Source organism: Campylobacter pinnipediorum subsp. pinnipediorum, assembly GCF_002021925.1.
Classification (GTDB): domain Bacteria; phylum Campylobacterota; class Campylobacteria; order Campylobacterales; family Campylobacteraceae; genus Campylobacter_A; species Campylobacter_A pinnipediorum.
Genome location: NZ_CP012546.1, coordinates 115,344 through 230,686, shown reverse-complemented (window position 1 = coordinate 230,686; position 115,343 = coordinate 115,344). Strand labels below are relative to the sequence as shown.

General features: G+C 31.6%; 123 protein-coding genes, 8 tRNA genes and 6 pseudogenes (2 of these 137 cut by a window edge). 30 read left to right on the top strand and 107 right to left on the bottom strand.

The window, feature by feature from the left end:
• Positions 1–174 carry the end of a HugZ family heme oxygenase gene (locus CPIN17260_RS01210; protein WP_078387374.1) on the top strand. The gene continues 570 nt to the left of window position 1, outside the view, so only the last 174 of its 744 coding nucleotides appear in the window; its start codon lies beyond the left edge, outside the window; the stop codon is at positions 172–174.
• A gap of 429 nt (positions 175–603) precedes the next feature.
• On the opposite strand, the gene rplQ is transcribed toward CPIN17260_RS01210, so the two are convergent.
• The 12 genes from rplQ to CPIN17260_RS01150 all read right to left on the bottom strand — a co-directional run bounded on the left by rplQ (position 604) and on the right by CPIN17260_RS01150 (position 8,848).
• The gene (gene rplQ, locus CPIN17260_RS01205) at positions 604–954 is read right to left on the bottom strand and encodes a 50S ribosomal protein L17 (RefSeq protein WP_069632679.1); all 351 of its coding nucleotides are present in this window, start codon (positions 952–954) and stop codon (positions 604–606) included.
• Between the two features lies 1 nt (position 955).
• Positions 956–1,972 (bottom strand): DNA-directed RNA polymerase subunit alpha, encoded by a 1,017-nt coding sequence (locus CPIN17260_RS01200; RefSeq protein ID WP_069632678.1) that lies wholly within the window; start codon positions 1,970–1,972, stop codon positions 956–958.
• A gap of 15 nt (positions 1,973–1,987) precedes the next feature.
• On the bottom strand, positions 1,988–2,614 hold the full coding sequence (rpsD, locus tag CPIN17260_RS01195) for a 30S ribosomal protein S4 (protein ID WP_069632677.1): 627 nt from the start codon (positions 2,612–2,614) through the stop codon (positions 1,988–1,990).
• Positions 2,615–2,643: 29 nt separating this feature from the next.
• Entirely contained in the window at positions 2,644–3,036 is a 393-nt protein-coding gene (gene rpsK, locus CPIN17260_RS01190; protein WP_069632676.1) for a 30S ribosomal protein S11, read from the bottom strand.
• Positions 3,037–3,058: 22 nt separating this feature from the next.
• Positions 3,059–3,427 (bottom strand): 30S ribosomal protein S13, encoded by a 369-nt coding sequence (rpsM, locus tag CPIN17260_RS01185; RefSeq protein WP_069632675.1) that lies wholly within the window; start codon positions 3,425–3,427, stop codon positions 3,059–3,061.
• A 2-nt stretch (positions 3,428–3,429) separates the two neighbouring features.
• A complete protein-coding gene (rpmJ, locus tag CPIN17260_RS01180; protein WP_069632674.1) occupies positions 3,430–3,543 on the bottom strand; it encodes a 50S ribosomal protein L36 in 114 nt (37 codons plus the stop codon).
• 186 nt (positions 3,544–3,729) lie between these two features.
• On the bottom strand, positions 3,730–3,948 hold the full coding sequence (infA, locus tag CPIN17260_RS01175) for a translation initiation factor IF-1 (protein ID WP_009649712.1): 219 nt from the start codon (positions 3,946–3,948) through the stop codon (positions 3,730–3,732).
• 149 nt (positions 3,949–4,097) lie between these two features.
• Positions 4,098–4,352, bottom strand: coding sequence for a ComEA family DNA-binding protein (locus CPIN17260_RS01170; RefSeq protein ID WP_078398228.1), 255 nt, complete (start codon positions 4,350–4,352; stop codon positions 4,098–4,100).
• A gap of 110 nt (positions 4,353–4,462) precedes the next feature.
• Positions 4,463–5,065, bottom strand: coding sequence for a cytochrome c3 family protein (locus CPIN17260_RS01165; RefSeq protein ID WP_078440433.1), 603 nt, complete (start codon positions 5,063–5,065; stop codon positions 4,463–4,465).
• Positions 5,062–5,484, bottom strand: coding sequence for a cytochrome c3 family protein (locus CPIN17260_RS01160; RefSeq protein ID WP_078440432.1), 423 nt, complete (start codon positions 5,482–5,484; stop codon positions 5,062–5,064). Before CPIN17260_RS01160 ends, CPIN17260_RS01165 begins: the two co-directional genes overlap by 4 nt.
• Positions 5,485–5,550: 66 nt before the next feature.
• A complete protein-coding gene (locus CPIN17260_RS01155) occupies positions 5,551–7,089 on the bottom strand; it encodes a flavocytochrome c (RefSeq protein ID WP_078440431.1) in 1,539 nt (512 codons plus the stop codon).
• A gap of 229 nt (positions 7,090–7,318) precedes the next feature.
• Complete coding sequence (locus CPIN17260_RS01150; protein WP_078440430.1) at positions 7,319–8,848, bottom strand: flavocytochrome c; 1,530 nt, start codon at positions 8,846–8,848, stop codon at positions 7,319–7,321.
• Between the two features lie 160 nt (positions 8,849–9,008).
• Here CPIN17260_RS01150 and CPIN17260_RS01145 point away from each other — a divergent pair, with 160 nt between their 5' ends.
• From CPIN17260_RS01145 to nhaA, 3 genes are all read left to right on the top strand, one after another.
• Positions 9,009–9,881 (top strand): LysR family transcriptional regulator, encoded by an 873-nt coding sequence (locus CPIN17260_RS01145; RefSeq protein WP_069632669.1) that lies wholly within the window; start codon positions 9,009–9,011, stop codon positions 9,879–9,881.
• A gap of 396 nt (positions 9,882–10,277) precedes the next feature.
• Positions 10,278–11,645 (top strand): phosphoethanolamine transferase, encoded by a 1,368-nt coding sequence (locus CPIN17260_RS01140; protein ID WP_157887315.1) that lies wholly within the window; start codon positions 10,278–10,280, stop codon positions 11,643–11,645.
• A 148-nt stretch (positions 11,646–11,793) separates the two neighbouring features.
• Entirely contained in the window at positions 11,794–12,963 is a 1,170-nt protein-coding gene (gene nhaA / locus CPIN17260_RS01135; protein ID WP_078440428.1) for a Na+/H+ antiporter NhaA, read from the top strand.
• Positions 12,964–13,109: 146 nt separating this feature from the next.
• Here the strand turns inward: nhaA and CPIN17260_RS01130 are convergent, their stop codons facing one another.
• From CPIN17260_RS01130 to CPIN17260_RS01050, 17 genes are all read right to left on the bottom strand, one after another.
• Positions 13,110–13,472: a diacylglycerol kinase gene (locus CPIN17260_RS01130; protein ID WP_069632667.1), complete on the bottom strand. Its 363-nt coding sequence runs from the start codon at positions 13,470–13,472 to the stop codon at positions 13,110–13,112.
• Positions 13,473–13,659: 187 nt separating this feature from the next.
• Positions 13,660–15,015 carry a transcription termination factor Rho gene (rho, locus tag CPIN17260_RS01125; protein WP_069632666.1) on the bottom strand — a complete coding sequence of 452 codons (1,356 nt, stop codon included), beginning with the start codon at positions 15,013–15,015 and terminating at the stop codon, positions 13,660–13,662.
• Positions 15,016–15,110: 95 nt separating this feature from the next.
• A tRNA-Asp gene (locus tag CPIN17260_RS01120) sits at positions 15,111–15,187 on the bottom strand.
• A 37-nt stretch (positions 15,188–15,224) separates the two neighbouring features.
• Positions 15,225–15,300, bottom strand: a tRNA-Val gene (locus CPIN17260_RS01115).
• Positions 15,301–15,320: 20 nt separating this feature from the next.
• A tRNA-Glu gene (locus CPIN17260_RS01110) sits at positions 15,321–15,396 on the bottom strand.
• A gap of 22 nt (positions 15,397–15,418) precedes the next feature.
• Positions 15,419–15,494 (bottom strand) — tRNA-Lys (locus tag CPIN17260_RS01105).
• 9 nt (positions 15,495–15,503) lie between these two features.
• Positions 15,504–15,580, bottom strand: a tRNA-Asp gene (locus CPIN17260_RS01100).
• A gap of 37 nt (positions 15,581–15,617) precedes the next feature.
• A tRNA-Val gene (locus tag CPIN17260_RS01095) sits at positions 15,618–15,693 on the bottom strand.
• A 21-nt stretch (positions 15,694–15,714) separates the two neighbouring features.
• Positions 15,715–15,790 (bottom strand) — tRNA-Lys (locus tag CPIN17260_RS01090).
• Positions 15,791–15,999: 209 nt separating this feature from the next.
• Positions 16,000–16,075, bottom strand: a tRNA-Phe gene (locus CPIN17260_RS01085).
• Between the two features lie 87 nt (positions 16,076–16,162).
• A complete protein-coding gene (gene epsC, locus CPIN17260_RS01080; RefSeq protein WP_226996956.1) occupies positions 16,163–16,720 on the bottom strand; it encodes a serine O-acetyltransferase EpsC in 558 nt (185 codons plus the stop codon).
• A 3-nt stretch (positions 16,721–16,723) separates the two neighbouring features.
• Entirely contained in the window at positions 16,724–17,626 is a 903-nt protein-coding gene (gene cysK, locus CPIN17260_RS01075; RefSeq protein WP_078440427.1) for a cysteine synthase A, read from the bottom strand.
• Between the two features lie 68 nt (positions 17,627–17,694).
• On the bottom strand, positions 17,695–18,351 hold the full coding sequence (locus CPIN17260_RS01070; protein WP_078440426.1) for an endonuclease III domain-containing protein: 657 nt from the start codon (positions 18,349–18,351) through the stop codon (positions 17,695–17,697).
• Positions 18,348–19,106 (bottom strand): ATP-binding protein, encoded by a 759-nt coding sequence (locus CPIN17260_RS01065; protein WP_078440425.1) that lies wholly within the window; start codon positions 19,104–19,106, stop codon positions 18,348–18,350. The genes CPIN17260_RS01070 and CPIN17260_RS01065 overlap by 4 nt, the downstream gene beginning before the upstream one ends.
• Positions 19,103–22,060 (bottom strand): transcription-repair coupling factor, encoded by a 2,958-nt coding sequence (mfd, locus tag CPIN17260_RS01060; RefSeq protein WP_078440924.1) that lies wholly within the window; start codon positions 22,058–22,060, stop codon positions 19,103–19,105. The genes CPIN17260_RS01065 and mfd overlap by 4 nt, the downstream gene beginning before the upstream one ends.
• 22 nt (positions 22,061–22,082) lie before the next feature.
• A complete protein-coding gene (gene abc-f, locus CPIN17260_RS01055; RefSeq protein ID WP_078440424.1) occupies positions 22,083–24,023 on the bottom strand; it encodes a ribosomal protection-like ABC-F family protein in 1,941 nt (646 codons plus the stop codon).
• Between the two features lie 179 nt (positions 24,024–24,202).
• A complete protein-coding gene (locus tag CPIN17260_RS01050; RefSeq protein ID WP_069636374.1) occupies positions 24,203–25,789 on the bottom strand; it encodes an ABC-F family ATP-binding cassette domain-containing protein in 1,587 nt (528 codons plus the stop codon).
• A gap of 117 nt (positions 25,790–25,906) precedes the next feature.
• On the opposite strand from CPIN17260_RS01050, the gene CPIN17260_RS01045 reads away from it, so the two are divergent.
• Genes CPIN17260_RS01045 through recR form a run of 3 tightly spaced genes read left to right on the top strand, consistent with a single transcriptional unit; the run spans position 25,907 to position 28,395 of the window.
• On the top strand, positions 25,907–26,578 hold the full coding sequence (locus tag CPIN17260_RS01045; protein WP_069636375.1) for a response regulator transcription factor: 672 nt from the start codon (positions 25,907–25,909) through the stop codon (positions 26,576–26,578).
• The gene (locus tag CPIN17260_RS01040) at positions 26,575–27,816 is read left to right on the top strand and encodes an ArsS family sensor histidine kinase (RefSeq protein WP_069632659.1); all 1,242 of its coding nucleotides are present in this window, start codon (positions 26,575–26,577) and stop codon (positions 27,814–27,816) included. The genes CPIN17260_RS01045 and CPIN17260_RS01040 overlap by 4 nt, the downstream gene beginning before the upstream one ends.
• Positions 27,817–27,822: 6 nt before the next feature.
• Entirely contained in the window at positions 27,823–28,395 is a 573-nt protein-coding gene (recR, locus tag CPIN17260_RS01035) for a recombination mediator RecR (RefSeq protein WP_069632658.1), read from the top strand.
• Here the strand turns inward: recR and CPIN17260_RS01030 are convergent.
• The 6 genes and pseudogenes from CPIN17260_RS01030 to CPIN17260_RS09640 form a co-directional block, all read right to left on the bottom strand.
• Positions 28,392–28,859: a hypothetical protein gene (locus tag CPIN17260_RS01030; RefSeq protein WP_069636377.1), complete on the bottom strand. Its 468-nt coding sequence runs from the start codon at positions 28,857–28,859 to the stop codon at positions 28,392–28,394. The genes recR and CPIN17260_RS01030 overlap by 4 nt on opposite strands.
• A gap of 11 nt (positions 28,860–28,870) precedes the next feature.
• Complete coding sequence (locus CPIN17260_RS01025) at positions 28,871–29,644, bottom strand: UDP-N-acetylmuramate dehydrogenase (protein WP_069638057.1); 774 nt, start codon at positions 29,642–29,644, stop codon at positions 28,871–28,873.
• Positions 29,641–29,910: a flagellar biosynthesis protein FliQ gene (gene fliQ, locus CPIN17260_RS01020; protein ID WP_226996955.1), complete on the bottom strand. Its 270-nt coding sequence runs from the start codon at positions 29,908–29,910 to the stop codon at positions 29,641–29,643. The genes CPIN17260_RS01025 and fliQ overlap by 4 nt, the downstream gene beginning before the upstream one ends.
• Positions 29,907–30,776, bottom strand: a complete 870-nt coding sequence (locus tag CPIN17260_RS01015; protein ID WP_069632654.1) for a menaquinone biosynthesis family protein — start codon at positions 30,774–30,776, stop codon at positions 29,907–29,909. Before CPIN17260_RS01015 ends, fliQ begins: the two co-directional genes overlap by 4 nt.
• A gap of 76 nt (positions 30,777–30,852) precedes the next feature.
• Positions 30,853–31,230: a CZB domain-containing protein gene (locus tag CPIN17260_RS09645; protein WP_226997026.1), complete on the bottom strand. Its 378-nt coding sequence runs from the start codon at positions 31,228–31,230 to the stop codon at positions 30,853–30,855.
• Between the two features lie 39 nt (positions 31,231–31,269).
• Positions 31,270–31,512: pseudogene (locus CPIN17260_RS09640) on the bottom strand (methyl-accepting chemotaxis protein); the annotation flags it as partial.
• A 750-nt stretch (positions 31,513–32,262) separates the two neighbouring features.
• On the opposite strand from CPIN17260_RS09640, the gene CPIN17260_RS01005 reads away from it, so the two are divergent.
• Positions 32,263–33,453: a NifS family cysteine desulfurase gene (locus CPIN17260_RS01005; protein ID WP_078440422.1), complete on the top strand. Its 1,191-nt coding sequence runs from the start codon at positions 32,263–32,265 to the stop codon at positions 33,451–33,453.
• A 22-nt stretch (positions 33,454–33,475) separates the two neighbouring features.
• The gene (locus CPIN17260_RS01000) at positions 33,476–34,462 is read left to right on the top strand and encodes an iron-sulfur cluster assembly scaffold protein (protein ID WP_078387357.1); all 987 of its coding nucleotides are present in this window, start codon (positions 33,476–33,478) and stop codon (positions 34,460–34,462) included.
• 95 nt (positions 34,463–34,557) lie between these two features.
• Here the strand turns inward: CPIN17260_RS01000 and CPIN17260_RS00995 are convergent, their stop codons facing one another.
• The 9 genes from CPIN17260_RS00995 to CPIN17260_RS00955 form a co-directional block, all read right to left on the bottom strand.
• On the bottom strand, positions 34,558–34,902 hold the full coding sequence (locus CPIN17260_RS00995) for a hypothetical protein (RefSeq protein WP_078440421.1): 345 nt from the start codon (positions 34,900–34,902) through the stop codon (positions 34,558–34,560).
• Positions 34,903–35,299: 397 nt separating this feature from the next.
• On the bottom strand, positions 35,300–35,995 hold the full coding sequence (locus tag CPIN17260_RS00990) for a DUF4230 domain-containing protein (RefSeq protein WP_078398236.1): 696 nt from the start codon (positions 35,993–35,995) through the stop codon (positions 35,300–35,302).
• Positions 35,996–36,023: 28 nt separating this feature from the next.
• On the bottom strand, positions 36,024–37,235 hold the full coding sequence (gene ilvA, locus CPIN17260_RS00985) for a threonine ammonia-lyase (RefSeq protein ID WP_078405807.1): 1,212 nt from the start codon (positions 37,233–37,235) through the stop codon (positions 36,024–36,026).
• Positions 37,219–37,617, bottom strand: a complete 399-nt coding sequence (locus tag CPIN17260_RS00980; protein ID WP_078398238.1) for a CoA-binding protein — start codon at positions 37,615–37,617, stop codon at positions 37,219–37,221. The genes ilvA and CPIN17260_RS00980 overlap by 17 nt, the downstream gene beginning before the upstream one ends.
• Positions 37,610–38,716: a tRNA (uridine(54)-C5)-methyltransferase TrmA gene (trmA, locus tag CPIN17260_RS00975; protein ID WP_078440420.1), complete on the bottom strand. Its 1,107-nt coding sequence runs from the start codon at positions 38,714–38,716 to the stop codon at positions 37,610–37,612. The genes CPIN17260_RS00980 and trmA overlap by 8 nt, the downstream gene beginning before the upstream one ends.
• Position 38,717: 1 nt before the next feature.
• Positions 38,718–40,406 carry a Na+/H+ antiporter NhaC family protein gene (locus CPIN17260_RS00970; RefSeq protein WP_078440419.1) on the bottom strand — a complete coding sequence of 563 codons (1,689 nt, stop codon included), beginning with the start codon at positions 40,404–40,406 and terminating at the stop codon, positions 38,718–38,720.
• A 20-nt stretch (positions 40,407–40,426) separates the two neighbouring features.
• The gene (locus CPIN17260_RS00965; protein WP_069636389.1) at positions 40,427–41,173 is read right to left on the bottom strand and encodes an SDR family NAD(P)-dependent oxidoreductase; all 747 of its coding nucleotides are present in this window, start codon (positions 41,171–41,173) and stop codon (positions 40,427–40,429) included.
• 25 nt (positions 41,174–41,198) lie between these two features.
• Positions 41,199–42,428: an ankyrin repeat domain-containing protein gene (locus CPIN17260_RS00960; protein WP_078440418.1), complete on the bottom strand. Its 1,230-nt coding sequence runs from the start codon at positions 42,426–42,428 to the stop codon at positions 41,199–41,201.
• 37 nt (positions 42,429–42,465) lie between these two features.
• A complete protein-coding gene (locus CPIN17260_RS00955; protein WP_078440417.1) occupies positions 42,466–45,018 on the bottom strand; it encodes a bifunctional aconitate hydratase 2/2-methylisocitrate dehydratase in 2,553 nt (850 codons plus the stop codon).
• A gap of 73 nt (positions 45,019–45,091) precedes the next feature.
• Here CPIN17260_RS00955 and CPIN17260_RS00950 point away from each other — a divergent pair, with 73 nt between their 5' ends.
• On the top strand, positions 45,092–45,550 hold the full coding sequence (locus tag CPIN17260_RS00950; RefSeq protein WP_078440416.1) for a methylated-DNA--[protein]-cysteine S-methyltransferase: 459 nt from the start codon (positions 45,092–45,094) through the stop codon (positions 45,548–45,550).
• Positions 45,551–45,643: 93 nt separating this feature from the next.
• On the opposite strand, the gene CPIN17260_RS00945 is transcribed toward CPIN17260_RS00950, so the two are convergent.
• Positions 45,644–46,219, bottom strand: coding sequence for an adenylate kinase (locus CPIN17260_RS00945; RefSeq protein WP_078387347.1), 576 nt, complete (start codon positions 46,217–46,219; stop codon positions 45,644–45,646).
• A gap of 17 nt (positions 46,220–46,236) precedes the next feature.
• Entirely contained in the window at positions 46,237–47,988 is a 1,752-nt protein-coding gene (gene aspS / locus CPIN17260_RS00940; protein ID WP_078440923.1) for an aspartate--tRNA ligase, read from the bottom strand.
• 195 nt (positions 47,989–48,183) lie between these two features.
• On the opposite strand from aspS, the gene CPIN17260_RS00935 reads away from it, so the two are divergent.
• Genes CPIN17260_RS00935 through CPIN17260_RS00925 form a run of 3 tightly spaced genes read left to right on the top strand, consistent with a single transcriptional unit; the run spans position 48,184 to position 51,639 of the window.
• Positions 48,184–49,566 carry an MBOAT family O-acyltransferase gene (locus CPIN17260_RS00935; RefSeq protein ID WP_069632640.1) on the top strand — a complete coding sequence of 461 codons (1,383 nt, stop codon included), beginning with the start codon at positions 48,184–48,186 and terminating at the stop codon, positions 49,564–49,566.
• A 53-nt stretch (positions 49,567–49,619) separates the two neighbouring features.
• Entirely contained in the window at positions 49,620–50,534 is a 915-nt protein-coding gene (locus tag CPIN17260_RS00930) for an SGNH/GDSL hydrolase family protein (protein ID WP_157887314.1), read from the top strand.
• The gene (locus CPIN17260_RS00925) at positions 50,512–51,639 is read left to right on the top strand and encodes a GDSL-type esterase/lipase family protein (protein WP_078440414.1); all 1,128 of its coding nucleotides are present in this window, start codon (positions 50,512–50,514) and stop codon (positions 51,637–51,639) included. The genes CPIN17260_RS00930 and CPIN17260_RS00925 overlap by 23 nt, the downstream gene beginning before the upstream one ends.
• A gap of 12 nt (positions 51,640–51,651) precedes the next feature.
• Here CPIN17260_RS00925 and murD read toward each other — a convergent pair whose 3' ends face one another.
• On the bottom strand, positions 51,652–52,854 hold the full coding sequence (gene murD / locus CPIN17260_RS00920) for a UDP-N-acetylmuramoyl-L-alanine--D-glutamate ligase (protein WP_069638094.1): 1,203 nt from the start codon (positions 52,852–52,854) through the stop codon (positions 51,652–51,654).
• Positions 52,854–53,921: a phospho-N-acetylmuramoyl-pentapeptide-transferase gene (mraY, locus tag CPIN17260_RS00915; protein ID WP_069638074.1), complete on the bottom strand. Its 1,068-nt coding sequence runs from the start codon at positions 53,919–53,921 to the stop codon at positions 52,854–52,856. The genes murD and mraY overlap by 1 nt, the downstream gene beginning before the upstream one ends.
• Positions 53,922–54,006: 85 nt before the next feature.
• On the opposite strand from mraY, the gene gpmI reads away from it, so the two are divergent.
• The 5 genes from gpmI (at position 54,007) to accA (ending at position 58,770) form a co-directional block, all read left to right on the top strand.
• Complete coding sequence (gene gpmI, locus CPIN17260_RS00910; RefSeq protein WP_069636397.1) at positions 54,007–55,473, top strand: 2,3-bisphosphoglycerate-independent phosphoglycerate mutase; 1,467 nt, start codon at positions 54,007–54,009, stop codon at positions 55,471–55,473.
• A 17-nt stretch (positions 55,474–55,490) separates the two neighbouring features.
• Positions 55,491–56,234 (top strand): 3-oxoacyl-ACP reductase FabG, encoded by a 744-nt coding sequence (gene fabG / locus CPIN17260_RS00905; protein ID WP_069636398.1) that lies wholly within the window; start codon positions 55,491–55,493, stop codon positions 56,232–56,234.
• 107 nt (positions 56,235–56,341) lie between these two features.
• Positions 56,342–56,575, top strand: coding sequence for an acyl carrier protein (acpP, locus tag CPIN17260_RS00900; RefSeq protein WP_069632634.1), 234 nt, complete (start codon positions 56,342–56,344; stop codon positions 56,573–56,575).
• A 27-nt stretch (positions 56,576–56,602) separates the two neighbouring features.
• A complete protein-coding gene (locus CPIN17260_RS00895; protein ID WP_069632633.1) occupies positions 56,603–57,820 on the top strand; it encodes a beta-ketoacyl-ACP synthase II in 1,218 nt (405 codons plus the stop codon).
• Between the two features lie 14 nt (positions 57,821–57,834).
• Positions 57,835–58,770 carry an acetyl-CoA carboxylase carboxyl transferase subunit alpha gene (gene accA, locus CPIN17260_RS00890; protein ID WP_069632632.1) on the top strand — a complete coding sequence of 312 codons (936 nt, stop codon included), beginning with the start codon at positions 57,835–57,837 and terminating at the stop codon, positions 58,768–58,770.
• A 47-nt stretch (positions 58,771–58,817) separates the two neighbouring features.
• Here accA and trxB read toward each other — a convergent pair whose 3' ends face one another.
• The 11 genes and pseudogenes from trxB to rpmE form a co-directional block, all read right to left on the bottom strand.
• Complete coding sequence (gene trxB, locus CPIN17260_RS00885) at positions 58,818–59,756, bottom strand: thioredoxin-disulfide reductase (protein WP_069632631.1); 939 nt, start codon at positions 59,754–59,756, stop codon at positions 58,818–58,820.
• A gap of 14 nt (positions 59,757–59,770) precedes the next feature.
• Positions 59,771–60,214 (bottom strand): hypothetical protein, encoded by a 444-nt coding sequence (locus CPIN17260_RS00880; protein ID WP_069632630.1) that lies wholly within the window; start codon positions 60,212–60,214, stop codon positions 59,771–59,773.
• Positions 60,214–60,528 (bottom strand): thioredoxin, encoded by a 315-nt coding sequence (trxA, locus tag CPIN17260_RS00875; protein WP_069632629.1) that lies wholly within the window; start codon positions 60,526–60,528, stop codon positions 60,214–60,216. Before trxA ends, CPIN17260_RS00880 begins: the two co-directional genes overlap by 1 nt.
• Before the next feature lie 71 nt (positions 60,529–60,599).
• Positions 60,600–60,938 carry a YraN family protein gene (locus CPIN17260_RS00870; RefSeq protein ID WP_069632628.1) on the bottom strand — a complete coding sequence of 113 codons (339 nt, stop codon included), beginning with the start codon at positions 60,936–60,938 and terminating at the stop codon, positions 60,600–60,602.
• On the bottom strand, positions 60,939–62,210 hold the full coding sequence (locus CPIN17260_RS00865; protein WP_069632627.1) for a homoserine dehydrogenase: 1,272 nt from the start codon (positions 62,208–62,210) through the stop codon (positions 60,939–60,941).
• 145 nt (positions 62,211–62,355) lie between these two features.
• Positions 62,356–63,015 (bottom strand): annotated as a pseudogene (locus tag CPIN17260_RS00860) (aminotransferase class I/II-fold pyridoxal phosphate-dependent enzyme); the annotation flags it as partial.
• A 5-nt stretch (positions 63,016–63,020) separates the two neighbouring features.
• Complete coding sequence (locus CPIN17260_RS00855; RefSeq protein ID WP_069632626.1) at positions 63,021–63,656, bottom strand: hypothetical protein; 636 nt, start codon at positions 63,654–63,656, stop codon at positions 63,021–63,023.
• Positions 63,650–64,708: a hypothetical protein gene (locus CPIN17260_RS00850; protein ID WP_078440413.1), complete on the bottom strand. Its 1,059-nt coding sequence runs from the start codon at positions 64,706–64,708 to the stop codon at positions 63,650–63,652. Before CPIN17260_RS00850 ends, CPIN17260_RS00855 begins: the two co-directional genes overlap by 7 nt.
• Entirely contained in the window at positions 64,701–65,384 is a 684-nt protein-coding gene (gene rlmB / locus CPIN17260_RS00845; RefSeq protein WP_069636406.1) for a 23S rRNA (guanosine(2251)-2'-O)-methyltransferase RlmB, read from the bottom strand. Before rlmB ends, CPIN17260_RS00850 begins: the two co-directional genes overlap by 8 nt.
• Positions 65,385–65,420: 36 nt before the next feature.
• Complete coding sequence (gene rsmI, locus CPIN17260_RS00840; RefSeq protein ID WP_069632623.1) at positions 65,421–66,233, bottom strand: 16S rRNA (cytidine(1402)-2'-O)-methyltransferase; 813 nt, start codon at positions 66,231–66,233, stop codon at positions 65,421–65,423.
• Between the two features lie 4 nt (positions 66,234–66,237).
• A complete protein-coding gene (gene rpmE, locus CPIN17260_RS00835) occupies positions 66,238–66,438 on the bottom strand; it encodes a 50S ribosomal protein L31 (RefSeq protein ID WP_069632622.1) in 201 nt (66 codons plus the stop codon).
• Positions 66,439–66,765: 327 nt separating this feature from the next.
• Between rpmE and CPIN17260_RS00830 the strand changes: the two genes are divergently transcribed.
• A complete protein-coding gene (locus CPIN17260_RS00830; RefSeq protein ID WP_078398252.1) occupies positions 66,766–67,077 on the top strand; it encodes a type II secretion system protein in 312 nt (103 codons plus the stop codon).
• A gap of 71 nt (positions 67,078–67,148) precedes the next feature.
• Positions 67,149–67,715: an elongation factor P gene (efp, locus tag CPIN17260_RS00825; RefSeq protein WP_078440412.1), complete on the top strand. Its 567-nt coding sequence runs from the start codon at positions 67,149–67,151 to the stop codon at positions 67,713–67,715.
• Positions 67,716–67,744: 29 nt separating this feature from the next.
• On the opposite strand, the gene CPIN17260_RS00820 is transcribed toward efp, so the two are convergent.
• The 11 genes from CPIN17260_RS00820 to flgE all read right to left on the bottom strand — a co-directional run bounded on the left by CPIN17260_RS00820 (position 67,745) and on the right by flgE (position 81,055).
• Positions 67,745–68,272, bottom strand: coding sequence for a tetratricopeptide repeat protein (locus CPIN17260_RS00820; protein WP_078398254.1), 528 nt, complete (start codon positions 68,270–68,272; stop codon positions 67,745–67,747).
• A 6-nt stretch (positions 68,273–68,278) separates the two neighbouring features.
• The gene (locus CPIN17260_RS00815) at positions 68,279–70,213 is read right to left on the bottom strand and encodes a motility associated factor glycosyltransferase family protein (RefSeq protein WP_078440411.1); all 1,935 of its coding nucleotides are present in this window, start codon (positions 70,211–70,213) and stop codon (positions 68,279–68,281) included.
• Between the two features lie 9 nt (positions 70,214–70,222).
• Positions 70,223–71,251 (bottom strand): pseudaminic acid synthase, encoded by a 1,029-nt coding sequence (pseI, locus tag CPIN17260_RS00810; protein WP_078440410.1) that lies wholly within the window; start codon positions 71,249–71,251, stop codon positions 70,223–70,225.
• Position 71,252: 1 nt separating this feature from the next.
• Positions 71,253–72,251 (bottom strand): tRNA (adenosine(37)-N6)-threonylcarbamoyltransferase complex transferase subunit TsaD, encoded by a 999-nt coding sequence (tsaD, locus tag CPIN17260_RS00805; protein WP_078415668.1) that lies wholly within the window; start codon positions 72,249–72,251, stop codon positions 71,253–71,255.
• Entirely contained in the window at positions 72,248–73,549 is a 1,302-nt protein-coding gene (locus CPIN17260_RS00800; protein WP_372236835.1) for a M99 family carboxypeptidase catalytic domain-containing protein, read from the bottom strand. The genes tsaD and CPIN17260_RS00800 overlap by 4 nt, the downstream gene beginning before the upstream one ends.
• A gap of 24 nt (positions 73,550–73,573) precedes the next feature.
• Positions 73,574–74,815, bottom strand: coding sequence for a uracil-xanthine permease family protein (locus CPIN17260_RS00795; RefSeq protein ID WP_078415667.1), 1,242 nt, complete (start codon positions 74,813–74,815; stop codon positions 73,574–73,576).
• Between the two features lie 24 nt (positions 74,816–74,839).
• Positions 74,840–75,925 carry a 1-deoxy-D-xylulose-5-phosphate reductoisomerase gene (gene dxr / locus CPIN17260_RS00790; protein ID WP_078440409.1) on the bottom strand — a complete coding sequence of 362 codons (1,086 nt, stop codon included), beginning with the start codon at positions 75,923–75,925 and terminating at the stop codon, positions 74,840–74,842.
• A complete protein-coding gene (locus CPIN17260_RS00785; protein WP_078440408.1) occupies positions 75,919–76,653 on the bottom strand; it encodes a phosphatidate cytidylyltransferase in 735 nt (244 codons plus the stop codon). The genes dxr and CPIN17260_RS00785 overlap by 7 nt, the downstream gene beginning before the upstream one ends.
• An 80-nt stretch (positions 76,654–76,733) precedes the next feature.
• On the bottom strand, positions 76,734–77,051 hold the full coding sequence (locus CPIN17260_RS00780; protein ID WP_078422721.1) for a hypothetical protein: 318 nt from the start codon (positions 77,049–77,051) through the stop codon (positions 76,734–76,736).
• Positions 77,052–77,062: 11 nt separating this feature from the next.
• Positions 77,063–78,373, bottom strand: a complete 1,311-nt coding sequence (locus tag CPIN17260_RS00775) for an NFACT RNA binding domain-containing protein (protein ID WP_078440407.1) — start codon at positions 78,371–78,373, stop codon at positions 77,063–77,065.
• A gap of 90 nt (positions 78,374–78,463) precedes the next feature.
• A complete protein-coding gene (gene flgE, locus CPIN17260_RS00770; protein WP_078440406.1) occupies positions 78,464–81,055 on the bottom strand; it encodes a flagellar hook protein FlgE in 2,592 nt (863 codons plus the stop codon).
• A 136-nt stretch (positions 81,056–81,191) separates the two neighbouring features.
• Between flgE and CPIN17260_RS09635 the strand changes: the two are divergent.
• The 4 genes and pseudogenes from CPIN17260_RS09635 to CPIN17260_RS09295 all read left to right on the top strand — a co-directional run.
• Positions 81,192–82,088: pseudogene (locus tag CPIN17260_RS09635) on the top strand (PDC sensor domain-containing protein); the annotation flags it as partial.
• Between the two features lie 63 nt (positions 82,089–82,151).
• Entirely contained in the window at positions 82,152–83,258 is a 1,107-nt protein-coding gene (locus CPIN17260_RS09630; protein ID WP_418225732.1) for a methyl-accepting chemotaxis protein, read from the top strand.
• A 164-nt stretch (positions 83,259–83,422) separates the two neighbouring features.
• Positions 83,423–83,986: pseudogene (locus CPIN17260_RS09625) on the top strand (cache domain-containing protein); the annotation flags it as partial.
• 66 nt (positions 83,987–84,052) lie between these two features.
• Complete coding sequence (locus CPIN17260_RS09295; protein WP_418225731.1) at positions 84,053–85,408, top strand: methyl-accepting chemotaxis protein; 1,356 nt, start codon at positions 84,053–84,055, stop codon at positions 85,406–85,408.
• Positions 85,409–85,839: 431 nt separating this feature from the next.
• Here CPIN17260_RS09295 and map read toward each other — a convergent pair whose 3' ends face one another.
• The 22 genes from map to rpsJ form a co-directional block, all read right to left on the bottom strand.
• Positions 85,840–86,598: a type I methionyl aminopeptidase gene (gene map / locus CPIN17260_RS00755; protein WP_078405788.1), complete on the bottom strand. Its 759-nt coding sequence runs from the start codon at positions 86,596–86,598 to the stop codon at positions 85,840–85,842.
• Positions 86,598–87,860, bottom strand: coding sequence for a preprotein translocase subunit SecY (secY, locus tag CPIN17260_RS00750; protein WP_069633334.1), 1,263 nt, complete (start codon positions 87,858–87,860; stop codon positions 86,598–86,600). The genes map and secY overlap by 1 nt, the downstream gene beginning before the upstream one ends.
• Positions 87,860–88,261: a 50S ribosomal protein L15 gene (gene rplO / locus CPIN17260_RS00745; protein ID WP_069637075.1), complete on the bottom strand. Its 402-nt coding sequence runs from the start codon at positions 88,259–88,261 to the stop codon at positions 87,860–87,862. Before rplO ends, secY begins: the two co-directional genes overlap by 1 nt.
• Before the next feature lie 5 nt (positions 88,262–88,266).
• Positions 88,267–88,710 carry a 30S ribosomal protein S5 gene (rpsE, locus tag CPIN17260_RS00740; RefSeq protein ID WP_069633336.1) on the bottom strand — a complete coding sequence of 148 codons (444 nt, stop codon included), beginning with the start codon at positions 88,708–88,710 and terminating at the stop codon, positions 88,267–88,269.
• A 15-nt stretch (positions 88,711–88,725) separates the two neighbouring features.
• On the bottom strand, positions 88,726–89,082 hold the full coding sequence (gene rplR / locus CPIN17260_RS00735) for a 50S ribosomal protein L18 (protein WP_069637076.1): 357 nt from the start codon (positions 89,080–89,082) through the stop codon (positions 88,726–88,728).
• A gap of 10 nt (positions 89,083–89,092) precedes the next feature.
• Positions 89,093–89,629 carry a 50S ribosomal protein L6 gene (rplF, locus tag CPIN17260_RS00730; protein ID WP_069633338.1) on the bottom strand — a complete coding sequence of 179 codons (537 nt, stop codon included), beginning with the start codon at positions 89,627–89,629 and terminating at the stop codon, positions 89,093–89,095.
• A gap of 126 nt (positions 89,630–89,755) precedes the next feature.
• On the bottom strand, positions 89,756–90,151 hold the full coding sequence (gene rpsH / locus CPIN17260_RS00725; protein ID WP_069633339.1) for a 30S ribosomal protein S8: 396 nt from the start codon (positions 90,149–90,151) through the stop codon (positions 89,756–89,758).
• 9 nt (positions 90,152–90,160) lie between these two features.
• Complete coding sequence (locus CPIN17260_RS00720; RefSeq protein ID WP_069633340.1) at positions 90,161–90,346, bottom strand: type Z 30S ribosomal protein S14; 186 nt, start codon at positions 90,344–90,346, stop codon at positions 90,161–90,163.
• Between the two features lies 1 nt (position 90,347).
• Positions 90,348–90,890, bottom strand: a complete 543-nt coding sequence (rplE, locus tag CPIN17260_RS00715) for a 50S ribosomal protein L5 (protein WP_069633341.1) — start codon at positions 90,888–90,890, stop codon at positions 90,348–90,350.
• Between the two features lie 5 nt (positions 90,891–90,895).
• Positions 90,896–91,132 carry a 50S ribosomal protein L24 gene (rplX, locus tag CPIN17260_RS00710; RefSeq protein ID WP_078397602.1) on the bottom strand — a complete coding sequence of 79 codons (237 nt, stop codon included), beginning with the start codon at positions 91,130–91,132 and terminating at the stop codon, positions 90,896–90,898.
• Positions 91,132–91,500 (bottom strand): 50S ribosomal protein L14, encoded by a 369-nt coding sequence (gene rplN, locus CPIN17260_RS00705; protein ID WP_069633343.1) that lies wholly within the window; start codon positions 91,498–91,500, stop codon positions 91,132–91,134. The genes rplX and rplN overlap by 1 nt, the downstream gene beginning before the upstream one ends.
• Entirely contained in the window at positions 91,500–91,751 is a 252-nt protein-coding gene (gene rpsQ, locus CPIN17260_RS00700) for a 30S ribosomal protein S17 (protein WP_078440404.1), read from the bottom strand. The genes rplN and rpsQ overlap by 1 nt, the downstream gene beginning before the upstream one ends.
• A 10-nt stretch (positions 91,752–91,761) precedes the next feature.
• A complete protein-coding gene (gene rpmC, locus CPIN17260_RS00695) occupies positions 91,762–91,947 on the bottom strand; it encodes a 50S ribosomal protein L29 (protein WP_069633345.1) in 186 nt (61 codons plus the stop codon).
• Positions 91,934–92,359: a 50S ribosomal protein L16 gene (gene rplP, locus CPIN17260_RS00690; protein WP_069633346.1), complete on the bottom strand. Its 426-nt coding sequence runs from the start codon at positions 92,357–92,359 to the stop codon at positions 91,934–91,936. The genes rpmC and rplP overlap by 14 nt, the downstream gene beginning before the upstream one ends.
• 2 nt (positions 92,360–92,361) lie before the next feature.
• Positions 92,362–93,060: a 30S ribosomal protein S3 gene (rpsC, locus tag CPIN17260_RS00685; protein WP_069633347.1), complete on the bottom strand. Its 699-nt coding sequence runs from the start codon at positions 93,058–93,060 to the stop codon at positions 92,362–92,364.
• Between the two features lies 1 nt (position 93,061).
• Positions 93,062–93,391: a 50S ribosomal protein L22 gene (gene rplV / locus CPIN17260_RS00680; protein ID WP_069633348.1), complete on the bottom strand. Its 330-nt coding sequence runs from the start codon at positions 93,389–93,391 to the stop codon at positions 93,062–93,064.
• A gap of 10 nt (positions 93,392–93,401) precedes the next feature.
• On the bottom strand, positions 93,402–93,683 hold the full coding sequence (gene rpsS, locus CPIN17260_RS00675; RefSeq protein WP_069637802.1) for a 30S ribosomal protein S19: 282 nt from the start codon (positions 93,681–93,683) through the stop codon (positions 93,402–93,404).
• A 2-nt stretch (positions 93,684–93,685) separates the two neighbouring features.
• Positions 93,686–94,519 carry a 50S ribosomal protein L2 gene (gene rplB / locus CPIN17260_RS00670; protein ID WP_069633350.1) on the bottom strand — a complete coding sequence of 278 codons (834 nt, stop codon included), beginning with the start codon at positions 94,517–94,519 and terminating at the stop codon, positions 93,686–93,688.
• A 1-nt stretch (position 94,520) separates the two neighbouring features.
• On the bottom strand, positions 94,521–94,802 hold the full coding sequence (locus tag CPIN17260_RS00665; protein WP_069633351.1) for a 50S ribosomal protein L23: 282 nt from the start codon (positions 94,800–94,802) through the stop codon (positions 94,521–94,523).
• Between the two features lies 1 nt (position 94,803).
• Positions 94,804–95,418, bottom strand: coding sequence for a 50S ribosomal protein L4 (gene rplD, locus CPIN17260_RS00660; RefSeq protein ID WP_069633352.1), 615 nt, complete (start codon positions 95,416–95,418; stop codon positions 94,804–94,806).
• Positions 95,415–95,993 (bottom strand): 50S ribosomal protein L3, encoded by a 579-nt coding sequence (rplC, locus tag CPIN17260_RS00655; RefSeq protein WP_069633353.1) that lies wholly within the window; start codon positions 95,991–95,993, stop codon positions 95,415–95,417. Before rplC ends, rplD begins: the two co-directional genes overlap by 4 nt.
• Positions 95,994–96,003: 10 nt before the next feature.
• Positions 96,004–96,312 carry a 30S ribosomal protein S10 gene (rpsJ, locus tag CPIN17260_RS00650; RefSeq protein ID WP_069633354.1) on the bottom strand — a complete coding sequence of 103 codons (309 nt, stop codon included), beginning with the start codon at positions 96,310–96,312 and terminating at the stop codon, positions 96,004–96,006.
• A gap of 385 nt (positions 96,313–96,697) precedes the next feature.
• Between rpsJ and CPIN17260_RS00645 the strand changes: the two genes are divergently transcribed.
• Together CPIN17260_RS00645 and CPIN17260_RS00640 are read left to right on the top strand one after the other, a co-directional pair.
• The gene (locus tag CPIN17260_RS00645) at positions 96,698–97,003 is read left to right on the top strand and encodes a hypothetical protein (protein WP_078440403.1); all 306 of its coding nucleotides are present in this window, start codon (positions 96,698–96,700) and stop codon (positions 97,001–97,003) included.
• Positions 97,004–97,041: 38 nt separating this feature from the next.
• Positions 97,042–97,443 (top strand): Cj0814-related protein, encoded by a 402-nt coding sequence (locus CPIN17260_RS00640; protein ID WP_078440402.1) that lies wholly within the window; start codon positions 97,042–97,044, stop codon positions 97,441–97,443.
• A gap of 64 nt (positions 97,444–97,507) precedes the next feature.
• On the opposite strand, the gene CPIN17260_RS00635 is transcribed toward CPIN17260_RS00640, so the two are convergent.
• From CPIN17260_RS00635 to dcd, 7 genes are all read right to left on the bottom strand, one after another.
• Positions 97,508–97,924: a hypothetical protein gene (locus CPIN17260_RS00635; RefSeq protein ID WP_078440401.1), complete on the bottom strand. Its 417-nt coding sequence runs from the start codon at positions 97,922–97,924 to the stop codon at positions 97,508–97,510.
• Between the two features lie 66 nt (positions 97,925–97,990).
• A complete protein-coding gene (thiM, locus tag CPIN17260_RS00630) occupies positions 97,991–98,806 on the bottom strand; it encodes a hydroxyethylthiazole kinase (protein ID WP_078440400.1) in 816 nt (271 codons plus the stop codon).
• 64 nt (positions 98,807–98,870) lie between these two features.
• The gene (gene pseG / locus CPIN17260_RS00625; protein ID WP_069637080.1) at positions 98,871–99,740 is read right to left on the bottom strand and encodes a UDP-2,4-diacetamido-2,4,6-trideoxy-beta-L-altropyranose hydrolase; all 870 of its coding nucleotides are present in this window, start codon (positions 99,738–99,740) and stop codon (positions 98,871–98,873) included.
• Positions 99,730–100,407, bottom strand: a complete 678-nt coding sequence (pseF, locus tag CPIN17260_RS00620; protein WP_069637081.1) for a pseudaminic acid cytidylyltransferase — start codon at positions 100,405–100,407, stop codon at positions 99,730–99,732. Before pseF ends, pseG begins: the two co-directional genes overlap by 11 nt.
• Positions 100,404–101,516, bottom strand: a complete 1,113-nt coding sequence (gene pseC, locus CPIN17260_RS00615) for a UDP-4-amino-4,6-dideoxy-N-acetyl-beta-L-altrosamine transaminase (protein WP_078440399.1) — start codon at positions 101,514–101,516, stop codon at positions 100,404–100,406. Before pseC ends, pseF begins: the two co-directional genes overlap by 4 nt.
• On the bottom strand, positions 101,513–102,499 hold the full coding sequence (gene pseB, locus CPIN17260_RS00610) for a UDP-N-acetylglucosamine 4,6-dehydratase (inverting) (protein WP_078440398.1): 987 nt from the start codon (positions 102,497–102,499) through the stop codon (positions 101,513–101,515). The genes pseC and pseB overlap by 4 nt, the downstream gene beginning before the upstream one ends.
• A gap of 45 nt (positions 102,500–102,544) precedes the next feature.
• Complete coding sequence (gene dcd / locus CPIN17260_RS00605) at positions 102,545–103,105, bottom strand: dCTP deaminase (RefSeq protein ID WP_069637084.1); 561 nt, start codon at positions 103,103–103,105, stop codon at positions 102,545–102,547.
• A gap of 216 nt (positions 103,106–103,321) precedes the next feature.
• Here dcd and accB point away from each other — a divergent pair, with 216 nt between their 5' ends.
• The 4 genes from accB to CPIN17260_RS00585 are packed head-to-tail and all read left to right on the top strand — an operon-like array spanning position 103,322 to position 106,711.
• Positions 103,322–103,762 (top strand): acetyl-CoA carboxylase biotin carboxyl carrier protein, encoded by a 441-nt coding sequence (accB, locus tag CPIN17260_RS00600; RefSeq protein WP_078440397.1) that lies wholly within the window; start codon positions 103,322–103,324, stop codon positions 103,760–103,762.
• Positions 103,762–105,093, top strand: coding sequence for an acetyl-CoA carboxylase biotin carboxylase subunit (locus CPIN17260_RS00595; RefSeq protein WP_069633362.1), 1,332 nt, complete (start codon positions 103,762–103,764; stop codon positions 105,091–105,093). The genes accB and CPIN17260_RS00595 overlap by 1 nt, the downstream gene beginning before the upstream one ends.
• Positions 105,094–105,142: 49 nt before the next feature.
• Entirely contained in the window at positions 105,143–105,580 is a 438-nt protein-coding gene (locus CPIN17260_RS00590; protein WP_069633363.1) for a hypothetical protein, read from the top strand.
• 42 nt (positions 105,581–105,622) lie between these two features.
• Complete coding sequence (locus CPIN17260_RS00585; protein ID WP_078387318.1) at positions 105,623–106,711, top strand: ATP-binding protein; 1,089 nt, start codon at positions 105,623–105,625, stop codon at positions 106,709–106,711.
• Between the two features lie 88 nt (positions 106,712–106,799).
• Here CPIN17260_RS00585 and CPIN17260_RS09620 read toward each other — a convergent pair.
• The 8 genes and pseudogenes from CPIN17260_RS09620 to der form a co-directional block, all read right to left on the bottom strand.
• A pseudogene (locus tag CPIN17260_RS09620) lies at positions 106,800–107,795 on the bottom strand (methyl-accepting chemotaxis protein); the annotation flags it as partial.
• 138 nt (positions 107,796–107,933) lie between these two features.
• Positions 107,934–108,686 (bottom strand): annotated as a pseudogene (locus tag CPIN17260_RS09615) (cache domain-containing protein); the annotation flags it as partial.
• A gap of 467 nt (positions 108,687–109,153) precedes the next feature.
• Positions 109,154–109,879: a TerC family protein gene (locus CPIN17260_RS00575; RefSeq protein WP_069637046.1), complete on the bottom strand. Its 726-nt coding sequence runs from the start codon at positions 109,877–109,879 to the stop codon at positions 109,154–109,156.
• Positions 109,880–109,940: 61 nt separating this feature from the next.
• Positions 109,941–112,283 (bottom strand): tetratricopeptide repeat protein, encoded by a 2,343-nt coding sequence (locus CPIN17260_RS00570; RefSeq protein ID WP_078440396.1) that lies wholly within the window; start codon positions 112,281–112,283, stop codon positions 109,941–109,943.
• Complete coding sequence (serS, locus tag CPIN17260_RS00565; protein ID WP_078415138.1) at positions 112,283–113,518, bottom strand: serine--tRNA ligase; 1,236 nt, start codon at positions 113,516–113,518, stop codon at positions 112,283–112,285. The genes CPIN17260_RS00570 and serS overlap by 1 nt, the downstream gene beginning before the upstream one ends.
• A 12-nt stretch (positions 113,519–113,530) precedes the next feature.
• The gene (trpS, locus tag CPIN17260_RS00560; RefSeq protein WP_078398213.1) at positions 113,531–114,493 is read right to left on the bottom strand and encodes a tryptophan--tRNA ligase; all 963 of its coding nucleotides are present in this window, start codon (positions 114,491–114,493) and stop codon (positions 113,531–113,533) included.
• A gap of 2 nt (positions 114,494–114,495) precedes the next feature.
• On the bottom strand, positions 114,496–115,011 hold the full coding sequence (locus CPIN17260_RS00555) for a shikimate kinase (protein WP_069637049.1): 516 nt from the start codon (positions 115,009–115,011) through the stop codon (positions 114,496–114,498).
• Positions 115,001–115,343, bottom strand: partial view of a ribosome biogenesis GTPase Der gene (der, locus tag CPIN17260_RS00550; protein WP_078415137.1) — the final stretch only. Its footprint extends 1,031 nt past the window's final position; 343 of the gene's 1,374 nt are visible here — the last part of the coding sequence; its start codon lies off the right edge, out of view; its stop codon occupies positions 115,001–115,003. Before der ends, CPIN17260_RS00555 begins: the two co-directional genes overlap by 11 nt.

Genomic DNA, 115,343 nt, shown 5'->3' with positions numbered 1-115,343 from the left:
AATCCAAATGAATCAGCACTTTCTTTTATAAAAACTATGAAAGATTTCTATGTTGTTAAATTAACACCCAAAACTGGACGTTATGTAAAAGGATTTGGAGCCGCATACGATATAGAAGGACTAAAAATAGCAAACGAAGAAAGAGTAAATAACCCTCACATAAAACAACACTAAAAAACAAATCATCGGATATTTCTTTATCCGATGAACTTCCATAAAAAATAATTATAATATATCTAATATTTCAAGCTATTTGTTATGTGCTTTAATAAAATATTTAAGAACACTTTATTTGATATTTATTTTACATATAAGCTTTAATTATTGTTTTTGTTTTAATGAAGCTAAAAGCAAAGCCTGCCATAGATAGAAATTGACAAACAAAAGAACTTATATTTTGAAATTCTTTAAAAATTAAATACAAAGATTTTTTAACAAGCCTATGTTTAACAGAATTAAATTTATTAATAGAAATTTTAATATTTGTGAATGTTTTATTTAAACAAAATCTAACTTTTAATAAAAAATGTTTAAAGATAAAATATAAGTTTTTGTAGCAAAAGATAACCCAATAAGATTTTAAATCTTATTGGGTTTAATAAATTAAACTAGCTCTATATAAGCCATTTCTGCAGCATCTCCACGGCGTATACGAGTTTTTATTATTCTAGTATATCCACCATTTCTATCCGCATACTTAGGAGCTATTTCTGTAACTAATTTATTTGTAGTTTCTTTGTCTTGTAAACTTGCAAAAACTGCTCTATGAGCATTAAAATCACCTTTTCTTGCTCTAGTTATAAGTTTTTCTACATATCCTCTAAGTTCTTTTGCTTTATGTAAAGTTGTTTCAATCTTTTCACTTTTAATAATAGCAATTGCTAAATTTTTAAGCAACGCAGAACGATGAGATGAGGTTCTACCAAGTTTTCTATATCCATGTTTATGTCTCATTTTATTCCTTTGCGTTTGTTTGTGTTTTTAATTCGGCTATTTTTTTCTTAAGATATTCTTTAGCATCTCTTGGAAGAGTAGCTCCTACAGGATAACCTATTTCTTCCATTATAGCCTTTATTTCATCTAGAGATTTTTTACCAAGATTTTTAAGCTCTTTAAGTTCTGCTTCATCCATTAAAGCTAATTCACCTATGTATTTTATATCTGCTTTATCTATACAATTAAAACTTCTTGCACTTAAATTTAATTCTTCTACGCTAGATAACAATTTTGAATACTCACTGTTAGCGTTAGAACTTACAACAGGTGTATCTAAATCTATATTCAGTATTCCCTTAAATACTGACATTTGTTGATACATAGCTTCCAAGCTATTTTTAAATGCTTCTATAGGTTTAACTTGACCATCTGTAGTGATCGTAAAGATAATTTTTTCAAAATCTGGTGTATCTTCAACCAATACATTTTCTATATCATATATAGCTTTTTTTACTGGTGTAAAGAATGCATCAAGAGCTATATAATCTTCATCAACACTGCTTCTTAAATCTTCACTTGAAACATAACCTATACCTTTTTGAACAATCAACTGAAAGCTTAATTCAGCATCTTCATTTAATGTAGCAAGGTATTCGCTTGGATTTACAATTTCAACTAAATCATTATTTAAATCAGCGCCTATAATCTCTTTGTGCCCCTTAAAATTATATTCAATAACTTCACGTTGGCTATCGTTTTTTAGCTTGAAACGCAAGTTCTTTAAATTAATAATAAACAAAGCAACATCTTCAAGCATGCCTCTCATGCTATCAAATTCATGAGTTACGCCTTTTATTTTAATTCCAGTTGGTGCAAAACCAACTGTGCTTGTATAAAGAAGACGACGAAGAGGATGTGCCAATGTCACCGCATAACCTGCCTCAAAAGGATAAGCGATTATTTTTGCCATATTTTCGCTAATACTTTCAACTTTTATTTCAGTTGGCATGTAAGCTGACGTAGTAATTTTTCTCATTATCGAACTTTCTAATTATTTTGAATATAACTCAACTATAAATCTTTCCTCAACAGGAATGATAACTTCTTCTCTTTCTGGTTTTCTAGTGAAAATTCCAAATTTCTTATCTTTTTCAACATCAACCCAAGCTACAATGCCGGTTTGTGCTGTTAAATCAATAGCACGAACTATTTGTGGGTTATTTTTTGATTTTTCTGCAACTTCTACTTTATCACCAGGTTCAACTTTATAAGATGGTATGTCAACTTTTCTACCATTTACTAAAATATGCCCATGGGTAACTAGCTGTCTAGAAAATCTTCTAGTTGTAGCAAATCCCATTCTGTAAACAACATTGTCAAGTCTTTGTTCTAATAATTGAACAAGTAAAGCACCTGTGTTGCCTTCTCTTCTTGCTGCTTCAAAAAATAATCTTCTAAATTGTTTTTCACTTATTCCGTACATAAATTTAGCTTTTTGTTTTTCTCTTAATTGTAAACCATACTCGCTTATTTTTGCACGTCTTTGTCCATGCTGCCCTGGCGCAAAAGGTCTTTTATCTAATGCACTCTTGCCAGCAAGTCTTCTTTCGCCTTTTAATGCAAGAGAAACACCTAAACGTCTCTCTAGTTTTTCAACAGGTCCTGTGTATCTAGCCATTTTAATATTCTCCTAAATCTTTAACTTCATTAGACGCGACGGCGTTTTGGTGGTCTGCAACCATTATGTGCAAGCGGTGTAATATCCTTTAAGAAAGTAACTTTTATACCCTCTACTGCACCAACGCTTTTAACAGCTGTTTCGCGTCCACTTCCTGGACCTTGAACTTTTATACCAACTTCTTTTATACCATGCTCTTTAGCTTTACTTAAAGCATCTTCTACTGCTTGTTGTGCTGCATAAGGAGTTGATTTTTTACTACCTTTAAAACCAAGTCCACCTGCACTACTCCAAGCTATAGCATTTCCCATCTCATCAGTAACTGTAACCATTGTATTATTAAATGTAGCACTGATGTAAACGATACCTTTGGCTATATTTTTTTTAACTACTTTTTTCTTTACAATTTTTCTTTTTGCCATTTATTTATCCTTTAACAATCGACTACTTGGTTGCTGCACCGACAGTTTTACGCTTACCTTTTCTTGTGCGTGCATTTGTCTTTGTTTTTTGACCACGAACAGGAAGACCTTTTCTATGGCGAAGACCACGATAACTACCAAGATCCATAAGTGCCTTTATATCCATAGCTACTTGTTTTCTTAAATCACCTTCAACGATGTGATGTTCTTGAATCTCTTTTCTTATAGCTGCTGCCTCATCTTCAGTAAGCTCATGAACTCTTTTATCATAAGATATTCCAACAGCATCAAGAATTTGACGTGATTTGTAAAGACCTATACCATATATATAAGTCAATCCATACTCTACTCTTTTTCTATTTGGTAAATCTACACCTGCTATACGTGCCATACTTATCCTTGTCTTTGTTTATGTTTTGGATTTTCGCAAATAACACGAACTATACCATTACGCTTGACAACTTTGCACTTGTCACACATCTTCTTAACAGAAGGACGAACTTTCATTCTAGTCTCCTAAAAATTTATTTCACTTTTAGCAAACTGCATACAGGTTTATTGAAAATATAAACCAACTATTTTTAAAAAAAAGTGATAATCTTTAAAAATAATTCTTCATACAGCTTTGTTGCGAAGCATGGATTATACCAAAATAAACTTTATAAAATTTTAAATTATGTTAAAAATAAGGTATTATTTGTAGCGATATGTTATTCTGCCCTTATCAAGACTATATGGAGTAAGTTCTACTTTAACTCTATCTCCTGGCATAATTTTTATATAGTGCATTCTCATTTTGCCGGCTATATGGCATAAAATCACATGTTTATTATCAAGTTCAACTTTAAAAGTTGCATTAGGCAATGCTTCTACAACATTACCATCAATTTCTATTACATCATCTTTAGCCATCATTCTCTCTTTGTTTAAGTATTTTTTTGATTTAAAAATCGCAATTATAGCAAATATTAAATTTAACTTACATTAAAAATAAAATTTCGTAAAAGATTTTGATTGAAATACAAAATTTGAGCATATAAAAAATGCTCAAATAACTTATTTTATTTATTTTTTGTATTAGAAACCGTTAATTCTTTTTCTAACTTTTTATAAATAGAATCCCCAATACCTTTTACATTTTTTAGATCTTCTGTGCTTTTAAACGGATTTGCTTTTCTATATTCTATTATAGCTTCAGCTTTTGAGTTGCCTATGCCTTTTAAACTCATTAACTCTTCTTTTGTGGCTGTATTTAAATTTACAGCTGCTAATATATACGAAACCAAAAGCATTAAAGACAATACTAATTTATTCATAACTTATCCTTTATATAAAATTTGTATTTTATTTTACATAAATATATATTACAATAATCTGAATTTTATGTGATGAGTATTAATTCTAATCACATAAAATTCTAAATAGCTTATTTAAAATACTCTTTTTTAAGCTCTTCTTTTTTCTTTAATGCTTTATCTTTGTATGTTTCGTATTGTGGATTCCAGTAATTAAGCATATTATGAAGTCCGGTATGTCCAACCTCAACATGGCAAGAAGCACAACCAAGTTTTTTATCTGTACTTAGCAAAGATTTATAATGCTCATGCATTTCATTAGCTTTTGCTGATATTAGCTTATTGTCATAAATATTTGTATGACAATGTAAACATCCATCATCAAAAACAAAATCTTTTCTATTCTTTCTATTTTCATGCCAATTTATATTTTCAGCATCTCCAAAAAAGTGAATAGCACCTTCTACAACACCATTTCTAGCTTTTGCATATATATAATTTATAATATTATCATGTGGCAAGTGACAATCAACACATTTAGCTTTTACACCGGTTTTACCTATGCCACTATGCACATCCTTGCTATAAGCGATAACCATAGGATCCATCTCATGGCAAATCACACAAAATTTTTCATCACTTGTTGCAGCAAGTCCATAATAAACCCCAAGAGATGCTATAAGTCCAAATAAACCACCTATTATAAAGATAAAAATTATTATTCTTTTTTTCATGGCGTTACCCTCATCCAATGTTTTACTTCACTCTCATGGCATTCTAAACACATATTGGTTGATTTTTTATGCTCATTATGACATTCATCACAAAACAATGTAGGTCCATCATGAATTGAATTATGCGGATTTGCTTTTAACATATCCATATACTCAAGCCTTTGTGCTACTCTTTTTTTATCTCCATGACAGGATATACAGCCCTTATCACCAATAGCTTTAAACTTTGTAACATCATTCCCTTGTCCTTGATGACAATTCAAACAAGAAAGCATTATATTTGAATGATGTGGTTTAATAGGATATTTATCCTGTATTTCTTTTGTTATCTCTATTTTTGTCGTATTTTTGTCTACGGCATAAATTTGCGATATACAGGAAAATAAAAAAATGATTAAATAAAATATTTTAAATTTCATAAATTCTCCGTTTCTTTAATATAAGCTTAGGATTTTTTATCCTAAGCTTACTAAAACAAAATTGATTTAAATATTTTCTCCAGCTATCATACCAAATACTAGACAATCAGGTATAGCGCAGCTTCCTAGTCTACTTGCGCCATGAGTTCCTCCTGTAATTTCTCCAGCAGCATATAAACCTGGAATAGGTTTTCTTGTGATAGTAGAAACCACTTGAGCTTTTTCATTTATTTTTAGACCACCCATAGTATGATGAAGTTTTGGCACGCCTTTTGTTGCATAAAATGGTGCTTTAACAATTTGTACTCCCTCTAGTGTATGAACAGGTTTGCCAAATTCTGGATCTTTCTTAGACACTACATAGCTATTGTATGCATTAATTGTTTTTTTAAGCTCAGCTGCTGAAATATTATATTCTTTTGCTATATCTTCTATGGAATTAAACTTTTTAACTACTCCTGAGTTTACAGCTTTTTCTGCAATTTCTGGAGTAATTTTATCAACTCCGGCTTGATCACAAATGTTAATAGGATAATTTTTGTCATCACCATTAATCACTTTAAACATTGCTTGAGCCCTAGTTCTTCTATCTGCAAGTTCATTCATAAAGCGTTTTCCTGTTTTTGGATTAACAGAAATTCCATATCTAAATGTAGCATTTATATTAAAGTTAGAAGCTGATCCAAAACCTTTTTCATCAGGACAAGCCCATGGACCAAACTGAATCCAAGACAAATGAACTGGCACTGCTCCAAGCTCAAATGTTTTCATCAAAACTTCGCCAGTAGCACCAGGTTGGTTTGTAGAGTCTGTATCTACAGGTATGCCAGGATCTTGCATGTTTCTTAAAAATACATCTCTAGAAAATCCACCAGCCGCTAAAACAACACCTCTTTTAGCTTTAAAGTATTTTTGATCTCCTGTTTTATTTTCCATGTGATCATCTAAAAGCTTTGAGTCGAATTTGTAATTTTCTCTAGCTGATATTCCAATAACTCGTCCTGAATCATCAAGAATGAAGTCATCAAATTTAGTTCTTCTTTTTATTGTGCCATTATCTAATTTTGAAAAATACTCAATCATAGGCTGCAATATACCAGAACCACTACTGTTTGCTGATAAATATGTTCTTGGAACAGAGTGTCCACCAAGATGTGATAGTTTTTCAAAATATTTTGCACCACATTTTTCTGTTAATTTTAAAGCATCATTTCCACGATCTGCAATAATTTTAAGGTTTTCTGGATGGTTTATTTGCAAACCAGCTTTTAAACAGTCATTCATATACGTTTCAAAAGAGTCTTTTACGCCTTCTGTTTTTTGTTTAGGGCTATTTACAACAGCAAATAATCCACCATTTATAACTGAGTTACCACCAAGGCGACCCATTTTTTCAATAACAAGAACTTTAAGTCCTTTTTCAGCAGAAGTTATAGCAGCAGCCATGCCAGCATATCCTGAGCCTATTACAACAACATCGTATTCTTCATCAAACTTAACATCTTTAGAGTTTAATGCTGCACTTGCATTTATGCCACTTAAAGCTAATGCACTAGCCCCAATCATGCTCATTTTGAGCATATTTCTTCTTGACATATTTTCCATAAGGGTACTCCTTTATATAGTTTTTTAAATATAAATATTAATTATTATATTTAAATTTTATATAATAATATAACTTTTTAGCAAGTATGTCAAATAGTTTTAACTTATAAATTTATAAGTTTTTTTTATAATATACAAAGAACAAGGCTTAAAGATATTAATGTGAAATAATTGAAATTTATGAGTATTGGAGAATATTATCTGGAGCATAATACTCCAGATAAATTAATTAGAAATTTTCGCCTGCTATCATACCAAATGTAAGACAATCAGCAATTGCACAACTTCCTAGTCTAACGGCACCGTGAACACCACCTGTGATTTCACCAGCAGCATATAAGCCAGGTATTGGTTTGTTTGTAGAAGATGATATAACTTCAGCTTTTGGAGTTATATTTAGACCACCCATTGTATGGTGAACTTTTGGTATTACACGTGATACATAAAATGGTGGAACTGAAAAATCATAACCTTTTGTTATAGCTTTACTTAAATTTTTACCAAAATCAGGGTCTTTTTCATCTTTTACATATTGGTTGTATTTTTCAACAGTCTTTTTAAACTCATCAAGTGGCATATTGTATGCTTTAGCTATATCTTCTAGGCTATCAAATTTCTTAACTATACCAACTTTTTGAACTTTTTCTAGTTTTTCAGGTAGCATTTCTGCAGCAGCTTTACTATCACACATACTTAGCAAATATACACCATCTTCATTTTTTGATTTAAACTCATAATCAGCCTGAACTTTTCTATTTGCAAGCTCGTTTCCGTATCTTTTACCAGTTTTTGGGCTTACTATGATACCAAATCTAAAGCTTTCGTGAGTAAATGCAGATGACACACCATATCCTTTTTCATCTGGGCTTGATAGTGGCAAACTTTGAATCCAGCTAATCTGAACAGGCTCTGCACCGATTTTAAGTGCTTCAAGCAATACACCAGCTGTTGCACCCGGGTGATTAGTAGAGTCCAAATCATCAGCGATTCTAGGGTCTTGTGCTTTTCTAAAATGCTTATCTCTACTAAATCCGCCAGCGGCAAGAACGACACCTTTTTTAGCTTTTATAAATTTCTTAGTACCACTTGTATTTTCTTTATCATCATTCTTAGCATTTCTATCAAATTTATAATCAACCCTAGCTTCTATACCTATAACCTTACCTGTATCGTCTGTGATTATTCTGTCTAGCTTGCATTGTCTGCGAATTTCACAACCTTCTATTTTTTGAAAAAACTCTGTCATAGGTCTAGTTATACCAGCACCACTATCAGTTTGTGCCAATGCACCTCTTGGCACAGTATGCCCACCGTGAAGTTTAAGCATAATAAACTTAGCGCCACAGTCTTTTGCAAGTTTATAAGCATCTTGAACTCTATCAGCTAATGCCTCTACAAGATCTGGGTGATTTAGTCCACCACCTGCTTTCATAATATCTTTTATATATAATTCTTTGCTATCTTTTACACCTTCTTTTTCTTGGAAGTCATTACCCCAAACACCCATAACTCCACCATTTATAACAGAGTTACCGCCAAAACGGCTCATTTTTTCTATAATCAAAACTTTATTGCCTTTGTTAGCAGCAGTTACACCAGCTGCAAGACCAGCAAAACCACTTCCTACTACAACAACATCCCACTCTTCATCCCAATTAATATCCTTGCTGTCAGCACTTGCATTTACTCCACTTAAAGCCAATGCACCGGCTCCAATCATACTCATTTTTAATACATTTCTTCTTAATATGTTTTCCATAAGAATACTCCTTGAATATAATTTTTAAATATAAATATTAATTTTTATATTTTAAATATATACAATAATATAATTTTTTTTAAGTATATGTCAAATAGTTTTATATTATAATTTTATAGTTTTTACCTATAACATTAAAATTTTATTTTCAAGGTATAACATGAATATCAGACAAATGGAATTTGTGCTGCAAGTAGCTATAAATAAGAGCTTTACAAAGGCAGCTGAAAAGCTAAATGTTTCACAGCCATCACTATCTCAAAGCATATTAAAACTAGAAGAAACATTAGGAACTCAATTGTTTGATAGAAAAAACAATTTAAACCTTACAAGTGTTGGGAAAATTTATGTAGAAAAAGCTAGATTAATTTTAAAGTTACAAAATGAGCTAAATAATAAAATAGTAGATTTAGTAAAATCAAATAAGCAAAAACTAAGAATAGGTTTTTCTAAAATAGCTTATAAATTTTCACACAAGCATATAGTAAAACTACATAAAAAATATCCGAATTCAAATATAAGAATATTTCAACTAAATTCCTTAGCAAATGCAAGAAAAGAGCTTTTAAATTCCAATATTGATATGGCTGTAATGTCTGTACCAATAGAATTTGATGACATAGTTTGCAAAAACATATGTAAAGAAAAAACTTATTTGGCTTTATCAAAATCACATAGATTGGCAAAAAATGTAACAAAAAAATGTCCAAAGATAAATATACAAGATTTAAAAGATGAAAATTTTATTCTTCCAAGAGATTCTTATAAGAGCAGAGAGTATATAGATGATTTTTTTATAAAACATAATTTTAAACCAAAAATATTTTGTGAAGTTGAGTTTATTGATATAGCAATATCGTTAGTTGCTTTAAACAAAGGAGTGTGTTTTACAACAAAAATTTTTCAAAATAACGATATAAAGCTATTTGATATAGAGGACGAAATGCTTGATAAAACAATAGTTGTGGCTTACAAAAAAGATACAAAGTTGCCAAAACTTGCTAAAGAATTTTTAGAACTGATTAAAATATAATATCAAAAAATTAAATATAAGAATATAAACATCATTTAATTAATATAATTTTAATATTTGTTTATTTTATATTTTTAAAATCTACCTATCTATTTACTTGTTTTTTATATAAAATATTTTAAAATAATAATTTTATAATTATATGGTATTAAAAAAAATAATTTATTTTATGTAATGTTATTTGTTTTTAGTTGTATTACAGTTTATGCACTTGGAGAACACAATAAAAAATTATTCTCATATGGATTATTGCTTTTTGCTAGCTTATATGTAATAAAAACTTATTCTGATAAATTTTTTAAATTTTATTTAGTAACTAACTTTATTCTAGGTGCCGCATACCTTCCCCACTCAATAAATTATGGAAAATTAAACGATGGTATTATTATTTCATTAATGGAAACAAATAAACTTGAAATAATAGAATATATAAAAGATTTACCAATATTTGCATATATTTTAGTATTATTATACATGGTCTTATTCGTCATAGTTTATAGACTAAACAATTCTACAATTTTTAACAAACCAAAAACTAAAATTGTAAAAATCCTAACCATTATAGTTATAGCAATAATCATATACAAGCCAATAGAAACAACATACAAAACAAAAAAAATTAGTTTTGAAAATATTGCATATAGATTTCAATATTACCCTATAAGATTTGTAATTGATTTTGCAGATAATATTATAAACTATTACAAAGACAAAAATATGCTATCTGCTGCAAAAAACAATACTTCAACATGGAAGATAGAAAATACAAACCAAAAATATAAAAATTACATTTTAATAATAGGTGAAAGCATGAGAAGAGACTATATGTCTTTGTATGGGTATCCCATTAAAACTACACCTTTTTTGGATAGTGTGAATGGCTTATTTTTTAACAACTATATATCGCCTTCTTGGAATACACCTTTGTCTTTGCAAAGAACATTAACTCAACACAATGATGAAAATTTGGAATATTTAATACCAGAAAATACAATAATATCTTTAGCAAATGATGCAAATATGGATACTTATTGGTTATCTAATCAAGGAAAAATGGGTGATTATGATATTTTACAATATGCAATAGCAATTAAAGCAAAAAGTATATACTTTACTACAAAAAATATATATATTATTACAAAAGATGGATACAATTTAAAAAATATTAGCGATTTAAAATTAATGCCAGAATTTTATAAAGCAGTAGAAGAAAAAACGGATAGCAATAAGCTAATTGTTATTCATCTAATGGGCTCACATGCAACTTTTTGTGACAGAATCGATAAAAACTATAATATTGAAAATATAACAGATTTTATAAACGAAAAAATGTCTTGTTACCTATCAAGTATTAGACAAACTGATAAATTAATACAGATGATTTATCAAAAATTACAAGAAATGAAAGAATCATTTTCAATTATGTATTTTTCAGATCATGGACTTTCTCATGAAAAGAAATTTTTATCCGACTTGGATATGCGACACAACTCAGAACATAAGCAAAACTATGAAGTTCCGTTCTTAATTATTTCTAGTGATGACACAAAGAGAACTTTCATAAATAGTTTAAAAAGTGGTTATGATTTTATGTATGGATTTGCTAATTGGCTAGGCATAGAAGAGAAAGATTTATCTAAAAATAAAACATTTTTCACAGACAAACAAATAGGTGATATAAAGATTTATAACGGAAAAGATTTAGCAGATTACAAAAATCTAAAAAATGATCCTGCGATATTACCAAAATACAAACATGAATAGCATCAAACATTAAAAAAGCTTTTTTAAATAATGTTGTGTATTTTTAATATAAAAGTTTATTGGTTTTAATTTTATTAAATCTATAAAACTCAAGATACTTGCCATATTTTATAAATTTGTATAAAATTAGTAAAAAGCAAGGAGTAATATGAGCGATATAAGAGACTTTTTAAAACACGAAGCTAGTGGTGGAATATTTTTAATGATTGTAACTATTTTTGCACTCATCTTTCAAAACACATTTTTAAGCGATTTTTACAATAGTTTTTTAAAGACAAATCTTAGTATTAGTTTTGGTGATTTTGGGCTTAGCAAGGCACTTATATTATGGGTAAATGATGGCTTAATGGCTATATTTTTCTTTCTTGTTGGACTTGAGCTTAAAAGAGAAGTTTTAGAAGGAGAGTTAAGAAATCCTTCACAAATAGCACTTCCTGCAATAGCCGGAATAGGTGGAATTATAATACCTGCTATTATATTTTATATGTTTACAAAACATGATAGTTTTGCATTAAGTGGCTGGGCAATACCAACAGCTACAGATATCGCATTTGCACTTGGTATTTTAAGTTTACTTGGCTCTAGAGTGCCGGCCAGTTTAAAAATTTTTCTTATGACGCTTGCTATTATAGATGACTTGTGTGCAATAATAATAATTGCGCTATTTTATACAAGTGATCTTAGTTTACTGTCTCTTGGATCTTCTTTTTTATGTATTTTAGGACTTTTTGTGCTAAATTTGATGGGTGTCAAAAGTAAAGCAGCATTTTTAATAATCGGACTAATTTTTTGGGTTAGTGTGTTAAAATCTGGTGTTCATGCTACTCTAGCAGGGGTTATATCTGCATTTTTTATACCTATAAAACAAAAAGACAATCCAAGCAAGTCTATGCTAAAAGAGCTAGAACACGACTTGCATGCTTGGGTTGCTTTTGCAATATTGCCAATATTTGCATTTGTAAATGCAGGAATTTCTTTAAAAGGCATAGGTATAGAACAACTATTAACGGCTGTTCCTCTTGGGACTATGATTGGTTTATTTATAGGTAAGCAACTTGGAGTATTTGGATTTAGTTTTTTAGCAATTAAATTAAAAATAGCTAAAATTCCAGAAGGTGTAAATTTTAAACAACTTTATGGTGTTGCAGTTCTTTGTGGTGTGGGTTTTACTATGAGTTTGTTTGTAAATGGACTAGCTTACAATGAATCTGATGCTTTTGCTTATACAGATAAACTAGCAATATTAATAGGCTCTTTAATATCCGGAATTGCTGGTTTTATTATATTAAAAGTTAGTTCAAAGAATAAAATAAACTAAAAAAATCAAAGTAGAATTATTGTAGCCTTTAAAAGACTACAATAATTCTAATCGTTTAATATAGACAATAGTTCTATATTCTCTTTTGTTTTAAGCATTGTTGCATATAAAAAATTTAAAGTATTTAAAAAATAAAATTATATTGGTTAAAATAAAAAAATAATAAACCAAGTAATAAAAGCTAATATTATTGATATAAAAACAGCAGAAGAACCCATGTCCTTTGCTCTGCCAGATAATTCATTAAATTCACAACCCACTCTATCAACTACAGCTTCAATTGCACTATTTATCAGTTCAACTATTAATACAAGCAAAACAGATGCAACAAGTAAAGACTTTTCAATAGCATTATCTCCAAAAATAAAGCCTAAAGGAATAAAAATACAACAACACCACACCTCTTGACGAAAAGCAGCTTCATAAATATATGCACTTTTTAGTCCTTTTAAAGAATACTTTGTCGCATTAATAATACGTTTTAAATCAGCTCTTTTGTTGTATTTCAAAGTTAACCCTTTAAATTATCATTCTTTAATCTACATGAATTATTTTACTAACGATTATATGTATATTTTTCTTTATAAGAAATAAAAAACGATTATATATAATTTTATAATTAAATTTCTAATTGTTGATTTATAAACTAAAAAAATAAAAGTAAAATTATTGTAGCCTTTAAAGACTACAATAATTCTAATCGTTTAATATAGATAATAGCTCTATATTGTCTTTTGTTTTAAGCATTTTTGCATATAAAAATTTAAGAGCTTCAACATCATCCATAGATGCAATTGCTGTTCTTATAGCCCATATTTTTTGAAGTTCATCAGGCTTTTGAAGTAGCTCTTCTTTTCTAGTTCCTGATTTTAATACATTTATAGCTGGATAAATTCTTCTATCAGATATATTTCTATCAAGGACTATTTCGCTATTTCCTGTGCCTTTAAACTCTTCAAAAATTACTTCATCCATTCTTGAGCCTGTATCTATAAGAGCGGTTGCGACTATTGTTAAGCTGCCGCCGTGTTCTATATTTCTAGCGGCACCAAAAAATCTTTTTGGTTTATGTAAGGCATTTGCATCAACACCACCGGTTAAAACTTTTCCACTTGGCGGAGTAACGGTATTATAGGCTCTTGCAAGTCTTGTGATACTATCAAGTAATATAATAACATCTTTACCCATTTCAACCATACGCTTAGCTTTTTCTATAACAAGTTCAGCTACCCTTACGTGATTTAGTGCTGGCAAATCAAAAGTAGAACTAAATACTTCGCCTTTAACACAACGTTGCATATCAGTAACTTCTTCTGGTCTTTCATCAACCAAAAGCACCATAAGATGAGACTCTGGGTGATTTTTGGCTATACCGTGAGCTAATTCTTTCATAAGCTCTGTTTTACCACTTCTTGGAGGAGCAACAATAAGTCCTCTTTGCCCTTTACCTATAGGAGTAAAAAGGTCTAAAACCCTACCGGTTAGTTTTAATGGTTCGTATTCTAAATGCAGCTTTTGTGTCGGAAAAAGCGGAGTTAAGTTATCAAATAAAGCACGCTCTTTTGCTTCCGCTAAAGATAGATAATTAACAGCTTCTATTTTAAGCAATGCATAATATTTTTCTTGGTCTTTTGGTTCTCTAACCTGACCTGTTACTATATCTCCTACACGAAGTGCAAATTTTCTAATCTGAGAATTTGATACATATGCATCATTTGAACTATCACTTAGGTTTACATCAACGGATCTTAAAAATCCATAACCTTCATTTGTAATCTCCAAAATACCTGTAAAAAGTATAAAACCACCCTGTTTTGTTTGGGTTTTTAAGATTTCAAACATTAAATCTTGTCTACGAAATTCTCTTGGATTTTCAACACCTAAATTTAAAGCTATTTGAACTAAGCTTTCAAGATCAAGCATTCTAAGCTCTTCTATCTTGTGTCCATCAACTGGTATATGTGTTCTTGTGTTTTGATGTTTTTTTGTTGTTTTTTGTGTTTTTTCCTGAGTTTCTTTATTGTCTTTGGTTTCTTTTGAGTTATTTTCCATAAAAATCTCTTTAATAATTTAAGATAACAGATAACATACTTAATTAGTGTGAGTTAAATTTTTAGCTGACAACATTAGGTAATTTATCCGAAAGATGGCGCAGCGGACGGGACTCGAACCCGCGACCTCCGCCGTGACAGGGCGGCATTCTAACCAGCTGAACTACCGCTGCACCTAAAAAGAATAACTTACAAAATAAATTTTGTAAATGGTGGTCGCTATAAGACTCGAACTTATGACATCCACCTTGTAAGGGTGGCGCTCTACCAACTGAGCTAAGCGACCAAACTAATATTTTATATAAATGGCGACCCTTAGAGGATTTGAACCTCTGTTCCTACATGGAGAAAGTAGAGTCCTGAGCCACTAGACGAAAGGGTCAATTATAACCCGAAAATAAAAATGGTGTCCTGTGTTGGATTCGAACCAACGGCCCCCTCATTAAAAGTGAGATGCTCTACCGGCTGAGCTAACAAGACATATTAAAGTGGCGCAGCGGACGGGACTCGAACCCGCGACCTCCGCCGTGACAGGGCGGCATTCTAACCAGCTGAACTACCGCTGCACCTAAAAAGAGTAACTTACAAAATAAATTTTGTAAATGGTGGTCGCTATAAGACTCGAACTTATGACATCCACCTTGTAAGGGTGGCGCTCTACCAACTGAGCTAAGCGACCCAAGATACAAAATCAATAAAATGGTGTCCTGTGTTGGATTCGAACCAACGGCCCCCTCATTAAAAGTGAGATGCTCTACCGGCTGAGCTAACAAGACATTCCGTAATAAAGAAGTGGAGATTATACAAAAAACATAGATTTTTGTCAAGGGTTAAAATATATTTTGATAAAATTTAAACAATAAAGCTTCAAAATTACAATATATTAAACATTTTACAGATAAAATATATATTGGATTATATGAAAATATTTTTAAAATCAAAAAAAATGAATGTCAATGAGTAAAGAAATATTGAATAAATATAATGGTGGTTAGAGGCAGAATCGAACTGCCGACACGCAGATTTTCAGTCTGCTGCTCTACCGACTGAGCTATCCAACCACCTAAATAAAAGAAATGTGATTATAACCCAAAAAACATAAATTTTAGTTTAAACTATAAAAATATTAAAAAATTTTAGTTTAAAGACTAAATATTATATTCTGGATATATGCTTTTTCCAGAAATTCTAACAACCCTAGCCGGTATACCAACTACTGTTGAGTTTTCTGGGATATCTTTTAATACAACAGAGTTTGCACCTATCTTCGAGTTTGCACCTATATTAATAGCACCTAAAATCTTTGCACCAGTTGATACAACAACACCGTTGCCAATATTTGGATGGCGCTTTAAAGACTCTTTTCCTGTGCCGCCCAAAGTAACTTGGTGATAAAGAGTAACATCATCACCAACCTCCGCTGTCTCACCTATGACAACACCCATTCCATGGTCTATAAATAGTCTTTTTCCTATCTTTGCACCAGGATGGATTTCAATACCGGTTAAAAATCTTGAAATTTGGCATAAGAATCTTGAAAGAAAGCTCATATTGTTTTTATATAAAAAATGTGCCATTCTATGAAAAACAATAGCATGTATGCCTGGTGAGTTTACTAATACTTCAAAAAAACAAGAGCTTTTCATAGAGGGATCTTTCTCTTTTACAACAGCAACCAATTCTTTTAATTCATTAAAAAACTTCAATTATTAATTTCCATATAATTCTGTGCTAAGATATCTTTCCCCGTTATCTGGGGCTATAAATAAAACTTTTTTACCGGCACCAAGTCTTTTAGCCACTCTTTTTGCAGCCACATAAGCAGCACCACTACTTATGCCAAGTAAAAGTCCTTGAGAAGCTAAAAAACGAGCAGCAACAAATGCATCTTCGTTGCTTACTTTTTCTATTTCATCTACAAGGTTTAAATCAGCATTTGAAGGAACAAATCCAGCTCCTATACCTTGAATCTTATGCGAACCCGGTTGTTCTCCACTCAAAACGGCAGAAGATTCTGGCTCAACAGCTATGATTTTTGTATCATATCCATGTGCTTTAAGACCTCTAGCAACACCGGTTATAGTTCCGCCAGTTCCGACACCAGCTACAAAAGCATCAAGGCTAGAAAAATCTTTCATAATTTCAGAAGCAGTATTTACTTCGTGAGCATTTGGGTTGTATTTATTGTCAAATTGACTTAGCATTACGTGATTTGGTTGTTTTGTTATCTGTATAGCTTCAGCAATAGCACCTTTCATGCCCTTTATAGCATCTGTTAAAACAAGATTTGCACCATAAGCTTTCATAACTTTTCTACGCTCTATACTCATACTTTCAGGCATACAAAAGATTATTTTTATGCCAAGAGAAGCCGCCACCATAGCAACACCTATTCCAGTATTTCCACTTGTTGGCTCAACAATAGTATCACCTTGTTTTAAGCTGCCATCAGCTAACATTTTTTGAATCATATTTAATGCTATTCTATCTTTTACAGAACCGCCCGGATTAAAAAACTCTAACTTAGCATACATTTCTGCTTCATCAGAAGATGTTTTAAGTTTTATTATCGGAGTGTTACCAATGGTTTGCGTAATGTTTTCATATATCATAATTTCCTCCAAACATTTATCATAAATCTATCGCTAAATTTTACAATAAAAATAAAACTTTTAAACAATCAATAACCAAAATGCAATTTTACCACATCATGATCTAATTTTTTACCTTTTGAATAATCTTTACAAAACTCCATAATTAAAGAGTGATAAAGCCTAAATACACCAAGCTCATCAAAAAGCCCAGTTGATTTATAGATTTTATCAAAATCCAAACTCCCAAGCCACTCTTTAGCTTCATCATAGCTTTCAAACTCATAATCCAAAGCATTTAAAATACGCAAAGCATAAGCATCAACAACCATCTCAGCCCTACCACAAGCATAGCAAAGTATAGCATCGCAAGTTTCAGGACCTATGCCTTTTATACCCAAAAGCCACTCTCTTGTAACATTTTGTCTAAAATTTTCAAAATCATCGAAATCTTTTTTTATGGCTTTTATTAGCCCATAAAGTCGTTTTGCTTTTGTATTATAAAAACCGCTTGGCTTTATCAAATCAGCAAGTAAAGCTATATCCAAATCCGCTATCACATCTAAGCTTAACAAATTTGCATTGTTTAGGTTTGAAAGTGCTTTTTGTGTGTTTTTCCAAGTTGTATTTTGAACCAAAATAACACCAACTACCACTTCAAAGGTATCAGAATTGGGCCATTGTAACTCTTCAAAACTTCTTTTATTGTGTTTTAAAAGTGATAAGAAAATTTCTGTAGAGTTCAAATTTTATCCTTATAGCTCATATAAAATTGCTTTGCTGTTCTTCCGCTCTTGCTTGCGCGTAAAGTAGCATATGATTTTGCTGTATTATGTAGCAAGGTTTTATCTATATCAATATCTTTAAAATAATAATCCACTATTTTTAAATAATCTTCAAAACTTCCCTGATAAAAGCTTATCCAAAGTCCAAAGCGGTCAGACAAGGATATCTTTTCATTTATAAAATCACCATAATGAATCTCGCCATCTAAAATTTCAACTTGTTCGTTTTCACTTTTATACTCGCTAACGAGATGCCTTCTATTTGAAGTAGCATATATCAATACATTTTTTGGTGGTTTTGATATGCTTCCTTGCATAAGTGGTTTTAAAAATTTATAATCCTTTGAGCCGTTTTCAAAACTCAAATCATCACAAAATATTATAAATTTAAAGCTTAAGTTTCTAAGCTCGTCTATAATATCGCTTAAGTATTTTAAATCATCATAAAAAAGTTCTATGATCCTAAGTCCATCTTTATAAAATTTAGTAAAAATAGCCTTTATAAGGCTTGATTTTCCACAACCCATTTCACCCCACAACAAAGCATGATTTGCTTCATTGCCATCCAAAAAATCTTTTGTATTTTTGATGAGTTGTTCTTTTTGTGTTTCAAGACCTATTAAAGAATCAATATCTACAAAATCAATATCCTTGACAACAACTAACCCCTTTTGTGGCTTAAAAATAGCTGCATAATCGCAAGCCCAATCAATCATTTTCGCTCCTTTAATGTCTTTCTCAAAAATGATAAAATTTCACCCAATATATCATCGTCATCTAAGCTCTTTGATTTTAACCTTATCTTTTCATCTTTATCTGTTGTAATTGCTATATTTTGACCGGCATTTGAAATAGCCTTATATTCAAGCTCAAGTGCAAAAATCTTTATCATAATAAGATCCAAAAACTGCTTTGTAAATGTATCAATCTTACCAAACCTATCTTCTATCTCACTTGAAATTTCAAAAACTTCAGATGATTTTGTGCATTTGCTAAGTCTTCTATAAAGTTCTAATCTAAGCCTATCTTCTTTTATAAAATCAGGGTTTAAATAAGCATTTACACTAAGTTTCAAATCCACACTTTGTCTTTTTACCTCATCATTGTTATTTAAAAGTTTATTTATCTCATCTTCTAGCATTTTAAGATAAAGAGAGTAGCCTATTGACTCAATGTGTCCGCTTTGTGCCTCTCCTACTATATTTCCACCACCCCTTATCTCCAAATCGTGATATGCCAAAACAGCACCCGAACCAAGACTTGAATTACTTTCAAGAGCTATAAGTCTTTTTAGCGAATCAGAACTTATATTAGATTTATCTTCAACCAAAAAATAACAATATGCTTGTTTATCGCTCCTACCTACCCTACCCCTTAATTGGTGCAAATCAGCTATGCCGAATTTATTTGCATTTTCAACTATCATTGTATTTGCATTTGGTAGATGTATACCACTTTCAACAATGCTTGTGCAAAGCAATAAATCATACTCATTGTTTTCAAACTTTATCATCTCTTCTTCTATTGTTTTAGCATTTATTTTAGAATGCAAAACCAAAATTCTAAGCTTTGGCAATATATCTAAAAGAAACTTCGCTGTTTGCATAATATCTGATATATGATTGTGTATATAAAAGACCTGACCGGCTCGCCTAAGCTCTCGCATAATAGCCTCTTTTATTATTTTTTCATCAAATTCTTTTACACTTGTTCTTACATCAAGCCTTGAACTAGGTGGAGTTTTTAAGGTGGAGTATGTTTTTATCTTAGAAAGTGCCATATTTAGGCTTCTTGGTATAGGTGTGGCACTCATACTTAAAATGTGTGAGTTTGAACCTATCTCTTTTAGCTTTTCTTTTTGCTTTACTCCAAATTTATGCTCTTCATCAACAACAATAAGTCCAAGCTTGGATGCTTTTAAACTTAAAAGTGCATGAGTGCCTACACAAACTAGCGGTTTTTCGCTTTGCAATGTGCTTGTTACATAAGCCTTTTCTTTTGCTGTGCTAAATCTATCAAGTCTTAAAACCTCTATACCAAACCCATCAAACCTATCTTTTAGGCTTTTAAAATGTTGAGATGAAAGCAAGGTCGTTGGCACAAAAAACAAAGCCTGATAGCCTGATTTTACACAACCAAAAATAGCATTCATAGCAACCTCAGTCTTGCCAAACCCAACATCTCCAGCAAGCAATCTATCCATTACTCGTCCACTAGATAGTTCAGTCAAGATATCATCCACCGCACTTTGCTGATCTTTTGTGTAACTAAACCCAGCATTTTGAACAAAATTTAGATACTCTAAATCATCTTTTTGTATAACAACACCGTTTACAAGCTCTCTTTTTGCAGCTATTGATATTATTTTTGAAGCTATGATAAATAACTTTTCTCTAACCTTTTCTTTAAGTTTTGCAAAACTCGCCTTACCGAGTCTATCCAAAATAGCAACCGAACCATTTAAAGCTATATATCTATCAATTAAATTTAGATTTTCAACCGGCAAAAAAAGTTTATCTTGGTTTTGGTAAGCTATCGTTACAAACTCTCTTGTAGCACCCAAAACTGTTATCTTTTCAAGTCCTAAAAATTGACCTATTCCATAATCTTCGTGAACAACATAATCATTAATCTTTAATTCATCTAGCACCAAGCTACTTTTTTTAGCTCTTGTTTTTTTCTCAAATTTATTCAAAGAGACAATAATTTTGTCATTTGATACAAGATTTACAACAAGTGGGCTTTGGATAAACTCTACGTTTTCATAAGAAATTTCCAAAGCATTAAACATGCTTTCATTTTTTGCAAGTATTTGTATTTTTTTATTTTGATTTAGCTCAAAAAAATCAGGACTTAAACTAACTTCTAAGCCCTTGTATTTTCTAGGTTCGTTTATAATCCCTATACCACTAAATTTACTAAAATCAGCATCAATGTCTGAAAAATCTATCTTTTTAACAAATTTGCATTTATATATAGTTGTATAATCAGCAAAATCATCAATAGCCCAAAAACCAAGTGAGTTTAAATCATTAACTATTGAATCAGTCTGTATATTTTTTATGTTTTGCATAGTTTTTTCAAACTCATCTTTATTTAAAGATGCTATAAAAGGTGTTATATTTATACTTTCTAATTCATCTTTTGTGCTTATTTGAGTTGATGGGGAATAATATCTTATGCTTTCAACTTCATTATCAAAAAGCAAAATCCTATGAGGCTCATCTTCATTTACACTAAATACATCTATAATATCTCCGCGAAAACTAAACTCGCCCTTACTCTCAACTATATCAACACTCTCATATCCAAATCTAAGCAATTCATCAGCAAATTCTTGCAAATCAAGTTGGTCGCCAAAATTTATATTTTTCTCTTGTAGGTGCTTTTTGATAGGTAATGGATTTAAGATAGTATGAAAAGGGCTAATGAGTAATTTTTTTTCTTTGAACTTATAAAATTTACTAAGAGTATTTGAAAGCTCAAAAAGCTCAGAAGAAAACGACCTAAGGTCATCTCCAAAACTAGCCCTTAGACTAGGTAAACAAAATGACTTGATCCCAGCAAACTCAGCCGCATCAGCACACAACTTAGCCTCTTTATCATCCTCGCATATCAAAAGCTCACAATCATTATCACCTAAAAAATACTCATATACCCTTGCTTGTATCAATTCTCACACCTTTTTATAATCAATCAGCCATCATCTCTTCTGAAATTTCAAGCACTTCAAAATACTCATCTTCAAGAGTAGCCAACTCATCTTTTTTTTGTTCTAGTTTTTTGTATATCTCATTTATACCAAGTTCTTGATAAATAGCTGGATCACTTAATGCAACATTTAGCTCGTTTATCTCACTTTGTAAATTATCTATCAAAGCTGGATATTCATTTAAAATTTTGTTTTGCTTATAGCTTAACTTTACACTTTTTGTCTTGTTTTTTTGTGTATTATTTTGTTCGGTTTCAAGCTCTTTGGAAAAATCATCTATTTGATTTAACTCATCTTCAAGCTCAAGATATACACTATACTCTGTATGAATTACATCTATTTTTTTATTTTTAAAAACCCAAAGTTTATTTGCTATCTTATCAACAAAATATCTATCGTGGCTAACAAAAATAATAGCTCCGGTAAAACTTTGAAGATAATCTTCTAATATATTTATGGTTGCTATATCAAGGTCATTCGTAGGCTCATCTAAAACCAAAACATCATATTGCTTTGTAAATAGCAAAGCCAAAGCTACTCTATTTTTTTCTCCACCACTAAGAACACCAACTGGTTTATCCAAAAATTCCTTTGGAAATAAAAAGTTTTTGAGATACCCGTAAACGTGCATATTTCGCCCTCTTACCTCAACTATATCTCCGCCATTTGGACAAAAAACCTCAATCAAACTTTTATCATCATCAAGCTGGCTTCTATTTTGATCAAAATACCCAATCTTAACATCGCCACGCTTTATCTCTCCGCTATTAAAATCAATCTGATTTAATAAAATTTTTAAAAGCGTACTTTTACCTGAACCGTTTTTACCTACTATAGCTATTCTTTCGCCTTGTAAGACTCTTGCATTAAATCCATCAAAAAGCTCTTTTTGATCTATCTTTATGCCTAAATTTTTTATTTCAAAAAGCATCTTTTTTCTATTTTGGTCTATTCCGCCTTGATTAAAACTTTTTGAAGCTCGTTCTAGTTCTAGCTTTACTCTTTTAATAATTCCCGGATTTTTCTTAGCCTCTTCTCTCATAGCAAAAACTCGCTCTTTTCTGCCTTCGTTTCGCTTAAGTCTAGCTTTTACACCCCTTCTAAGCCACTCTTCTTCGCTTTTTAATTGTTTTAAAAGTGTTTCGTGGGATTTAGCAAGGCTTTGTAAAATTTCTTGTTTTTTTTCTAAATAGTAGGCATAACCGCCATTAAAATTACTTATCTTTCCATCTTGAATTTCTATACTTCTTGTAGCAATAGAATCTATAAAATATCTATCGTGGCTTATAAATATAATGGTTTGTTTTGAGTTTTTTAGCATATCTTCAAGAAATTTTACCATATAAACATCAAGGTGGTTTGTAGGTTCATCAAGAAGCAAAACATCTGGTTTTTTAAGTATCAAAGCACCTAGTGCTACACGCCTTATCTCGCCACCACTTAGGCTATTTATCATTCTATCTTCATACTCTTTAAGGCTAAAATACTCCAAAACCTGCTCTATTTTTCTCTCTATATCCCAACCATCTTTTGAATCTATAAATTTCAAAAGCTCTTCACTTTTGGCAAGTAAGTCTGGATTATCGTGATCTTTTTCCATAAGAGCTATTGTTTTAGCATACTCATCTCGTGCATCAAATATCTCTTTAAGTTCTAAATTCATAGCATCTTTGACATTTAAGCTATCTTCAAATTTTGGAGTTTGTTGTAACATTTGAACACTTATATTATTTTGAGTTATGACACGGCCAGCATCTATTTCATAAACACCGCAAATAACCTTCATTAAAGTGCTTTTGCCACCACCATTTTTACCTATGATAGCAACTCTTTCACGCTCATTTATACTAAGACTAACTTCACTTAAAATTTCATTTGCACCAAATTTTTTGCTAACTTCTATTAAATCTATTAAAGCCACAAATTTTCCTTATAAGCTCAAAAAATTATTTTTTACCAGCACGATGTAATGGGTGCTGATAGTCATTTCTCTCACAACCATAAAAAGTAAATGCAAAAATGACAAATAAAAATAAAGAAGCTATTTTTTTCATAAAAAACCTTTCAATATCAATTTTTTAAATTATCCACAAAGCTAGATTATTCAAGTCCTAAACTCTGCCTATACTCTTCATATGTTCCACGAAAATCATCTATCTCGCCGTTGCCTTTAAGATGTAAAATTCTATTTGCAAATGCATCTATAAGCTCTCTGTCGTGACTGACACAAACAACACTACCAGAAAAGTTATAAAAAGCTTCACCCAAAGATATAATAGCTTCTAGGTCAAGGTGGTTATTTGGCTCATCCATAACAAGTAAATTTGGTTTATGTAGCATTAGTTGAGCCAATCTTACTCTATGCTTTTCACCACCGCTTAGAGATTTTACAGCTTTTTCTTGTTCGGCACCACTAAAAAGCATTCTACCAAGACACTTTCTTATCTCATCTATATCTTTATTTTGAGCATCTTGAAGATATTCATATAGTTTTAAATCAGAAGTTAATTTACTAACCGTATCTTGTGCAAAATATCCAAGTTCTATCGTAGTTCCTATATGAACATTTCCTAAATCCGGAGCTAACTCGCCCATAATGATTTTACATAATGTGCTTTTTCCAACACCATTATGCCCGATGATGGCTAATTTATCGCCTTTTTCTAATTTAAAATTAAAATTTTCAAATATAATCTTATCATCAAATTTTTTGCTTAAATCTTTAATTTCTATAAGCTCATTACCTATCTCTCTATTTGCTCTAAATAATATACTTGGATCTCTCCTACTAGAAACAGCAATCTCTTCTATATTTAGTTTTTCAAGTTGCTTTGAACGGCTAGTAGCCTGTTTTGCTTTACTAGCATTTGCACTAAAACGAGCTATAAATTTCTCAAGTTCTTCTTTTTCTTTTAGCTTTTTATCTCTTTCCATTTCACTTTGTTTTGCCATTAAATTTGCCGCCATATACCACTCATCATAGTTACCAGTAAACTCACGTATCTTTTTAAAATCAACATCCAATATATGAGTACAAACTCTATTTAAAAAGTGTCTGTCGTGGCTTATAACTACAAGTGTTCCTTCGTGGCGATTTAGCTCATTTTCAAGCCAAGCAATAGCATCTATATCAAGGTTATTTGTTGGCTCGTCCAAAAATAATATATCAGGCTTTGGAAATAAAACCTGAGCTAACAAGACCTTTACCTTATCTGAGTTTTCAACCTCACTCATAAGTTTATCAAACTCATAAAGTCCAAGAGAGCTAAGTATCTTTTCTATCCTTGTTTCATACTCATAAGTAGGATCTTCTTCGGCACTTATCATCTCAAGTTCGCTAAGTCTATTGTTTATCTCATCTGTAAATTCTTCACTCATATAAAGCTTTTCTTTTTCTTTTACAGCATCAAAAAGTCGCTTATTGCCATACAAAACAGCATCTTTTAAGCTAAAAGCCTCAAAAGCAAACTGATCTTGACCCAAAACACCTACCCTTAGACCATTTTCTATTATTATTTCACCGCTACTAGCTTCTATATCTCCGCTTAAAATTTTCAAAAAAGTTGATTTACCAGCCCCATTTGCCCCAATAAGTCCATATCTATTGTTACGATTTAATTTTAAATTTACATCTTCAAAAAGCAAACTACTTGCAAATCTTTGTGTAAGACCTCTAACCTCTAACATCTTATTCCTTATTATTAAATTTTTATAATTAATATATTTTGCCAAAATGTTGTTTAATATTTAATATTTTTTGTGTATAATCTTTACAAATAAAGCCAAAGACAAGGAGATAAAATAATGGTAAATGTTTTAATGATAGAAGATGATCCAGAGTTTTCTCAAATTCTTTCTGAATATTTAGAGAATTTTAATATAAAAGTAACTAGTTTTGAAGATCCTTATCTTGGATTAAGTGCCGGTGTTAAAAACTATGATTTGCTTATATTAGACCTTACCCTACCTGGCATAGATGGTCTTGAAGTTTGTAAAGAAATTCGCCAAAAATACGACATACCTATCATAATAAGCTCTGCTCGTTCAGATATAAGCGATAAAGTTATAGGTCTTAGTTTGGGTGCTGATGATTATTTGCCAAAACCATACGACCCAAAAGAGATGTATGCAAGAATAATGAGCCTTATTAGAAGATATAAAAAGAGTCACGAAGTAACAGAGGAAGCCATAGATAGTGTATTTAGAATAGATGAAAAAAGACATGAAGTTTATTTTAACAATGAACCTTTGGTCTTAACACCTGCTGAATACGAGATACTAACATATCTTATAAAACAACATAGTTTTTCTGTTTCAAGAGAGCAATTAGTATATAACTGCAAAAGCTTAAAAGATAAAGACTCTAAAAGTCTTGATGTTATCATAGGAAGATTGAGAACAAAAATAGGCGACAGCTCAAAATCTCCAAAACATATATTTTCAGTTCGCGGAATAGGATATAAACTCATAGGATGAAGTATTCTATAACCACAAAAATAACTATTATATTTGCGATAGCATTTTCTTTAGTATGTATTCTTTTAATAACTTTTTCAAATATAGAAAAAGAACACCTTATAGAAAAAGCAAGAGACAAACAAATAAATGCTATCAACTACCTATTAGCTCTTTATGAAAGAGCTAATCCTCCACAAGATTTAAGCCATTATTTTAGAAATTTTGGGCTTATTTATGTGGATAAAAAACAGCCGATAGAACCTATATTTGAAAATGGAGAGTTGGTATTTTCACACCAAACTCCAATAGGCATGGTAAAATCAGTGTATTACAATAATGATCTTTACTTGCAAATCAAAAACACATCATTTGAAATTTTATTAAAAAACAATGAAACAAGTAGCATAAACAACCCTCTTTTGGTTAGTTTTTTGATATCTTCTATTCTTTTAATTTCTCTTTATATATCGGTTTTAAGAAGTCTATTGCCTCTTAAAAAACTAAATAAAGACATAAGAAAATTTGCATCAGGTAATATGGAAGTAGCGATATGCACTCATGGCTATAACGAAGGACAAAAAGATGAAATAGGTCAGGTTGCATATGAGTTTAACAATGCTGTTTGTAAGATAAGAGAGCTAATACAATCAAGACAGCTATTTTTAAGAGCTATAATGCACGAGCTAAAAACTCCTATCGGCAAAGGTAGGATAGTGTCTGAAATGATAAGCAATGAAACACAAAAAGATAGACTTGTTGGTGTGTTTGAAAGACTTGATATGCTTATTAATGAGTTTGGAAAGGTAGAACAACTATTATCAAAAAGTTGCTCATTAGAGTATCAACAATGCCATATATCACTTATACTAGAGCAAGTAAGAGATATGCTAATGCTTGATAATTTTGAAAGTAGAGTAACTTGTGATGTACAAGATGATGTTTTAATGAAAGTTGATTTTCAGCTATTTTCACTAGCATTAAAAAATCTAATAGACAATGCACTAAAATATGCCGATGACAGAAAAGCTATTTTGATTTGTAATGGAAAGCAAATAATAATCAAAAATCTAGGAAAAGAGCTAGAATACGACATAAACCATTATAAACAAGCATTTGTTCGTGGAAACATAAATGCAAAAAATACTCGTGGAATGGGACTTGGGCTTTATATAATAGAACAAATTTGCAATATGCATAAATTTACACTTGAATACAAATATGAAGATGGTTTTCATAACTTCTGTATAAATATATAAATTTCAATGAAAAAAAGTTTAGAAAAATTTAATGAATTAGTCCAAGCATTTGGAAAACTGCCCGGTGTTGGTAAAAAATCAGCGACGAGATTTGCATATTTTGTTAGTTTGCAAGATAATTTTTCTGGGTTACAATTAGCACAATGTATAGAAGATGCTGTAAGATTTACAAAAAAATGCACAAAATGTGGTGGGCTTAGCGAAGATGAACTCTGTGACATATGCACAGATGAGACAAGGGACAATAGTGTCCTTATGGTAGTTGAAAGCCCGAAAGACATACTTGTTTTTGAACAAAATAAAATTTTTGATGGGTGTTATTTTGTATTTGATGAGCTAAGTGATTATCTAGTACAAAGACTTGATAAAATAATAAAAGAAGATGATATAAAAGAGATAATATTTGCATTTACACCGGGTCTAAACTCAGATGCTTTAATGCTTTTTATAGAAGATAGACTAAAAAACACTGACATAAAATACTCAAAAATAGCACAAGGTGTTCCGACTGGTGTAAATTTAGAAAATATAGATATGTTATCCTTACTCAAAGCGATAGAAAGCCGAACAAAAGTTTAAATACATATTATTATATTTTCACCCAAATCACCAGACATTTTGACAAGCTTTGTGATTTTTTCTTGTTTTGAAACAAAAACTAAAAATTTATCTTTTTTAAAATCATAAATCGCCATTTGCAAATCATCTTTTAGATGATTAGCACAAAGCAAAATGTTTTTTTCATCTATTATTTCATTTGGGAGTTCAAAATAAGCAAAAAGATCGCTACCTAAAATTTCTAACATTTCATCAACTTTTGAGTTTTTATTAATCTCTTTTGCAAAACCATTTTTTATAAAATTTTCACAAATTTCATTAAAATCAGCGCCAAGAACACCAAACTCTTTTCTAAATTTCTCAATATTTTCATCAAAGTTAATAGATTGGTTTTTAATTTTTACTCTTTGCTTTAAAATCACAAACAAAAAAATAAAAATAGCCATTAAAGACATTGTTAAAATTTCACTAATTATATCTTGCATAATCTCACTTTTTAAATTATCACAACTTCATTTTTTAACTCTATACCAAAACGCTCAAATACTCTTTTTTTGGCTAACTCTATAAGATTTATAACATCATCAAAACTAGCATTGTTAAAATTAATTAAAAAATTTGCATGCTTATCACTAAACATTGCACCGCCTATCTTATATCCTTTTAGTCCAACTTCTTCTATTAATTTTCCTGCAAAATTATCTTTTGGATTTACAAAACAGCTACCAAAACTAGGTGCTTTTGGCTGGTTGGATCTTTTTAGCTCAAACTCATCTGCTTTTTTTTGATCAAACTCACCAGCTACTTTAAATTTAGCACCAAAAATAGTCTCATCAATTCCACTTTTTCTATATGCAAAAGCTATCTCATTACGACTAACCCAGCCCCTTTTTAAAAGCACATGAGTAAGATTGTCGCTTATACTAATTCCACAAAGACCGGCATTCATCTTGATAAGACCGCCAAGAGTTCCGGGAATGTTTTTTAAAAACTCAAAGTTTCCTATATTATTTATTTTTGCAAAATTATAAATTTTTGAACTTTTTGTCGCAGCCCCAACTTCTAAAATGTTTTCATCAAGCTTGATATAATCAAAGCTCTTACCAAGCATAGCTAATTTTGGTGGATTATGGGAAAGCAAAATATTATTTGCACCGCCTATAATAACCTTACCGTAAGTATCATCTTTGATTGAGTTTATGATATCAACTTCAAAATTACCGCCAACCTTTATAGAGCTAAATTTAGAAAAATCAACCATTTTTTTCATTTTATAAACTCCGGTATCATCTCTATCATCTTAATAGTAAACTCACTCATCATAGATACCATCCAAGGCATTAAAAAAATTATAACAACAACAACGAGTATTATTTTTGGAACAAAGCTCAAAGTTGTTTCATTTATCTGAGTAGTTGCTTGAAAAATAGATATCAAAAGTCCAGCTATAAGACCGCTTAAAAGCATAGGAAGACTAAGGTATAAAGCTATCTTAAAAGTCTCTATACCAAGTGATACAAGCGTGCTTTGCATCAAGAAAACCTTAAATCATTATACTCTTTTGGTATAAGATAATCAGCCGCTTTTATAAGCTCAGGATAAACTCCACTCTTATAACCTATCTCAAATAGTTTATCTAAAGAGTTAAGAGCAATATCGTTCATACTTATAGAATCATCATTTGCATACATATTTAGATATGTTTTTAATTTTTCTTTATCAACTCTTATTAGGTCTCTCTCCATAAGCATATGCGATAAAAATGGCTTATGTGATGTTGCTATTTTTACAGCTTTTGTTAAAACTTCCTCTGTCATAATAGCATCTGTTAAAGGTAAACTTCTTCTAATAGCCATGCCGCCAAGTGGGAGTGGAATCTCTCCAGCAAGTTCGCACCATATATCCCATATCTCTCTTTCCACACAAAGCTCTTCGCTAAACTCCAAAATACTTTCGTGGATCAAAACCCCAGCATCAACCTCGCCATCAACAACTGCTTTTTCTATGTCTAAGAAATTCTTATAAACTATCCTTGCATCAGGATATGCTATCTTAAACAAAAGTGCATTTGTTGTATGCTGTCCAGAAAGTGCAACTTTGAAATTTCTTTTTAGTCTTGTATCTTTTTTCTTTACTAGTTTTGGACCATAACCATTACCAAAACTAACAGCAGTTCTTAAAAGAGAATAGTCATCTTTTATAAGGGGATATAAGGCAAAGCTTATTGCTGTTGCTGTATAAGTGCCTTTTAATGCCTCGTCATTTAGTGTTTGTATATCGAGAGCTATATTTGAAAAACGGAGATTTTTTGCACTAACCCATCCGAATTTGATAGCCATATACATAAATATATCATCTGCATCAGGCGAATGAGCTACATCTATTTGTTTGAAATTTTGCAAGATAAATCCTTTTTTTATAGGATTTTATCAAAAAATGGTTTAAACAATTAAATTTAAACCATTTTTTCTATAAGCATTAACACTTATATTTTTCTAAAAGCATACTATCTAATAAAGCAAATAACTCTTGTGATAATTTTTCAGCTATTTCAAATTTTTCTTTTACTACTCTCATGTCTTCTAGGCTATTTATCGCTTCATTTATACTTTTATGAACTGCCTCGTGTGGATTTAATAATTTTGAATAAGCTATAGTTGATCCAAAAACTTCTTTCCCTCTGCCTTCATACCACTTACCAAGCCTACAATTTAAATGATCAACCATTTCTTCTTTTTCACCAATGAATATTTTTCTATATCCATTTTGTTTAAATGAAACATGGTCTAATTTTGCAAGACTTATAAAAATATTATTAGTTATTTTTATAGAATCATTTTCTATAGTGTCTGCCATATGTAAAATATCAACAAAATTTGTTCTAAATGTATCAACATGCTCTGTTGAACTTTTTGATATTTGCTCTATTTCTTCATTCATACTTAAAACATCATTCGCATTTTGTTTAAGTAAGTTTATATTCATCTCAACTTCACTTGTAGCTTTTTGAGTTCTTTCTGCTAGTTTTCTAACCTCGTCTGCAACAACAGCAAAACCACGACCATGCTCCCCAGCTCTTGCAGCCTCTATAGCTGCATTAAGTGCCAACAAATTTGTTTGATCAGATATATCCTTTATTAGATTTACTATACTTGATATCTCATCAACACTCTTGTGAAGCATATCTACATTTTCGTGAGATTTATTTGATTGTTCTGAAATTTTTAGTATACAGTTCATTAAAATTTCACTTGTTTCGTTTAATATTTTTATCTTTGATGATGAATCCATACTTGTTGATGCTATATCTTTACAAATCTCCATATTTTTTGTTATCATGGCTCTCACATCATCTACTCCATTTATAGAACCGCTTAATAAAATCTTTATCAAAGAATCTTTTAAATTTGATTCATCTCTAACTTGTTTGAGTTCCTGCTTTAGTTTATGATTTTCATCAATAATACTACTGTTTTTTACTTTTAACTCATTAATTTCTATATTATTAGAATCGCTTTTTTCTTTTGAAGCTTTGTTTTTAGTAAACAAACTCACATTTGGCTCCTGTTTAAATTTTTATATGCTTATAGCATAATAAATCTTAATAATTCCAAATTTTTAATTTTACAAAAAATTATTATAAATTTTTATAACAATTCTTAAAAATATAAATTAATAATCCCTATTTTAAATACCCATATATAATTTAATTGTAAAAATAACGATATTATCATAAATTGATAAAGAATTTCAATATATTTTTATTATCAAATTTTATCCCTAAATGAAAAAATTACAGCTAAATTTTAAACTAAAATTTATAAAAATTGTTATAATATCGTTCTTAAAATTAAAAGGATAAAATCTATCCTAATTAAAGGCAACAACTTGAGAGTATATTTAGATAACAATGCAACAACAATGGTTGATCCTGAAGTATTTGAAGACATGAAACCATTTTTTTCTGAAATTTATGGTAACCCTAATTCGCTTCATCAATTTGGCTCAGATACACATCCGGCTTTAAGAAAAGCACTTGATCAACTATATAAAGGTATAAATGCAAAAGATAGCGACGATATCATCGTAACATCTTGTGCTACAGAGAGCAATAACTGGGTAGTAAAAGGTATATATTTTGACAAAATCGCGACAGGGGAGAAAAAAAGAGTTATAACAACAGCTGTTGAACATCCTGCCGTAAGCGCTACTTGTGCATTCTTAAAAGATTTTGGAGTAGAGATAACTATCCTTGATGCAAATAGCGAAGGCATAGTAACACCCGAACAGCTAAAAGAAGCTATGAGTGATGATGTAGCTTTAGTTTCTATAATGTATGCAAATAACGAAACAGGAATGATATTTCCTATAAAAGAGTTAGCAAAAATAGCTCATGAAGGTGATGCTCTTTTTCATACAGATGCGGTTCAAGCAATGGGTAAAATACCTGTAGATGTTCAAGATTTAGATGTTGATTTTTTAAGTTTTTCAGCTCATAAATTTCACGGACCAAAAGGTGTGGGCGCTCTTTACATAAAAGATAGTCAAAAGCTTTCCAGCTTACTTCACGGCGGAGAACATATGGGCGGAAGAAGAAGCGGAACTTTAGATGTAGCTGGGATAGTTGGAATGGCAAAAGCACTTGAAACAGCAAATAAATTTATAGATTTTGAAAACTCTCACGTAAGAAGATTAAGAGATAAGCTAGAAGATGCACTACTTCAAATTCCAGACATAAATGTAATTGGCGATAGAAATAAAAGAGTTCCTAATACCATACTAGCATCTATCAAAGGCATAGAAGGAGAGGCTATGTTATGGGATTTAAATAAAGCTGGAATAGCTGCTTCAACAGGTTCAGCTTGTGCTAGCGAAACATTAGAAAGCAACCCTATATTAGAAGCTATAGGTGCAGATAAAGAATTAGCACACACTGCATTAAGATTATCTCTTTCTAGATTTAACACAGAAGAAGAGATAGACTATACAATAGATGTAATAAATAAAGCAGTAAAAAGACTAAGAGCTATATCAAGCACATTTGCATATGCTCCAGAAGGTCATAAAAGCGGACTATAAAAAATAAAAATAAGGATAAAAAATGGCAAAAGACAATTTAATAAGCGGCTCAATCTGGGATGAGTATTCACAAAACGTTCAAGATAGAATGAATAACCCAAAATTTATGGGAGAGATAACAGAAGAAGAGGCAAAAAAAGCAAATGGGAAGCTTATAGTTGCTGATTTTGGAGCTGAGAGCTGTGGTGACGCTGTTAGACTTTATTGGCTTGTAGATGAAAAAACAGATAAAATTTTAGATGCAAAGTTTAAAAGCTTTGGCTGTGGAACCGCAATAGCTAGTTCTGACACAATGGCTGAGCTTTGTATAGGAAAAACGGTAGATGAAGCTGTAAAAATAACAAACTTAGATGTAGAAAAAGCAATGAGAGACAACCCTGATACTCCAGCTGTTCCACCACAAAAAATGCACTGTTCTGTTATGGCATATGATGTTATAAAGGCTGCTGCTGCTAGCTACAAAGGTGTAGACCCAGATCACTTTGAAGATGAAATAATGGTATGTGAATGTGCTCGTGTTAGTCTTGGGACAATAAAAGAAGTAATAAGACTAAATGATCTTAAAACAGTTGAAGACATAACCAAATATACAAAAGCTGGTGCATTTTGCAAATCTTGTGTAAAACCTGGTGGACACGAAAATAGAGAATATTATCTAGTAGATATATTAAGAGATACAAGGGCTGAAATGGAGCAAGAAAAACTCAAAAAACAAGCTGATGCAAAATCTTTTGGTGATGATTTAGCTTTTGAAGAGTTAAGTTTAGTAGGACAATTAAAAGCTGTTGAGTCTGTTATAGATGAGCAAATAAGACCTATGCTTATGATGGATGGTGGAAACTTAGAAATTTTAGATATCAAAAAAGATGACCAAAGCAATATAGACATATACATAAGATATCTTGGCGCTTGTTCTAGTTGCTCAAGCGGCAGTAGCGGCACACTTTATGCTATAGAAAATGTTTTACAAGAAAATCTTAGCCCAAAAATAAGAGTAATGCCTATATAATTTAATTAATTGAGTTGCTATTTAGCAACTCTAATTTTATATCCAAGCTTACAAAAATACCCAAATCCTATAGAAAATCTAGTTGTTTTTTGAGTTTATATATCTTTACCTTGTATGGTGCTATAACCACCTATAAATTGCAATTTTAAGCTATTATTTACCCTAAAGCTAAGCGGCACACTTACACCATACTCGTTGTATCTTACTTTCTCTTTTATTTTTCCGTTTTTATCTTCACTTGTTCCGGTAATCATTGCTTTATTGTACAAACCAATAACGCCTATGGCAAAACTTTCGCCCAAATTCGCACCAAAATACAAATTACTTCCAAACCTAAAACCTTTTAATTGGGAGATATAGGTTTCACTAGTATTTGTGCTAAATCCATACTGATAGTCTGTTCGAAAATCAAGACCCATAAAAGTTGAATTAGATGTCATAAACGCAAAGCCTAACCCCAAGCCGCCTAAAATACTTCTACCAGATGTCTTAGAATCATTTTGAGAATTTTGATTATCCTCGCTACTTTTACCTTGAAAACCTAAAACATATTGGCTAGCTTTTTTGCCTTTACTTTGTATATTTTTATCATCAATAGAAGCATAACCAAAATATGTAGTAGCAACACTTTTTCCAAAATACTTAGGATTTACGGTATTTAAATACGGTTCATAGGCAAATATTAGTTATTAAAAAGGTTGTTGCTACCAATGCAAGAGATATCTTTTTCATACAATTTCCTTTACAAAATAATTTAAATTATTTTTTTTTAAAATATAACACAAGCAAAAGAAATTATAAATTTAAAAGTAGTAAGATTATGAAAATATCATAATCTTACGCTATATTTTTTAAATCTAAATTTGTATCGGCAAAACTCTCAGTGTCATTAAAATCAAACGTAACACTTATCGCGCCAAAGCTTTTTGCAATGGCTTCTAATGTATCTTTTGCGGATTTGTGTATCTTGCTTTCTAGCTGTTTTATAAGCCTTAAGCTCATCTTTTCAACTTCTAACTTTGCTTCACCTATAAGCTTGTTTTTATCATCCTCTCTAAAGCTACTACCAAAAAAGCCATTTAAAGAATCAGGAAGCAAAAACGGTATAAATTTACCATTTTTTTCATCATAAAATTTCATATCAGCTATAGAAAATTTATATTTACAAGGCGGCATTGTTATATGAAATTTAGAATTTGCTATCTCTTGAATTTGCATTTTTTCACTTGTTAAATCATATACAAAATTTATCTCAAACTCAAATATCATAGAAAGCTTTTTTTCGCTAACCAACCACCTAAGATACTCTTTACCAAAATTACCAAAAGCGTGATCGGTTTTCGTTACTATCTCTTTGCTATAAACTTGAAATACAGAGAGCTCGCCTATACTTTTTAGTTGTTCAATTTTTAATACGGACTCCACCTTGCTTTCGTTATTTTTTGCTTTTTGAAGCTTTGAGTTTGTTTTATAAATAATAAAAACGCAAACCAAAAGCAAGATAATAAGCACAAAACCAAATATATCACTCATAATAATCCCCTTAAATACCTACAAAAAACTAGAAAATTTGTTTAAACTCAAATCCGTTTTCACTTAATTTGCTAGCAACTACTTCTTGATGGTCTTTACCCTTTGTTTCAAGCGTGATAATGATACTAGCATCACCATACTCAAGCTCGGTAGAAAATCTATCATAGTCTATTTTTACTATATTTGCATTAGCCTCCTTGAGCGTATCAGTAAGACTAAGCAAAGAACCCGGCTTATCTATCAATGTTACTTGTATTATCATTTTTCTTGCTGATTTTATAAGACCTTTTTCTATGATAATAGAAAGCATTTGAACATCTATATTTCCGCCACTTAAAACAACACCTATTTTAGTGCCTTTTTTATGCTTTATCTTTCCGTGTATTAATGCTGCAACACCGGAAGCACCAGCACCCTCAACTACTATCTTTTGAGTTTCAAGTAAGAAAAGTATAGCTGTAGCTATCTCCTCATCATCAACCTGAACAAACTCATCCACACACTCTATTAAATTTGGTAATGTCTTCTCACTAGCATCTCTTACAGCTATACCATCGGCTATAGTTCTAACAGATTTTGAGTTTATAACTTTTTTTGCTTTATAGCTATCGTGCATAGCCGGGGCACCTTTTGCACCAACACAAATAACTTTTATATCTGGATTTACCTGCTTGACACAACTAGAAATCCCACTAGCAAGTCCACCGCCGCCAACTGGTATAACAACCATATCTAAATCAGCAATTTCATCAAGCATTTCAAGACCTATGGTGCCTTGTCCAGCCATAACATACTCATCATTAAAAGGATGAATAAAGCTCATATGATGCTTTTTTGCGTATTTTGTAGCAAACTCATATGCCTCATCAAAGTTATTGCCACTTAAAATAACTTCTGCTCCAAGACTTTTTGTTCCTGCTATCTTTAATAAAGGTGTAGATTCTGGCATTATTATTACAGCTTTTGCATTAAATTCTCTAGCGCTTATAGCGACACCTTGAGCATGATTTCCGGCACTTGCTGCAACAACACCTCTTTTTCTCTCTTCTTCGCTTAAATTTGATATTTTATTGTAAGCACCTCTTATCTTGTAAGCACCTGTTCTTTGTAAATTTTCCTCTTTTAAAAAGATAGTCGCATCACAAAGTGCACTTAATTTTGGCGAATATGCAAATGGGGTTTTATCTACAAACCCAGCTATCATTCTTTTTGCTTGTATTATTTTATTCAGCAAAACCATCTTTAAGCCTCATATGTTCTATTTTTATACATCTATTTTGAACAAAATTTATATTATTTTGGAGTGCCTTTTCTTTTGCCTTATCGTTTATGATATCAAGTTGAAGCCAAAGTGTTTTCGCTCCTTTTTGTATCACCTCATCAACCAAAGTCTCAGCGAATTCAGCCTTTCTAAACATAACAACTATATCTATATTATCTTGTATTTTATTCAAACTTCTATAAACTTTTTCGCCTAAAATTTCATCCATTTTAGGGTAAATAGGATAAATTTTAAAGCCTTGTTTTTGAAGATAACTAGCTACCATATTACTATCTTTATTTTCATCTGGACTAAGTCCAACTATGGCTATGTTTTTAGCTTCGTTTATAAACTCAAACATTTTTTCTCTCCTTCAATAAAACACCACATTCAATATGATGAGTATTTGCAAACTGGTCAAAAATCGCAAATCTCTCAACTGTATGTGTTTTACATAATTCTTGCAAATTCAAAAACAATGTATCTGGATTACAGGATACATATATTATATTTTCATAATTTTTTATAAAATTTATAACACTCATTTCAAGTCCTGCACGGGGCGGGTCAACAAAAATATGTGTAAAATTATAATCAAACAAATCAACATCTTTTAGTCTAAAAAACTCCCGCTCTTTTGCAAAAGCTTGCATTAACTCATCAGCACTTAGCCTTACAAATTTTATATTATTCGCACCATTTAATTCGCAATTTTTAATAGCATTTGTAATAGAACTTTTATTTATCTCAGTTGCTAATACCTTATTAAAAGCAAAGCTTATAGGTATCGTAAAATTACCATGACCGCAATAAAGCTCAAGCAAATCATCGGCATTGTCAACACAAGACAAAGCCCATTGTATCATCTTTTGATTAACTTGTTTGTTTGGTTGAACAAATGCATTTTCACTAAAAGTAAATTTATACTCTTTATTATTTATAATAAGTTTTTCTACCAAACTAATATCTTGGTTTGATATCTTTTTGCCTTTTGAACGAGCTATCACAAACACATCAAGGCTTTTTTGCAAATCATCAATAACATTTTTAAAATCATCATCTAGCTTTTTATGGTATAGAAGTGTTAAAAGCAACTTAGAATTTACATCTAAAAACTCAACTCCAAAAAGTCGCTCTTTTAAATGAGTATTGTTTCTTAAAATATTAAGTAGTTTTGGCATAATATCAAAAATAGGCTTGCTTACCTTTGGACATTCATCTATAAAAATTTTAGATTTATTGGTAGAGTTCATAGTGTAATTTATATCATCTTGACTATGCCATATACCAAACTCTGACCTGATTCTATAATGTTTATCATTAGAACCAAAAAACTCAAAAACACCATCAAAAAACTGATTAAATTTTGAGCCTATTAGCTCTTTTTTAAACTCTATTTGCTCACTATATGGTATAAAAAGGCTACAACTTCCACACTCTTTTAAATACTTACAATCCAAACTATAATTCCACCTTTTTTCCAACGAATCTAACCAGAGACCAAGTCGCAATCAAACCAAGCACTAAAGAAACCCATACACTAATACCCAAAGCAACCGGTATATAACCAATAACAATTGCAATAATTCCGACACTTACAGCATAAACAATTTGAGTAGAAACATGATCTATGTGAGAACAACCAGCACCCATTGATGACAAAATAGTAGTATCTGATATAGGAGAGCAATGATCACCAAAGATAGCCCCGGTCAAAACAGCAGATATGCTTATTATTGTATAAGAATAAAGCTCTTGCCCTTCAAGCCCAGAAGAGATACCAACAGCATTTGCCAAAGGTATCGCAAGAGGCATCAAAATGCCCATTGTTCCATAACTTGTGCCTGTTGAAAAAGATATAAAAGAACCGAGTATAAAAATAGCTGTTGGAAGTATAAACTTAGGTGTTGTATCACTTAACAATTCAACCAAATATTTAGAAGTGCCAAGCTCTTTTATAGTTGAGCTTAAGCTCCAAGCTAAAAGCAAAATAACTATCGTTATAATCATAGTTTTCCAGCCCTTAACCCATGTCTCAATAGCCTCTTTAATGCCAAAAATTTTACGCCAAACACCCATAAAAATAGCAACTATACTTGCAAACAAAGCTGATTGAAAAAGTGCCACAGAAGCATCTGCTGCGCCAAATGTCTCTCTAAAAGTATTAAAAGAAAAAGGATTTTCTTGTGCTGATTTTAAAACTTCGCCCTCCAAAGCACCAAGACCACTAAAATAAAAACTCACAAAAGCACCAATAATAAGAACCATTATAGGCACGATAGCATTTGAGCTTTGAAGTTTAATTCCATCTTTTGCTTCTAGCGTTTTATCTTCAACATCATTTATATTTATTTTGCCGTAATGTATTTCGCCATTTCTCGCACGGCGTTCAGCTGTAAGCATAGGGCCATACTCTCTAGCCATAAAAGCTGTACAAATTATAAAAAACAACATAAAGATATTGTAAAATCTATAAGGTATGGTTTCTATAAAAACGCCATAAGAATTAATCTCTTTTACGCCTATAAGATTATAACCATCTTTAATCAAAGAAATTTCAAGCCCAACCCAAGTTGATATAATGGCTATACCGGCTATCGGTGCAGCAGTTGCATCTATAATAAAAGCTAATTTTTCTCTACTAACTTTAAATTTATCAGTTATAGGTCTCATAATAGGGCCAACTATCAAGGCATTTGCATAATCATCAAAAAATATTAAAATTCCCATAAACCAAGTTGAGATTTGAGCAGAAATTCCTGTTTTTGCCTTTTTGCTAAGCCAAAGCGCAAGAGCCTTTGTTCCACCCATTTTTGTAACAAGCGCAACAACTCCACCTATACACAAAACTTGTAGCATTATACCAGCATTCCAGCTATCGGCCATAGAAGCAACTATACGAGCTACAATATCGGAAAAGCCCTTTATTAATGCAAGAAAAATATTTTCATTTATTATGTTTATAAGAAATGTTCCACTAAATACACCTATAAAAAGTGACAAAATAACATCTTTTGTTATAAAAGCTAAAACTATAGCTATTAAAGGTGGCAAAAGTGTCCAAATACCAAAAATTTCTGCATTTTTATCTGGGTCCGCGAATGCAAAAACAGAAAAAGCCAGCAAAGGCAACAAAAACTTAAATCTCATCTAAACCCCTTATATAAATATCAATCTCTCTCAAAATAAAATCCAGCCCAAGTCTGAGTTGTAGCCATAACCTCCAAAGTGTTTATATTGACACTTGCTGGCATATTGATACAATTTGAAACTATCAGCGATATATCATCGGCTGTTATAAATTTCGTATTTTCATAAACAGCATCAGCCTTTGCTTTATCTCCTCTAAATCTAACTTCGCTAAACTCGGTCTTACACAACCCTGGAGCTATCTCAGTAACCCTTATATTAAGACCTTTTAAATCATTTCTAAGGTTAAAACTAAATTGCTTTACAAAAGATTTTGTAGCACCATAAACATTGCCGCCAGCATAAGGCCAAGTCCCAGCAACAGAACCAAGATTAAAGATATAACCGCTTTTTCTATTTTTCATTATAGGCAAAACAGCCTTTGTTGCATAGATAAGACCTTTGATATTTGTATCAATCATAACCTCAAAATCATCGATACTAGCATCAATTACAGCCTCTTGTCCAAGTGCTAAACCAGCATTATTTACTAAAATTTCTATATCCTTAAACTCATCTGGTAAATTTTTTATAGCATCAAAAACAGAGTCTTTATCTCTTATATCACAAGGCACGATATGAACATTATTAAGTTCACTTGCAAGTTTCTCAAGGCGTTCTTTACGTCTTCCAAGCGCTATTATCTTATATCCTTCTTTATTTAATCTTCTAGCTATAGCTTCTCCAAAACCTGAAGTAGCACCAGTAATAAAAGCTGTATTTTTCATATTTACACCACACCCCTTGAATTTATCAATAACCTTCTGACATAACACCTAATGATTTTAAAAACTCAATATTTTCTACATTGGAAGTCATTTTAGCATAATCCATAGCATTAAAACCAAGCTCATCTATATCATTTATAATAGCACCATTATCTACCAAAATACGCAATATTTCAGGATTTGAATTTGCTGAAGCGTGCATAAAAAGAGTTCTTTTTGTATGCTCTAACGCACACATATTTATATAAAACGGTAAAGAGCTACCAAGCCCTAGCGTAGCTGTTTTGGTGTTTTGGTCTATATAGGTATCATTTACATCTGCACCATTTTTTATAAGCAATTTTACCAAAGATGGATTTTTTAGTTCAACCGCATAGAAAATAGGACTTTTGCCAAAAGAATTTTTATGATTTACATCTACACCATTATTTATTAAAAACTCAACATTATGCAAATTATTTAATGCGAAAAATATAGCGCTCTCATCGCCTGATTCTAAATTCACCCCACGTTTAATGATTTCATTTAAAACTTCAGTCCCTTTATTATATAAAAGTGCTGTATTTAAAATTTGATTTAGTTCAAAAACCTCCCAATTTTTAGAATACAAAATAGACATAATTTGCGAAATATCAACTCGTTCACTTAAAAGCTTTTGTTCTTTTGAAATATCTATATTAACATCTGATAAATTAATGTAACTGCCAACAGAATAATTTAAAAACTCACTTAAAACAGCGGTTGCAAAATATGCAGCTTCCATTGTTTCAAAACCCTTGTCTTCATAAAATTTCACAAGTGGAGTTTGAGCTTGATTAAAAATATTCCAAAATTCTTTAAATTTATAAAAATTATAAAATGCTTGATGAGCCCAATACCTAAAATAACCCCTTTGTTTTTCTCTTATAATATCTGCACTTTCTATATTTGGCAATGTTTTTGCATAAGCATATGGAGAAAAAGAGGCTTTTAGGATAGTAAATTTAAATTTATTAAGTTTTTCAAAATATTCATTTGAACCAACACAATTAATGTTATCGCCTCTTATTTGCTTACTTACTTTTAAGAGATTTTGAATATCTTTTAAATTAAAAATTGAACCATCACATTCAAATAAAGAATCGTTAAAATTTGAAAAAGTACTTGGATTGGTTTTAAAAAAACTGTTTGAATTATTTTTTAAATCAGCACAAGTTGTATCAGCAAAAAGCCAAACTCGAACAATCAAAAACATAGTAAAAAGTAACTTTTTCAAAATAATCTCCTTATGCGAAGTATCTATTTTAACAAATTTAAACGATGAAATCGCTTAGCTGGTCAAAATTTAGATACCTATAAACATCTTTTTCTTTGCCATTTATTTTTTTATTTACGATTTGAAAATACTCATCTTTATTTGGAATTTTTCCCAAAATAGCACAAACGGCAGCTAATTCAGCACTTCCAAGATAAACTTTTGCTCCCATACCCATTCTATTATCAAAATTTCTAGTAGATGTTGAAAAGACAACAGCGCCATCGGCAACTCTTGCTTGATTTCCCATACAAAGCGAACAACCAGGAACTTCTATCCTAGCACCACTTGCACCAAATATAGAGTAATACCCCTCCTCTGTGAGTTTATCCTTATCCATCTTAGTAGGTGGAACAACCCAAAGCCTTGTAGGAATTTGACCCATATCTTTTAAAATTTCACCAAGAGCTCTATAATGACCTATATTTGTCATACAACTTCCAACAAAAACCTCATCTATATTTTTTGGTCTTTTTTCATCGGCCAAAACTTCGCTCAAAGTAGCAACATCATCAGGGTCGTTTGGACAAGCAACAATAGGCTCTTTTAATTCATCTAAATTTATATCAATCACGCATTCATATTTTGCGTCATCATCGGCTTTTAAAAGCTCAGGATTATCAAGCCACTCTTTCATTTTTTGCTTGCGACGCATTAAAGTATCTTTATCTTGATAACCTGATTTTATCATAGATTCAATAAGCGCTATATTTGATGATATATATTCCATCACTGGCTCTTTATCAAGTGCTACAACACAAGCCGCCGCACTTCTTTCAGCAGAAGCATCGCTAAGCTCAAATGCTTGTTCTACCTTTAATTTATTAAGTCCCTCTATCTCTATAATCTTACCCGCAAAGATATTTTTTTTATTTTTTTTCTCAACCGTAAGCAACCCTTGTTTTATAGCATAATAAGGTATTGCATTTACCAAATCCCTTAAAGTTATACCATCTTGAAGAGTTCCAGAAAAACGAACCAAAACACTTTTTGGCATATTAAGTGGCATTATTCCCAAAACAGAAGCAAAAGCAACAAGACCGCTACCAGCAGGAAAACTTATACCTATCGGAAAACGAGTATGACTATCGCCACCTGTTCCAACGGTATCAGGAAGAACCATTCTGTTTAACCAAGAGTGTATAACACCATCACCTGGCTTTAAGCTAACACCACCTCTTGAACTTATAAAAGATGGTAGAGTTTTATGCAAGATAGCATCGCTAGGTTTTGGATATGCAGCTGTGTGACAAAAACTTTGCAAAACAAAATCAGCCCCAAAGCTCAAGCTAGCAAGCTCTTTTATCTCATCTCTTGTCATAGGACCGGTAGTATCCTGAGAACCCACAGTCAAGACAGTTGGCTCACAATACTCCCCAGCTCTAACACCTCTAACACCACAAGCTTTACCAACCATCTTTTGTGCCAATGTATAGCCGGTATCATCTTGTTTGTCGTTTTTTATTTTGATAAAAATATCGCTTTCTTCTTCTATGCCAAGCACTTTTCTTGATTTTTCAAAGAGACTTTTTCCTATCATAAGAGTAGTTCGTCCACCTGCCCTAAACTCATCAATAATACTTACAGGATCAAGCGAAAACTCACTAACAACACTATCATTTTTTAAAATTTTACCTTCATAAGGAAGTATTTCTATCACATCGCCAGTATTTAATTTATCAACATTTGCAACAATAGGCAAAGCACCGCTATCTTCTGCTGTGTTAAAAAATATAGGCGCAATGCTAGACCCTATAACAATACCGCCTGTTTTTTTATTTGGAATGCCATTTATATTTTTACCAAAATGCCATTGAATAGAGTTAATACCGCTTTTTCTACTACTTCCGGTTCCAACAACATCTCCAACATAAACTATAGGTAAATTTAGCTCTTTAAGCTTGGATATTTGTTCTAAAAAATCAGGAACCTTTTTAACAAGCATAGCATTTGCATGCAATGGTATGTCAGAACGAGTAAATGCTTCACTTGCTGGGCTTAAATCATCTGTATTTGTCTCGCCATCAACCTTAAAAACAACAGCTTTTATACTATCTTGCAATTTTTCTTTTGACAAAAACCACTCGGCATTTGCCCAAGATTTTAAAACTTCAAGGGCGTATTTATTTGTCTTACTCAAACTTACTATCTCATCAAAATATCCGTGGACAAAAATAGTATGCTTTAGCTCATCACAAGCCAATTTTGCAAGCTTTTCATCGTTATTTAAAAGAGTTGCTATAAGCACAACAACATTGTATCCCCCAAGCATAGCACCTAGCATTTTAACAGCTTTTTCTTTATCTATACAGGCTATTTTTAGGTCGTGATTTAAAATTTCATTTAAAAACTCGGCTTTTATCTTTGATGTGATATCAACACCTGGCAAAACTCTATTTTCGAGCAAAAATAATAAATCTTGAGATTTTTCGTGATTTTGTTTTAGCAAAGATATAACATCATTTATCTGTTTTTCATCAAGCGGCAAAGGGTCTATACCTAACAACTCGCGTTCGTGTTTGTGCTTATTATAATCATAAAAAAAACTCATTTTAAGCCTCTTTTTATTTAAATTTATTATTATTTAACCATAATATCAAATTTATAATAAATTTAAGGGAAAAATGGACGAAATTTATATCAAAACTCCTATTGGTATTTTAAAAATTATAGCCGACAAACAAGCTGTGCATGAGATAAATTTTGTAAAACATTACAAGGATACACAAAGCAAAAATGATGTTTTAAACCTTTGTGCTAATGAAATTTATAGATATTTTAAAGGGGATTTAAAAGCTTTTACAACACCTATATTTTTAAAAGGTACTGATTTTAAGATACAAGTATACAATGAAATAGAAAAAATACCATACGGCATGACCGCAACTTACAAGCAAATAGCAGAAAATATAGGGCATAAGAACGCATTTCGTGCTGTTGGAAATGCAAATGCAACAAATAAAATACCAATAATAATACCCTGCCACAGAGTTGTTAGTACAAATGGACTTGGTGGATATTCTGGTGGAGATGGAGTAAAAACAAAAGAATTTTTACTCAATTTTGAACAAAAATATAGATAAAATTCAATCAAAAAATAAGCCTTTAAAACAAAAAAATGCAAATTTGTTTTAAAGGCTAAGTTTGATCGCACTTTAAAAGCACGACCAAGAACTCTACTTGCTTAGAACTTTTTTAATAAATTCAGACATATCAGAAACGATCTCTTCTATCGTTCTTTCGCCATTTATAACATGTAATAAATTTTTATTCTTATAAAAATCTCTTATTGCAGTAATTGGCTCTAGATATACCTTCATTCTATTGTTAAACACTTCATTGTTATCATCAGCTCCCCTAGCACGGCCAAGAACACGCTCTCTAGCCACATCTTCACTTACATCTACTTCTATAACGCTTTTTAAAACTATCTCGTTTTGAGCAGCTAAAACCTTATCAAGCTCATTCATTTGCTCTACACTTCTTGGGTAGCCATCAATGATTATATTTTTCTTATCAGAACCTTTTATAGCTGATATGATAGCATTTACAACAACATCTAATGGAACTAAATTTCCTTTTGATATAAAGCCATCTATTGTCTTACCAAGCTCACTACCACTTGCAACTTCTGCACGAAGCAGATCACCTGTTGAAAAATGCGCAAAAGATTCATCATTTTTTGCAATCAAATCAGCGTCAGTTGTCTTACCACTACCAGGTGCACCAATAATTAAAAATAAACTTTTCATAACTTCTTCCTTAAATATTATTTTTCTTTTTCTCTTAAACGAAGTCCAAGCTCTCTCATTTGTTCGTTACTAGGTGCGCTAGGTGCTTTTGTTAAAGGACATTGGGCACGTTGTGTTTTTGGGAAAGCTATGACATCACGAATACTTGTTGATTTTGTAGCAAGCATTATAAGTCTATCAAAACCTATAGCTATACCACCGTGTGGTGGCGCTCCAAAACTAAGTGCATCTAGTAAAAATCCAAATTTTTCTCTTTGCTCTTCTTCTTCAATTCCAAGCAGTTTAAATACTTTTTGTTGAACATCATTTTTATGTATTCTCACACTACCACCACCAAGCTCAAAGCCATTTAAAACAACATCGTGGGCTACAGAAAGTATATCTTCAAGATCTTCTTCGTCTATATTTTTTGGCATTGTGAATGGATGATGCATTGCTGAATACGAGCCATCATCATTTTGTTCAAACATAGGAAAATCAAGAACCCATAAAAACTCCATCTTATCTTGATCTATGATACCCATTTGCTCTGCCAAGAAAATTCTAAATCTACCCATATAATCAAGCACAGTTTTCTTACGTCCAGCACCAAAAAATACAACATCACCGACTTTTAAATCACATCTTGAAATAATTTCATTTAGATCTTCATCACTAAAGAATTTACAAAGTGGTCCTTTAAGTCCTTCTTCTTTCATTTGGAAATATCCAAGGCCTTGTGCTCCAAATTTTCTAACAAACTCTTCAAATCTATTCATCTCTCTTTTGCTGAAAATATTATCACCATTTGGAACTTTAAGTGCTTTTATGCGATTTTTCTTAGGATTTTTTGCGATTTGGCTAAAAATTTCATTTGTAGATCTTTCAAATATATCAATAACATCAACCATAGCCAAATCATAACGCAAATCAGGCTTGTCTGAGCCATATTTTTCAGTAGCTTCTTTGTAACTCATACGGCGGAAAGGCGTTTTAACATCATATCCACAAGCTTGGAAAATATCTTTTAACATCTCTTCTGCCATTTTTATAATATCTTCTTGTTCGCAAAAGCTCATTTCAATATCTATTTGAGTAAACTCAGGCTGTCTATCAGCTCTTAAATCCTCATCCCTAAAACACTTTGCTATCTGAAAATATTTATCAAAACCAGAACACATCAAAAGCTGTTTGAAAAGCTGAGGGCTTTGAGGAAGTGCATAAAATTGACCTGGATAAACACGACTAGGAACCAAATAATCCCTTGCACCTTCAGGTGTAGCACGAGTTAAAATCGGAGTTTCAAACTCAATAAAGCCCATTTTATCCAAAGAGTTTCTAGCAGCAATAGCAGCTTTTGAACGAAGCTTAAATATATTTTGCAAACGTTCATTTCTAAGGTCTAAAAATCTATATTTTAACCTTATATCCTCATTTACATTCTCATCGCCTATCATAAAAGGTAGTGCTTCACTTGGATTTTCTATCTCAAGCTCACTAACCACAACCTCTATTTCACCGGTTTTTAATTTAGGATTTACAAGTCCTTCGCCTCTTGCTCTTATCTTACCCTTTATCTTTAAAACATACTCATCACGAATCTTTGAAGCTATATCGTGAGATTCTTTACTATCTGCTGGATCGCAAACAAGTTGTATCAAACCTGTTCTGTCACGAAGATCTAAAAATATAACACCGCCATGATCTCTATAGGTATTAACCCAACCACAAAGAGTAACCTCTTTTCCAATATCATCTTTGTTAAGTTCGGCGCAATAATGACTTCTCATAAATTTTATAGTTGTCTTATGTTTGGAAATTTCAAACAGCAACTCTCCTTTCATTATTTTAAATATATCATTTTATTTAAATTTACTTTAAAAATCAAGTAAGAATTAAACTTAAGATGATAAAAACTTATTAGAAATTTATATTTTTTTTTGTAAAATCTTAACTTTAAATTTATATAAATATTTGGCTTAAAAATGACTTTTTTTTCAATTGAATTTGCATTAATTTTTATAATGTTTTTTGTAACTTATTGGATATTTTACAAAAACTATAAAATACAAAACTATATTATACTGTTTTTTAATTATATGCTAATTTTTTCATTTAGCCCATACTTTACTCTTATAGTGCTTTTGCATACTTGTTTTATATCCTATTTTGGGCTTTTTATAGCCTACCGAGAAAATAAAAATGCGCTTTTTTCAGGACTATTCGTTACTATACTATTTTTATGCTTTTTTAAATACTATGACTTTATTCACTCTGATTTTAAAACCCTATTGTTTTTATTAAAATTTGATTTTTTAGCAAAAAACCTAGATATCGCATTACCAATAGGTATATCATTTTATACATTTTCATCTATAACATATCTGGTTGGAATATACAAAAAAGAACAAGAAGTTGCTGAGTTTATACCACTTGCATGCTACTTATCATTTTTTGCAACACTATTAGCTGGTCCTATTGCAAAAAGTAATTTTATGATACCTCAATTTTGTAAAGCAAGAAAATTTGAGAATATAGACCTTATTATAACACTAGTTATATTAGGTATAACCAAAAAAGCTCTTATTGCAAACTACCTAAATATACAAGTAAGTGCTGTTTTTTCAGACCCGCATAGCTTTAATGCATTAGAAATTATAACAGCTGTATATTTATATGGAGCATGGTTATATTGTGATTTTAGCGGATATGTAGATATAGTAACAGCTATGGCTTTATCAATAGGTTTTTATCTTCCTATAAATTTCAATATGCCACATATTGCTGTAAATTTAAAAGATTTTTGGAAAAGGTGGCATATAAGCCTTTCAAATTTCATTAAAGAAAATATCTATATACCACTAGGTGGTAACAAAAATGGATTTTTGGAAACACAGATAAATCTAATAATAGCATTTGCTTTATCTGGAATTTGGCACGGGGTTGGAATAAATTTCTTGATATGGGGACTACTTCACGGATTTGGAATTATGTTTTTAAACATTTTGCAAAAAGCAAAAATAAACATATCAGAAAAACTACCCTTATTTTCAATGTGTATAACATATACATTTGTTAGTATAACTTGGATATTTTTTGACAGAAATGATTTTGATGAAGCATTTAATATCTTAAATTTGATGTTTAACAATGAAAACAAAATCATGCTAAATGATGTAATTTTGTTTGTAGCTTTATGTATATTGTTTTTAATCTATCCTTTTTTGAAGAATTTAAAAGATGTTATAAGTGGATTTTTAAGGGCGACTCCAACTATACTCAAACCATTTGTTTTAGCTATATTTTTTGTATTTATATTTGCTATAATGCCAGATGGTATACCTGATTTTATTTATTCGAGCTTTTAATGTTTAAGTTTTTATTTGTTTATATATTTTCTGTTTTGCTAATATGTTTTTTTATGCAAGACCCGCTTAGCATGTATTTAGAACAAAAATATAATAGCGACTTTGGGATAAAAAAACTAAAAGAGATAAAAATTGCAAACAAAGGCATAGAATTTTATGACTTTTTGAAATTTAAATTTGCAGGACAAGAAAAATATAAACCACAAGAAGAGTATATTCCTGAGCCAATTAAAATAACAAATATTATAAAACAAGAAATCACAAAAAATCAAAAACAAAAAAGCGACCAAAACAAAACTAAAATCGTAGTAAAAAAAGCAAAACAGATAAGATTAAAAGCTGGAGATGAAATTTTATTTATAGGTGATTCTATAATGCAAAATATTGCAATTGGTTCTAGAAAATTATTTGCAAAAAATGGAATAAAAATAATAGATATAAGCAAACACAGCACTGGCCTAGTGAATAAAAAATATTACAACTGGGAAGAAAAAACATCCATAGCTCTTGAAAATAACAATAAAATTAAGTTATTAATCGCATTATTTGGAGCAAATGACTCATGGGGACGAAGCATTCGTGGAAGATATAGAGAATTTAACACAAAAGAATGGAATGATTTTTATAAAAATAGAATATCAGAAATTTATCAAATAGCCAAAAAACATAATGTTGAGGTTTTATGGCTCGGTGTTCCTTGCATGAAAAAAGATGATTTTAATGAAAAAATGAACTCATTAAATGTTTTATTTTCAAATTTAAGCAAAAATTATAATGAAACCTACCTTGATGTAAAAAACATAATTTGTACCAATGAAATTTATACCACACATTTAAAAAATGATAACAATGAAACAGTAAAAATAAGAGCAAATGATGGTATTCATATAAGCATAGCAGGTGGAAGAATAATAGCTAAAACGATTTTCAGTAAGATCAAGATAGATGAAAATAGCTCTAAACAATAAATTTATATCGCTAATATTTTTACTATTTTTATATGGCTGCAGCACACCAAACACCCCTATAAAGCAACAAGATATACTTATAGATTTTGGTGATAAAAACATAAATAATATATCTAAAAAATATAAAAGCATGAATCAAAATACAAAATTTGCAATAAAATTTTTTGGCGATTCACATATAGCAACCGATGATTTAGCTAGTGCTTTTAGAAATACATTATTTAAAGAAAATAGTGTTGGATTTGGCTTACCGGCGCTACCAAAATATCATTTAAACAAACTACTAAAATACAAAATAAACAACTTTGAGATGATAAACTCGCAATTTGATGCATTTAATGATTATCCGCTTTGTGGAGTCGTTGCAAAATCAAGCACCAATCAAGCAAATATAAAGCTCATGCTAGATGAAAAATTAAATAACAAAATGATATTTGAAATTTTATACAAAAGTAAACAAAAAGGCGATGTGATAGAGATAAAAGACACAAAAAATACAAGCTTTAAGATACAAAATAGCGGAAACAATCGCTGGCAATCTAAAAAGTTCGAACTTATCTTTCCAATACAAATCACAGCATTAAAAAAAGATGTATTGATAGGTAGTTACAAAATTTATCAAAAAAATGGGGCAAAATTTGCAGATATTTGCGGTCTAAATGGAGCCCATATGAATTTATATCAAAAATGGAATAATGGGGCGTTTTTTAGAGATTTAAACTCTATTAGATACGATATTATCGTAGTTGCATATGGGACAAATGATTCATTTAACAATAATTTAAATGAAAATATTTTCTATAAAAATACAAAACAGCTTATAAACCTAATCAAAAAATCACAACCAAACACAACAATACTTATGTTGTCTCCGCCAACAGCACTAAAGCCAAAATTTAAAACTGTTCAAAAAATCATAAAAAAAGTAGCAAAAGAAGAGAAATTTCTTTTTTACGATATTGATTTATTTATGAAATTAACCGGTTCAAAAAGAAAATGGATAAAGCAAGGATTATCCAAAAAAGATGTTCATCTAACACAAAAAGGATATATAAAAGTAGGAAAAGAGATAGCAAGAGAGCTTAAAAAAATAATGACCAGATAACTAAAAGTCTTACTATAACAAATTTAATTCTTTAATAAATTTTTTAAATTCATCTCCACGATGTGCATAGCTTTTAAACTGATCTAAACTAGCCGCCGCTGGAGACAATAAAGCTATCTCATCATCTTTTAGATTTTCATTTATCTCTTTTACAGCGTTTTGCAAAAAGTTACATTTTTTGCACTCAAGCCCAAACTGCGAAGATAACTCTATAAGTTTATTAGTATTTGAACCAATAGCATAAATAACAACATCCATACCTTTTAGAAACTTAAATACAGGATTCATATCCACACCCTTATCATCACCACCAAGTATAAGATGAATTTTATGCTCTTTATATCTCTTAACGGCTTGGATACAAGCATCTATATTTGTAGCCTTTGTGTCGTTTACCCAAATTCTACCTTTATTATCAACAATCTCTTCTAGCTTATTTGGCTCTATAACAAACCTATTTAAAAGCTCTACATCTGAAAAATCAATCAATATTTTTTGCACACAAAGTGCAAGCAAAGCATCAAGTAAAAAAGGTGGCTTAAAGCTTATATCTTCTAATTTTACTCTACAAAAATCAGCCAAATCAGTCTCATTTTCATAGTAAATCTTATGAGCTAAGGTCTTTGTATTTGCATATTTTTTAGGGAGTATAGCAACTGAATTTTCACTCATCATACTAAGTGGTTTTAGCTTTGCATTTTCATATTCTTTTAAACTTCCATGCCAAGATAGATGATCAGGAGTGATTGGCAAAAGGATATAAATATCTGGTCTAGCTTTATTTGTATAGTGTATAGTAAAAGAGCTTGTTTCAAGTATCCAAATTTTTGCATTTTTATCCAAATCTCCCAAAGCAACACCAACATTTCCACCCATAACAGAACCAAAGCTTTGAAGTAAATGTTGTGTCATTTTTGTGGTTGTAGTCTTTCCATTAGTCCCACTAATCCAAACATTAAAAGGCATATCATTATAAAAATAGTCATATTCACTTATTAAATTTTTTGCTTTTTTTATGAGATGATTGTTTGGAGATATGCCGGGTGTTGTTATTTCAAAAGAGCTTTTTATCTCATCAAACATACTTGAAGGAAATAGTGAATTACCAAACTCATCCTTTGAAACACTAGTAAATTTATCATCATAGATATCCCATCCACCACTCTTAGCAATCGCTTTTGTTGTGTTCGCGTAACCAAAAATACTTTTTTTCATTATCTTAACTTTAAGGCTAATAAGGCTATTAAATTTGACAAAAGAGCTATAATCCAAAAACGAATTATTATCTTATTTTCAGCCCAACCCTTCATCTCAAAATGATGATGAATAGGCGCCATTAAAAATATTCTCTTTTTATTGCGGTATTTATAGCTTGTAGTTTGTAAAATTACACTCATTGTCTCCACAACAAAAACAAATCCAATAAGTATAAGCAATGCCTCATTTTTACTCATAACGCCCATCATACCTATAAATCCACCTATACTAAGGCTACCGCTATCGCCCATAAATACCTGAGCTGGATAGCAGTTATACCACAAAAATCCCATCAATGCACCTATTAAAGCAGAAGCTACTATTATAACCTCTCCCAAATTAGCAATTTTTGGCAAAAATAGATATGAACTAAAAACCGAATGCCCACTAAGATATGCAAATATACTAAGAGTTATCAAAGAAAATATACTAGGAACAGTTGCTAAGCCATCAAGTCCATCTGTGAGATTTACAGAATTTGAAGTTGCAACAAGCACCAAAACCCAAAACAATATAATAAAAATACCCATATTAAAAATAGAAAATTTATAAAATGGAAGATAAAAATCTCCTCCAATATCTGTAAAATAATATAAACAAGCACATAAAATCAAAGATAGTGATAAAAGCAAAACCATCTTTGTTTTTGGAGTGATGCCAGCATGATTTTTTTTGCCCACTATCTTGGAAAAATCATCAAAAAAACCTATCGCACAAAAACCTACTAAACTCACCAATGAGATAATAACAAAAGCATTGTTTAGTCTAGCACAAAGTAAGGTTGCAACAACCGCTGTAAATACAAAAACCACGCCACCCATTGTAGGTATATTGCTCTTTTGCTGATGTGTTTGTGGGGCCAATTCATAGATGGGTTGATTTGCATTTTTAGCAATAGCCCAAGCTATAAATTTTGGCATAATAATAATAGTTAGCAAAAAAGATATAAAAAAAGCAATGCCTGAACGAACAGTCAAATATTGAAAGAAATTTAAATTTATACATTCATATAGATAGTAAAACAAATTATAGCCTTTATTTTAAAAAAGGGTAATTTTAGTATAATGCCACTAAAATAAATATAAATTTAAAAGCTTTTAGGAGCCTATAATGGGACAAAAAACCATACTTGTTATAACTGATGGCATAGGTTTTAACTCTAATAACAATTTTAATGCATTTAGTGCCGCAAAAAAACCAACATTTGATTGGCTATTTAAAAATACCGCAAATACTTTGATAAAAACATCAGGACTTGCTGTAGGACTTCCAGAAGGTCAAATGGGAAACTCAGAAGTCGGACATATGAGTATAGGAAGTGGTAGGATAATATATCAAAATCTAGTAAAAATAGACCTAGCAATAAAAAATAGAGAATTCGAACAAAATACCGATCTTAATGATATGTTTAAAAAATGTAAAAACATACATATAATAGGATTATATTCAGATGGTGGGGTTCATTCACACCTAAATCATTTTAATAGCATATATGAATTAGCAAAACAAAATGGATGTAATGCATTTGCACACATAATTACAGATGGTAGAGATGTATCTCCAAAAAGTGCTTTTGATTTTGTAAAAAATGTTGAAAATAAAATAAATATAGCAAGCATAAGTGGTAGATTTTATGCTATGGATAGGGATAATAGATTTGAAAGAGTAAAATCAGCATACGATGCATATTTTGCAAAACTAAAACCGCTTAAAATAACTCCAAGCGAATATATAAATCAAAGATACAATGAAAATGAGTTTGATGAGTTTATAACACCGGCTACATTTAATGAATTTGATGGCATCAAGCAAGAAGATGGTGTGATTTTTATAAATTTTAGAAATGATAGAATGAAAGAACTTGTTGCTACTTTTGGTTGCGAAGAATTTAAAGAGTTTTCAAGAGATTTTGTGATCAAAAACATCATAACAATGACAGAATATGATTCAAAGTTTAGCTTTCCGACACTAATAAAAAAAGAAATTTTAAAAAATACACTATCTGAAGTTATAGCAAATGCTGGATTAAGACAATTTCACACAGCAGAAACAGAAAAATATGCACACGTAACATTCTTTTTTAATGGTGGTGTGGAAGATATGGTTAAAAATGAAACTAGAGTCTTAGTCCCTAGTCCAAAAGTAAAAACATACGATGAAAAACCTGAAATGAGTGCATATGAAGTATGCGATGCAGTTTTAAATGCTATGGATAATGAGTTTGATTTTATAGTTGTAAATTTTGCAAATGGCGATATGGTAGGACATACAGGAAACTATGAAGCAGCTGTTAAGTCAGTAGAAGCCATAGATGAATGTCTTGGAAAGATTATAGAAAAAGCAAAACAAAAAGACTACGCATATATACAAACAAGCGATCACGGAAACTGTGAAGAGATGTGTGATAAAAATGGAGAGATGCTTACAAATCACACTACATTTGATGTGTTTTGTTTTATTATGGCAAAAGATGTTAAAATATTAAAACAAAATCTTGGATTAAGCAATATAGCCCCTAGTGTCTTAAAGCTGATAGGGTTAGAAATACCAGATGAAATGAATGAAGCGTTATTTTAATTTTTAAAAGGAGAAATATGAAATTTAGTGGAAAAAATGTTCTTATAACAGGTGCTAGTCGTGGCATAGGTGCTGATATAGCAAGAGTTTTAGCAAAAATGGGCTTAAAGGTTTGGATAAACTATCGTTCAAAACCAGAACTTGCCGATGAGCTAATGAATGAGATAAACAAAGATGGCGGACAAGCAGCGGTTATTAAATTTGATGTTACAGATGAAGATGAGTTTATAAAAGGTATAAATTTAATCGTTGATAGCGATGGCGAGCTAAGCTATTTGGTTAACAATGCTGGTATCACAAATGACAAACTTGCCCTTAGAATGAAAACAGAAGAGTTTACAAACATAATAGATGCAAACTTAACATCAGCATTTATAGGTTCAAGAGAAGCTTTAAAAGTAATGAGCAAAAAAAGATTTGGTTCAGTGGTAAATATAGCTTCAATAGTTGGAGAAACTGGTAATGCTGGACAAGTTAATTATTCAGCTAGCAAGGGCGGAATGATAGCTATGACAAAAAGTTTTGCAAAAGAAGGTGCTAGCAGAAATGTTAGATTTAACTGCATAACTCCTGGATTTATACAAACTGAAATGACGGCTGTTTTAAGTGAAGAAATCAAAAAAGCATATGTTGATAGCATACCGCTTAAAAGACTTGGAAATCCGGAAGAGGTTGCTAATGCAGTAGCATTTTTACTAAGTGATTATTCAAGCTATACAACCGGTGAAGTATTAAAAGTAAATGGTGGCTTATACGTATAAGTCTAAAAATATAATATTTATTTTTTGTTGTTAATCCGCAATTTAAAATAAACAAAAGCTTATATATTATAAAATAATACCCATTTTTATATAAGGAGAAAAAACAAATGGCAATTTTTGAAGATGTTAGAGATGTTGTAGTGGAGCAACTGAGCGTTGAGCCTGATGCTGTTAAATTGGAATCTAAAATAATAGAAGACCTTGGTGCAGACTCTCTTGATGTAGTTGAATTAGTAATGGCTCTTGAAGAGAAATTTGAAGTTGAAATACCTGATAGTGAAGCTGAAAAGCTTATAAGTATTTCTGATGTTGTTACTTACATTGAAAAACTAGGAAAGTAATAAAATCAAAAAATTAAAGGAGAAGTATTGAAGCGAGTTGTAGTAACAGGTATTGGAATGATAACTTCACTAGGTCTTGATAAAGAAAGCTCTTTTAAGGCTATTTGTGATGGAAAAACTGGTGTAAAAAAGATAACATCGTTTGATGCTAGTGACTTTCCTGTCCAAATAGCAGCTGAAATAACAGACTTTGAGCCAACAAGTGTGATTGACGCAAAGGAAGTAAAAAAAATGGATCGCTTCATACAACTTGGGATAAAAGCGTCAAAAGAAGCAATGCAAGATGCAAATTTTGATGAAGGATTTGACACTACTAGATTTGGTGTTAGTTCAGCATCTGGAATAGGCGGATTGCCAAATATTCAAAAAAACTCAGTAACCCTTGAAGAAAAGGGTTCAAGAAAAATTTCACCATTTTTTATCCCATCATCTCTTGTTAACATGCTAGGTGGTATAGTTTCTATCAATCATGGTCTTAAAGGACCAAATCTATCTAGTGTTACAGCTTGTGCAGCAGGCACACATGCTATAACACATGCTGCTAAGTGCATAATGCTTGGACAAGCGAAGCAAATGTTGGCAATTGGCTCTGAGGCAACCATATGCGGTGCTGGAGTTGGCGGATTTGCAGCTATGAAAGCGCTATCAACAAGAAATGATGAACCAGAACTTGCATCAAGACCATTTGATGCAGACAGAGATGGATTTATAATAGGAGAAGGTGCTGGTGCTTTAGTTTTAGAAGAGCTTGAAAGCGCTAAGGCAAGAGGTGCAAAAATATATGCTGAAATAGTTGGTTTTGGAGAAAGCGGTGATGCGCATCACATAACAGCTCCATCTCTTGAAGGTCCTGTAAATGCCATGAGACAAGCTATACAAATGGCCGGAGAAGAGATAAAGATTGATTATGTGAATGCTCATGGAACATCAACACCAGTTAATGACAAAAACGAAACAGCTGCATTAAAAGAGGTGTTTAAAGATAAATGTCCTCCTGTAACATCAACTAAAGGACAAACTGGACATTGTTTAGGTGGAGCAGGTGCTATAGAAGCTGTTATATCAATCATGGCAATAAGAGATAGTATTATACCTCCAACTATAAACCAAACAACAAAAGATCCTGATTGTGATCTTGATTATGTTCCAAATGTAGCTAGAAAAGCCGACTTAAAAGTTGTTATGAGCAACTCTTTCGGTTTTGGTGGCACAAATGGTTCTATTATATTTAAAAAACTAGATTAAAAAAGGATTTAGCAATGTCAAGCTATTTAGATTTTGAAAAAAATATCAAACAAATAGATGATGATATCGCTACAGCCAAAATACGCGGCGATGAACATGCCGTTGAAATTTTAAATAAAAACTTAGAAAAAGAAGTTGCAAAAGTTTATAAGAATTTAAATGAATATCAACGTTTGCAACTTGCAAGACATCCAGACAGACCATACGCTATAGACTATGTGAGATTATTGCTATCTGATTATTATGAAATTCATGGAGATAGAGCATTTCGTGATGATCCCGCAATAGTTTGTTTTATAGGATATTTAAGTGGTAAAAAAGTCGTTGTGATAGGCGAACAAAAAGGCAGAGGCACAAAGAATAAATTAAAAAGAAACTTTGGTATGCCAAATCCTGAAGGTTATAGAAAAGCTTTAAGAGTTGCTAAAATGGCAGAAAAGTTTAATCTACCTATACTGTTCCTAATAGACACACCAGGTGCCTATCCTGGAATAGGAGCAGAAGAACGCGGTCAAAGCGAAGCAATAGCTAAGAACCTTTTTGAGTTTGCAAATTTAAAAACCATAACCATAGCTGTAGTTATAGGAGAAGGCGGAAGCGGTGGAGCTTTAGCTATAGGAGTTGCTGATAAACTTGCAATGATGAAAAACTCTATATTTTCGGTAATATCTCCAGAGGGATGTGCTGCTATCTTATGGAACGATCCTAGCAAACAAGAACAAGCAACAAAAGCCATGAAAATAACAGCTGACGATTTAAAAAAGCTAAATCTTATTGATGATGTCATCAATGAGCCTATCAATGGAGCACACAGAAACAAAGTAGATGCCGCAAAAGAGCTAGGAAACTATTTCTTGAATCAATTAGAAGAATTAAGCAAGATAGATAAAGATGAACTAGTTAAAATTAGAATGGATAAAATTTTATCCATAGGTGCATACGAAGAATAAAAAAGCCGGATTTTAAATCCCAAACCCGGCTATTAAAAATTTAAATCTTAATGCAAGCTCTCTATATAACTTAAAACACTAAGTGCGGCAACTGCACCATCGGCAGCAGCAGAAACAACTTGTTTTGGAGCTTGAGTTCTTAAATCACCGGCAGCAAAAAGACCATCTACGCTTGTTTTCATTCTTAAATCAACTTCAACTTGTCCGTTTTGATCCATTTTACATAAAAAACTTCCATCATCTTGCTTTAAAATTTCATTATTTACATTAAGACCAACAAATGTAAATATACCAGGAACTTCAAGCTCTTTTTCTCCATCAGGAGTATTTAAAACAATGCCATTTAACCCTGCATTATCTCCATAAGCCTCTTTGATAGTTGCATTTGTTATAAACTCTATCTTTTCATTTTTCTTAGCTTTTTCAACTGTTACAGGAGCCGCTCTAAACTCATCACGCCTATGAACAACATAAACTTTTGAACAAATATTTGATAAATACAAAGCCTCTTCAATGGCAGTATCTCCACCGCCTAAAACAGCTACCTCTTTATCTTTATAGAAAAATCCATCACAAGTAGCACAGGTGCTTACGCCTCTACCAAAGAATTTATTTTCGCCTTCAAAACCGGCTCTTCTAGGAGTTGAACCAGTGCAAACTATTACAGCTTTTGCTAATTCGCTTTCTCCATTATCTAATTTTATAGTAAAAGTTTTATCTTCATTTTGAATAACTTGAGCAACATTAGCCCATTTATTAACTAAACCAAAGTGGCTACATTGATCCCACCAAGTACTCATAAACTCAAAACCACTCTCGCCGGGTTTTTTTTGTCCAGGATAGTTTTCTATCTCAGAACTAGATGTTATTTGACCACCTGGTTCGCCTTTTTCAAACATTACAACATTTTTAAGCCCGCCACGAGTTGCATAAAGCCCCGCACTAAGACCAGCTGGACCACCACCTATAATAGCTAAATCAAGCATGTTTATTTCCTTTATTAAATTTTATTTATTTTTGAGTCTTGTTTATAAATCTGATTTTTTTGATGAACTATCTTAACGCTACTTGGAATACTTGTGATATTGAATGTATTTAAAAGTTTTAAAATAGTGTTTATATCAGAGCTTATATAACTTATATTTGATTTGTTTTCACGTTTTTTTTGCATTATATCAATCGCTATGGTTTTTATATTTAAATTGTTTTCAAATTTTTCAAAATTTGACTGATTTGAACTGTAGACAACAAGCATATATTCATCATTCTTTGGAACAAATATATCACCTTGTTCATAAAAAATCAATTCAGAAAAATCAATAAATTTATATTGTGAAAAACGATAATTGTTGTATGCAAACACACCAGCAATCATGGCAGCACCAAAAAACGAAGCAAAAACATATGTTAGAGGAAAAAGATTTCCTCTATTTGTTTTTTTCATTAAAGAAGTGAGTTTAACTTACTTACAAGAGCTTGTTTTGACTGAGCACCTACCATTTGCTCAACAACTTCACCATCTTTAAAAAATAGTATTGTAGGAATTGATCTTATGCCATACTCAACAGCAAGTTCTTGAACCTCATCGGTATTAACCTTGCAAATTTTTGCTTTTCCATCAAACTCCTCAGCCAATTCATCTATAACAGGAGCTAACATTCTGCAAGGTCCACACCAAGGTGCCCAAAAATCAACCAAAGCAACTCCCTCTTTTGCAACATCAAAATTCTCTGATGTAAGTTCTATGTATTTTCCCATTTTTATCTCCTTAAAATAATTTTAACACCATTATACACAAAAAATTTTAAATCTTATATAAATAATAATTTTTATAAACTAATATTTCTTATTAATTTGATTTCACATCCATTAATAATAATAAAACTTATCTCAAAATCATACTCAAGTTTATTTATCATAAAATAATAATTTATTGTTTTTATAATTTTATCCATTTTTCCCTTTGTCAGTCTAAATGCAGCATCGTATTTTTCACTAGCCTTTACCTCAACAAAAGAAACTATAGAATTTTCATCTATGGCGATTATGTCTATCTCACCAAATTTCGAATGAAAATTTCTTTCTAAAATTTTAAACCCTAAGCCTTTTAGGTATTCACAAGCCTTATCTTCACTTGTTTTTCCAAAAAGATACTCCTTTAGTCCCAACTACTCCTCTATTCTCATCATAAAAGGTTCGGCTTTTATAAAACTTTCTTTTTTTACCAAATCTATAAAATTATTTACATCGGATTCATAACTAGTATGAGTTATAAAAAATAGCGTTGCCATATTGTCATCATCCGAAATCAAATGTGGTTTTTGCAAAAAGCTATCTACTGATAGATTATTTTGACTCATAATATTAGTTATGGTTGCTAAAACACCCACCTTATCTTCAACCTCAAGTCTAAAATAATACTTTGTTTGTATCTGATCTTTTTGCAAAAGCTCAAAGTTATCTGCTTTTTGTGGATCTTTATATCCTAGCATAGGCAAATTTGTACCTCTTGCTATATCTATCAAATCACTTATAACAGCACTTGCTGTGGCTTTTCCACCAGCTCCAGCACCATAAAGCATACTCTCTCCAGCACAATCGCTTATAACACTTATAGCATTCATTACACCATCAACTTTTGCCAACATTTTATTTTTTGGTATTAGCGTAGGATGAACTCTCAATTCTACTTTGTTTTCAACTTTTTTCGCTATACCTAAAAGTTTTATCGTGTATTCAAAATCATTAACAAAAAATATGTCCGCCCTATTTATGCGGTCAATTCCCTCTATCAAAATATCCTCTGGTTTAGCATCGATACCATAAGCTATACTTGCAAGTATTAAAAGTTTATGTGCTGCATCAAAACCACCTATATCAAATGTCGGATCAGCCTCTGCATAACCAAGCTCTTGAGCTTTTTTAAGAGCCTCAGCAAAATTAGTATCACTTTTCATCATAGATGTAAGTATATAATTGCTAGTTCCGTTCATTATGCCCTCTATAGAACATATATTATTTGCGCTAAGACCTTCTCTTAAAGATTTTATAATAGGTATAGCACCAGCGACACTAGCTTCAAAGCCAAAAGGAGTTTCTCCAGCTATCTTTTGAAGCTCATACCTATAATAAGCTAAAAGCGCTTTATTTGCTGTAACTACCGCTTTTTTATTTTGCAAAGCATATTTTACAACTTCGTATGATTTATCTATGCCTCCCATAAGCTCAACATAGACATCTATATCTGTTCTGTTTAAAACAGAGTCCAAATCATCGGTAAGTTCTATATTTACATCTCTATCTTTTTGTAAATTTCTTACAACCCCAACAACAGGGTTTATCTCTTTACCAGATCTTGCAAAAATAAGATCTTTATGCTCTTGCAATATCTTTACAACCTGTTCCCCAACTGTTCCTACACCTAAAACTGCTACATTCATTCAAACTCTTTTAAATATTTTTTTATATTTCTTACTACTTGTCTTATTATATTTTCATTTTCTATAAAGCTATTCTCAGATAGCTACCACCAGCTTTACTAAAACCAACTCTGGGGCTTACAGCAAGACAACCATTTGTCAAAATTGGTGTTTTATATACATCAAAAGTCGCTATATCGGATATGATATAAAATCTCTCTTGTTTTGACAGAGCAATCAATCTCTCACAAAAACTTTTTTGAACTGTTACGGTTGTTAGATTATGTGAAAAACTCACAACAACATATTTTGGTTTTGGAGAGATGTTTTTAATTGTGCTTATCAAGCCGTCAAAGAATTTATTCTCATCTAACTCATATTTTTCATTATAAATAAGGGGCATTTTAACAACATTTGAACACGATATCAAAAATGCCTGAGTGTGTATAGGATAAGCTGGAACTGGAATAACCACAACATCTCCGTGATTTGTTGTGGCTTCAAAACATTCTTTACTAGCACTAACGACAACAGCTTGGGTTTCTTGATCTAGGTTTGCATTATATTTTCTGTTATGACAATTACAAATCGCTAATTTTAATTTATAAATTCCAGCCAAAACTGAATAGCTATGAGTTTTGTCTTTATTTATGTTTTCGCAAAATTTATCTACGATATATTGAAGAGTTCTACTTTTAGGATTTCCTGTAAAAAAATCTATAATATCCTGACCATTTCTTATTGCGGCCATTGTTATAGCATTAGCTTCAGCAAAAATATAATTTGGAAGTCGCTCAATTGTATTGAAACGAATCTCATCAAACATAAAGCCTACTCCTTAATAAATTTTAAAATCAGCCCGCCTTTTATATTGCTTACATCAACACTATCGCCAACAAGAGCATAATAATAATCATCAAAAATATCAAACGTAACTTTAGAAACTGGTTTTGTTTCTTGTATAGTTGTAATATATTTTAAATCCTTATCATAAATCCTAATAAGTGCTAGCCACTGGCTTTTTTCCTGTGGGTATATAGCCACTTTTGAAGCACCATGTAAATTTACAAGATAATTAGATTTGCCTCTTTGAATAAAAACCTCATTCTTAAAATCAATATTGTTTAATTGCATGTGCAAATTATCTACTTTGAGTGTAAAATTTATAGCATTTAAAGAAATTTCAGTTTTTAAAATTTCAATTCCATGTTTTAAAAACTCACCCCTTATATCATTTAAATTAACAGAATAATCTCTCCAAACACTCACAGAGTAAATGAATGGATTTTTATTTGAAAACCTATTTATCTTAAAAACTCTCGAGTTAATATCATCCAAGCTTTGATTTATACTCTTTACAAGTATTGATGAAGAGACATTACTATCGGTAGTAAAATTTAAATTAATATAGCTATCTGCTATTATTATATTTATACATATTGCTAAATAAGCAATAATTTTTACCACGATTTACCACCATTTAGGCTCAAAAACTCATCATATGTCAAAAATCTAATATCACCATCTTTTATTAAAAATCTTGCGGCACGACCTGGATCAAAAGTTTTTTGCTCATCATCAATATGTATTACAATATTTCCATTTCCGCAAACTATTAGTTTTTCTCCGGTTAAATCCAAATCATATCTCTCAGATACAGTAGATGATTTTTTGGTTTTATTTTTTAGGTCAATAACGCCTATCCAAACTTTACTTTTTGGAACAATATAACCATTTTTTCCTTTAGCAACAGAAATTCCCATCTCGTATTCTTTTTTTAGCCCATCTTCATTTGTTTCAGATACCAAAGTAGCATTTAAATCGCTTTCGTTTTTGATTTCTTCTGTTGCCATATCAGTTTTAGATAATACTTCTTCTGGATTTAAATTATCTGCAGGCTCTTCTTTGCTTAAATTATTATCAGTACTATTAGAAGATATATCATTTAAAGCTTTTGTATTTTGTTGTTCAAATGAAATTTCTACACTAATGTTTTGCTCTTTGCTTTTATTTGTAGCTGGTATATTTACATTTTCTTGTGTAACACTAATATTTTTAGAGACCTCTTGCACCACACTAGAATCAGAATAAACGACACTTCTATTTTTATCCTCAAAAATATCAGGCAAAGACTCTATATATTTGTATGCATCTAAAAAATAGGAAGCCACTATAAAAACAATAAATATCAAAAGCCATAAAAGCCACCCAAGAGAGCTACCTGATACATTATTTGTACCAACACCACTACCTGTATATGATTTAAGCTTTGGGTCAACCTTTGTTCTTAAGGCTTCATTTATTTTATTGTCTTTACAATACTGTTCATACTCTTGTATCCACTCACTAAGATCAATGCCATATTCGCGCTGTAAAATTTTTATATATCCATTGACATTTACATGAGTTAGCTTTTCGTAGTCTTTATTTACTATATGTTCTAGAAATTCTCTTCCTATATAAGTTTTCCTTGAAACTTCTTTCAATCCAACATCTTTTAAAATATTTAAATCATTCATTTATAATCCTATCACAAATTATCGCAAAAGAGGCACTTACGTTTAAAGAATCAAAGTTATTTTTTAATTTTATACCTATACATTCATCACTTTTTTTAATAACTTTTTGAGGTATTCCTTCGCCCTCACTTCCCATAATAAGAACTTTTTTTTCTTTACTAAACTCGGCCTTTCTTACATCTTTGCCATTACTATCAGTAGAATATACAAAAAAGCCAATTTGTTTTAGTTCGTTTATAAGGCTAAGTCCATCATCACACAAGGCTATAGGTATCTCATATGCTGCACCACTACTACTACGCAGCACGCCTTCTATATTTATGCTTTTTGATACAAGTATCACGCCATCGCAACCAAGCCCGTAAGCGGTTCTAAGTATCGCGCCTATATTGCCAACATCGCTAACACCGTAAAGCAAAACTATAAAGTTCATTTTTTTAAACTCATTTAGATTAGTAAACTCAAACTCACTAACCTTAGCTAAAAGACCTTGATGGTTTCCTCCGTGAGCCAAAGCCTGAGCCTTTTGGTTATCAACGCGCTTAATGATCGCACCAGTTCCACAAATACGAGAAAATAAAGCCTTATCGCAATCTTTTGCTAGATAGACCTCTTCAAGTTTTTTTGGATGTCTTTGTAAAATATGTAAAAATAGTTGTTTTCCGTAAATTATCATAGTATATATAGTATCCAAAAAGAAGTAAAAATTTACTTATTTTATAATATTGTTATATATTTTTTTTACATCTTCGCCAGTAATTTTACTGATTAGCTTTGCTTTATTTTTAGGAGGTATATCGAGCGAATAAATATCATCAACCGTTATGCTTTGAGATGGAACATTTTTTGATTTATCTATAACCACTGACCATTCGCCATTTAAGTTAATATTTTTTAATTTTTCAACTAAATTTATTGAACTGTCTTTTATTTTGGTTTCAAATTTTTTTGTAGCCTCTTTTATTACAAAAATTTCTCTTTCGGGATCTATGTTTGATAAATTTTGTATCAACTCAAGAATTCTTTTTGGGCTTTCGTACAAAACTACAGGATAAGGAAGGTGCATCGCATTTTGTATCGCTAACTTTCTTTCAGAGCCATTATTGGGTAAAAAACCCAAGAAAATAAACTCTTTTTCAAGAATTCCACTAGCAACAATGGCAAGTATAGAGGCATTTGAACCGCTCAAAACCTCATAATTTATATTGTTTTTTAGTGCATATCTCACAAGCTCAACACCGGGATCGCTTATACAAGGCATTCCAGCATCACTAACATAAGCTATATTTTTGGAAAAAAAATCCAAAGTAACCTTATCTAAAAAATCAAAACAATTATGGGTATGAAACGGTATAAAACTAGAAATATCTATATTTGCATTAAATCTATCATTTAAAAGAGTAAATAGTGATTTGGTTACTCTAGTATCTTCACATAAAACAATCTCGCATTCACGCAAAATATCTAGTGCGTGAAGCGATATGTCTTTTAAATTTCCTATCGGAGTAGGAATAAAATATATCAAGTTATTATTTTAATGCGTATTTTTTCTTAAATTTCTCAACTCTACCAGCACTGTCAACTATTTTTTCACTACCTGTAAAAAATGGATGGCACTCAGAGCATATATCAACTCTTATTTCACTTTTGTTTGAAGTTGTTTTAAAAGTATTACCGCAAGCACAAGTTACAGTACTCTCAACATATTCAGGATGAATTTCTTTTTTCATTGCTAAATCCTTAAAGTTTGGTTTATTATTATTTATTTCTAAATTAAGCAAGCGGTGATTTTATCAAAAAAATAATTAAAAATCAAATTTTTAATCAAAATCCCTGTTTATTTGTATTTTTTTCTATTAATTTCAATTAAAAAACCAACTAAAATTTGTATATAAATTTTTAACTTACATAATTTTAAATTTTAGACTGTTAAGCTATTTATATTTTACTAAAATTATGTTATAGTGTAAATGTTATTATTTTTTTAAAAGATAATTATATAAAAATATTTAAGTTTTTATTTGGTTATCATAAATTTCATCAAAAAGGATAATATTATGGATCACAAAGGCTTATTGACTCAACTTGGATATAATACAGATGAAGCTAATGAAGCTCAAATAAAGAGAATTTTAAACAACACAGATGGATTAGAAATAAAACAAGTTTTAGAGCTACACGATCATTTAAAACCTCATCTTTGCTTTGTCGCTATGAGCGGTAGCGAAGATAGACTAAAAATAAAAAATGTAGCTACAATAGAAGAAATAAGACAAAATGTTGAAAACATTATACAAAATTGGGCAAAAAAATATAAAATGAATCTAAAAAAAATAAACGAAACAACATATTATATATTAGGTGTATAAACACCTAATTTTGCAATTTTAAATTTGATTTTGATATAATTGCAAGCTTTTAATACTATTAAGGAGATAAAATGGCTTCATACTCTATGGGTGATTTAAAAAAAGGCTTAAAGATAGAAATGGACGGCGTGCCTTACAAAATTGTTGAATATCAACACGTAAAACCTGGCAAAGGAGCTGCATTTGTTCGTGCAAGAATCAAATCTTTTGTAGACGGGAAAGTCTTAGAAAAGACATTTCATGCTGGTGATAAATGCGAACAACCAAATTTAGAAGAAAAACAAATGCAATATCTATATGATGATGGTGAATATTGCCAATTTATGGACACAGTTACATACGAACAAGTTTCAATAGCTGATGATGATATTGGCGATGCTAAAAAATGGATGATTGATGGAATGATGGTAGATATTTTATTTCACAACGGTAACGCAATAGGTGTTGAAGTTCCTCAAGTTGTTGAATTAAAAATAGTAGAAACACCACCTAACTTCAAAGGCGACTCTCAAGGCGGCAAAAAACCAGCTACACTTGAAAGTGGTGCAGTAATTCAAATACCTTTTCACGTTTTAGAAGGCGAAACTATCAGAGTAGATACTGTTCGCAGTGAATACATAGAAAGAGTTAGTAAGTAATTTTTAAGCCTAAAAATTTAGGCTTAAATTTATTTTATTTTTAAATTAGATATTATTGTGCAAGCCTCTTTTATATCATTATCACAAGCTCTATTAAAATACTCTCTAGCTAATTTATCATTTTGTTCTACTATATTTCCTCTTAAATAAAGCATTCCTATAGCCAAACTTGCTTGGAAATACCCTAATCTTTCAGCAGTACCCCATAAAGAAAGAACCCTATTACTTTCATCTTCATCTCCGCCCCTATTTGCTATAAGCAAAAGACCAAGCCTATAATTTGATAGTTTCTGAACGTTTACATCATCACTTTTTATGCCAAGCTCATAATACTTTCTAGCTTCAGCATAATCACGTTTTACACACTCGCCCTTTTCAAGCAGCCACGCATAAGTAAAAATAGCATCAGGATTGTTTTTATTAGCTAGCTGTTTATAGAGTTTTTCAGCCTTTACACAATCATAATTTTTATAAGCATTCTGGGCTTCTTTTAATAATTCGTCATCATTTGCAAACAAAGATAATAAAATAAAAAATAAAAAATAAAAAAATTTCACTTGCTCTCACTTACTTTTATTTTCAGGAAATATATTCCTTTTTTTAAGCTCTTTTATTAAGTTTTTACTAGCTTTTGTGGTAGTTTTGATATCAGCATCAAGTCCACCTGCCAGCGAAAACATCCAATACTTATGTATCTCACCCCATTCCAACAACTTATCTATTTTTTCCTTTGTGGTATCGCTTGGAGCTACCGCGATTTTAGCAAGCTCTAACTCTTGATAAAATACAGATATTGTAAGTATATTTTCTATATGCCCCATAATCCTTTTTGAACTTAAAAAATCTTTTAGCTTATCTATCTTTTTAGAAATTTTTACCAAATCCTTAAAATGCTTTTCTTCTATCTTATTATTATTTTTTAATTCCAACAACTCATCTATCTTCGGAGTAATTTCCAAAAAAGCAGCTTCTACTTTATTTTTTGCTTCTGTTTGTATAGCTGTTTTTTTAATCACATATCGATAAATTTTTAAAAGATGTTTATTTGCCTCTTTGTAACTTACTTTATTTATATTCGGTAGATTTTTAATCTCCTTATCCTTACAAAGCTCTTGCATAGTCTCTTCAAAGCCACGCTCTATAGTGCCATTTATCCTAGCACCACCTTCGGTACAGTTATATGTAACAACATCCTCTTTTGATGAATTTTCTATATCTTTTTCATATTGGTTCTTAAATAAATTCCATATATAAGTAGTTCTCACCTCTCCTTCGCCGCCATAAGCAGTAGTATAAAGAAACTCATCACTTTGAGCAAAAGCATGACCTTTAGCATGACTAGAACCATCTGGCGCAAATGCCAAGTCTTGTCCTATAAGAACTATATTTTTATGACCTAAAACGTAAGCAAATTGATAAGCTTGATTTGCAGTGCTATGACCAATGCCTAGGTAGCCGAACTTGTCTAGTCTCATAGTCTTTTCATCTTGTGTTGGGCGCATTGTAAGAACTAGTTTTCTTGGGAGTATTTTTTTTATTGTTTCTTTATGTGTTAAAGATGCGACTATAAAATATATATCTTTATCTATCTTTTTATCTTTTTTATCAAAAAAAGTAGATGTTGCAACGACCCTTTCAATAGAAGTTACATAATCAGGCACAATGCCATGTTTAAGAAGTATAGGATAAGAGGCATCCAAACTAATAACACTAACATAAGGTGCTATTTTTTTAAGTACAGGAAGCTGTTTGTCCAAAGATGGCCCAGTAGCAACGATAACGGCCGTATCCATTAATTTATGTCTTTTTTTAACCAAATCCACATAAGAATAATTAGTTAAGGTGTGAACGATATTTTCTAAGTTTTGTCTAATGCCCTGCAAGTTATCATCTATGCTGTTTCCATGACTTACCACCATTTGAGATATAGCCTTTGTAAAATCAGCATTAATCCTTGTCAAATCCTCTTCAAAATTCTCATAAAACTCAGAATGCACATGCAGATCATAAAGCTTTGAAAACACAGAAAACTCGCTTTTAGAAGCCAAAAAATAAAATTGCGAATATGTAGCAAGTTCAGAGTAAAACAATACCAATCTTTCGCTTCTAATATCTTCTGAAAGATCTATTAAATTTAATGCTATATAAATTATTTCAAGCTCAGGCTCTACAACTACTATCCTTTGATGAGTTTTATTTTGCAAAAGAGCTTTAAATAAAACACCATTACCAAGACCATAAAAAAACATAACCGGATAACGCTTATATTTTTTCTCTAAACTTTCAAGCATATCGTGAACATCTTTAGATGGGTTATTATACACATACTTTAAAGTTTTTTTATCTATAATATTTATATCTATAGGATCATTTTTACCGATATAAACATCGTATTTTTCATTTGATGTTATAGCAAAAAGACGAGCCGCTAAAATTTCATCTTGTTGAAAAAGTGCCTGTAAATTCTTTTCAAAAATTGTATCTTGTGTGTTATTCAAAAGAGCTCCTTATAAATCTTCTTCTCTTATTCTATCGGCAAATTTTATATTTCTTTTAGCAACTTTGCCAATAAGTTCTTTTTTAAACCTAGGATGTAACCCAAAACCAGGTCTTACAACCCTTATATTATCATTACTAAATTTCTCACCTTCTTTTATATCTTTACTTGCATAAATAGATCTTGCAAATTCTCTACCTTTGATACTCTTTGAATCAAGCACAAACTCATCTTGTCCAAGCAAAGCCTCGGTATTTCTAACGGCATTTACCATATCTTTAAACTCATTTTCATCCAAAGAAAATGCCTCATCTACACTTTTTATATTTTTATTTAAAATAAAATGTTTTTCCACTATTCTAGCACCAAGGCTAACAGCAACAACAGGTGCTACAATACCCAAAGTATGATCAGAAAAACCTATCTCTACGTTGAATGCTTTTTTCATTGTTGCAATATTTTTTAGATTCATTTCATTTAATGGAGATGGGTAGCTAGATGTGCATTTTAACAATGCTATGTCATTATTTTTTGCCTCTTTACAAGCATTTACGGCTGACAATATCTCATCTTCGTTAATAATCCCTGTTGAAATTATCATTGGTTTTGATTTTTTAGCAACATAATTTATAAAGTCACAATCATTTGCCTCAAAACTTGCTATCTTATAAGCAGGAGGATTAAATTGTTCTAAAAATTCAACATCTTCTTTAGAAAAAGGGCTAGAAAAACATATAAGCCCCTCCTCTTTAGCTACTTTAAAAAGCTCAAAATGCCACTCTCTTGGAGTTAATGCATCTTGGTAAAGTTTATATAAATTTTGACCTTTCCATAAACCATCTTTAAGCAAAAAATCATCATTTTGGCAATCCAAAGTAAGACTATCTGCTGTATATGTTTGAAGTTTTATAGCATCAGCCCCTGCTCTTTTAGCCGCTTTTATAGTTTCTATGGCTGTTTTTAACTTACCTGAATGGTTTGCCGAAAGCTCGGCTATGATAAAAACTTTTTTACTAGTATCAAAATCTGCTATTTTCATTTTATGCCCTATCTAAAACACTTCTTGGATTTATCTGTATCTTATCATAATCAATAAAATCGCCTTGTAAGTATTTTTCTCTAGCTGCTCTTGCTATCATAAAAGCATTATCAGAACAAAACTCCAAAGGCGCCATTAAAAGCTCTGTATTGTGTCTTTGACAAAGTTCATTGAGTCTTGAGCGCAAGTTTAAATTCGCACTTGCACCACCAACTACACCAAAAACTTTAAATTTTTTCTCATCAAAGATACGTTTTAATTTATCCATTATATGCAAACAAGCTGCATTTTCAAAAGCAAAACATATATCAGAAATATCGCTTTCATTTATATTATCTATCTTTTGTATAACAAGTCTAACTGCATTTTTAAGACCAGAAAAGCTATACTCTAATCTTTTATCTCCAAGCAATGGAATTGGAAATTTAAAACGATCTTTATTTGTTGATTTTGTAGCATAATTAGCCACTATACCGCCCCCGGGATAACCCAAACCAAGCATTTTAGCCACCTTATCAAAGCTTTCGCCAAAACTATCATCGCTTGTAGAGGCTAAAATTGCGATGTTTTTATCCTCATCTATTTCAAGAACCATAGTATGTCCGCCACTCACTAAAAGAACACCCATTGGAAACCTTGCCTTTGAATCCAAAAATAGCGAATATATATGTCCAACAAGATGATTTACGGTTATAAGCGGGACCTTTAGCCCCATGCTTAGAGTTTTTGCCATACTAACTCCACCTATCAAGCTTACACTAAGACCAGGTTCGTTTGTAACAGCAACAGCCCTTATATCATTAAAATACTCTTTTATCTCATCTACTAGATTTGGTAAAGCTTTTGTATGGAGTCTAGCTGCAAGTTCTGGAACAACGCCACCAAATAAATTATGCTCACTTTCTTGGGATATTTTTTTGTGATAAACTAGCTGTAATGTATCAATTTTTAAAAGTGCTAAAGAGCTGTCATCACAGCTACTTTCTATAGCAAGTATCATACAAATTCCACCAAAAACATACCTACAAATTTATTGCTATTTATCTCATATAACTCAACCCTATATATCTTACCAGCTTTATCCGTAGAATATCTAGTTATCATATTTTTTCTATATATATTTTCATCACTCTCGTCTATTTTACCGGAGTTATAGCCTATAACATTAACTCTTATGCCATTTTGTTTTTCTATATTAAAAAAGTTTTCAACACTTACCTTAGTGCCGCTTTGAAGTATCTCCTCTTTTCCATCAACAATGACTTTTATCGTATCTATTTTTTTTCCATATTCGAAATATTGAGGAATTAATTTTGTTACAAATCTATTTCCATATTGAACCTTATATCCATTACCTTCTTTTATAACAGCCAAAAGAGGATTAGTAGAGACATATTCTAATTCAACTCCAATTTTAAGCGGTATATATGTTAAAGCAGAGCGAGTATCTATAAGATTTAAAACAAACATATTGTTAAAAAAACTTAGATGAATTTCTTTTTCTATAGCTTTTTTAACGCTCTTTACATCAAGTTCAAATGGCCTAGTAAACTCTATACCAACAACCCTCATATACTCCTCAATAGCAAGAAGATGATAATAAGTCCTTTCTTCTGCATTTAAGTTTTTACTAGCTTCGTTTGCAAATGCTGATTTGTTTTGAGTAACAGCATAATATGTAAGAGATTTCAGCATCTCAACATCGCCCTCTGCTGTTCTTGTATTTTTCACATGATAAGTATGGTGTGCATCTAAAATTTTAGAGTTTATATGATTTTTAACTCTTGTAGCGATATCTTCTAAGTCTGGATAACTAGAACCTTGCAATTTTGTCTGATCCACTATACAAGTGCTTCCCCATCTTGAAGGATTTATATCATTGCTTATATATTTACCACTATAAAAACCACTACCATCGTGCAAATTTAATATCAAAGAAACCCTTGGATCTGTTATAAGTTTTTTTATACTAATAACGGCTCTATAGTCAGGATCATCTTTATCTATCTTGGCAAATTTTCTATTCATATCGCCTTTTGTTCCGCGAGATCTTTGTATAATGCTTGGAAAATTTAAATTTGGAACAACCCAAAGACTACCCTTTGTTATATTATAATCAGTAGCAACAATACTAGCCGCCAAGAAGCCTCCTGGCTCATCGCCTTGGATTCCGCCTATTAAAAGCATAGTATTATCGTCTTGGATACCTTTTTTAATAAGGGCATAATCTAAATTTTGTGAAAAAGCCAAAACACCAAAAAAAATTACAAAAAATTTAAAAATAATCTTCAACTCCACTCTCCATCTTTAATATAAAATATTTTACACTTCATCAAAATGTTTTGTTTTTGGTAAAACTAGATTTAGCACAATACCAACTATCGCACCAAGTCCAACACCAGAAAAACTCACAAATTGCAAATCAACAATCATTCCACCAATAGCAAATACAAATATCAAAGAAACTATGATTATATTTCTAGGATCAGACAAATCAACATTATGTTTTATAAGTATTTGCATACCAACACTTGCTATAACACCAAATAAAAGCAACATTATACCACCAATCACAGGAGTTGGTATAGTTGATAACACAGCGCCCAATTTTCCGATAAATGCAAGGCAAATTGCAGTTATTGCAGTCCAAGTCATTATAGCTGGGTTGTAAGATTTCGTAAGACCTACAGCAGCCGTTACCTCAGAATAAGTCGTATTTGGCGGTCCTCCAAAAAATCCAGCCAAACTAGTCGCAATACCATCGCCTAAAAGTGTATTTTTAAGCCCAGGTTTTTTCAAAAAATCCTCTTTTGCGACATTTGAAATAGTTATCATATCGCCTATATGTTCTATAGCTGGAGCTATGGCTATAGGTATCATATACAAAATAGCATGCCACTCAAAACTAGGAAATACAAACTCAGGAATACCAAACCAACTAGCATTTGAAATAGGAGAAAAATCAACAATACCCATCAAAAATGACGCCAAATATCCGAATAAAATTCCAATAAGAATAGGAATTAATTTTAATATTCCTTTTGCAAGTGTCATAATAACAATAGTGCAAATCAGGGTAAAAAATGCTATAAACATCGACTGAGCATGAGAATAAACAGCCTCGTTCCCTACCCCCATAGCCATCTTTACGGCAGCTGGTGATAGTATAAGACCTATAGTTGCAACAACAGGTCCTACAACAACAGGCGGTAAAAGTTTATGTAAAAACTCTTCTCCTTTAAATCTAACCAAAAAGCTAAGTAAAACATACATAAATCCAGCAGCTATAATGCCTCCCATAGTAGCAGAAACTCCCCATTTTTGTATAGAAAAAGTCATAGGGGCTATAAATGCAAAAGAACTAGCTAAAAATATAGGCGGGACATTTTTGCGAGTAACAAGCTGAAAAGCAAGTGTTCCTATACCTGCTGTAAAAAGAGCCACATTTGCATTAAGTCCGGTCAAAATAGGGACTAAAACCAATGCTCCAAAAGCAACAAATAAAAACTGAACACCTAAAATGCTCTGCCTAAAATTAAATTTATAACCCTCGTATTTTGTCAATGTTTTCCCTTTTTATTAAATTTATCAGACACCAAGTATCTTTTTTGCCTGTTTTCTAACCTCATCATCTATCACAAAAAGATCATTTCTATCGCTTATGTTTATATCTTTAAAAATATCAACACACTCAAATATAACTTTTGAAATATCTAAAAATCCACATTTTCTATCCAAGAAAGCATAAACACCAACCTCATTTGCTGCATTTATAACAACACCTAAATCAGGATTTTGCAAAACCCTATCTTTTAATCCAAAAATAGGATATTTTTCTAAGCTTATCTCTTGGAATTTTATCTCATTAAGCTTTAGTAAATCAACACTTGAAACTATCTTTTCATCAACACTATCAAGCACCGCATGAGCTATAGCAAGTCTCATATCAGTTCCTGATATATGAGCTGTAGTTGAGCCATCTTTAAACTCAACAAGCGCATGTATCATAGAAGTTTTTTCTATGATAGCCTCTATATCTTTAATACCATAAAGCCAATAAGCTTCAAGCACTTCAAAAAGCTTATTTGCCATACTAGCGCTATCGATCGTGATCTTAGCACCCATGCTCCAAGTAGGATGTTTTAAGGCATCTTCTGGTTTTACATCTTTTAGCTCGTTTACAGGGATTTTATAAAAAGCTCCGCCACTAGCTGTTATTATAAGTTTTTGCGGTTTTGATGCTGAGTTAGAAAGCAAAAATTTAAGCCCAAAATGTTCGCTATCTATCGCTAAAATTTGATCGCATTTTAAAAATTTACCACCTATAACAAGGCTTTCTTTATTTGCCAAAGCCAAAGTTTTTCCCATTTCTTGTATCTTAAAACTAGGCTTAAGCCCAGCAAAACCAACAAGAGCATTTACAACTTTTTGGCTTTTGCACTCAGATAACATATCAACAATGCCTTCTTCGCCACAAAAAACATTTTTATGTTTTATATTTTTAGCTAGTTTTTCATCGCCAATACAGACAAATTTTGGATTAAATTTAGCTATTTGTTCGTTTAACAACTCGATATTATTGTTGCAGCTAATAGCCTCTACTTGGATACCATATCTTTGGCATATATCAAGAGTATTTTTACCTATGCTGCCGGTTGAGCCAAGTATTACCACGATAAAGTCCAAAGTAAAACAGGTGCTGCAAACAAGTATCCATCTATCCTATCAAGCATACCGCCGTGTCCGGGTAGTATATTTCCACTATCTTTTATATCAACCCTTCTTTTTAAATAGCTTTCAAACAAGTCTCCAAATACACCAAAAGCACACATCAAGAAACTAGCAAAAGCGCAATAAAGAGCATTTTCCATAAAATAACTTGCATACATAGCACCTATAACAGTTCCTAAAAACAAGCCTGCCAAAACACCTTCAAGAGTTTTGTTTGGAGAGCTTTTACTAAAAGGCCTATGCCCATATTTTTTTCCAACAAAATAAGCACCGGTATCACTTGCAACAACTGACAATATAACCCAAGCAAGATAGCCAACTCCGTATTGTGAGTATATAGCCCACATCATAAAAATAGGCATTGATGGATATATAAAAGGTAAAATAAGATTTAAATCTTCACTTTTTTGATAAGCCACAAAAGAGACTATAACAAGCATTGCCAAGATAAGACAAAATATTGGATTTGAAACAAAACTCAATGTATAAAAAGCAAGAGCAACAAAAACAAGTTTCTCATAACCATCAAGCTTAAAAAGCTGAATGCTTTCTTTAAACGATAGATATAAAACCACACCTAAAATTATAAAATTTAGATTATAGTTATCAACAAAAAATATGATTAAAACAGCCAAAAACATCAACACACCGGTAACAACTCTTTGTTTCATAACAAATCCTTTATTTTGATTGTAGATTACAAGATTTTACCTAAAATTTGCTTATAGTTCATACATTAAAATTTTAAATATCAAATTTTTATATCCAAATGATACGAATTTTCATTTTCGCTTGTCTCTTGTTCTATTTCATCATTTTTTTTCAAATTACTTTGATTATTCTCTTGTTCTTGCTGATTTTTTTGTTTTTCATGCTGATTTTCAGGGTCTATTTTATATGTCTCCTCAGCTGGTCTTAGCTCAGCTATCTCATCTTTTGTTTCATTTGCAAGCTCAGCAGCCATAGTGTTTTGCATATCAAGCCTAGCTTGTGTATTTGCATTAGAAGCTGATACAACAGGAGCATTTTGGTTTATAAAGTTTATATTTCCAGCTGGGGTGATTGACATTTTGATTCCTTTTACTTTGAAAGTATTATCGTCTTATAATTGATATAGTTTACATTTGCTCCGTTTATTATCTTAACATTTTCTCGTTTTGTATAATCAATCTCATATCTACCACTTCCAACACTACTAAAATTTAGACAAATTTTAGCCGCATACTCAAGCACATCTTCATCTGGTTTTAGCTTGTTTGTCTTAATGATAACGTGCGGACTTGGAAGGTCTTTTAAATGCACCCAAATATCATTTTTTTTAGCATTTTTTAAAAGTTCTAAATTTGCACTCTCATTTTTGCCTATTAAAATTTTAAACTCTCTTATATAAAAACTTTTTATATTTTCATTTATAGTTTTATCTTTTTTGATTGTATTTTTTTTAGGTAACAAAATTTCAAGCTCACTAACACTATTTGCACTGTTTATCAGGTTTGATAAATTCCTTAAAAAATCAAGCTTTTGAGATAAATTTTCCCTTTGCAAATCAACACCATTTGCTTTTGCTTTCAGTCTTTTTGAGCTATTAAAAAGCTTATTTGCAAATACCTTTGGGCTATCATCTAAGATAAAATCAACAGCATTCCCATCAAAGTCAATAAGCTGAAATTTTCTTTCATACTCTTTTAAATTTGATAAATTTGCAAGTAAAAGTGTAGCCATTTTTGAGTTTTTATCAGCACTCATCAAAAGTTCATCTTTATCTTCAAGTGTATTTATATTTTGTAAAACGGCTTGGATTTTTTTATCTATTTGAGCTAGTTTTACATTTTTTGTATAGATAAAATTTGCATTATTTACCCTATCAAACTCACTAGCAAAAAAATCATCAAAATCACTTATAGGCAAGACTGATTTTTCTTTTATCTCAAACTCGCCAAGCTCTTTTAGCTTTTCTCCAGTTTCTATCTTCCTAAATTCACTATCAATATGCCTTAAAGCTTCTAAAATTATCCCATTTTCATCAGTTACAATAGCGTTTGTAAATCTACCAGTAAACTCAAGATAAAGTATAGTTTTTATACTCTTATATGAGCCTTTTTGCTCACAAACAAATTTTAAAATTCTATTGTTTTTTAAACACTCCACACTGAGCAAAAATGAGTTATTAAGTCTTTTTTTGATGATATTGTCAAATGGTGCTTGATACTCTTTTATCTGCATAAAATCATCATTTGCATAGATAGATGAGTCTGATTTTGATAGGTCAAAAAACAAGCCTTTTTTATCAAACCCGATATATATATTCATATTACCGACACGTTTAATGCTTGTGATTTTTTTGAAATTTGATAGATAGTTAGCTATTTGTAAAAGATGTGAATACTTCATAAAAACCCTTTATAAAGCACATTATACCCAAAAATGCAATAAAGGTATTATAAATTCACTGGTATAAGCTACCAGTGAATAAATGTTTTATTATTGTTTTAATTGTAAAAGCGTATTTAGCATCTCATCACTTGTTGTGATTGCTTTTGAGTTTGCCTGAAAACCTCTTTGAATAACTATTAAATTCGTTAATGCCCTACTTAGATCAACGTTACTTTGTTCTAATTTTGCAGCTGCGATAGTTCCTTTATTTCCACTACCTGCAGTTCCTATGACAGGATCCCCTGAGTTTGCAGTCCTAGAAAAGACATTTCCACCCTCTGCTTGCAAACCCTCATTGTTTGTAAAAGTAGCGACAGCAACCTGAGCCAAACCAAAGCTTTGACCATTTGTAAAAGCACCGATGATAACACCAGTCTCATCAACCCTTACATCTTTTAATGTTCCACCCTCATAACCATCTTGCCTTATATACTCAGTTGATGAGTCTCTATCAAAACTGGTTAATCCATTAAAATCGCTATTTAGCCCAAAATCCAGCTGAACACTTTGTCCAGGCAATGAGCCGTTATTTCCACTAAATGTAAAACTTGAAGGATTAAATGAAGCCAAAGCACCATCAGGACCAAATCTAAGCGAACCTGTTATTACGTTAGCTGGACCTTCTCCAGAAAAATTTATCTTAGCAGGCTCAGGCACTTGAATAACCATATTCCACTCTGTTCCACCATCATTTGTTGTGGCGACCTTTGCCCATTTGATATTTACAGTATGTTTTGAACCAAGAGAGTCGTGTATCTCAGTAGTAGAGCCGTGGCTTGAGAGCATAAACTTAGAACTTGTTTTTATAGTTTCACTTGGGCTTAATGAGCCTTCAAGGGATTTAAGCATAGTAGTAAGTCTAACATTTTCATTTATAGCTGGAGCATCATTTTCTGTTTCAGTTGTTCTACCTGTTATACTTATATAAAGCGGATGATCAAAATTATCGCCTTTTGGATTTTCCAGCTGAAACTGACCTTGCGCATTAACGCTAACCTTAACCCCATCATTATAATCAGTAAATTTAGTAAGCTCTGCTATATATTTTGCTGCTGTTTTTGCCGCATCTTTAAACTCTTCACCACTATTTATTGCCCTATGAAACGCAGCTTTAAATTCATTTTTGTAAGATGTAATGCTTTCATTGTTTTTTATAATACCTTCGTTTACTAAGATAGCCGCCAATCCCTCTGTCGCTGCATTTATTTTTTCATTATCATCACCCCGTTGTGCGTTTAAAGAATTCTCTACGGCAGTAGCAACCCGGGCTGCAACATTAGTCGCATCATCTCTCTCTATTTTTCCATCTCCATTATAATCAACATATTTTCTTGCATCCTCTTGCATAGCACTTCTTAGATCCTCTGTTGTATTTATAAGTCTTGTGATCTTATCATTTGAAGAGTGAGTTGTGTTTGCAGTAGATGTTGTGTATTCATACTGATATGCTGTTATAACCTCCGTACTATCCAAACCAGTAGTATCGGTTCCATTGCCATTTGGAACAGCTTTATTTACAACCAAATGTATATTTTTTGTGTTTTCACCTGTGCCCGTATTGTTTCTATTTATAAGTGTAAGCTTATTTCCTTCCGATACTTTGGCTTCAACACCTGTTTTATTTGACTGAGCATTTATAAAAGAGGCTACATCCCTTATATTTTTTATAGAATTTGCACTTTTTATAGGCACTCCATTTAAAACTATATCTATAGACCTACTCTCTGGGATAACCTTACCATCAGGACCACGCTCAGGGAGGCCATTTTGAAGCTTTAAATATCTTCCAATATTTGCAGCATCACTGCTACCAAGCTCAAATTTTTTAGTTTTTGCATTTGCATAGCTTACCCATATGCCCTGACCTTGTCTTAGTGCGACACCATTTCCTACATCATCAAACATAACACCAAGGTCAACACCTCTTTCTGTCAGCACCTGCTCATTTCTTTTATTTGTATAAAAATTATCATTGGTTACATCATTTTCATTATGAATTTCTATAGGATCTAAAATACCATCGTTGTTATAATCACGTCCATTCCCAACAGAGTCAAGGGTATATATAGGGATACTTCTTGGGCCTATTGAGTTACCTGAGTCAAGATTTCCCTTTACATTTATCTGTGTCGTAGCACGAGCTGGGGTTGTAAGTCCTTCTGGTATTACTATATTTCTTATAGGACCTGTTGGATCTATCGTTCCAGTTTCATCATCCCTAGTCCAACCTTGTGCTATATAGCCACTATTATTTACAAAATTTCCAGCTCTATCTCTTACAAAATCACCATTTCTAGTATATAAATTTGTCTTACCACCATCAGGCGATACTATAAAAAATCCATCTCCTTGAAGCGCTAAGTCTGTATTTTTATCAGTTGCTTGCAAAGTTCCTTGGGAAAAAATTCTTGTAGTTGAATGAACAGATGTTCCAAGACCTATTTGCATAGGATTTTGACCGCCTAGCTCACCTTGTGGAGCTGTTGCTATCCTTGGTGTTTGACTCAACATATCCGAAAAATTTGCACGAGAATATTTGTGTCCAACAGTATTAACATTTGCTATATTGTTACTTTCTACGTCCATTGCTATCTGGTGTGCCTGAAGACCTGTTACACCAGACCAAAGTGATCTTAACATAGTTTTATCCTTAGATATAAAATTTATTTAAAACCACATAAGCAAGATTTGTTCCATTTTTTACCTTAAATCTATATTAAGAAATTTATTGTAATATGAATTTGCTACAAAAATACTTTACAAGGATACAAAAACTATGTTTAAAAACCTGAAACTCTCCACAAAAATAACCATTATAAGTTGCACATTATCGCTTATTTCTCTTATTGTTGTAACTAGTGTTGTTGCATTTAAGACATTAGCTATTAAAGATAAAGATAGCATAAAATACATGACTAGCGAATTAAAAAAAGATGCGAATGACATTTCTATATTTCTAACTAGGGCCTTGCAAAGTTCTCGTATTATTGCCGAATCTATATCAGGAGCCATAGAACAAGACAGTAAATTATCACCGGATTCTATAGGTGATATGTTTATGAGGATACAACAAAGTAATCCTGAGTTTATGAGTATTTGGTTTATGAGTGCAAATGAAAAATTTTATAACAAATACCAAGATGGTGGAGATGAATTACTATATGCTGAAAACGGACTTTTTGCACCTTGGAGTGTAAATAGTAGTGGAACTCCGAAACTAGCCAAAAGAACAAAAGAGTATAGAGATGCTTTTTATTTTACTATTGCTAGGGACACTAAAAAACCAGCTATATTAGATCCTTATTTTTATAATTTCAATGGAGCCGATGTTTTAATAACATCTTTTACTGTGCCAGTTTACGCTAAAGGTAAATTTGTAGGAACTATGGGTATAGCTATGAATATAGAAAAGATACAAGAGATAGTAGATTCTATCAAACTATACAAAACAGATTATGCGCTACTTATGTCACACAAAGGAAATCTTATAACCTATAAGGATAAAAATTTAATAGGGAAAAATCTACTTGAAATAAATCCTGATGCACAACCTATTGTAGATGCACTATTTGACACAAAACCTTTAGAGATTGAAATTGTTTCTAATATTACTAATAAAAAGTCTAAAGTTATATACTCAGCTGTTGAGATAGACAATTTTGATAAAAACTGGGGTATTGTTTTGACTGCTAATCCTGATGAAATAACACAAGAAGCAAGATCTTTAAGAAATTTTATGATAATAATATCCGCTATATCTATAATAATTTTAATGATAATCATGTGGACATACTCAAAAACATTGGGCAAAAGAATGTTTAATATAGGTGAGGATTTAAAAAGCTTTTTTGATTATCTAAATTACAAAATAGCTAAACCTAACTTTGTTGAGGTTTCATCAAATGATGAAATAGGTCAAATGGGAACACTAATAAATGAAAATATCAAACAAATCCAAGATGGTAAAACACAAGAAAACAACTTTATCCAACAAGCAAATCACTTTGTTGATAAGATAAAAGATGGTGATTTTACAGCTACATTAGATGCTAATACAAATAACCCAGCACTTAATCAATTAAAACAAACATTTAAAGAGCTTCAAGAAGCATTGCAAGAAGCAATAGCAAAAGATGGTCAAGATGTATTAAGATTACTTGATTCATATAAAAGACAAGACTTTACATCAAGACTTGATGATGAAGGTAGAATGGCTAGTGGTGTAAATTTACTTGGTGAAGAAATAACAAATATGCTTAAAAACAATCTAAAACAAGCAGAAACACTACAACAAAAAGCTCAAATACTATCAAGCTCTATGGATGAATTAACAAATGGAGCAAACTCACAAGCAAGTTCTTTACAAGAGAGTGCAGCAGCAGTAGAAGAGATGAGCAGTTCAATGAATGCAATATCTCAAAAAACACAAGATGTTATAAGACAATCAGAAGAGATTAAAAACATAATAACAATAATAAGAGATATAGCAGATCAAACAAATCTATTAGCACTTAATGCAGCTATAGAAGCAGCAAGAGCAGGAGAACATGGTAGAGGCTTTGCAGTTGTTGCTGATGAAGTAAGAAAACTAGCAGAAAGAACTCAAAAATCATTAGGAGAGATAGAAGCAAATACAAATGTATTAGCTCAATCAATAAATGAAATGAGTGAGTCTATAAAAGAGCAAGCAGAAGGTATTAATATGATTAATAAATCTGTTTCAGAAGTAGATATGCTAACTCAACAAAATGTTAAAATAGCAAACAACACAAATCAAATTACATTAGAAGTAGATGGTATGGCTAAGACTATAGTTGAAGATGTAAGGAAGAAGAAGTTTTAGGTCCATGAGTCTGTATTTTAGATTATGTTGTCTCAAAAAATAAGACATAGTGTAAACATTTATTGGATAAAAATCATATTTATCCAATAAATTAAAACATTAAATGTTATTTTAAACTATTAAAATGTAAAATTAGCACGAAAATTAAATATAAAAGGTTTAACATGAAAAAAGTTTCTAACAAACTAGGCGTTGTTATATTATGTTTACTTGTAGCTTCTTTTTCAATATTTGCATTTCAGAGCTACAAAGAAACATCATCGGTAATCACAAGTCTCTCAAAAGAGGCAAAAAAAGTCGCTTCGTTATCAATGAGGATATTTATAGAAAGCTACTTTGTTGACAATATAGGTCTTATAAAAGATGTAAAAAGACATCTAGAAGAAAATCCTTATTTGCTAGACAATGAAGAATTGCTAAAAGAGGATTTGATAAAATATGCAACATCTCCGGCTTCTAACGGTGTATATGTAATCAGAGAAAAACAAGGCGATTTGATTGCTGCAGAAAATAGACATAATGGAAATATACTATTTAATGTATATACAAAAGAAAAAGATCATTATAATGCTAAATCAAAAGAATACTATAAAAAAGCTGTGGAAAAAAGAGATATTTATTTTACTAATCCACATGTTGATGAACTTACTAGTAAAAATGCTATAACCATATCTGCCCCTTTTTATTCTAATGGAAAACTTTTAGGAGTTATACGCACAGATGTATTTATAGAAAAATTAAAAGTATTATCTGATGTCAAGGATAGTGAAACAAGTACTATAAATATTGTTGATATGGATACTTTAAAAATGGTTTATCACCCAAACCCTAACTATATAATGTCCAATGATCCTACTCTTTTAAATTTAACAAAACATTTTATAGATGAATATCAGCAAAACAAAGAAGAGGCATTTAACTACACCTTCAACGGAGTAAATAAAATAGGTGCATGTCAAGCATATAAACAGGCTAATTGGTTAATTTGTTCTGGTAATGCATTGTCTGATTATGATACAGAGCTAAATGGAGTGATTACTCACCAAGCTATATTTTCTATTATTTTCATAATAGTTATAGTTGCTATATTGCTTTATACGGTCAATTATTTTTTAAAGCCTATATCTTCTATAAGTGCTGGTTTGGCTTCATTTTTTCAATTTCTAAATTATGAAATAAAAGAGCCTATAAGAACAAATGTTTCTTCACAAGACGAATTTGGCGAAATGGCAACAATGATAAACGAAAACATAGCTAAAATCCAAGATGGTAAAACACAAGAAAACAACTTTATCCAACAAGCAAATCACTTTGTTGATAAGATAAAAGATGGTGATTTTACAGCTACATTAGATGCTAATACAAATAACCCAGCACTTAATCAATTAAAACAAACATTTAAAGAGCTTCAAGAAGCATTGCAAGAAGCAATAGCAAAAGATGGTCAAGATGTATTAAGATTACTTGATTCATATAAAAGACAAGACTTTACATCAAGACTTGATGATGAAGGTAGAATGGCTAGTGGTGTAAATTTACTTGGTGAAGAAATAACAAATATGCTTAAAAACAATCTAAAACAAGCAGAAACACTACAACAAAAAGCTCAAATACTATCAAGCTCTATGGATGAATTAACAAATGGAGCAAACTCACAAGCAAGTTCTTTACAAGAGAGTGCAGCAGCAGTAGAAGAGATGAGCAGTTCAATGAATGCAATATCTCAAAAAACACAAGATGTTATAAGACAATCAGAAGAGATTAAAAACATAATAACAATAATAAGAGATATAGCAGATCAAACAAATCTATTAGCACTTAATGCAGCTATAGAAGCAGCAAGAGCAGGAGAACATGGTAGAGGCTTTGCAGTTGTTGCTGATGAAGTAAGGAAACTAGCAGAAAGAACTCAAAAATCATTAGGAGAGATAGAAGCAAATACAAATGTATTAGCTCAATCGATAAATGAAATGAGTGAATCTATAAAAGAACAAGCAGAAGGTATTAATATGATTAATAAATCTGTTTCAGAAGTAGATATGCTAACTCAACAAAATGTTAAAATAGCAAACAACACAAATCAAATTACATTAGAAGTAGATGGTATGGCTAAGACTATAGTTGAAGATGTAAGGAAGAAGAAGTTTTAACACTAACTAAATATAAATACTCCCTATAAATGGGAGTATTTATTTATATACGCTTTTTATTCCATAACCAAAATTCATTATTTATTATTACTAAATTTTTTATTATGTTAACGTACAACTACTAACTATCATATTTATATATTAAATCTATTTGGCTTATAAGTATACAATATTATAAGAAATTATAAACTATAAAAAATAATAATTTTTATGTTTTTATGTATCATAATAAAATTGTTTCAATATGTTATCAATCAAATATTTTATATCAGTACGAATTTTTAGTTTTTTGTATATTGCAAATATTATAATTGTATACTATAAAATAAAATTTTATAATAAAAGCAAAAAAGAAATATAATAGGGAAAAATTTAATAGTTAAGAATAGCAAAAAAAATAATTAAACCAACTATAGATTATAATATAAAAACTATACTTGGCTTAAAATTTCTGCTTTGCCATTTACAACAGCTACACAGTGTTCGTAGTGGCTAGTATTTAGACCATCTTTTGATGTTACTTTCCATTTGTCTTTACCTATAACTGGTGTGCCATCTAGCTGACATATCATAGGCTCTAAACAAAATACCATGCCATTTTTTATCTTTGGTCCGGCTTTTGGGTTGTTTCCTTCAAGATAGTTTGGTATCTCTGGCTCTTCATGTGGGCGTTTTCCTATACCGTGTCCGCAAAAACCACGTAATGGAACAAATCCACGACCGAGTATAAATTTTTCTAGCTCATAGGATAGCTCTTTAAAGTGCATTCCAGCTTTGATATAATCAATAGCAAAATAAAGTGCATCTTTGCTGCATGCTATAAGCTCTTCATCTTTTTTAGATATAGTCCCAACAGGAAAAGTCCTAGCGCTATCTCCAAAATAGCCATCTAAATTTGAGCCAAGATCAACACCTACTATGTCGCCCTCTTTTAGTATTGTATTATCTGGTATGCCGTGTATTACTACTTCGTTTAAACTTATACAAGCTGTATTTGGAAAACCATAAAGCCCTTTAAAAGCTGGTTTTGCTCCAGATGATCTTATCATATCTTCACACACCTTGTCTATCTCAAGAAGTGATACACCTGGCTTGATAAACTCTGCTATATAGTCTAAAGTTCGAGCGACAATTTCATTTGCCGCTCTAAGCTTTTCAATCTCATTAGGTCTTTTTAAACCGATTGCCATTATAAGCCTACCGCACTTAAAGTTTGATATTTATTCATATAAATTTGAGCCTCTATACGTCTCATTGTGTCAAGCGCAACAGAAACAACAATTAGCACAGAAGTACCTCCAAAATAAAATGGAACACCCATAAATTTAACCAATACCCAAGGCAATGTAGATATCAAACCTAAATAAATAGCACCACTAAAAGTAAGCCTACTAGCAACTTCATTTAGATAATGTGCTGTATTTTCTCCGGGTCTAACACCAGGTATAAAACCACCTTGTCTTTTTAAATTCTCACTTATATCTTTTGTGTTAAAGGTTATAGAAGCATAAAAATATGCGAAAAACAATATAAATAAAAATGTTAAAAAGTTAAATACATAGCTATTTGGGTTTAAAAAGTCATAAACCGCTTGAACGTATGAATTTGTACTTGCTTGCATTATTGTGCTTGGAAACATCAAAATCGCACTAGCAAAAATAGGTGGAATAACACCACTTAAATTGACTTTTATAGGTATATAGTTCATTATTCTCTTGTTTTGATTTTGCATTACTACTTTACGTGAATATGAGATAGGAATACGTCTCTCTCCCATTTCAACAAAGATAATAATACCTATAGTTAATAAAACAATTAGGAAAATACCTATAACAGCTAAGAAATTCATCTCGCCGGTATTTACTAAGTTTATAGTTCCACTTATCGCACTTGGAATTCCAGAAACTATACCAGCAAAAATTATCAAGCTTATACCGTTTCCTATACCTCTTTGTGTTATTTGCTCACCTATCCACATAAGAAGCATTGTTCCAGTAAGCATAGAAGCAGCCGCTATCGCTATAAATAAGTTCATATCTATCATAATAGCTTGTTCGCCATTTTGTCCGTTAAGACTTTGTAGCCCTACACTAACACCAATAGCTTGAACGATTGTTATAACTATAGTTGCATATCTAATGATTTGCATGTATTTTTGCATACCATCACGCTCTTTTTTTAGCTTAGCCAAATTTGGGAAAGTAGCTGCTAATAGCTCCATGATAATTGAAGCTGTGATGTATGGCATAATTCCAAGAGATATAATACTAAGACGCTCAGCGGCTTTACCGCTAAACATATTAAATAAACCTAGTGCGTTACTGCTGTTTGAGTTAAAAAAATCTTTAATCACATCTACATTAACGCCAGGAACTGGCACATAAGCCAGTATCCTATATGCAAATAAAAATGCCAACGTGATTAATATCTTGTTGGTCAATGCTTTATTCATTACTTTTGTCCGCTAACGATAACGTTACTGTCTTTTACTTTTGAAGCAAGATCTTTTGCACTAGCTCCGATAAGTTTGATTTTATTTACGCTTTTTGAAATTTTATGAACAGAAGCTATAGTAGCTATAGTAATTTCACTTAACTCTTTTATAGCTGTTATTTTTTCAACATTTATAGCGTAAGGTTTTTCAAATTTTGAAGTAAAGCCTACTTTAGGAAGACGTCTTTGAAGAGGTTGTTGTCCACCCTCAAAACCACGCTTCTCATTATAACCTTTTCTTGCTCTTTGACCTTTGTGACCTTTACCAGCTGTTTTGCCTTGTCCACTTCCTTGACCACGACCCAATCTTTTGATTTCTCTTGTTGAGCCTGGTGCTGGGGTTAATTTTTCTAATGCCATATTTCTTATCCTTTAAGCATGCTAAGTGCTTTTATAGTAGCACGAACAACGTTTGCAGAGTTGTTTGAGCCCAGAGATTTAGTTAAAATATCCTTAACGCCAGCAAGTTCTAAGATAGGACGAGTACTACCACCAGCTATAACACCAGTACCTTCACTAGCTGGACGTAATAAAACACGGCTAGCGTTATATTTAACTTCAATATCGTGAGGTATAGTAGAACCCTTTAGCTTAACATTGATAATGTTTTTAAATGCATCATCTATAGCTTTACGCATAGCATCAGGAACTTCTTTTGCTTTACCATATCCAAAGCCAACCAAGCCATTTCTATTTCCAACTACAACAAGCGCTGTAAATCTGAATCTACGTCCACCTTTTACAACCTTTGTAACCCTTCCGATATCAACAATTACTTCTTCGAATTCTTCTTTATTATACTTTTGCATTGATTTTCCTTTGGGTTATAGCTTGATGCCATTTTCTCTTAATGCGTCAGCAAATGCTGCAACAACACCATGATACAAATAGCCATTTCTGTCAAATACACCGGCACTAATACCTTTTGCTTTTAAAGTGTTAGCAAATTCTTTAGCGATAATTGCAGCACCTTCTTTGTTTGCTTTTATTCCTAGTTTTTTACCATTAGCTGAAGCTATTGTTGTAGCAGTTACATCATTTATAGCTTGAACATATAGAGTTCTATTTGATTTAAAAATAGAGATTCTTGGATTTTGCTCGCAACCTGAAATTTTAGATCTAACCCTCTTTTTTCTCTTAATTCTAAGAGCAAGTTTTCTTTTTAATACTTTTGCTGTCATTACTTATCCCTTACTTCTTAGATGTTTTACCCGCTTTGCGGATTATACGTTCTTCTAGATATTTAACACCTTTTCCTTTATATGGCTCAGGTGGTCTAAAACCTCTAATTTGAGCTGCTGCTTGACCAATAACTTGTTTATCATTTCCTTTTAAGGTGATAACGTTTCTTTCAACAGTTGCTTCTATGCCCTCAGGTAGTTCATAATTTACAAGGTGAGAAAAACCTAAAGCTAATTCTAGAATTTTTCCTTTTACAGCTGCTTTATAACCAACACCATTTATCTCAAGTTGTCTTGTAAAACCTTGAGTTAGTCCGATTATTATATTGTTAGTTAAAGCTCTATAAGTTCCCCAATATGCTCTACTTTGTCTATCGTCGCCCTTAGAAGAGAAAACAACTTCATTGTTTTCTATTTTTACTTCAACGTTACCTTTAGTATCAAGCTCTTTTACGCTATTGCCCTTTTTAAATTTAAGGACATTATTTTCAAAGCTAACATCTACACCTGATGGGATAGATATCGGCTGTTTTCCTATACGTGACATTATTTTCCTTTTACTTGTCTAGGGTGTTTTTACAATCAAGAATCAACACCACAATGCCGTAAAATTGATTGTCTTTTAAGACAAAAACTTTAAAAAGCCTAGTATAAAACCAAGCTTTTTATTTTATTACCAAACTGTGCAGATGATTTCGCCACCAACGCCAGCTTTGTGAGCTTCTATACCACTCATAACGCCTTTGCTAGTACTAACTACGATAGTTCCGTAACCATTTTTAAAACGTTTTATATCATCTTTACCTTGATATACTCTACGTCCTGGTGTAGAAACTCTTTTTAGCTCGTTTATTACACTTCTGCCATACTCATCGTATTTTAACACAACATTTATAAATTTCTTATTGTCTTCTTCAACAACGTTAAAGCTTTCAATATAACCTTTTTGCGCCAAAACATTTAAAGTAGCCTCAACAACTTTAGAGTGTAAAAGCTTAGCAGTTTCAAGCTTTCTCATTGCAGCATTTCTTATGCGTGTTAGTCCGTCTGCTATTAAATCATTTAACATATTTATTCCTTACCAACTTGCTTTTTTAAGACCTGGTATTAGTCCTTCATTAGCCATTTTTCTTAGGCAAACACGACAAATTCCAAAATCTTTATAAACAGAGTGCGGACGACCGCAAATTTGACATCTTGTATAGCCGCGCACTTTAAATTTAGGCTTGCGAGCAGCTTTTGCTATCATTGATTTTTTTGCCATCTTACTTTCCTTTTGCAAATGGCATACCAAATAACTCTAACAATTTGAATGCCTCTTTATCGTTCTTAGCTGTTGTAGCTATAGTTATGTTCATACCGTGTGTTCTTAGTATTTTATCATACTCAACTTCAGGAAACATAAGTTGTTCATTAAGACCAAAGTTATAGTTTCCTCTTCCATCAAAACCACTTCTAGAAAGTCCACGGAAGTCTTTAACTCTTGGTAATGCTACACTTATAAGCTTATCTAAAAATGCATACATACGGTCTTTTCTTAATGTTACCTTGATACCAACAGGGTAACCTTCACGAACCTTAAAACCTGCAACAGATTTTTTTGCATTACAAATAACAGCTTTTTGTCCAGCTATCAAAGATATAGTATCAGCCATATTTTGAAGTATCTTTTGATCCTTTGCAGAATCATTAGCACCAACACTTATAACAACTTTCTCTATAGCAGGAATAAGCATAGGATTTTTAATATCAAATTCTTTTGTTAGAGCTGCTTTGATACTTTCGTTATATTTCTCTTTTAATCTCATAGCTCTTACTCCTCAACTTTCGCAACATTTGAGATATCTATTGGCATCTCTTTATTGATATGTCCACCATTTGGAGTTTTTTCGCTTGGCTTTATAGCTTTTTTTGCAATTTTGCAACCTTCAACTATAACTTGACCTTTTTTAGCAATAACAGATAAAACTTTACCTGTTTTTCCTTTGTCGTCGCCAGCTATAACTTTTACAGTGTCACCTTTTTTGATTTTAAATTTAACATTTGCCATTATAGAACCTCCGGTGCTAGTGAAACAATTTTCATAAAGTTAGCATATCTAACTTCACGGCCAACAGGTCCAAATATACGTGTTCCAACAGGTTCTCTTTTGTTATCAAGTATAACAGCAGCGTTCTCATCAAATCTGATAAGAGAGCCATTATCTCTATGAACCTCTTTTTTTGTTCTAACAACAACAGCTTTTACAACTTGACCTTTTTTGATCTTACCGTTTGGAAGAGCCTTTTTTACAGAGCAAATAATAATATCTCCAAGTGTCGCATATCTTCTTTTGCTACCACCTAAAACTTTTATACACATTAATTCTTTTGCACCGCTGTTATCAGCAACCGCAAGTCTTGTAAAACTTTGAATCATTATTCAACTCCCTTTGCAACAATAGCTTTTAATCTAAAACTTTTGCGTGCTGAAATTGGTCTGCATTCTATTGCTACAACAGTATCGCCTGCTTTTGTTTCATTTTTTTCATCATGAACTAAATATTTTTTAAAGCGCTTTACAAATTTGTGGTATCTTGGATGCATAACGCGTCTTTCAACCAAAATAGTAGCTGTTTTGTCTCCAGCTTTTTGTAAAACTACGCCTTGAATTTCTCTTTTTAATGCCATCTTTTACCCCTTACTTTGAAGCACTAATTGCAGTATTGATTTGTGCTATCTCTTTTTTCACAGCACCTATCTCATTAGGGTTACTTAACTGCATAGTTTTTAACTTTTGCTTTAGTGTAAATAAAAGCACCTTCTTCTCTTTTAGCATAGCGTTTAACTCAGTAACGCTTTTTTCTTTCAACTCAGTATATTTCATTTTCACTCTCTCGCGTTACAAATTTTGTCTTAAATGGCAATTTATGCATCGCTAAAGTTAGTGCTTCTTTTGCAAGCTCTTCACTAACACCAGCCATTTCATAAATTATACGACCAGGCTTAATATTCATTACCCATTCTTCAACACCTGCTTTACCTTTACCCATACGAGTTTGAAGTGGCTTTTTGGTTAGTGGTTTATCTGGAAACACTCTAATCCAAATTTTTGCCTGTCTTTTAACATGACGAGTAAGTGCTTGACGAGCGGCCTCTATTTGGCGTGAGTTTACTCTACCAGCTTCAACTGCTTTTATAGCAAATTCACCAGTTGATAAACTTGCACCACGAGTTGCATAGCCGCGGTTACGCCCTTTCATTTGCTTACGAAATTTCGTTCTTTTAGGCATCAACATAACTATTTACCTCTTCTTGCTCTACGTGGTTTTTTTGGTGCATCATCTTCAGTTTTGTCAGCTTGAACGCCTTTTTGAAGAACCTCACCTTTGAATATCCATACTTTAATACCTATGTTTCCATAAGTTGTATGTGCTTCAGCAAAACCATAATCAATCTTTGCTCTAAGTGTATGAAGTGGAACACGGCCTTCTAGATACCATTCTGTTCTAGCCATTTCTGCACCACCTAAACGTCCAGCTACTGATATTTTAATACCTTTAGCACCAGACTTTTGAGCACCTTGAATAACTTTTTTCATTGCACGACGGAAAGCAACACGACGCTCAAGTTGCATAGCAACATTTTCAGCTGCTAATTGAGCTGATGCTTGCGCTTTTCTTTCCTCTTTGATGTTGATATTAACATCTTTGCCGATTAATTTTGCAACATCATTTTTTAATATTTCAACATCTTGTCCTTTTTTACCGATGATGATACCAGGACGAGCAGCAACAACTGTAACACGAAGTTTTTTAGCTGTTCTTTCTATTAAAATTTGACTAATTCCTGCATAATATAGTTTTTTCTTTAAAAAAGCACGAATTTTATAATCTTCACCTATGCTTTCAGCAAGACTTTCTTTAGCAGGAAACCATCTTGATTCCCAATTACGATTTATACCAAGTCTAAGACCTATCGGATTTACTTTTTGTCCCATATTATGCTTCCTTCTGTGCTTTTGATACTTCTACCAATATATGAGAAGTTGGTTTGCGAATTCTACTCGCACTTCCTCTTGCTCTTGGTCTAAATCTCTTAAGAACTGGACCTGCATCAACGCGACAACTACTTACAACAACCTCTTCTGGCTCAAAACCGCCATTAGCTACAGCTGAACTAATAGCATTTGCTATAAATTTAGCTCCACGATTTGGCATAAATTGAAGGCTTGCAAGAGCAAGTTCAGCATTCATTCCTTGAACCTCACGAGCTATAAGTCTAGCTTTTGTTGGAGAAAGTCTTACAAATTTTATTATTGATTTACTCATGACTTCCACCTTACTTGCCTATTTTTTTCTGCACTGAGCCTTTGTGACCCTTAAATGTGCGTGTTGGAGAAAATTCGCCAAGTTTATAACCAATGTGGTTTTCTGTTACATATACAGGTATAAAACTTTTACCGTTATGAACATTAAAAGTTAATCCAATCATTTCAGGCACAATCGTACTGCGTCTTGACCATGTTTTGATTGGTTTATTGTCGTTTGCGCTTTTAGCAGAAACAACTTTTTTCATTACATGCTCATCTACGAAAGGACCTTTTTTGAGTGATCTTGCCATCTCTATTTTCCTTTCCTTCTTGAAATTATAAGCTTATCGCTAGCTTTTTTACGGCGAGTCTTAGCACCTTTAGTTGGTTTACCCCAAGGAGTAACAGGGTGACGTCCTGAGTTTTTCTTACCTTCACCACCGCCGTGTGGGTGATCAACTGGGTTCATCGCAGAACCACGAGTTTGAGGGCGAATACCTCTATGTCTATTTCTTCCCGCTTTTCCTATTGTGATGTTAGCCCAATCTTCGTTACCAACAACACCGATACTTGCCATACATTCAGCTAATACTTGTCTCATTTCGCCACTTGGCATTCTTAAGATTACATATTTTTCTTCTTTACCCATAAGCTGAGCATATCCACCAGCTGAACGAGCTATTTGTGCACCTTTACCAGGCTTAAGCTCTATGTTATGAACGATTGTACCAACTGGTATAAATCTTAATTTCATAGCATTACCAGGCTTGATGTCAAGTGATTTGTCTTCTGCAGAAGAGATAATATCACCAACATTTAAACCGCTAGGTCTAATGATATATCTTTTTTCACCATCTTTGTATGATATAAGTGCTATACGACAATTTCTGTTTGGATCGTATTCAATAGCTTCAACCTTACCTTCAATATCAAATTTGCGGCGCTTAAAGTCTATAATACGATAAAGTTTTTTAGCACCAGCTTCTTTATGTCTTGAAGTTATACGACCATTGTTATTTCTACCACCAGTTGCTGGTATCTTAACAAGAAGTCCTCTTACGCTTGGTTTTGCTGTAATATCTTCTGAACTTAATCCTGTCATATATCTACGGCTAGGAGTATATGGTTTATATGATTTTATAGCCATTTTATGCCTCCGTATTTTCTAGGCTTACGCCTTCAGGTAATTTAACGTAAAATTTCTTAACATCATCTCTTACGCCAATTCTTCCTCTAAAACGCTTCACTTTTCCATTCACTCTTAGAGAATTTACTTGAAGTGGCGTTACACCAAAATATTCTTTTAAAACTTCTTTTAAGCCATTTTTTGTAACTCTTGGTGAAGTTTGTATAACAACAACACCATTTTCTTGAAGGCCAAGAGTTTTTTCTGTATAAATAATTGTTTTGATATCAGTTATATCTGCCATTTTAGCCCTCTTTTGTTATTGTTTGAAGTGCTGCTTTTTCAATTATAACTGCACTATAAGTAGCTACTAAGTAAGCATTTACTTCACTTGCATCTACAACATAACTATTTGCTAAATTTCTAAACGCTAATAATGTTTTGTCATCAAGCAAATCTTTTACAACAAGCACATCTCTCAAATTTAAAGATTTTATGATTTTATTTGCATCTTTTGTTTTGCCTGATTGAACTTCTACGCTATCAACAGCAAAAAGTTTTCCAGCCTCTGCTTTTTGAGCAAGAGCAACTTCAAGAGCAAGTCTTTTTTGTTTTTTATTAACTTTTTGAAAGTAGTTTTTGTTATTTGTAGGACCAAATGCAACTGCACCACCTACCCATACATTCGTTCTAGTTGAACCTGCACGAGCACCACCACGACCTTTTTGTCTCCAAGGTTTCTTACCGCCACCACTTACAAATGCACGGCTCTTTGTATGAGCTGTATTTGCACGCATAGAAGCTAAGTAAGATTTTACGTAAAGATAAAGATTGTGAGGATTTACTTCTGCATAACTTGCAGGAAGTTCAAGCTCGCTAGCTTTTTCAAATTTATCATTTAATACGCAAATTTTACTCATTTTACAATCCTTATTCTACCCATTGCACCATTATAACCTGGCACACAACCTTTTACTACGATAATTCCATTTTCATTATCAAAGCTAACTAGTTCATTTTTAACAGTAACTTTTTCATTACCCATATGTCCCGCCATTTTCATACCAGGCTGAACACGTCCAGGCCATTCGCAGTTACCGATTGAACCGTGTCTTCTGTGAAATCTAGAACCGTGGCTTTTTGGACCACCAGCAAAACCATGTCTTTTTACAACACCCTGATATCCTCTACCTTTTGAGTTAAAGCTAACTTTTAAAACCTTAGCTTCACTAAGTGGAGTAACATCAATAGCACCAACTTCTGAGTTTGCTACTTCAATTGTTGCGAATTTATTAAATTCGGCAGTTAGATTGTATTTTTTTTGTTGACCTTGTATAGATTTGTTATTTGCTTTAGTATCAGCATAAGCAACGATAGCACGCTTATTTTCATCTATTTCGCAAACTTTAGTATCTACAAGTTTTAACAAAGTTACTGGTATGCTTTGTGCAGCTACTGTTCTGCTCATACCTATTTTTTCTACGATATATTCCATATATCACCCCTTACTTCATTGCACGAACTTCAACATTAACCTCAGGGGCTAAGTCAAGTTTTGTTAAGCTATCTACGGTTTCTGGAGTGGCTGCCACAATGTCAAGCATTCTAGCATGAATTCTCATCTCAAACTGCTCACGTGAGTCTTTGTTTACGTGTGGAGATTTTAAGACTGTGTAGCGTTTAGTCTTCGTAGGCATTGGCACTGGACCACGAACGTCAGCACCAGTTCTTTTGACAGCTTCTACAATTGCTGCAACTGTGCGGTCTAGAACTCTATGGTCATAAGCTTTTAGCTTTAACCTAATTCTTTCCATATTTTTTCCTTTTTAAAGAACTTGTCGCAAACCCGCGACCTCTTTACATAAAAACAAAACTTACAGAGGATTTATAAAATCTTATAAGCAGGTCATAGACACCTTTATCGTAAAGAGATTGTGATTTTACAAAAAGTCCCTATTAAAGTCAAGAAAAACAGTAGAATTTGTTAAAAAATTAAATTATTTTTTCCTTATAAAAAGGAAAAAATATATATCCAGCAATAAAGCATAAATTTTTAATCAACCTAGCAAAATCTCATTAAAAACTAAAATTATCTAAGTTGTATATTTTAATTAAAAATCTCTTTTTTAGCGTTAAAACTATAAATGTTTTTTAAATTTTTGCCGATGTATTATAAAATATCTCAAAGGATATAAGACAATGAGCTTAACACTCCCGCAAAATCCGCTTAACTATAATCCCGGAATCGAATCTATTTCTCCTAATCAAAAGTTCTCAGAAAGACCTTGGTATGCTAAGAAATATCACACAGATGCTCCAATGAGTGGATATACAAAAGATGAAAATCCAAAAGTAAGCATTTGGGGTAAGCTTAAGGGTTTAGACCCTGATTTTTCACAAGAGCAAATAAAAGAATTAAAGGATTTTATTGATGAGAGTGGGGCTTTAGGCTATCACATAGAACGAAGACTTAACGACCAAAAGAAAAAGGACTATATAGCGTAGATGAAATTATAAAAACCCTTCATCACGAGCTACGATATATGTCTGAAACTGCTGGTGTTTTGCTATTTTATGGTAGAAAAGATACCGAAATATTAGACCAAGATTTAAGCATAGATGAGTTTAAGACAGAGTGGGCTAAACATACACTTAAAGAAAGATTTAATCTAACTATAAGTGATGATGATGCCAAAAATGCTATCAATATCTTAAATGAACTTATCAAAGAACAAAAAGATAAGTCACAAGAAACAGAAGAAAAGAACAAAGATAATAAATTTAAACCAATCCAAGCTGTCAGTAAAAGCACAACCTACAAAGATGAAGCAACAAACGAAATAAAAAAGATATATGAAATCGTAAAGCGAGAGTTTGATTTGGGTAAAAATACATTTGACATACTTAAAAAAGTAGCACAAAGTAGAGTTGATAAACTAGCTTAGTATAAATAAATATTATATTTTTTTATTGGCTATATTACCGAAGATATTTTGCTTATAGTTTTGTTTATATCCTTACATCAACCTTTTTACGAAGCATAGGCTTTTCATTTTGTATGGTATGTTTGATATACATAATGTTATAAAGCTCGTTTGTGCTTATAAGTTTATCCCCTGCTAGGTGTATCAGGAAATTAACTTCGTTATCTTCCCCTATTGCCTTTTTTATGGCTGTAGCCCCTATCTCCCTTAAACTTTTAAAACCATATTCTTCTTTGTTTTTGGCTTTTTCTCTTATGCCTATATTTGCAAAATCTATTTTATTAAGCTCTTCTTCTGTCATATTTTTAACTTCAAGATTTGTAGTAGCTTTCTTGTCTATTGTAGTATTTAGCCTGCCGGTATAGTTGTATAGCTCTTTTACCGCTATCATTCTTCCACTATCAAATTTAAGTGTTATTGAGCCATTATCGTTTAGCTTCATGCTCTATATTTTATAGCTAAGGAAGCTTTACGACAAGGATAGACAAAAATATTTTAATAATTTAACTCATATTCCTAAATTACTACGAACCATCTTTCTAAGCTCAACAGTTGAATCATCAATGTTTGATAGTTCATTAATAAGATAATTCCTATAGCTGGCATTTGCATCCCTATTTTTCATCAAATCATTAGCCATTTCTCCACAAATTCCAAATGACAAAACACCATATAATGCAGCTTGAAACATATCTTCTCCACTGGCCGCAAATGCTGCTAACGCAGCTGAAAGCATACAACCGCTTCCGGTTACTTTTGTCATAATCTCATGTCCGTTTTCACCAACAGCTACATTATTTCCTTCTAGCACAACATCCATCTTACCAGAAACCACAACAACGGATTTTGATAATTGCCATAAAGCAGATGCGCGTTTTACTATCTCTTCCAATCCAAGCTCGGCGCTATCATTGCTTGTATCTACACCACGAGATTTAATGTCTTCTCCAACAAGGGCTGAGATTTCAGAAACATTGCCTCTTATAATGCTAAATTTTATATTTTCTATCAATTTTAAAGCCGTTTGTGTCCTAAATGTCGTAGCACCAGCACCAACCGGATCAAGCACCACAGGGATATTTAGCTCATTTGCTTTTTTACCAGCCTTTATCATAGATGTTATAGTTCTTTCGTTTAATGTGCCTATGTTTATAACCAAAGCGTTAGATATGCTAACCATCTCCTCAACTTCTTTTTCATCATCAGCCATAACAGGCGATGCACCAAGCGAAATAAGAGCATTTGCAACATCATTCGCTGTTACATAATTTGTTATACAGTGAACAAGCGGTTTTAGTAAGCGAATTTGTGATAAAATTTCCATATAATTCCTTAGTATTTTTAAAAAACTCAGGAATTATAACATAACCAATAATTTTATTATTAACTTATAAAAACTTTAAAATATCATCAGCATTATAAACATCATAGCCATTTTGCAAAAGCCATTCATACATCTTTTCTTGATTTTTAGCGGTTTTTATGGCTTTAAATTTAGATTTTAAAACAAAGGCTTCATTTATAAATGAACTAGCTTGTATAATAAGCTCACGACTTTCATTCATTATCTTTGCTATATTGTCTGAGTTTATATAAAGTGTGAAATTTTGATATTGTGTTGATAATTTTTCAAGCTCGTTAAGTTGCTTGTTTGCATTTGTGGTTGCCATTGAAACAAAAGCACCTTTTGATAGAAGTTTTTTTGAAATTTCAAAGCCCAAACCAAGTATATCACTTCCACCTATACTAACAAAATAATCAAATTTTTTATCTCTTAAAATCTTACTTTCAACATAAAACTCATCTCTAACCAAAACAAACCTAGCACCACAATAGATTTCTGTATCTTTTGCCAATAGTCCGTTGTAGTTTTCACTCTTTGCAAATAAATTTACATTTAACAAAAAATCGCAATAATGCTCTTTATACTCATCATCAAAGCTTAAAATTTTAACTCCGGTTTGATCCTTGATGTATTTTTCATCTTCAAAGCTTATGCCATAATGGTCTATTATCAAAAGTTCTATTTTTTCTGTTTTGATGAGCTTTATAAGCTCGCTTAAATCATCGCTTTGTAATATATACGTAGGATATGAAATTTCATTTATGATATTTCCTTCTAAGTTCATACAAGCAAAGCTGACATCTTTTATCTTTTTTGCAAGGACTAAATCTCTTTTTATATGGCCAAGGCCTATATCTGAACTACTATCAGAACGGATTAGGGTTTTTAGGTTTTGTATTTTTTCAAATAGCATTTATTTGATAGAGCTTTTGTGCAAATTCAAAATCTTGCAATGTGTCTATATCACAAACCAAATTATAAGGTAGAACAAATGCCTTTGAATTATCTTTAAAAATATTTTTATTGTCTAGCCAAGCCTCTCTTTTACCAAAATAAAACTGACCGGCATCGTGATATGACTTTTGTAAATCCTGTGAACGAGAGTTAAAATACTCCGGATAAAACATACTTACAGATTTGTTTTCATCAAGCATTAAAGCCCTTTGTATAGGATAAGAAAACTCACAAACAGAAAATAAAAAATTACTATTTGAACTTATAAATTCATCATAAGCTTTCATTAGAATTTGATATTTTAATAAAGGTGCGGTTGCATACAAACAGCATATATTTTGATATCTTTCATCCATTTTTTTTATGGCATCTATCACAACATCAACACTAGAAGCATAATCATCGCTTAATTTTTCATCTCTAAAAAATGGCACTTTTGCACCAAATTTTATCGCAACATCAGCTATATCTTTATCATCTGTGCTTACTATAACCTCATCAAATATCTTTGAGCTTAAAGCCGTTTGGATACTATAAGCTATAAGTGGTTTTCCTAAAAAATCTTTAATATTTTTTTTGGGTATTCTTTTGCTTCCACCACGAGCCGGAATTACACATAAGTTCATTTTAAAATCTCTTTTAATACAGCAAATAGTTTATCGGACACAAACCTTGCATCTGATAAGCTCATGCCCTGATGACAAGGCAAACTAAGCTCACGACTATAAAAATTTTCAGCATTTTTAAGGCTTATATCTTTGTATTTTTGTTTATAAAAACTAAACTTATATGTTGGCTTATAATGCACTTGAACACCGATACCAAGCTCATGAAGTTTGATAAAAATTTCTTTTTTAAATTTTGCTAGTTTTTCATCTAATAAAATAGGATACAAATGTCTTGAACTTTTTTTATTTGATGATATTTTTATAGTTTTAAAAAACTCATTATCTTTAAAACTCTCATTATAAAACTGAGCTATTTCCTCACGAACAGCTATCATATCATCAAGTCTTTTAAGTTGATTTGCACCCAAGGCACAAGCAACATCACTAAGCCTATAATTATAACCAAGCAAACTCATATCGCTATCCCAAAGCTCTTTTTTTGATATGCCGTGAGAACGATAAAGTCTAGCTAAATTTGCATACTCATCGCTATTTGTGGCTATAGCTCCACCCTCAAATGTGGTAATTGGTTTTATAGCATGAAAACTAAATATACTAATATCAGCATGATTTCCAACCTTAACGCCATCTATCTCGCTTCCAAGAGCGTGAGAAGCATCATCAAGGACTTTTATCCCGTGTTTTTTTGCTGTGTCTATTATGCTTTGTATCTCAACCGGATTTCCGCCAAAATCAACAACACTTATAACCTTTGTTTGGCTATTTATTAAATTTTGTATCAAACTCTCATCTATATTTCCATCATCTTTTACATCACAAAACCTAACATCAGCGCCACACATCAAAGCGGCATTGGCAGTAGCTGCAAAGGTTACCGGAGTTGTTATGACCTCATCTTGTTGTTTTACACCAAAGATAGCATAAGCTACATGAAGTGCCGAAGTAGCAGAGTTCATAACAACTACATTTTTTACCCCAAGATACTCGCAAAGCGCATCTTCAAAGGCATCCACATTTTTACCGCCAGTTAAAAAATCCCCCTTCAAAGCTTCGCAAACGGCATCAATATCACTTTGAATTATTTGTTGCTTACTATAAGGTATCATTTTATCATCTCCAACAAAGAGTTTTTGTCAAGCCACAAGTGATTTTTATCCGAGCTATACTCAAATTCATCTTTTACTTTCTTGCCTTTTTCTCCAAGTAAATTTGTAGAAAAATCAGAAGGCGTAAGAAACTGAATAGATGGACTAATCACATAATGGTCATCAAACTCGTATGTAAGATGAGCATCATCTTTTGAAATCATAACCTCGTGCATCTTTTCACCGGGTCTTATACCTATGATATTTATACCCAAATCAGGTGCAAGAGCCTTAGCAAGATCAGGCATAGACATGGAAGGAATTTTTGGTATAAAAATCTCTCCACCCTTCATTCTTTCAAAGTTTTTTAGCACAAACGAAACACCTTGTTCTAGGGTTATCCAAAATCTTGTCATATCCATATGTGTTATAGGTAGCTCTTTTGCGCCCTCTGAGATTAGCTTTTTAAAAAACGGCACAACAGAACCCCTTGAACCAACGACATTTCCATATCTCACGACACTAAAACGGGTATGCGAAGAGCCTACTATGTTGTTTGCAGCAACAAAAAGTTTATCACTTGCTAGTTTGGTTGCACCGTATAAATTTACAGGATTACAAGCCTTATCGGTAGAAAGAGCTATTACTTTTTTTACTTTGCATTCTATTGCAGCATTAATAACATTTTGAGCGCCATTTATATTTGTCTTTATGCACTCCATTGGATTATATTCGGCTATAGGCACATGCTTCATAGCAGCTGCGTGAATAACATAATCAACCTCACGCATAGCAGTTGTTAAGCGAACTTCATCACGGACATCGCCTATAAAATATCTCATCGCTTGATGTTTAAAAACCTGAGACATCTCGTATTGTTTTAATTCATCTCTTGAATATATAATCAATCTTTTTGGTTTATATTTTTTTAATAAAATTTCCGTGTATTTTTTCCCAAAAGATCCAGTTCCTCCGGTTATTAAGATACTTTTACCATCAAACATACTTTTCCTTTCTCATATAAACCAAAAATATATTTTAAAATTAAATTATTTTAAAATTCTAGGCAGTGTTATGCCCTCTTGGCTTTGATATTTTCCATTTTTATCAGCATAAGTTACTTCACAAGCCTCATCGCCTTGCAAAAACAATACCTGTGCTATACCTTCATTTGCATAAATTTTAGCCGGCAAAGGGGTGGTATTTGAAATTTCAATTGTTATATGACCCTTAAAACCTGGCTCAAAAGGTGTAACATTTACTATTATTCCACATCTTGCGTATGTGCTTTTACCAAGACAAATAGCTAAAACATCATTTGGCATATTAAAATACTCAATAGTCCTTGCAAGAGCAAAAGAATTTGGCGGAACAATGCAAACATCACCTTTAAAATCAACTACATTTTTTTCATTAAAATTTTTTGGATCAACTATCGTTCCACCTATATTTGTAAAAATTTTAAACTCATCACCAACCCTGATATCATATCCATAGCTTGAAAGTCCATAACTAACAACACCCTTACCTATCTGTTCTTCACAAAAAGGAGAAATCATATCGTGCTCTAAACTCATCTTTCTTATCCAAGTATCGCTTTTAAGTCCCATTTTTTTCCTTGATCAAATTTCGTAAAATTATACCATAATATAAAGCTTAATTTTAAAACTATTTGTAATGAAATATATCGTTTTTTAGATAAAAACTTTATATCCAAGACAAGCAAATAATAATATTTTTTATACTACAAAAACAAAAGTAAGCTTTAAATTTGATATTTTTTGATAAAATAGTAGTATTTTGATTTGTAATTTTAGGAGATTTTTATGAAAAAAGAAGATATCAAACATATAATTGAGCTATTTGAAAAAAAAGACATAAACAAAATTCGTATAAAAGAAGGCGATTTTGAAATTGAGCTTGAAAAACAGACAGAAACATTGGAAAAACCAGCCGCACCAGCTGCTTCACCGGCACCGACACCTATAAACGTTCAAGTTGTAAATGAAAAACCAGCAACAACTGCCAAAAATACATTAAACTCACCTATGGTAGGAACATTTTATTCAGCTCCTAGCCCGGGTGCTTCATCTTTTGTAAAAGTTGGACAAAAGGTAAGAAAAGGCGAAGTTATAGGCATTATTGAGGCTATGAAAATAATGAACGATTTAGAGGCTGAGTATGATTGTCAAATTTCTGAAATTTTAGTAGCTGATGGTCAGCCAGTTGAGTTTGGTATGGCATTATTTGCGGTGGAGAAACTATAATGCAAATAAATAAAATTTTAATAGCAAATAGAGGAGAGATAGCTCTTCGTGCATTAAAAACTATAAAAGAAATGGGTAAAGAGGCGATAGTTGTTTATTCTACAGCTGATAAAGATGCCCTTTATGTAAAATACGCTGATGCAGCCATTTGTATAGGAAATCCTCGTTCAAGTGATAGCTACTTAAATATACCAGCGATTATTTCAGCAGCTGAAATAAGTGAAGCTGACGCGATATTTCCCGGATATGGATTTTTAAGTGAAAATCAAAATTTCGTTGAAATTTGCGAATACCATAATTTAAAATTTATAGGACCAAGCATACAAGCTATGGCTATAATGAGCGATAAAAGCAAGGCTAAGCAAGTAATGCAAAGAGCTGGAGTTCCTGTAATACCAGGTTCTGATGGTGCTATAAAAGATGTTAAATTCGCAAAAGAATTAGCAGCCAAAATAGGCTATCCGGTTATCATCAAAGCCGCAGCTGGTGGTGGCGGAAGAGGAATGCGTGTCGTTGAAAAAGAAGAGGATCTAGAAAAGGCGTTCTGGTCAGCTGAAAGTGAAGCAGTAACAGCATTTGGCGACGGAACTATGTATATGGAAAAATACATCTTAAACCCAAGACACATAGAAGTTCAAGTTCTTGGAGATAGTCACGGAAATGTTATTCACGTTGGCGAAAGAGACTGTTCTATGCAAAGAAGGCACCAAAAACTTATAGAAGAAAGTCCGGCTGTATTGCTTGATGAAAAAACTAGACAAAAGCTTCACGAAACAGCAGTAAGAGCTACAAAAGCTATAGGGTATGAGGGTGCTGGAACATTTGAGTTTTTGGTTGATAGGGATTTGAATTTTTATTTCATTGAGATGAATACTCGTTTGCAAGTTGAGCATTGTGTTAGCGAAATGGTAAGCGGACTTGATCTTATTGAGTGGATGATAAGAATAGCACAAGGTGAAAAACTACCATCACAAGATAGCATAAATCTAAATGGTCATGCGATAGAGTGTCGTATCACAGCAGAAGATCCAAATAGCTTTGTTCCAAGTCCAGGAGAGATAACAAAATACATATGCCCAGGCGGAAGAAATATAAGAATGGATAGCCACGTATATCAAGGTTACAATGTTCCGCCGTATTATGATAGTATGATAGGAAAGCTGATAGTTTGGGATAGCAATAGAGAAAAGGCTATTCACAAAATGCGTATCACGCTAGAACAACTTATAATAGGCGGCATAAAAACAACTCGTGATTTTCATATACAAATGATGAAAAATAAAGATTTTATATCAAATAATTACGATACAAACTATTTATCAAAGCATTAAAGCAAAGTGCAGTTAGGGTTTTCCCCTAATTGTGCTTTTAAGGAAATTTGTGAAATTAATTAACTCATTTTGTGTAGGTTTGCTATTATCGCTAGCCATTTTGTTTACAATTTTTGTTGGAATAAAGATTAATTATTTTGATTATTATGTGATAAATGAGTTTTTTAATGTGATATTTGTTGATAACATAAACTTCTATATTCTTTTGCCTATATCAATAACACTTGGTTATCTTTTGCTATATTTTAGATTTAAAAAGATTATTATAGCTTTTTATTTGATTTGTCTTATAGTTTGTGTTTGTTCTTGGAGTGAGCACATAGGCAAACAAATAGGCGAGTTTTTGTTTATGAGTGAGCCTTATGAAAAAATCATAACATATAACAATGAAACCAAAAAAATAAAACTCATAACAATGTATGAAGGTAGAGATAAAGTTTATCTTAGAATTGATGGCACAAATACGGTATTTAGCAATAAAAAATAAGGATATTTTGTGATATAATCATTCCTTATAATAAGGAAAAAAATGAACAATTTAGACTTTTTTTATCAAGCACCTTTAAAAAATTTTAAATTTATAAACCGAAAAGTTTTTATCACGTCAGCAAAAACCATAATATCAGGCTGTATCGGAAGTGGAAAAACTTCACTAATATGCGAGTATTTAAACAAATTCAAACAAAACGATAGGCTTTATATAAACCTAAAAGATATAAGAATAGACAAAGACCAAGTCTTAAAAAACCTAAAAGATTTTGTAATAAAAAACAATATCAAAGTTTTAGCTATTGAAAGTATCAGTCGAAACGATATAGCAAATTTAACAAGCTGTTTTAAGCATTGCGAAAAAATAGTTTTTTCAACATATGATGTAAATCTAAAAATAGATAGCTTTTCAAACCTAAAACTAAACTATCTAGACTACGAGGAATTCATATCATTTTTTAAAAAAAACATAGACCAATCAATGCTTTTTAGCCACTTTTTAGCACACGGAGGGGCTGTAAGAAGTGCTTTTTTAGATCCAAGTGAAAACTCCGAGTTTTTACAAAATGAATTAAAAAGAGCCATTGAACCACAAAAGATAGAGCTATTAAAAGAGTGTGCTTTGCAAATATCATCTGAGCTAAACAGCTATGAAATCTATAAAAACATAAAATCAAAAACAAAAGTTTCAAAAGATAGTGTGTATAATAAAATTTACGAGTTAGAGCAAAATGGATTTATCGTTAATGTAAGTAAATTTAATGAAGCAAAAGCAAAAAAAAGAGTGTTTTTTTCAAATTTTGCATTAAAAAACAGCTTGGTTTTAAAAAAAGATTTTAACTCTGTATTTAAAAATGCTGTTTTTTGTGAATTATTAAAACTAAAAACAGATATATTTTATACAAAAGAGTTTGATTTTTATCTACCAAATAGAAAAATTGCTATTTTGTGTGTGCCTTTTGGGATAAGCGAAATAGTATTTTTGAAATTTCAAAAACTTCGTTCAATACTTAAAGAACTCAATATAAGCAAACTTCAAGTCATAAGTGTCTCAAACTACGATGAAATAAGTCAAGAGGGGATAAAATGCAAGATAACACCTTTTTATCAATGGGCATTAGGGTTTTAAGACTTCAAATAAGTTAAATAAGAGATTTTATATAAAACCTCCATTTAAAAACTCAAGAGCAAGGGTTTTTACACCCTTGCATTGATTATCAAGTCCTAAACTCACCAAGTTTAGCATTTAATGTATCTGTCATCTTATTTAGATGTTCGGCTGCTGCTGCTATTTCTTCAACACTTCTTGCATTTTCAGTTGATATATGGTTTATATTATCCATACCACTTGCTATACCATCTATGTTTTTACCTGTTAGTATATAATCTTCTACAGTTTTATCAGATAGTTTTATAGCATCTCCTATAGCAGAACTCATTACTTTTATAGTATCTTCTACATTAGCAGCAACCTTTGTAAGTTCTCCTATTTGTTTAGAGTTTTCATTCATTTGAGTGCTTGATTCTGTTATAGCTTGAACTATTACGTTTATAGTAGCATTTATCTCTGTTAAGCTCTTTTGTGTTCTTTCAGCTAGCTGTCTTACTTCATCAGCAACAACAGCAAATCCTCTACCATGTTCTCCTGCTCTTGCTGCTTCAATAGCTGCATTAAGTGCAAGTAGATTTGTTTGATCAGCTATATCATTAATTACTACAAGAACTGATTTAACTTGTTCGGCATCTTTACTTAGTTGATCTATCTTATTTGCCATATCATATTCTGTTTGAGCTGTTTGAGTTATCTCTGAAGCAAGTTCTGTTATAGCTTTATTTGCTTCATGTATGTATTCGGTTGCTTTTTGTAAATCATCTTTACCTTTTTGAGCTATTTCAACTGATGATTTCATGTTTTCTTGTATATCTGAGCAATTTTTAGATGTATCTGTAATAATAGCTGTTGAGTCTTCTACTCTTTTACCTGTTTGAAGTGATGTAGAGCTTAATTCATTTGCTATAGATGAGTTTTCACTAGATAGATGTTTGGCATCATTTATAAGCACTCTTACTTTTTCTATAAAGTTATTTATAGCATCACTAGCCATTGCTATCTCATCTTTACCTACTACTTCAAGTTTTCTTGTTAAGTCTCCATCTCCACTTGATAGGTTTCTTGCTCTGTTTATTAGTTCGTTAAGTGGTTTGGTGATTGATATTTTAACTATTACCATCAAGGCTATAAATATAAATACCATAGTAACTGAATTAACCAGCATTTGTTCTATCATACCTTGTTCTGCTAATTTTAATTCTTTATAAATATCTTGTTTTTTATTAGCCACAAATATATGACCTATCTGTTTGTTTTTAAAATCATATATAGGTAGTTTTATAACAAAATAATTTTTAGTTTCAAACACATCTTTAAGTTCATTGATTCCAACTTTTGAAAGTTCATTAATCAAATCTTTATTAATACCATCTAAATTCTGTGCTACTACATATTTATTTGATATAAGTCTTGGTGCTTGTGTTAAATTTTTTGCCACATTAAGCATAGAAGAATCAAGTCCTATAAGCATATCAACACCTAATTCTTTTTTTATAGATTTTACAACAGATTCAAAAGATTGAATCAACTCTACAGAACCTATATAATTTTTATAGTTATCAAATATAGGCGAAAGTCCTCTTAATACTAAACCAGCCTTTCCAACTTCTATACCTTTTATAGGTTTTTTTGTATTTTTTACCTCTTTAATGGTTTCTCTAAACGAACTTAAATCATCTCCTGATTTATCATTCCAATGCCTTAAAAAGCTTTTTATATCAGCTGTATGCACATGGATTTTAATATTTTTATAATCAGATGAGTCTTTTAACGAATTTGCCAAATTTAACAATTCTTTTTTTGCTATACTTTTGTCATTATACAACAAGGCGTCTATTATATATTTATTTTGCGATAAATTTATAGCACTAGTAATAGCTATCTGCTCTTTTGTCTTAAACTTTTCAGCTATAAATAACTGCAACGAAGATTCTTTTTTGTTTAACGTATTGTTTTCAATTTTTTGAATATTTTTAAAGAAAAATATAGTCATTCCGCTTAAGCCTATAACAAAAAGTATGATTATAGGTATATACACTTTCCATTTTATAGTCAAATTTCTCAATTTATCCCCCTTGTAGTAAAAAAATATTTAAAGATAATTATATTCAATTTAATAAATAAAAAATAAATATATAGACAATAATAATTTAAAAAATATAGAAGAAATAAATAACTTTTTTAAATAAGGGTTAATATAAAAAGTGTATGTAAAAACTAAAATTTCTGCTACAAAAACCCAAAAAATAAAGGTTTTTAGCTAGAAAAACACTCATGTGAAAAATATTTCATCAAATACTATCTATAATATTAGAGTCTTAACTCAATCAAATTTTAACTTAAATAATTATTAAAAAACAATATAACCATTATAATTTTAAAAATTAATTATTATAAAATATGCCATACAGTTTAATATATGATTAAAATCAATATTTTTTGTTATTGTCTATACCTTTTTTATTTTTTTATTTTATCTTGTTTCTTTTTTGCATATATATTTATAAGCTCGACACTAAGCGAAAATGCCATAGCAAAATATATATAAGCCTTAGGTATATGAACTCCGAAACCTTCTCCTATAAGGACAAAACCTATCATTATCAAAAATGCCAAAGCCAAAACTTTAATCGTAGGATTATTATCAACAAAATCAGATATAGCTTTTGCAGCAAACATCATAACGCAAACAGCTAAAATAACAGCAAGGATCATTATTTCTATGTGTTGAGCCATACCTACCGCTGTTATAACACTATCAAGAGAAAATACTATATCTATGATGGCTATTTGAGTAACAACTGATATGAAATTTGAACCCTTTGTTTCTTCTTTATGTTCTTCGTGTTCGCCATTTATACTTGAATGAATTTCCATTGTTGATTTTGCTATCAAAAACAATCCACCCAAAATAAGCACAATATCACGACCGGTTATATCAAATCCAAAAAGGCTAATAAGCGGTTTTGTTAATTTCATTATCCAAAACAAAGACAACAAAAGCAATATCCTAGTAATCATAGCAAGCCCAAGACCCACCATACGACCTTTATCTTTTTGATGTTGTGGCAATTTTCCTACCAAAATCGCTATAAAAATAATATTATCAATACCCAAAACTATCTCAAGTCCTGTAAGCGTAAAAAGCGACACCCAAGCTTCGGGCGACATTATCCATTCAAACAATATTTCTCCTTTAATATTTTAAGATGCAATTTATCAAAATAAGACTTAAAAAGCATAAAAATTACTGATTATTAATGATACTAAAATCATAAAATTCATTTTTGTGATCAGTGTTTCCAACTCTACTATATTGGAGCATAGCGGCTTTTATATTATCTATTTCTTGATATAAAAAACCAAGCGCGATTCTATTTTCTATCGCATCTGGATCACTAATACGAGTTAATTCTAAAAGTGCTATGGCATTTGCTGACTTATTTGCTCCAGTTGCAGCGACTGAAGCTAAAAATAAAGTAGATGGATCTTCAACTTTAAAATTATCTATCAAAATATTATAAATTTCAAAACTTTTATCAAATTCATTTGTAAAAAGTTGCATGTATGCCAATGTTTGAAGTAAATTCACATTTGATGGAGCATTTTTTAGTTTTTGAATAATCTTATCTCTTTCGTAAAATAAAAGCCCAGAAATTTGAAGCAATTTAGTATATTGTTTTTTAATTATACTAGCTCCATTGTAAAAGCTATCTTCATTTAAGTCTTTGTTCTTAAAGTATTTTTGTATATTTAGTGCATATGTTTTTATATCATCTGTGTCATAGTTTGCTATAAAATTTAGTATATTTGAAACTATATCATTTGGCATAAGCTCTAGTAGTTTAGCTGTTTTTTCTTTCATTACTTCATCTCTAGATGACATTTTAGCGATTATTATTTCAAAGGCTAAGTTTAAAGTGCTTTCATCTTTTGACTCTTCTAAATATCTAATCATAGATGATTGGTTTTGTGCTATCAAATCTAATAAAGAATTATAAATATTCGGGCGTTGAATATTCGTATCATTTCTTAGGTTTTTGCTAAGTTCGCTTATAAATTTTGGATTTAAATTGTTTGTTATATCCGCGCAAATAGCATGAAAAACACCAGCTAGATAGTTGGTTGGATCAAGGTGATAACTTGTGGCAAAATGTTTGAAAGCCATAGAAAAATTTCCAAGCTGTGCATATGTAAGCGCTAGATTGTAATGCAAAATAGAGTGTTTTGGGTATATGGACACAAGCTTTATAAAGTCCATATTTGACTCTTTTAGCTTGAAATTTAATGCATTTGCAATAGCATTTGATAACTCTATATTTACACTTGATAAAAGCTGTGTGTTTTGCAAATAATCATTGGCACTGGTAGTGTCATCTAAAAATATATTAATACCACCTTTTCTTATTCTTTGTATAGTTTGCTTTGCATCAAAAACTTTATATGGAGCAAAATAGAATAGTGTTTCATATCTCTTTACTTTATCAAAAAACATATCATTCTCAAAGTGTTTTTGAGCTATATTTATATCAAATAATTCTGGGTTTAAAATAGTTTTGATTTTGTAAATTTTACCAGGTAATGTTTTATCTATTTTATAAACTTCGTCAATAAGTGTTGCACTATTTGCATAATAACCAGTTTTTAAGTCTATTAAAGCACCAGTCATTCTTAGAAAATCTGGATTTGTGGTGTTTTTAGAAGCTTTTTCTAGGTATTGTCTTGCTTTGTCATAGATAGCAAGTCTTGCATAAAGCTGTGAAAGAGTTAAATTTACATCAAATTCTTTTTGTGATTCAAGTTTTTGTATAGCTTCCTTGTATCGTCCAAGCATTGTTAATATCTTGCCGCTTAGATAAAGGTATTTGTCTTTATAGTGATCGCCACTTGGATGAGATAAAGCATGAAGTGCTTCTATATAATTACCTTTATAATAATTTATAAGTGCATAATAATAATTATAAAGTGGTGAGTTTGATTCATCTTGCAAGAATGATTCGGCAAGATCTATGTAGTATTTAAAATTTTGAGTATTATTTAAATCTAAAGAACAAACGGCAGCATTTATAGCGCTAACCGTTGTGTTTTCTTTGTTGTGAATAGCTTTTAAAAAAGACTCTATAGCCTCATCACACTTTCCTTGTTTCATCTGCGAAACTCCAAGATTATAGCTTGATAAAGATTGACTCTGTGTTGCTATATTTTCATAAATTTTAAGTGCTTGAAATTTATCTCCACGCTCATAAAGTTCATTTGCTTTACTTATCATATCATCTATCTTAGAAGCTTCAAAATCCTTTGTTGGGTAGTTTTGTTCTATCTGTTTTACAAGCTGATTTGTATCAAAGTTTTGTTTTTTATCTTTTTTTGAAAGCACAACGATCAAAATAACAATCAATAGCAAGATAAAAATACCAATACCAGCAAATATGATTATCTTTTTTTTAGTTAAAAATGGCTCTTTTTGTTTTTGCTCTTGTTCTTGCTCTTCGTTTTGATCATCATCTTCTTGTAAACTTTCAATGGAGACCAATTCATCTGGCTTATCATCTTCGCTGGGCGGTTTTAAAACTACCTCATCTTCTGCCATTACATATACCTTTTAAGAACTTCTGGAATTTCTATTGTGCCATCTTGATTTTGATAATTTTCCATTATAGCAATAAGTGTTCTACCTACAGCCAAACTTGATCCATTTAGGGTATGAACTAAGGCATTTTTTGATCCATTTTTATAACGAATTTTTGCTCTTCTTGCTTGAAAATCCCTAGTGTTTGATACAGAACTTATCTCTCTAAATTTATTTTGAGAAGGTAGCCAAACTTCAAGGTCTATCGTTTTTGCAGCACTAAAACCAAGATCCCCACTACATAAAAGCATATGGCGATGTGGCAAACCAAGTGAAGTAAGCAAATCAGAAGCACAATCAACCATATCTTGAAGCGTCTTTTCACTATCTTCTGGTTTTGTGATACAAACAAGCTCAACCTTTTCAAACTGATGTTGTCTTATCATTCCCCTTGTATCTCTTCCAGCACTTCCAGCCTCTTTTCTAAAGCAAGCAGAATAACAAGTCATCTTTACAGGAAGCTCTTCTTCTGGGATGATTTCATCATTATATATATTTGTTACCGGAACCTCGCTGGTAGGTATAAGATACAAATCTTCGCCATCAACCTTATACAAATCCTCTTCAAATTTTGGAAGCTGTCCAGTTCCATAAAGTGTGTTTGAACTAACCAAAAATGGAACATTTACAAGCTCAAACCCTCTTGAATTATTAAAATCTATCATATAATTTACCAAAGCCCTACTAAGTCTAGCCATTTGTCCTTTTATGATAGTAAACCTAGACCCAGAAATTTTTACACCTCTTTCAAAATCCAAATCAAGACTTAGTTCATAATGTGCTTTTGGCTCAAAGCTAAACTCTCTTGGTGTCAATACCTCTTTTATACATACATTGTCATTTTCATCTTCGCCAAAAGGAACATCGTCATCTATTATGTTTGGGATACTATTTGCTATATCTGAAAGTTTTGCTTCTAGCTCTTTTACTATCTCACTTTTTGAGCTTATACTCTCTTTGTTTTGGCTAAGTTCTTGTTTTAGCCCTGAGACATCAGCACCACTTCTAGCCAAATTTCCAAGCTCTTTACTCTTTGAGTTTTGGATAGCTTGCAGGTTTTCAAGCTCTATTTTTTCTTTTTTTAGAGTATTAAAAGTTTGTAAAAGTGTTTCAAGTAGCTCTTCGTTTGTCTTTTTACCACGAAGTTTTTTTACAAATTCATCATAATTACTATCAAGAAGTTTTAAGTTTATCATTGTTTTTCCTTATTAATAAATTCCAGTAGTCTGTCTTATTTTTTCAAGCAAAGGTAAGGCTACATCTTTAGCTTTTTTTGCACCGTTTTCTAAGATTTTTTCTATCTCATTTGTATTATTCATATAATAATCAAATTTCTCTCTTGCATCAGCAAAATAATCCCAAACAAGCTCGTTTAAATACATTTTAAAATGTCCGTGTCCCTCTCCACCTCGCTCATATCTAGCTTGCAAATCTTTTTGTCCATTTTCATCTAAAAATAGTTTTGCGATATTGTAAATATTGCAGTTTTTCCAATCCTTTGGAGCTTCTAGTGGTTCAGAACTAGTTACGATTTGAGATATTTGCTTTTTTAATTCTTTCGCATTAGAAAATATATCTATGGTATTTTTATAACTCTTGCTCATCTTTGCACCATCAACACCCGGAACAGTCGCGACATTTTCATCAACCTTATAATTTGGAAGTTTTAAAATATCTCCGTGGTCATTGTTAAATTTCAAGGCTATATCTCTTGCTATCTCAACGTGCTGGATTTGATCCTTGCCAACAGGCACAACATCAGCACTATACATCAAAATATCAGCCGCCATAAGCACAGGATAACTAAACAACCCGTGATTTGCACTTATGCCCTTTGCTGTTTTATCTTTGTAACTATGAGCTCTTTCAAGTAACCCCATAGGTGTGTATTGACTCAAAATCCAATAAAGTTCAAGAACTTCCTTTACATCACTTTGAACCCAAAATGTTGATTTATCAGGGTTGATACCAAGCGATAAAAATGCAGCGGCAGCTTCTAGTGTATTTTGTCTTAAAGTTTTTGCTCCACTAGTTGAAGTCATAGCGTGATAATTTGCTATAAATATAAACATATCGCTATTTTCTTGTGCGTTTAGCATTTGTTTTATGCTTGCAAAATAATTTCCAAGGTGCAATTTGCCTGATGGTTGAAGCCCTGTTAATACTCTCAAATCTAATCCTTTATTTTGTTTTTTATCTCTTTTGCTATCTGTTTTAAGGTTTTGTTTTCTACACAAACCACAATATCAGCTTTTTTTTGATAAATTTCTTCTCTTTGCAAAAATAGTTTTTTTGCTTCATCTAAATTTTTTAAAAGTGGTCTTTTTTCAAAATCAGCCTTTGAATTATCGCCATTTTGCAATCTTTGTATGATAAACTCAAAACTTGATTTTAGATATATTATTTTTCCTATTTGTCTTAGGTTTTTGGTATTTACAAAGCCGCCACCGGTTGAGATAATGGCATTTGTTATATTTTTGGATAAAAAACCACAAAGCTTCTTTTCCAAATCTCTAAAGCACCCTTCTCCTTTTGTTTCAAATATCCTAGGTATGCTCATACCTTCGCTATTTTCTATTAGATTATCACTATCAAGGTTAAACATTTTTAGGCTTTTTGCAAGTTCTCTTGCGACAGAGCTTTTACCAACCCCCATAAAGCCTATCAAAACCAAGTTTTCACCCTTCATCTTCGCTTGTTTCTCCACGTTTTTTAGGTATGAATTTTATAGGAACACCGCTTAGATTAAAACTAGCCCTTAGTTTATTTGATAAGTAGCGTCTGTAGCTAAAATGCAAAGCCTTTGGTCTATTCATTATAAGTGCTATTTTTGGTGGTGCAAAAGCAAATTGAACAGCATAATAAATTTTTACAGATTTACCCTTATCGTGTGGCAGTGGGTGTGTTTTTGTTGCTTCTGATATTACTTCATTTAGTTTTGATGTTTGAAGTTTTTGTGTGAAATTCTTATAAACTTCATTTATTATAGAGTAAACCTTATGAACTCTTTTTCCACCAAGT

Bases quoted from the DNA above. Each gene is read 5' to 3' on its own strand.
- CPIN17260_RS00865 (WP_069632627.1), bottom strand. From the start codon at position 62,210: ATGAATGTAGCAGTTTTAGGTGTAGGAACAGTTGGGGAACAGGTTGTA.
- CPIN17260_RS00970 (WP_078440419.1), bottom strand. From the start codon at position 40,406: ATGAGATTTAAGTTTTTGTTGCCTTTGCTGGCTTTTTCTGTTTTTGCA.
- rplP (WP_069633346.1), bottom strand. From the start codon at position 92,359: ATGTTGATGCCTAAAAGAACGAAATTTCGTAAGCAAATGAAAGGGCGT.
- CPIN17260_RS01065 (WP_078440425.1), bottom strand. From the start codon at position 19,106: ATGATTGATTGGGCTTGCGATTATGCAGCTATTTTTAAGCCACAAAAG.
- CPIN17260_RS00585 (WP_078387318.1), top strand. From the start codon at position 105,623: ATGAACAATTTAGACTTTTTTTATCAAGCACCTTTAAAAAATTTTAAA.
- accB (WP_078440397.1), top strand. From the start codon at position 103,322: ATGAAAAAAGAAGATATCAAACATATAATTGAGCTATTTGAAAAAAAA.
- CPIN17260_RS01150 (WP_078440430.1), bottom strand. From the start codon at position 8,848: ATGGAAAACATATTAAGAAGAAATGTATTAAAAATGAGTATGATTGGA.
- CPIN17260_RS00990 (WP_078398236.1), bottom strand. From the start codon at position 35,995: ATGAGTGATATATTTGGTTTTGTGCTTATTATCTTGCTTTTGGTTTGC.
- nhaA (WP_078440428.1), top strand. From the start codon at position 11,794: ATGAGCGATATAAGAGACTTTTTAAAACACGAAGCTAGTGGTGGAATA.
- rplO (WP_069637075.1), bottom strand. From the start codon at position 88,261: ATGGCATTAGAAAAATTAACCCCAGCACCAGGCTCAACAAGAGAAATC.
- rplF (WP_069633338.1), bottom strand. From the start codon at position 89,629: ATGTCACGTATAGGAAAACAGCCGATATCTATCCCATCAGGTGTAGAT.
- infA (WP_009649712.1), bottom strand. From the start codon at position 3,948: ATGGCTAAAGATGATGTAATAGAAATTGATGGTAATGTTGTAGAAGCA.
- CPIN17260_RS01025 (WP_069638057.1), bottom strand. From the start codon at position 29,644: ATGAAAAAAATGGTTGATTTTTCTAAATTTAGCTCTATAAAGGTTGGC.
- CPIN17260_RS00925 (WP_078440414.1), top strand. From the start codon at position 50,512: ATGAAAATAGCTCTAAACAATAAATTTATATCGCTAATATTTTTACTA.
- CPIN17260_RS00785 (WP_078440408.1), bottom strand. From the start codon at position 76,653: ATGAAACAAAGAGTTGTTACCGGTGTGTTGATGTTTTTGGCTGTTTTA.
- rpsM (WP_069632675.1), bottom strand. From the start codon at position 3,427: ATGGCACGTATAGCAGGTGTAGATTTACCAAATAGAAAAAGAGTAGAG.
- rplX (WP_078397602.1), bottom strand. From the start codon at position 91,132: ATGGCAAATGTTAAATTTAAAATCAAAAAAGGTGACACTGTAAAAGTT.
- rplE (WP_069633341.1), bottom strand. From the start codon at position 90,890: ATGAGATTAAAAGAGAAATATAACGAAAGTATCAAAGCAGCTCTAACA.
- acpP (WP_069632634.1), top strand. From the start codon at position 56,342: ATGGCAATTTTTGAAGATGTTAGAGATGTTGTAGTGGAGCAACTGAGC.
- rplD (WP_069633352.1), bottom strand. From the start codon at position 95,418: ATGAGTAAAATTTGCGTATTAAATGATAAATTTGAAAAAGCTAGCGAG.
- CPIN17260_RS00775 (WP_078440407.1), bottom strand. From the start codon at position 78,373: ATGAAGTATTCACATCTTTTACAAATAGCTAACTATCTATCAAATTTC.
- CPIN17260_RS00880 (WP_069632630.1), bottom strand. From the start codon at position 60,214: ATGAAAAAAACAAATAGAGGAAATCTTTTTCCTCTAACATATGTTTTT.
- tsaD (WP_078415668.1), bottom strand. From the start codon at position 72,251: ATGATACTTGCTATAGAAAGTAGCTGTGATGACAGCTCTTTAGCACTT.
- CPIN17260_RS01170 (WP_078398228.1), bottom strand. From the start codon at position 4,352: ATGAATAAATTAGTATTGTCTTTAATGCTTTTGGTTTCGTATATATTA.
- thiM (WP_078440400.1), bottom strand. From the start codon at position 98,806: ATGGAAATTTTATCACAAATTCGCTTACTAAAACCGCTTGTTCACTGT.
- CPIN17260_RS00570 (WP_078440396.1), bottom strand. From the start codon at position 112,283: ATGGCAGAAGATGAGGTAGTTTTAAAACCGCCCAGCGAAGATGATAAG.
- rpsJ (WP_069633354.1), bottom strand. From the start codon at position 96,312: ATGGAAAGAATTAGGTTAAAGCTAAAAGCTTATGACCATAGAGTTCTA.
- rpmJ (WP_069632674.1), bottom strand. From the start codon at position 3,543: ATGAAAGTTCGTCCTTCTGTTAAGAAGATGTGTGACAAGTGCAAAGTT.
- rplC (WP_069633353.1), bottom strand. From the start codon at position 95,993: ATGGAATATATCGTAGAAAAAATAGGTATGAGCAGAACAGTAGCTGCA.
- rplB (WP_069633350.1), bottom strand. From the start codon at position 94,519: ATGGCTATAAAATCATATAAACCATATACTCCTAGCCGTAGATATATG.
- dcd (WP_069637084.1), bottom strand. From the start codon at position 103,105: ATGGGACTTAAAAGCGATACTTGGATAAGAAAGATGAGTTTAGAGCAC.
- efp (WP_078440412.1), top strand. From the start codon at position 67,149: ATGGCTTCATACTCTATGGGTGATTTAAAAAAAGGCTTAAAGATAGAA.
- rpsC (WP_069633347.1), bottom strand. From the start codon at position 93,060: ATGGGACAAAAAGTAAATCCGATAGGTCTTAGACTTGGTATAAATCGT.
- CPIN17260_RS00830 (WP_078398252.1), top strand. From the start codon at position 66,766: ATGGATCACAAAGGCTTATTGACTCAACTTGGATATAATACAGATGAA.
- CPIN17260_RS00930 (WP_157887314.1), top strand. From the start codon at position 49,620: ATGCAAGACCCGCTTAGCATGTATTTAGAACAAAAATATAATAGCGAC.
- CPIN17260_RS00850 (WP_078440413.1), bottom strand. From the start codon at position 64,708: ATGAATGATTTAAATATTTTAAAAGATGTTGGATTGAAAGAAGTTTCA.
- gpmI (WP_069636397.1), top strand. From the start codon at position 54,007: ATGGGACAAAAAACCATACTTGTTATAACTGATGGCATAGGTTTTAAC.
- CPIN17260_RS01000 (WP_078387357.1), top strand. From the start codon at position 33,476: ATGGCAAAAGACAATTTAATAAGCGGCTCAATCTGGGATGAGTATTCA.
- pseG (WP_069637080.1), bottom strand. From the start codon at position 99,740: ATGCTATTTGAAAAAATACAAAACCTAAAAACCCTAATCCGTTCTGAT.
- CPIN17260_RS00955 (WP_078440417.1), bottom strand. From the start codon at position 45,018: ATGAGTTTTTTTTATGATTATAATAAGCACAAACACGAACGCGAGTTG.
- CPIN17260_RS01030 (WP_069636377.1), bottom strand. From the start codon at position 28,859: ATGCAAGATATAATTAGTGAAATTTTAACAATGTCTTTAATGGCTATT.
- rpsS (WP_069637802.1), bottom strand. From the start codon at position 93,683: ATGGCAAGATCACTCAAAAAAGGTCCTTTCGTAGATGAGCATGTAATG.
- CPIN17260_RS01140 (WP_157887315.1), top strand. From the start codon at position 10,278: ATGGAAACAAATAAACTTGAAATAATAGAATATATAAAAGATTTACCA.
- rpsK (WP_069632676.1), bottom strand. From the start codon at position 3,036: ATGGCAAAAAGAAAAATTGTAAAGAAAAAAGTAGTTAAAAAAAATATA.
- rplN (WP_069633343.1), bottom strand. From the start codon at position 91,500: ATGATTCAAAGTTTTACAAGACTTGCGGTTGCTGATAACAGCGGTGCA.
- CPIN17260_RS00935 (WP_069632640.1), top strand. From the start codon at position 48,184: ATGACTTTTTTTTCAATTGAATTTGCATTAATTTTTATAATGTTTTTT.
- accA (WP_069632632.1), top strand. From the start codon at position 57,835: ATGTCAAGCTATTTAGATTTTGAAAAAAATATCAAACAAATAGATGAT.
- CPIN17260_RS00980 (WP_078398238.1), bottom strand. From the start codon at position 37,617: ATGTTTGAGTTTATAAACGAAGCTAAAAACATAGCCATAGTTGGACTT.
- rpsH (WP_069633339.1), bottom strand. From the start codon at position 90,151: ATGTTAAATGATTTAATAGCAGACGGACTAACACGCATAAGAAATGCT.
- CPIN17260_RS01050 (WP_069636374.1), bottom strand. From the start codon at position 25,789: ATGTTAGAGGTTAGAGGTCTTACACAAAGATTTGCAAGTAGTTTGCTT.
- CPIN17260_RS01200 (WP_069632678.1), bottom strand. From the start codon at position 1,972: ATGAGAAAAATTACTACGTCAGCTTACATGCCAACTGAAATAAAAGTT.
- map (WP_078405788.1), bottom strand. From the start codon at position 86,598: ATGGCAATCGGTTTAAAAAGACCTAATGAGATTGAAAAGCTTAGAGCG.
- CPIN17260_RS00665 (WP_069633351.1), bottom strand. From the start codon at position 94,802: ATGGCAGATATAACTGATATCAAAACAATTATTTATACAGAAAAAACT.
- rpmC (WP_069633345.1), bottom strand. From the start codon at position 91,947: ATGAAATATACTGAGTTGAAAGAAAAAAGCGTTACTGAGTTAAACGCT.
- pseC (WP_078440399.1), bottom strand. From the start codon at position 101,516: ATGATACCTTATAGTAAGCAACAAATAATTCAAAGTGATATTGATGCC.
- serS (WP_078415138.1), bottom strand. From the start codon at position 113,518: ATGATAAACTTAAAACTTCTTGATAGTAATTATGATGAATTTGTAAAA.
- CPIN17260_RS00950 (WP_078440416.1), top strand. From the start codon at position 45,092: ATGGACGAAATTTATATCAAAACTCCTATTGGTATTTTAAAAATTATA.
- rplR (WP_069637076.1), bottom strand. From the start codon at position 89,082: ATGACAGCAAAAGTATTAAAAAGAAAACTTGCTCTTAGAATTAAGAGA.
- rpsE (WP_069633336.1), bottom strand. From the start codon at position 88,710: ATGCAAAAGTATAATAAAGAAGAATTCGAAGAAGTAATTGTTGATATC.
- aspS (WP_078440923.1), bottom strand. From the start codon at position 47,988: ATGAGAAGTCATTATTGCGCCGAACTTAACAAAGATGATATTGGAAAA.
- rpsD (WP_069632677.1), bottom strand. From the start codon at position 2,614: ATGGCTAGATACACAGGACCTGTTGAAAAACTAGAGAGACGTTTAGGT.
- pseI (WP_078440410.1), bottom strand. From the start codon at position 71,251: ATGAAAATAGCAGATTTTGATACTAGTAAAAAAGTTTTTATCATAGCC.
- rpmE (WP_069632622.1), bottom strand. From the start codon at position 66,438: ATGAAAAAAGAAATTCATCCTGAATATGTTGAGAGTACTGTAACTTGT.
- CPIN17260_RS00720 (WP_069633340.1), bottom strand. From the start codon at position 90,346: ATGGCAAAAAAATCAATGATAGCAAAAGCTGCTCGCAAGCCTAAATTT.
- CPIN17260_RS01145 (WP_069632669.1), top strand. From the start codon at position 9,009: ATGAATATCAGACAAATGGAATTTGTGCTGCAAGTAGCTATAAATAAG.
- CPIN17260_RS01155 (WP_078440431.1), bottom strand. From the start codon at position 7,089: ATGGAAAATATGTCAAGAAGAAATATGCTCAAAATGAGCATGATTGGG.
- CPIN17260_RS01160 (WP_078440432.1), bottom strand. From the start codon at position 5,484: ATGAAATTTAAAATATTTTATTTAATCATTTTTTTATTTTCCTGTATA.
- pseF (WP_069637081.1), bottom strand. From the start codon at position 100,407: ATGAACTTATGTGTAATTCCGGCTCGTGGTGGAAGCAAAAGAATACCC.
- rpsQ (WP_078440404.1), bottom strand. From the start codon at position 91,751: ATGGCATTAAAAAGAGAAATTCAAGGCGTAGTTTTACAAAAAGCTGGA.
- CPIN17260_RS09645 (WP_226997026.1), bottom strand. From the start codon at position 31,230: ATGGCAGACACTATAGAAAATGATTCTATAAAAATAACTAATAATATT.
- CPIN17260_RS01045 (WP_069636375.1), top strand. From the start codon at position 25,907: ATGGTAAATGTTTTAATGATAGAAGATGATCCAGAGTTTTCTCAAATT.
- rplV (WP_069633348.1), bottom strand. From the start codon at position 93,391: ATGAGTAAATCAATAATAAAATTTGTAAGACTTTCTCCAACAAAAGCT.
- CPIN17260_RS00780 (WP_078422721.1), bottom strand. From the start codon at position 77,051: ATGTCAATCACCCCAGCTGGAAATATAAACTTTATAAACCAAAATGCT.
- trxA (WP_069632629.1), bottom strand. From the start codon at position 60,528: ATGGGAAAATACATAGAACTTACATCAGAGAATTTTGATGTTGCAAAA.
- CPIN17260_RS09295 (WP_418225731.1), top strand. From the start codon at position 84,053: ATGGATACTTTAAAAATGGTTTATCACCCAAACCCTAACTATATAATG.
- CPIN17260_RS00965 (WP_069636389.1), bottom strand. From the start codon at position 41,173: ATGAAAAATACAGCTTTTATTACTGGTGCTACTTCAGGTTTTGGAGAA.
- CPIN17260_RS00555 (WP_069637049.1), bottom strand. From the start codon at position 115,011: ATGAAGGGTGAAAACTTGGTTTTGATAGGCTTTATGGGGGTTGGTAAA.
- cysK (WP_078440427.1), bottom strand. From the start codon at position 17,626: ATGATATATGAAAACATTACGCAAACCATTGGTAACACTCCGATAATA.
- rlmB (WP_069636406.1), bottom strand. From the start codon at position 65,384: ATGATAATTTACGGAAAACAACTATTTTTACATATTTTACAAAGACAT.
- secY (WP_069633334.1), bottom strand. From the start codon at position 87,860: ATGAATAAAGCATTGACCAACAAGATATTAATCACGTTGGCATTTTTA.
- ilvA (WP_078405807.1), bottom strand. From the start codon at position 37,235: ATGGTTTTGCTGAATAAAATAATACAAGCAAAAAGAATGATAGCTGGG.
- pseB (WP_078440398.1), bottom strand. From the start codon at position 102,499: ATGTTTGATGGTAAAAGTATCTTAATAACCGGAGGAACTGGATCTTTT.
- CPIN17260_RS00995 (WP_078440421.1), bottom strand. From the start codon at position 34,902: ATGACATCTAATTCAACTTTTATGGGTCTTGATTTTCGAACAGACTAT.
- trxB (WP_069632631.1), bottom strand. From the start codon at position 59,756: ATGCTTGATTTAGCTATTATAGGTGGTGGTCCAGCTGGTCTTAGTGCG.
- fabG (WP_069636398.1), top strand. From the start codon at position 55,491: ATGAAATTTAGTGGAAAAAATGTTCTTATAACAGGTGCTAGTCGTGGC.
- CPIN17260_RS01040 (WP_069632659.1), top strand. From the start codon at position 26,575: ATGAAGTATTCTATAACCACAAAAATAACTATTATATTTGCGATAGCA.
- rho (WP_069632666.1), bottom strand. From the start codon at position 15,015: ATGGAAAATAACTCAAAAGAAACCAAAGACAATAAAGAAACTCAGGAA.
- CPIN17260_RS00635 (WP_078440401.1), bottom strand. From the start codon at position 97,924: ATGAAGCTAAACGATAATGGCTCAATAACACTTAAATTTGATAGTGGA.
- rplQ (WP_069632679.1), bottom strand. From the start codon at position 954: ATGAGACATAAACATGGATATAGAAAACTTGGTAGAACCTCATCTCAT.
- murD (WP_069638094.1), bottom strand. From the start codon at position 52,854: ATGAAAAAAAGTATTTTTGGTTACGCGAACACAACAAAAGCGATTGCT.
- recR (WP_069632658.1), top strand. From the start codon at position 27,823: ATGAAAAAAAGTTTAGAAAAATTTAATGAATTAGTCCAAGCATTTGGA.
- CPIN17260_RS00595 (WP_069633362.1), top strand. From the start codon at position 103,762: ATGCAAATAAATAAAATTTTAATAGCAAATAGAGGAGAGATAGCTCTT.
- CPIN17260_RS00645 (WP_078440403.1), top strand. From the start codon at position 96,698: ATGAGCTTAACACTCCCGCAAAATCCGCTTAACTATAATCCCGGAATC.
- CPIN17260_RS00640 (WP_078440402.1), top strand. From the start codon at position 97,042: ATGTCTGAAACTGCTGGTGTTTTGCTATTTTATGGTAGAAAAGATACC.
- CPIN17260_RS01165 (WP_078440433.1), bottom strand. From the start codon at position 5,065: ATGAAAAAAAGAATAATAATTTTTATCTTTATAATAGGTGGTTTATTT.
- flgE (WP_078440406.1), bottom strand. From the start codon at position 81,055: ATGTTAAGATCACTTTGGTCTGGTGTAACAGGTCTTCAGGCACACCAG.
- CPIN17260_RS09630 (WP_418225732.1), top strand. From the start codon at position 82,152: ATGATAATAATATCCGCTATATCTATAATAATTTTAATGATAATCATG.
- CPIN17260_RS00945 (WP_078387347.1), bottom strand. From the start codon at position 46,219: ATGAAAAGTTTATTTTTAATTATTGGTGCACCTGGTAGTGGTAAGACA.